The organism is Streptococcus mitis NCTC 12261 (assembly GCF_000148585.2).
Taxonomy (GTDB): domain Bacteria; phylum Bacillota; class Bacilli; order Lactobacillales; family Streptococcaceae; genus Streptococcus; species Streptococcus mitis.
This window is the reverse complement of the sequence record NZ_CP028414.1, coordinates 1-115,343: the sequence shown is the minus strand read 5'-3', so window position 1 is coordinate 115,343 and position 115,343 is coordinate 1. Positions and strand designations below refer to the sequence as shown.

Genomic DNA, 115,343 nt, shown 5'->3' with positions numbered 1-115,343 from the left:
TAAAATCTAATCGGCAAAAAGTGTAAAGATAGATTAATGCTAAGCGAGTCGACTTTGGTAAAACCAATTCATCCGACTTAATAATATCTGTCAAAGACTGCTTCGTACGATTTGATAAACTATAGCGACCTTGTTTTTTATCCAGCACTATCCCTTTATTAGCTAGATAAGGCACTAAATAATCTATTCCTTCTTTGACTTCCTTTATAGGTAAGCTCACCTTAACAGATAATTCATATAATGATAGCTCACAATGATCCATCAAAGTCATCAAAATAACTAGTGCTCTATAATCAAACATTTCTCTCCCTTTCTAACTACAATTATAGTGTAAAAGTTATAAGAATAAAAGAGTATTTCAGCACAATATAATCTCACCTACTACAAGTAATTATTGGGCTGAAACTTTTTAGTAATTATTTTTCAACTTTCTATTGACTTTTAAAAACAAAGTGATATCATTTAGATATCAAATAACAGAGGTCATTCTTATGACTGAAAAACTAATCAATTCAAAACCAAATGGTGTATTAGCATTGATTCTCATTGAGTTGACAATCGTACTTGGTATCTTTATATTTATAATGGGTATTGGTTCGGAAAACATTTTTGGAATTATTATCGGACCTTTACTAATCGTAATTGCAGCGCTAACTCATGCTGGTTTAAAAGTTGTCAAACCTCAGGAGGCTCTGGTTCTGACACTCTTTGGTAACTATACAGGTACCATCAAAGAACCTGGCTTTTACTTTGTCAATCCCTTCAGCGTAGCAGTCAACCTTGCAAACCACACTCGACTTGGACAAAGTGGTGATGTTAGCACAAAATCTCCTTTTTTAGGAGCTAAATCATCAAATGACAATGACTGCCTAGGAAATCCTTGAAGCACGTATCACTTACCTAGCTTATGCTCCAGAAATTACTACCATTATTGATGCCCGTAAGATGATTGTAGATGGTGCTGTAGGAATGGTTGAAATGGCACTAGAACGGCTCAATGAAGGGGAATTGGTAGAGCTTGACGAAGAACGAAAAGCTGCTATGGTTTCAAATCTACTAGTCGTCCTCTGTGGTAATCATGATGCACAACCAATTGTCAACACAGGAAGTCTTTACTAAAGATGGTTGAAGCTAAAAAAAGCAGATCCCCCTTCGACTCTCAACAAAGTTATACGCTGCACTCGCATCATGGGCAGAAGATGACTTTCGTTCAGTCAATGGGCAAATCGAATATCTCCTTACAGAATGTGTCAAACAACAGAAGAAAGACGGAAAATACGTATCAGAAACCATTGACGAACCATTTGAGATTGATATTTAACACCTTCTCCTGTCTGCTAGGTCTGACAGGAGAATTTTTTCATCTTTTTTTGTCAAGTAACTTTACTTTACAAAAAAAATGTGTTATCCTAGTATGGTTGATGAAAATCAGTAGATTGAATCGAATATAAATACCTAAAGGAGAAATCAAAATGGCAGTACCTGCACGTCGCACTTCAAAAGCGAAGAAAAACAAACGTCGTACACACTACAAAGTAACAGCTCCATCTGTAAACTTTGACGAAACTACTGGAGATTACTCACGTTCTCACCGTGTATCACTTAAAGGATACTACAAAGGACGTAAAATCGCTAAAGCTGCATCAGCTGAATAATAGAAGGGAGATACCATGCGCGTAAATATTACACTTGAACACAAAGAATCTGGTGAACGCTTGTACCTTACTTCTAAAAACAAACGTAACACTCCAGACCGTCTTCAATTGAAGAAATACTCACCAAAACTTCGCAAACACGTTGTGTTTACAGAAGTTAAGTAAGCATTCAATACGAATCAATACAGAAGAAAAACGCTTAATCAGCGTTTTTTTCTTTTGTTAATTTCAGTACATTGCAACAAAAATCAACCGAATGACTACATTTTTGACTATATTTTTTGTGAAATAAATTAGAGGTTCGAATATATAGAAAAATCCAAAATCCCTTGCAAGCTATACTTACAAGGGACTTGTGTGTTATTCTTGTACTTCTTTCTGGGCGGCCTTGCCTTGGTCTAGAAGGGCTTGAACGATTTTCTCATCGCGTAGTTTGACAGAATCGTTGATCATTTCTGCGGACTTGACGATGGTTGTTTCTAGTTGGGCACGTTTCTGACGTCCCAACTCAATTGCTGCGACGATACCTTGGTTTTGAGCGACCAGACTTTCAGCCAGTTTGGTAACAGATTCGACAGCGACTGTCGGGCTTTGTGCAATTCTCTCCATCTGCGGAATCACTTCCTTGCTGGTTTCAGCTAGCATCTGAAGGGCAGCATTATTGGCATTGACAATGGCATCTGCCACGACACCTGATTTCATTGATTGTTGCAAAATACCAAGTTGGGCAATAGAAAGCTTCATTGTTGGAATCGTATTACGACGAAGCATGCCCAATTTTTGGCGCATATCAGATGACACCTTCACAAGATTACGCATCTGAGGTGTTGTTGCCCAGGCCACATAGAGACGGCTGACATACTCTGTATGTTGTTGTTCGAGTGTATTGACCACTTCTGCCATACGGGCCAATTCTTGAGACTTGGTCTGGTATTCTACCGTACTTGTATCAAGTTGGTCAGCTTGGGCCTTTAGTTCGGCAGCACGATTGCCAGCTTCTGTCTGGCTGGCTTCGATAAAGGAAATCACTCCCACTAGATTTTCAATGGATTTGGTATTGTCCTCAATCAACATCTCAGCAGAGACGATATTTCGAGCTAGCACATCTTCTTGCTTGACCACTGCGGCAGCCATACCATCGAGCTTTTGCTCCACTGTTTTTGAGTCAAAGTAAAATTCCTGTAAGGTATTCTTGCTCTTGTTAAACAATCGTTGCAAAAAGTTTGGCTTCTCTTCTAACTCAGCAATTTCAGCGTTCTTGTATTTGACTACAAAGCCTTGCAACTCACGGTTGGTGTTCTTGAGTAGATCATCCACTTGGGGAATCTGCAGTTTCTTTTGTTCTGACAAGATACGATTGACCGTATTATTCACACCTTCGACAGCAGATTGTCCAAAATCCAAAAGAGCATTTTGATTGGTGACAAACTGGTCTACTAACTGGGGCACGTGCGCCTTGATTCCTTCTTGCTGCTCAGGGCTCAACTTTTCAAGGAAGGTCAAGGTCTTGTCTGAGCCAGTATTTGTCTCGATGATTTGGGTTGTTTTATCCACCTTAGCTACCGTATTATTGGCAATCTGGTCAATATCAAAATTAAATTCTGTCATGGTTACTCCTTTGTTTCTAACCTATTCTTTACGATCTTTTTCTAGGATACGCAGACTGATATCAAAATCACGCATATCTGTTTCATTGAGTTCTCTCAGGACTTGGTCCAGCTCAAGGTCAAATTGTTCGATAGCTGCTTTAGCTTGTTGCAAACGTTCTTCGGCTCGATTATAGTTTTTAGGATTGGCCTTAATCTTTAAATAGCCTTCTAAAATCGTTTGGAATTTCTCCATCTTCAAACTATGAATGGCAGTCAATTCTTCCTTATCCCCCTCAGCAGAGGTGGCAATCTTATCTAAAATTGCCTGATGGTCAATGGCAATATTAGCCAAGGTCTGGGACAATTCTGGAGCTAGTTCCTCTGGCTCCGCATTTTCAAGATCTACCTGACTTTCTCTATCCAAACGTTCTAGCTGAACATCGATGTTTGCCCTTACTGTACGAACCTTTTTGTCAATACGGTTGTAGACATCAGCATCGATATAGGACTTGAGACAATCCGCCTCCTGATGGATTTCCCTCAGTTCGATCAATACTTGATTAGCCAAACTCTTATAGGAATCTGAGCCTTTCTCTACCAAGACTCCCTCTAACTGCTGAATATCCTTGTCCGCCTGACGAATCCGAGCTTTTAAAAGCTCAATCCGATCATCGAGCGAACGATCCTGCAAAAGAGGATAGCGCCAACGTTTATAGAGGCGATAACCACCATAGCCTAGCAGGACACAAGCCGCAAGCGGAAGAGCATATTGGACCAACAGGCCTAATAAGAACAAGAAGCCCCAAAAATAGAGACAGCCTTTCCAAAAACCATTACCCGATTTCATAAACATTCCTTATTTTCAATTTATAAGTCTATTTTAGCACAAAAGACAAAAATGAGGGCGGAAATCCCCTAGAAAAGAGTTGATTTCTTTGCTGTAGAATGGAGGCTAGAAGCGCGTGGGCTAATTTCAGTAAAGCGGACTCAAACCACAGGCTTCAGTGTTATAAGATTGCGTAATGACCTCTGAGGACATATCAAAACAAAAGCTTGAAATATCGGAGGGGTTGTGTTAGAATGAAAGCATAAAGGGAAAATAATGCTTCTAGCATATATAACTAAAAAACCCCACCGTGCCACCGATGGGGTTTTTTGCTACCCTCTAAAAGGGTGCTACGTCTCTTTATCCATAGCTTGAAAAGCTCAGATAGTACGTTAACAAGTAACGGAGCTAGAAAAAGGGAAAGTAACTCTAGCATACATAACACCTCCCTTCATTAAACTGAGGAGGCTAAAATATTATATCATCAATATCGCGTCATTCTTGGAATAGATAGACCTAGATACACCAATAACCTTACTAGCAAATCTCTAAACAAACCCAGAGATCAACATTTTAAGACAAAGCAAAAAGCCCACTGTTGTAGGCTTTCTGTAAGATATATCTTAAAATTAAAGCATTTTGTTGTAGAATTCAACGACAAGTGCTTCGTTGATTTCTGGGTTGATTTCGTCGCGTTCTGGCAAGCGAGTCAATGAACCTTCCAATTTTTCAGCGTCGAATGATACGAATGCTGGACGTCCAAGAGTAGCTTCTACTGCTTCAAGGATAGCTGGAACTTTCAATGATTTCTCACGAACTGAAATCACTTGACCTGGAGTTACGCGGTATGATGGGATATCAACGCGTTTTCCGTCAACAAGGATGTGACCGTGGTTTACGAATTGACGAGCTTGACGACGAGTAGTCGCAAGACCAAGACGGTAAACAACGTTATCCAAACGGCGTTCCAAAAGAAGCATGAAGTTGAAACCTAGGATTCCGCCTTTGATTTTTGTAGCTTGTACGAACAAGTTACGGAATTGTTTTTCACCTACACCGTAAGTGAAACGAAGTTTTTGTTTTTCAGCCAATTGCAAACCGTATTCTGACAATTTAGAACGGTTGTTTGGTCCGTGTTGTCCTGGTACGTAGTTACGACGTGCCAATTCTTTACCTGTACCTGTAAGTGAAAGGCCAAGGCGACGAGCTTGTTTCCAAGATGGTCCTGTATAACGTGACATGTGAATGCCCTCCTGATATAAATAATATTTCGGTGGAAATAGTCACTTAGAAAGCCCTGATTCGTGCAGATGCCCTTCGCCTAAACAGCCAAGGTTACTTATCATAAGACACCTGTTGACGAGCTTCATGCTTTCCTGCTGATATTTCACACAAAATCCATTTTACCATGAATGGCTAGATTTGTAAAGGGGTTTTAAGCTTTATTTTCATTGCCAGAGAGATTGAGAAGGAGGGTAAAGGTGCTTCCGAGGCCGTACTGGCTGGTAACTGTGATTTCTCCACCCAATTGATGAGCCAATTCACGCGCAATAGCAAGTCCTAAGCCATGACCACCTGTTTTCATGTTACGCGAAGTTTCTACACGATAAAGGCGTTTGAAAATATTCTCCAAATCCTCTGGGGCAATCCCCTGTCCCTCATCCGTCACACTGATTGAAAGCTGGTTATTTTCCAGCTTGGCCACCACTTCCAGCTTGGTTCCTGGAGCTGAGTATTTAAAAGCATTATTGACCAGATTCACCAAGATACGAGAAAGTTTGGCATAATCTCCCTCAATCCGTGCAGACTCAGGAATTACCTGCAAATGGACATCTCGCTCTTCCTGCTCAATCAAGAACTGAAATTCACTCATGCACTCAATCAAGAGCTGGTCCAGAAAAATGCTGTCTTTGCTGGTCGTTTCGACCTGATTTCTAGCTGTGTTTAGGGTCAAAAAATTCAACTCCTCAACCAGTTTATTGAGTCTTTCAGTCTGGCGCCCAATGGTTGCTAGATAATGGTCCTGTTCTCCTTCCTTGATAACCCCATCCAAAATCCCTTCTACCGTCGCTTGGATCGAAGTGATGGGGGTCTTGATATCATGCGAAAGTTGAGCAATCATCAAGCCCTTTTCTCGTTCGCTTTCTTCCAAGGAATCAAATGTCGCCTGCAAATCATGGGACATTTCATTGAAAGCTTGGCCTAATTGTTGAAATTCTACAGGGCCTTGAACCTCCAGATTTGCAGGGAAATCCTTGTCCGCTACTCTCTTGGCATGTTCCTTGAGTTTGCCCAATGAAGTAAAGACCGGCGATAGGAGAAAGAGACTAATCCCAGCACCGATAAAACTAGCCACTAGAGTCATACCCACTAGGAAATAAATTTCTCTTTCTTCAATTAGCATTCGCTGGATGGCCCAAAAAACCACGATAATCGTTAGGAGTGTTGAAATGACATACCCCACTAAAATATAACTTTTTAATTTCATTAACTACCTCGTGCTTTCTCAATTTTGTAGCCCAAGCCCCAGACGGTTTTGATGGTGGGTGTTTCTGAACTAGCATGTTTAGCCAACTCCTGTCGAAGAGCATGAATATGAACATTCAAGGTATTGGTGTCATCCACATAGTCTTCTTGCCAGACCTTTTCATAGAGGTCTGTCTTAGAGAAAACCCGCTCTGGATTGCTGGCTAAAAGCCATAGAAGTTCGAAGGATTTGACGGTCAAATCAAGCGCCACATCTCCAACTTGGACCTCATGGCTACCATGATTCATCCGTAAATTCCCGAGACTGACGACTTCTGTCTCACCTCCACGATGAAGGCGACGCAAGATATTGTGGACACGCAAAACCAGCTCACGAGGACTAAAGGGCTTGGCAATAAAGTCATCTGCCCCTAAGCTCAAGCCGTAAATCTTGTCCTGCTCACTGGTCTTAGCCGTGATAAAGAGAAAAGGCTGATCCGGAGATTGATACTGAACTTCGCTAATCAAATCATAACCATCCATCCGAGGCATCATGATATCTGTAATAATCAAATCAATTGGTTTTCTCTTGAAGATTTCTAAGGCCTCTACTCCATCATGGGCCACCAAAACCTGATATCCTGCCTGAACCAGATAACGTTGATGAATATCTGTGATTTCTACCTCGTCGTCAACGAGTAAAATTGTCTTTCCCATCTGTCTCTCCTTTGAAAAAAACAGTGCTATACCACAATAGTATAACACTATTTTAATCTCTTTACGAACATTCTAAACGATATCTGGATTTTTCATATCCTAGATAGAAAGTCTGTAGCTAGACTAGTCATTTTCTTCTTTTTTAGCTTTCAAACCGAGTCCACCTAGAAGTCCGGCCAAGGCTAATCCAAAGAATCCAAGAGTAGCCATTGATGTTTGGGCTTCACCAGTATATGGAAGCATGTCTTTTTGGTCTTTCATTTGATCAGCCATCATTGGACTTGATACCTTGTTATTAGATACCATCTTGCCTTCATCAGACATTTTGCTTGAGGCTGCTGGAGCTTGATCTTGTTTCATGCTTGGTGTTGCCATAGGCTGGCTAGCATTCATGGTTTTGTCCTGCTCTTTGTTAGGCATCATCTTATCCTGACTAGCAGCTGGCATTTTAGATTTCATCTCATCTTGATTGGCACTAGGCATTTGAGCGTTCATCTTAGATGCATCTTGATGACTATTCATCATTGGAGCCGGCATAGCTGAACCATTAGAAGATGGGACGAAACCTGACTGCATCGGAATCAGAGACTGATGTCCATGCAAGTTCACTGTCAAATCTTTTGTCGCTACAAGGTTGCTCAAGTCTGCCTTGCCGTCTTTAGCACCGTACACTTTGATGGTAGCTTTATAGCTTTGAGTGCCGTTTTGTTTCAAGAGGTCAAGAAGAGCTTTATCAGATTTTCCTTGAGTGCCGGCCAAGTCTACTTCATAGAAATAGAGACCTTTGCCCAATTTTTCTACTGGTGGAAGAGCTGGATTTTTAGCTGAACCATTGTCTGACCATGGGGCCTTGTCAGAAGCTTTCAAAATCAGACGAGTCAACATACCGTCACCAGCGAAGAATTCGTATGGAATGACTTGGTTGACGCCGGCTGTGAATGGGCCTGGGAAGTTGGCTTTATCCAAATAAGTGGCTGGAACATCCACTGTGTCTTTAGTGTTGTCGGCCACGCCTTTTTGGACTTCAGCTGGGGTGGTCAAGCCATTCAAGTTGACATCCAAATCTTTTGTCGCTACAAGGTTAGTCAAATCGGCCTTGCCATCTTTAGCACCGTACACCTTGATAGTTGCCTTGTAACTTTGAGTGCCATTTTGTTTCAAGAGGTCTAGAAGCTCTTTATCAGATTTACCTTGGGTACCAGCCAAATCTACTTCGTAGAAGTAAAGGCCTTTGCCCAATTTTTCTACTGGTGGAAGAGCTGGATTTTTAGCTGAGCCGTTGTCTGACCATGGGGCCTTGTCAGAAGCTTTCAAGATAAGACGAGTCAACATACCGTCACCAGCGAAGAATTCATATGGAATGACTTGGTTGACACCAGCTGTAAATGGGCCTGGGAAGTTGGCTTTGTCCAAGTAAGTAGCTGGGACATCCACTGTGTCTTTGGTGTTGTCAGCCACACCTTTTTGAACTTCAGCTGGAGTGGTTAAGCCATTCAAATTGACATCCAAATCTTTTGTCGCTACGAGATTGCTCAAATCAGCCTTGCCGTCTTTCGCACCGTACACTTTGATAGTAGCTTTATAACTTTGAGTACCATTTTGTTTCAAGAGGTCAAGCAAATCTTTATCTGATTTGCCTTGGGTTCCTGCCAAGTCTACTTCATAGAAGTAAAGACCTTTGCCTAAGTTTTCTACTGGTGGAAGGGCGGGATTTTTGGCTGAACCGTTATCTGACCATGGGGCCTTGTCTGAATCCTTCAAGATAAGACGAGTCAACATACCATCACCAGCGAAGAATTCATATGGGATAACTTGGTTAACACCGGCTGTGAATGGGCCTGGGAAGTTAGCTTTGTCCAAGTAAGTAGCTGGAACATCTACTGTGTCTTTGGTGTTATCAGCCACACCTTTTTGAACTTCAGCTGGAGTGGTTAAGCCGTTCAAGTTGACATCCAGATTCTTAATCGCTACGAGATTGCTCAAATCGGCCTTACCATCTTTTGCACCGTACACTTTGATAGTTGCCTTGTAACTTTGAGTGCCATTCTGTTTCAAAAGGTCAAGAAGCTCTTTATCAGATTTTCCTTGAGTCCCTGCCAAATCCACTTCGTAGAAGTAAAGGCCTTTGCCCAATTTTTCTACTGGTGGGAGAGCTGGATTTTTAGCTGATCCGTTGTCTGACCATGGTGCCTTGTCAGAAGCTTTCAAGATCAAACGAGTCAACATACCGTCACCAGCGAATAGTTCGTATGGGATAACTTGGTTAACACCGGCTGTGAATGGACCAGGGAAGTTGGCTTTGTCCAAGTAAGTAGCTGGGACATCCACCGTATCTTTAGTATTGTCGGCCACGCCTTTTTGCACTTCAGCTGGAGTAGTTAAGCCGTTCAAGTTGACATCCAAATCCTTAGTCGCTACGAGGTTGCTCAAATCCGCCTTGCCGTCTTTCGCACCGTACACTTTGATAGTTGCTTTATAGCTTTGAGTGCCGTTTTGTTTCAAGAGGTCTAGAAGCTCTTTATCAGATTTACCTTGGGTACCTGCCAAGTCTACTTCGTAGAAGTAAAGGCCTTTGCCCAAGTTTTCTACTGGTGGGAGAGCGGGGTTTTTAGCTGAACCGTTGTCTGACCATGGAGCCTTGTCTGAATCCTTCAGGATAAGACGAGTTAACATACCGTCACCAGCGAAGAATTCATATGGAATGACTTGGTTAACACCAGCTGTGAATGGGCCTGGGAAATTGGCTTTGTCCAAGTAAGAGGCTGGAACATCCACTGTGTCTTTAGTATTATCAGCTACGCCTTTTTGGACTTCAGCTGGAGTAGTTGCTGGTTGCACTTCACTTGCTTCACGGTCTTGTCCAGCAACTGTAGGCGCAGGATTTGTCGCAGGTTTAACCGCATCTTCTGTTTGTTTCTTAGATTCTGGTTTTGCTTGTACTTCTTCTTTTGGTGCAACTACTTGGTCTTTAGCACCTGCATCTGCTTTTTTCTGGAGAGTTTGTAGCTTCCAAGCTTGCTTTAGGTGTTGAGTCTACCTGTTCTGAAGGAAGAGCTGTATCGACTGCTTCTTTGAGAAGTTCTACTGGTAAGTCACTCTTTTCACTCACCGAAGTAGCATCTGGCATAACTTGAGCAGGGGTTGGATTGACTACATCGGCACGCACCGAACTTGGCTGACCAACTAGGACAAAAAAGCCACTGGCTACAACAACTGAGGCAACACCGACACTAAGACGGCGAATAGACCAACGTGTATATCTTTGATTTGGATTGAATTTCATAGGATTCTCCTTAGAGTTTTTCTTTATTTGATGACTCTAGTATAATCTCCTAAAATTAAAAAGGATTAAGAAAAAGTTAAAATTTTTATTAAATCCCTCTTATAAAATACTTATATTAATTAAATCCATAAACAGATTTGGTGATTTGATAGACGACATTAGAAAGTTTGCGAGCTGGCAAGACTGAATGTTTGGTCAAACGGCTGAGCATGGTCTTCCGAATAGCCTGAAAGACCTCTGGATTTTCCTGCTGAATATAGGTCCATAGCTCCCGTTTTTTGGCAAGATGCTCTGCTGTGCCTGCTCGATTGAGCAAGGCACTGGAAATCACCGTCGTGATTTCAATATGATTCAGCAAATATTCTCGCATTTTTGGATGACTCACTTGGGACAAATCAAGCTGATCTACCAAGAGTCGATTGACCTTGAGTTGCTGGTCAATGCGCTTAATCATCACTTGCTCATTGACAGACTGGTCCTCACGCCCAATCAAATAACGATAGAAATCGACAGGCAGATAGTACATGGTCTTGACCTGCTGAAGGGGGGTAAAGACAAAGAGATTATCGACATAAAAGGTATGCTCAGGCAGTTGGAACTGGCTCGCTCGCAACAAATCTGTCCGGTAAATCAGCGAGTGCATCATGATATACTGGCCTTTTGAGAAATTTCCGACCTGGTCCCAGCCAAAAATCTGTTGGACAGGCAAGACTGACTCGTAACTCATACTCTTCTTACGAGACTGACCTTCCTTTTCATATACAAAATTAGTCACAAAGGCATCAACTTCCTGCCCCTCACTCTCTAGTTCCTGCAAGGTTTCAAGAATTTTTAAATAGGCACGAGGATCCACCCAGTCATCACTATCAACTACTTTAAAATAGCGCCCAGAAGCCTCCGCCAAGCCACGATTGACGGCACCCCCATGGCCTTTATTTTCCTGATAGATGGCTCTAACGATGTTAGGATACTTGCTGGCCAAACGCTCAGCGATTTCCTGAGTCTGGTCCTGAGACCCATCATTGATAATCAAAATCTCAACTTGCTCACCACCAATCACTAGCGACTCCACACAGTAATGAAGATAGGCAGCGGCATTATAGCTAGGGATGGCGATAGACAATAACTTCATAATCTACTCCTTTAGGGGACTGATTTTTTCTTTCTCTCTTGTCACTTCTTTCTATTCTACCATAAAGTCCAGCTTTTGAAGGACTTTTACTAGAATACAAGGGTTGCTATCTCTATTTGCTATTTTGGACATCAAAAAAGAGGGGATCCCCCTCCTTACGAATTTAATTCTGCCAAATCATCTAGATACTGGTTGTTAATGACCGCCATGATATAGGCATCTGACCTCAAGAGATCATTAGGACCAAACTGGACGTCCAGTGGTGAATTTTCTTGTTCACGGAATCCTAGGACATTGAGGTTGTATTTGCCACGTAGATCCAGCTGGCTCAGACTTTGACCTGCCCAAACACTCGGAATCTTCATCTCCACGATAGACACATTTTTATCCAGCTGAAAAACATCGACATTGTTATGAAAGAGAATGGTCTGCGCTAGGGACTGCCCCATTTCATACTCAGGTGAAATCACCGAGTCAGCACCGATTTTTTCTAGCACCTTCTTAGCTGTCTGGCTTTTGACCTTGGCAATAACCCTTGGTACCCCTAGACTCTTACAATGCATAACTGCAAGCACACTCGATTCTAGATTTTCCCCTGTTGCCACTACAACCGTATCACAGGTATCAATTCCTGCAGTTCTGAGGAGTTCCTCATCTGTAATATCGCCCACAACTCCACGCGCCAAAACTGGCTCAAATTGATTGATGCGCTCGGCGTGGTCGTCAATGGCAATGATATTCATATCTTGCTTGGCTAGGGCTGTCAGGACACTACTCCCGAAAATCCCCAAACCTAAAATTCCAATCGTACGATCTGACATCATTCTTCCTTTCTTATCCAATACTAATATCTGCTTTCATATACTGAATCAAATCTTTCTTATCAGGCTGGTAGTCAGCTAGACTAACCAGCAAGGTCAAGGGACCGATACGGCCAATAAACATGAGCACCATGATAATGCTAAGAGCTAACTTGCCTAATTCTGGTGTCAGATTTGCCGTTACCCCAACTGTCGCAAGAGCTGAAATGGTCTCAAACATGAGGTAAATAAATCGCGGTGTTCCTTCTGCTGTAATTCCCAACAACATCAAGCCCAACAAGAAGGTCATCAAAAAGATAATGAAGACACTAAAGGATTTTTGGACTGTTCGGACCTCAATGGTTCTCTGCGCAACATTAGCATGAGGTAAGCCCAGCAATTCACTACGCGCAAAGACCAACAAGACAAAGAAAGTCGTAATCTTGAGTCCCCCAGCCGTCCCTCCAGGCGCTCCACCCAGAAACATCTGTAGGATATAGATAAACAAGGTCACAGGCCGAGCTTGAGTGTAATCAATAGAAGCAAAGCCAGCTGTTCTCATGCTGACGGTTTGGAAAAAGCTAACCAGCACTTTCTCTGGAACACTGAGATTGCCAATTGTTCCTGGATTGTGCCACTCCGTAAAGAGTGTGGATACTGTCCCAAACAGCAAGATCCCTGCAGTCAAGAAGAGAACCAGCTTAGTGTGGAAACGCAGACGGCGTTTTTTCTTCTTGTCAAACTGGGTTGCCAAGTCAAACCAGACCATAAAGCCAAGACCACCCGTGATAATCAAGCCAGCAATGACCAGATTGATCAAGGGATCCGTCTGAAAAGCCACTAAACTGCTACTGCCGAAATTATCAAAACCAGCATTACAAAAGGCTGAAATGGCTAAAAAGATAGAGGTAAAAATGCCTCGTCCCCAGCCGAACTCAGGAATAAAACGGAAACTTAGTAGAAAGGCACCCAAGCCCTCCACTAGAAAAGTCGTCAAAAAGATAGATCGCATAAAGGCCTTCAGCGACCGAGTCTCCCCGTAACTAAAGCTTTCCTGAATAGTTTCACGACTGCGAAGACTGAGCTTTTGCTTCCCCTGAATATAAAAGACCCCGATAAAAGTCATGAGCCCCAGACCACCAATCTGTATCAAGAGCATACAAATCAACTGCCCCCAGACATTATAGGTAGTAGCTACCGGTTGCGTAGAAAGGCCGGTTACACAGACCATAGACACCGTCGTAAAAAGATGGTCAAAATAAGTGGCCTGCGAACCACTCGCTTGGACAAAAGGCAAACTCAAAAGGAGAGAGCCTATAAAAATAACTCCAGCGAAACTTAAAAAGATGCGACGAGCTGGCGAAAGTCCGCCCAAGGCTCTCTCAATTTTTTTCACAAATAATTTGAATAACATACATCCATTGTACCATAAAAAGTAGGAGAGTAGCTATATCTGAAAGGCTATCTCAAGGCAGAGTTCCAAGGCCTTCTCGAAAGCTTCTGAACCCCAGTCACGACTATCGTACTGGTCCAAGTCTGCTAAGGAATCAGCTGTAAACAACAACTCTCCCCAGAGAACCCCACGCAGTTGGGCTACTGCTGCAAGCGCAGAACACTCCATCTCCACAACAGCACAGCCTTCTTCCTTGCGATAAGCCACCTTTTCAGCCGTTTCTCGGTAAAAACCGTCTGTCGTCCAGGTCATGACTTCTTCATAGGGAATCCCTTTGGCTTCCAACACTCGCTCAATAGCAGCAGTAGCCTCTGGCTGAATTTCCATATAGCGAGAAGGTGCCACATAGTGATAGCTAGCACCTTCGTCTCGTAAAGCCCGAACAGGGACTAGAAAGGCATTTTCTTCTATATCAGCCAGTACACCACAGGTTCCAGTGGAAATAATCTGCTCCACACCATATCCAATCAACCAATCCATAAACTGGACTGCTGGAGCTGAACCAACAGGAGCCTGAGCCAGACAGACCTCCTTGCCCTTGTAGCTCATGACGTAGACTGGATAGGTCTTGGTGGCAGAAAGGAATTCGCCGACACAGTCCGCCCCTACTTCCCTCGCATAACGGTCAATCTCCTCTTCTAAAAAAGCATAGACACACTTCTTTGGCAAGTGCAAGTCTAGCCCCTCGTGATTGGGCATGATAACCGCACGAGGATTATCATCAAACTCTAAAATAGGAATCGCATGTTTCTGAATCATGACCCACCTCCTCTAATTTTGTACTATTGTATCAAAAGCTGACTGAGTGTCAAGGAGGAGGCTGATAAATTGAGGAGAAAAAAGCATCCCAGTTACGAGATGCTTTTAAATTAATCAATGAAGCAAACTTTCTAAGAGATAGAGTAGGTAAATGTAGTCTGAGTAAAAGATGATGAAACCTACAAAAAAGAAACAACCTCCGCTGTTCCTTTTTACTTCTATTTCACAGATATCTCCTTAATCACACGCGCAGGATTACCAGCTAGGACAACGTTGTCGCCAAAGGACTTAGTGATTACAGCCCCTGCTCCAGCAACAACATTATTACCCAATGTCACTCCAGGAAGGACAATGACACCACCTCCAGCCCAGAAATTGTCTCCGATAGTAATAGGCTTGCCGTATTCCACACCTGAATTACGTTCCTGCGGGTCCAATGGATGGAGGGGAGTCAAGAACTGACAGTTGGGACCAATCATCGCATTGTCCCCGATGCGAATCGGACAAACATCCAGCATGGTCAAGTTCCAATTAGAATAAAAATTTTCCCCTAGATGAATATTGACCCCATAATCGACCACCAGGCGTGGATTGACAAAGATATTTTGTCCAGTCGAGCCGAACCAGATCTTGATGATTTCGACTCCCTTCAAAGGATCTTCTTCCTTGTTAAAGGCAGACTGTTTTTGGCGAGAAGCCTGAGCCAAGGCTCGCAATTCTGGATCCGATGGACGGTAAACCTCTCCTGCTATCATTTTCTGGTATTCACTGGTCATTGTTTTCTTCTCCTTGTTCCCTACTATCATATCAAATTTTTTACATATCTGACTAGGATAAGGAGCACTTTCCACAATTTATACTCTGATTGTCATCATATCCTGTCTAAGCGGATACGAGTCACAATTCCGTCTGGGTCTGTGATTTCCAACTGGCTTGATGTCAGCCATTTGATTGGTGCATCAACTTCTTGTGCTCGCTGGGCAATCGTTAACAGTTCTTCTTTACTAGCAACCTCAATAACATAATGGGCCAAACCTGGCAAGTCTTGCTTACGCGGAGCCAGATTTTTTCCTCCCCATTCGTTGACTGCCAAATGATGATGATAGTCCCCAGCTGCAATCCAACTAGCGCTAGGCACACTGAATTTATCCTCTAACCCTAACACCTTTTGATAAAACTGGCTGGACTTTCGACTATCCTTGACGGAAAGATGAATATGCCCCATTCTCGTACCTTCTGCCAGGATAAAGGGCTCTACTCTTTCCCCCAGCTCATAAATGTCCTGCGCCGCAAGAGCCTCCGTCACTCCGATAATGCGTCCGTCTTCTCGAATATCCCATGTGGAAACCGGCTTATCTCGATAGAGTTCAATGCCATTTCCCTCCAAATCCTCCAAGTAAAGAGCCTCACTGTACCCATGGTCTGCACCGCCAACTAGAGGAATCTGTAAATCTGTCAGGTGCTTCAAGACATCCGCCAAAGCCTTTCGTGTCGGCAAGAGAATGGCCAGATGGTAAAGGCCATAATGTTCCCTTACTTCACCGCTCTCTTGTGTTTGAATCAAGTGTACCAAGGCTTTTCCTCCAAGTCCCAGAACGACCTCTGTCTCAGTTTGAGATAAGATTTCTAAACCAAGCACTTGCTGATAAAAGGCTGTTTGACTTGCCAAATCCTTTACATTTAAAACTGCCTCTGCTAAATAAATGTGACTCTTGTATTCATAGGTCATAAATGGTCCTCTTTCTCGGTTGTAATTATTTTTATTACATCTATTATATAATTCCCATCAAGAAAGTCAAGCCAGACAACTTATAGATTATGATTCTGCCATCTTGTCTATATGGGATTAGAACGAGAAAAATTTACAGAGAATTGACAATAAAACCACCGAAAATTTTTAACCAATGCTATGATGACTCTTATCTCAACCCAAAAAGAAAAGGAGCGGATATGATATCCTACTCCTTATTCTTGTCAGAAAATCTAATTAGAATTAGTCTTCTTTTTTCTTACGAGCAACAAGTCCAAATCCACTCAAGACTCCAAGAAGTCCAAGTGCTGCTAGGCTAGCATTATCTGCTGTACCAGTGTTTGGAAGTTCAGCTTGTCCTTTAGCTTCTGATGGAGCTGCTGGAGCTTGTGGTGCTTCACCATTTACTGGTGCCGATGGCATCGCTGGAGTTGCTGGACCCGCTGGGTTAGCCGGATTAGCTGGGTTAGCTGGCTGACTTGGGTCTGCAGGAACTACTGGAGTTTCTGGTTGACTTGGGTCTGTCGGTCTCACCGGATTTGTTGAAGGTCTTGCTGGAGAACCTGGTTGAGATGGAGTGAGTGATCCTCCATGTGTAGAATCTTCTTTTTGAGGTCTTCCATTTGTAGTACGTTTAAATACGTGGATGACATTACCAGTTCCTTCAACATTTATGGTTTCTACTAAAGCATATCCTGGAATTGATCCAGCTGGGTTATCACCTTCAGCTAGCGGTTTCACTGGCTTACCATTTACATCTACCCATACCGTTACAGGTTTCTTAGTTGATGGTTTGAAGATATGAGTTACTTTACCTGTTTCTTTGTTTGTAACTGTTCCTACTAGTTCATAGTTAGGAGTAGATCCTGCTGGGTATGTTCCTGGTGTTACAGGTTTGATTGGGTTTCCTTTTTCGTCTACCCATTCAGTTGTCTTACCTTCTTCGATTGATTTCTTAACAGCTTCTGCTTCTTTCTTAGCTTCTTCCTTGGCTTTTTCTTTTTGCTCTGGAGTCAAGTTTGGATTTTCATCAATCTTCTTCACTTTATCTTCTAGAGCTTTATCAATCGATTCTTTCGCTTTTGCTTTATCTTCTGGAGAAGGTGTAGTTGGCTGATCCTTATCATTTTCTGACGGAGTTGATGGTTTGTCTGGAGTTGGAGTATCTTTCTCAACTTCTTTCTTACCATTCTCTTTAGCTTTTTCTACTTCTTCTTTAGAAGGTGCTTTGTCGATGGCTTTCTTAGCTTCTTCAGCATCTTTCTTAGCTTCTTCTTTAGCTTTTTCTTTTTGCTCTGGAGTCAAGTTTGGATTTTCATCAATCTTCTTCACTTTTTCTTCTAGAGCTTTATCAATCGCTTCTTTCGCTTTTGGTTTGTCTTCTGGAGTAACAGGAGTTTTCTCTACTTCTTCTTTACCTTTTGTAGTAGATTTTTCTACATCTTCAGGAGTTTTCGCTTCTTCCAATGCCTTCTTAGCTTGTTCAGCTGTTTTCTTAGCTTCTTCAATCGCTTTTTCTTTCTCTTCGTTTGTTAACTCAGGATTTTCTTTGATCTTACTTTCTTTTTCAGACAAAGCTTTATCGATTGCTTTAGAAGCTTCTTCTTTGGCATCTTTATAAACGTAAGTTACTTCTGTAGTTCCTTCGGTTACTTTACCAGATTCTTCACCCTTAGTTGAAGTTGGTACAAGTACGTAGACTTTACCATCTTTAGTAGTGATAGTTGCTGGTTTGTTGTCACTTGTGTCATAAGCTGAGCTTACTGATCCGTCAGTCGTATCTTTAACGTCTTCAGCGATTGTGTTACCCGCTTCATCAGTGTAGTGAACGACTACGTTTCCTTTAACCTCTTTGTAAACATAAGTCACTTCTGTCGTCTTACCTGCTTCAACATCACCAGTTTCGTTACCTTTAGTTGATGCTGGGACTAATTCGTATACTTTACCTTCTGGAGTTGTGATACGAGTTGGTTTCATGTCCTTATCAGAAGTATCGTATTTAGCTCCTGGTTGACCGTCTTTAGTATCAACAGCATCTGCTTGAAGAGTGTTTCCAGCTTCGTCTACGTAATGAACAAGAACGTTTCCTGCTTTTTCGTATACATAAGTGATTTCTGTAGTTCCTTCTACAACCGCACCGTTTTCTGGCTTAGAACCGTCTTTCAATTCTTTAGCTGTTAAGTAGTAAACAGTACCATCTTTTTCAAGTTTAGCTGGTTTGTTATCAGTTGTGTCATATTTATCACTTAGTGATCCATTTTCTACATCTTTCGTATCTTCAGCTAATGTGTTTCCTTCTGTATCAACATAGTGAACGACTACATTACCAGTGATTTCTTTGTAGACGTAAGTTACTTCTGTAGTTTCTCCAGCTTTAACTTTACCTGTTTCATCACCTTTAGTTGATTGAGGGATTAATTCGTATACTTTTCCTTCTGGAGTAGTGATACGGTTTGGTTTCATGTCGTTATCAGCAGTGTTGTAGTCAGCGTTTGGTTTGCCGTCTTTGGTATCAACAGCATCCACTTGAATAGTGTTACCTTTTTCATCAGTGTAGTGAACAACTACTTGTCCTGCTTTTTCGTAAACGTAAGTTACTTCAGTCTTACCTTCTACTACGTCTCCGTTTTCTGGTTTAGAATCGTCTTTGACAGCTTTTTCTGTTAAGTAGTAAACAGTTCCGTCTTTTTCGATTTTCTCTGGTTTGTTGTCAGTTGTATCGTATTTAGCGTTTAGAGAAGCACCTTTTGTATCTTCTTTATCATCAGCGATTACGTTGCCTTCTGTATCAACGTAGTGAACGACTACATCACCAGTTACTTCTTTATAAACGTATGTTACTTCTTTAGTTTCTCCAGCAACAACTTTACCAGTTTCGTCACCTTTAGTTGCTGTTGGAACTAGCTCGTATACTTTTCCTTCTGCAGTTGTGATACGAGTTGGTTTCATTCCGTTGTCTGCAGTTGTGTAATCAGATCCTGGTTTTCCATCTACAGTGTCTTTAGCACCTGAAGCAACGTTTGCACCATCCGCGTCAACACCTACTAATGGAGTTCCATCTTCTGTTTGGTAATTAACGACTACTTGTCCAGCTTTTTCATAAACATAAGTTACTGTAGTTGTACCTTCAACAACATCTCCAGTAGCTGGTTTAGAATCATCTTTCAATTCTTTAGCTGTTAAGTAATATTTAACACCATCTTTAGTGATTTCAGCTTTTTTGTGGTCTGCTGTATCGTATTTAACATTTAGAGAAGCATCTGTTTCATCTTTTTCGTCTTCAGCAAGTGTGTTACCTTCAGTATCTTCATACTTAACAACTACATTACCTTTAACTTCTTTATAAACGTAGGTTACTTCTTTAGTTTGACCTGATTCTACAGTACCTGTTTCGTCACCTTTAGTTGCTGTTGGTACTAGTTCGTATACTTTTCCTTCTGCAGTTGTGATGCGGTTTGGTTTCAATCCGTTATCTGCAGTATTGTATTCAGAACCTGGTTTTCCATTGTCAGTGTCTTTTGCACCTGAAGCTACATCTTTACCGTCTGCAGTTCCTACTAATGGAGTACCGTCTTCTGTTTGGTAATTAACGATGACTGATCCAGCTTTTTCGTAAACGTAAGTTACTTTTGTAACACCTTCTACTACTGTACCTTCTTCAGCTGGCGATGTAGTTTCTGTACCATTTACAGATGTTGTTGTATTTGCTTCGTTTAGGTAGTAAACATTTCCTTGTGCATCTGTAAGTTTTTGAGGTTTTTCAGTTTCATTTTTCTTAGTGTTGTAGGCTACGTTTTTAGGCGTTCTAACAGTTTTGTCTTCTACAACTACTTCTTGTCCATCAGCATCAACATAGTAATGCTCAGTTACTACTTCAGCTACTGTTTCAGGAGTATCAGTGTAAGGAGCTTTTAATTCTGTTCCGTCTTCTGTTTGGTAGTTAACGACTACAGAACCTTTTTTCTCGACTTCACGAGTTTTTTCTTCTGCATAAGTATAAGTGATTGTTGTAGTACCACTTGCTAAACGATATGCACGAAGTGGAGTGATTTCATCACGGTAAGTGTATGTTTCAACTTCCGCATCAGGAGAACTAAGATTAAGAGTAAAATCACCCTTTCCACCATCTATAGCAGTTGTTCCTGACTCAGAAACCCCTGAATAATCCACAGTTACATCTGATGTCGGTCTTCCTTTAGCATCAACTTGATCTCCATTATCAACTGCTATTGCGGATTCTACACCAGTTTTTGCTTCTAGCCCCACAACAAAATATCGTTTAAAGTTAAGCATGTTATCTTCTAATCCTTTTTCTTGAAGATAAGCAAGATACCCTTTTACAACAGTTTTGTTGTTTTCACCTGTTAAAGTATCTGGCGCCGCTTTAAATTTTTGAACCATTGCATATGTTCTATCTAGACTTGCACCAGTCCCCTCTCCATAAGGGTCATCGGCGTCATCAGCTACATTGTCCTTAGGCGATAAAGGTATCATAGCAGTTAATTGAGGACTATCGTTACTAACAGTTACATAAGTGTTTTTCTCAAGAACGAAAACGTAGTCTCCTTCTTTGATTCCACCGTCAGCAGTTACGTTAGCTGAAGTGAAGTTTTTCGCCGCCGCTTCTCCAGCTTTGAAAGCTTCTACCATCTTAGCATCAGATGTGATAGCACCTGAATCAGCTTGTACATATTTACCATATGTTCCTTTTCCTGTTTGTTCAACAATCCAAGCTTTTCCACCAGCTTTTACATTATCATAGGTAATTTTACCTTCTGCATTACTTAATCCTTCTGGAGTCAATTTCGCAGTTATATCACCTAGAGTTGTATCAGAGTATACTCCTCCACCATCTCCAGTAGTTTCGACTTTAGGCTCTCCGATTAGGTGGTAAGTTTTTCCATCTTTTTCAATTGTTTCTTTCTTACCATTTTCTTTAGCGTCGTTTAGGTCGCTATCTTCTGCATCCCCACCTGTAGTTCCTTTGAAAACTTCTCCTGATTTACCGTATACATCATATGTTGTTTCGATAGTTTTATCAGCACCAGAGTTTTGGTTTTTGTTTTCTTCTAATACAGTATTTCCTTCAGCAGTTACGTATTTGTAATCTACTTTTCCAGTTTTTGTAATTTCTTTTGTCCCATTATCAGTTGCATCAGTTGAAAAGTCCTTACCATTATTCGGATCCTTAATATTTCCAGTATCTACAGTTACTGATCCCTTATCATTAGAAATCGTTGTTGTGTTGTCACTGTTCTCTGTCATTGCCGCTTCAACTGTCTGCGTTCCAGCAGCCATTGCAAGGGCTGCACCAACAATCAGAGCAACTGTACCGATTTTGACTGAGTCTGAACGACCGTCTTTAAACTTACGGATGGAAAATTTTTCCTTTTTATTTATAAACATCCTTAGCATCCTTTATCTTTATTTTTTTGTATGATTTTCAAAGATTATTATATTATTATAGCCATAACAATTGATAAACCTGAAAACCCGACACTTCTATTTTAACACTTTAAAACCCCCTATACAAATAATCTCAATACTTTTTGATCATTCAAACTATAGTTTTTCGCTATATTTATATATAAAAAATCCATACAGATGTATGGATTTACATATTTAAAAATATACATTTATACTACCAGCCAAGTGAAACTATTTCAAACTGACAACCTAATCGTCGCAATTCTTTTTGACGGTCCTCATAGTAGGGGAGAGAAATACCTGTGATGGTCACATGGGGCAGGTCTTTAAGGTGCAGGCTGACGGATGAGGTAAAATGATAGACATGAACGAACTCGTATTCTTGAAAGAGTTGGGCTAGAACATCTTCAAAGATCAACTCCGTCTCCAAGTAGGTCACATCAGGGATAGTGAAGGTTTCCTTGGGATGGGGTAGATAGAGGTCAATTGCCAAGGCCTTGGCATAAGTGCTGATAAAGCGGATGGAGATCTGGTCGTCCTCTTCAGAGAACTTTTGTCCCAGCAGGACCTTGACCGTCTTACCATTTGAAACGGGAGCTTGAGGCAGGTCAAAAAAATGCTCCAGATAAACTAGCTTTTCTCTAGCCACGACATGGTAGTCACTGCGATAGAGGGTATAGTGCTTTTCCGTCCGCTCAATCAAATCATCTCTAGTCAAGCCCAAAGGCCCCACCTGACTGGGTTGAAGAGGGAGGGCATACATACCCAAGGGGTAAATATCCGCATAGCCATCATCAAAACTCATGAGGTGTTGGTAGGTCGAACTAGCAACCAAGTCCAGAATCAAGCTATTGTCAAAACTAGCATAAAAGATAGTGTCATAGTCGCCGGCAAGCTCCTGACAAATCTGAGCCAAGTCCTCTGCCGTCTGAGGATAGTGAGCATGGTCAAAATCCTTGGCATAATGCTCCTGACGGGCATTTTTGACAGGACTGACATAAAGGCTGACAAATTCCTGATCAGGATAGAGGCTCTTGATATGCTGGGCAATCTTGGCCTGCAAGGGCGTTGTGGCAATGATGAGGTGTTTCATCTCTTTGATTCTCCTAGGTGGTGATGGTGCAGCAAGGTCTCAACGACTTCAAAGTCCAAGGCATCGTCGATATCATAAGAATAGAGTTTGGGCATTTCATAGGCTACTGTCTTATCTGTGTAAAAGGTCTCGTCTCGTAGGTAACGGTCCTTGCGAGAAATCCAGATACTACCGTTAGGATAGTAATAGACAGGCTCTTTTTGCCGAGCATAGTGCTTGGAAACGTGAGGCGGGCGGATAAATGACGACTCCGCTAACTGCAAGAAAAGACTACGACTCTTGTCCGCCTTAACACAGGAAATCAAATGGTCGGCGCCAGACTGACAGTAGAGCTGGTAGGAATCGATAAGATGCTCCACCTCCCTCAAGGGTGAGGTCACCTGTAGATTCACAAAGACCTGCTCTTCTTCAAAGGGCTGTAAAAAGTCTCGTAAGGTTTCTAAACTAGAGGTTGTGGATAGGGCCAATTCTTTTGGTCTATGGACACAACGAATCTCTGGATAGGCTTGACGACAGAGTTCTAGATAGGCTAGTGAGTCTGATGAGATCCAGATTTCACTAAATAGCTTAGAAGCTAGAGCGACTTCGATGGTATAGAAAACCAAGGGTTTGCCTGCAAGCGGTTTGATATTTTTATCCACTAAGCCGCGTGAACCCGAACGGATCAAAATGACGGCTATGGGTTTAGATGTTGTTTTCATATAGTCTTCCTAGAAATGAGATAAACAGGGCAGATAGGGTAGTGATGATGCTATTTAACCAGGGATTAGGGTTGGCAAAAAGGCCACTGTAATGATAGAGAACCAAGGCTCCTAGACTAAAAACCAGATAGATTTTGGCTAACTGTAAGTTCGGTCTTTTGAGAAGTAAGACCAAGAGGTACAAACCACCTATCACACCTAGTGTCAAGCCCATAAAGCCGTTAATCCATTCGTAGATGGAGTAAATTTCTGCATTCATGAGCAAGAGACAGAGGAGCCAGGACAGGCCTGCTAAGACAAAGGATAGGATACTTGGCGACCAGCGAATCTTTGACCAAGCAAAATCCAACTTCAAGCAGGTCACGATTGCATTCATACTGGATGAAACTGTGGATTGGCCTGCTGCCAAGAGAGCCAGCATGATAAAACTGCCAAACCAAGGGGCCAGACCTTCTCGAGCGTAAGCAATGAGAACAGGATTGGTCGATGTGGTAGCGAAATTTTCCTGACGAATTAAGCAGCCAATCAGATACAGCAAACTGGCAATCCCAAAGGACAAGAGTCCCTGAAGCCATAAGATTTTTCCAATTTTTCGACGCCCCATTTTGCTATTAAAACGTTGAACGATATCCTGCGAAGAAACGTAGGAAAACAAGCTACTAAAACCTGCTCCTGCAACTAAGATCAAGACCGTCTTCCCATCCAGCGTATCCGCAAAGTGAGATAGCTGTTGACTGCCATTCACGACGAGGCCTGATTGGGCAATTCTTGGTAGAAAGAGGGCCAATATAGCCAGTAGGACCAAGCCTTGAAAGAAGTCCGTCCACAGCACAACCAAGAGACCACCCCTTGCCAGATAATAGACCGTCAAGAGAAGGAGTAAACCTGACAAGACCAGCTGATTGATGGGGATAAAAGGCTCTAAGGCCTGAGACAACAAGTAGGTCACCACTGCTATTCGCCCCAACTGGTAGAGGATGAAAAGACCTGAGGCCAGTGAACGAATGCCAGTCGATTGAAACTTGTCCTCTAAAAGATGATAGGCTGTCTCATAGTTTCCCTTTTGATAGAGGGGCAGAAAATAGCGATGAGCTAGTGGAATGGCTAGAAAGATGCCACATTGGGCAAACCAGAGATAGGACCTGCCTGTATAGACATTCCCCACCAGAGTCAGAAAGGAAATGGGACTGAGTAAGGTGGCAAAGACTGAGAAGGCCAAAACTGTCACTGGAACAGCTTTCTTAACCTGATAATAGTCCTCTTCGCTCCCTTTTTTCCGATAGGCAATCAAGGAAATCAAGCAAAAATAGAGCAATAGGGTGACTAGAATTCCCAACATCCTAGAAGTTCCTATCTAATAGCTCTCTGTATATGTGAGCTACTTTTTCCAGAGAATAGCGAGAGGCCAAAGCTAGATTTTTTTCATTTAATAGATAAAAACCAGGCTGTTCCATCTTTTCTATCTTTTGAATCAACTCTGATTTGGTTTTAAACAAGTTGATGGCATTGGACTGGCCAGCATAGAAACGATGAGCAATATCCACATCCGATAGTAAGGCTAGCAAACCTTGATTGAGGGCCTCAACACAGGCATTGGCAAATAACTCTGTATAACTAGCTGACAGGTAACATTGGTGCAGATGATAAGGCACTTCGTTAACGATACCTTTAAAGTGAATGGTTGGCGGAAGATCATATTGATTCTGTAATTCTGCTAGACGTTCCTCTGAGCCACCATAAAAGGTAATCTGGGCCTTGGAGCCACGTTTGTAGAGTTCGATAAAGGCTTCAATGACAAGTTCAACGTTCTTGCCTTCTCCCATATGGCCCACCAAGCAATAGTCCAAAACAGGTCCAATTTTTCTTAGCTGACCTAATTTTTCTGTAAACATTGGTGGTAAAAACTTGGTATCATACCCTTGTTTCGCCAAGGTATCAGTCAACACTTCACTGGCGACTAGATATTTATTTGTCTTGTGCATATTGGCGAGGCGTAAGTCTCGCATGATATTTTCATGGACAACTTCATAGTAATTTTTGTCCGTGTTTTCCATATAACGCCAGAGGCTGGGTTTGGGAACGATTTGTTGGTCGCGGATGAAGAGGTCGGTTTGTTTTGCCCATCTGGCTAAGAACTTAACCAGCAAGTCCTCTTCAGAACGGATTTCTCCTCCTATGCGGTAGATATACTCTGGATAAAAGATGGTTACAGGAGAGGGTTCTTTAAAGGGATTGATAAAGCGTCCTTCCAGGGCCAGTTCTCCATTTTCATGATACCAACGAAGTTCCTTCTCCTTAAAATCTTCAAACAAGAAGGGCCCCTTGGTATAGTAATATCTCCCCGAGCCATCTCCTAGGGTAACTGAGGCTACAAAACCATCCTCATTGAGTTCAACCTGATCACCAGCTGCTAGCGTTAAACTTTCTGGCTTCACTGATAAGTCTACATGGCCTATATCTGAAAAACTATGCGGAACACAGAGCAATTCCTTTTCTAAAAATCCTAACTTGATCAAGTCTTTCTTCCAATCAGATCGTAGCTGGGGACTTGACATGAGGTGGACGTAGTCTAAGCCTAGATGTCGTGCGATACGGGCTCGATAGACCTGGGTACTCTCAAAGCCATAGCGATGGATTTCCTTGACTGGATGAATGGTGACAATTCTCGACATGATGTAGACTCTTTCTCTCTTATTTTCTACTTACAAACGAAAAACCACCCTCACAAAAAGGCGAGGGTGGTTCATCCGTTACAATGCTTGGGGATTTCCTAGCAAGTTCCCCCTCAAAAGGACTTTATGCTATTCTATCACAAAGACCGACCATCTGCAAGATGGACTGGATTAGACAGGATAGCGTGAGGGAGTTTCCTTATGATTTATAAATCGATTCTCTGAAATCATCTGTACTACGTAGGTAGGCATTGTAGATTTTTTGTTTTAACAAGTGTACCCAACTTGCAGGAGCATGGCTTGTCGTACGGTCAATATTAGCCACATCTTTTGCCACTGCTTGATCGATGAGTTCTTGCATTTGGGCTGCTGAACGAATTGTAATCTCCTTGCTGCTGTTTGGTACACCAAGTTCATACTGAATGGTGATTGGTTTCAACTGGTCTTGCTTGCGAATACGTTTATTAAACATATCCTTCTTGAAATCAGCCCATGAACCATATTGGTTGGCAAAGACATTTTTCAAGACGAAACTATCAGTGATGACTCCCACATCTTTTCCGTGCCAATCTGAATAGGTAATGTCCCCGTTTCGTTTAGCTTCTTCTGCGTATTGGTTGGATACATATGGTAAGAATCCATCTTGGTATCCTTTTTCTGCCAACAATTCATAGGCTGTTTTTCTAAACATGATGTCACCAGGTGCACCCTTTGGATTGCTGAGGGCAGCATAAATCGGTGAGAACATGCTGATAAGATGATAGCCATTACGAGTATAGTCACTCTTATCACGGTAAGCCCGACGGTTGATGATGTCATTGTCAATCAAGGCATCCAGACTAGTTAGCTTACTTATTTCAGCATCTGTCAATGGGCGAACAGAGTTTCCTGCATGCGTTTGTTTATGATACTTGTCCTCAATATAGAAATTCTCTATTTTTCTAAACCATTTTTTCTTGACATCGTTAGACTTAGTTAAAATGGCATTGGCTTCCATAGCGTCCAAGGTATACAAGACATCGTACATACCGTGCACATACTCTTGCAAGGCTGCGGCTGATGTGAAGCGGCTTGCCGGGTCATAAGTATGCAAGCGAGTTGGTGAATCCTTATCCCCTTTATAGAGAGTATTCAAGACAATAGCATCCTTATCTAGACTATCAGCAGATTGTAACAATCCTAGGGCATACAACTCTGCTCCCAATCCTTCACGACGACCTTTACCTTCAAAGTAAATATGTCCATCAGAATTATGAACCATTTCATGGGTATAGACAGATGTTCCATATTTATCCAATAAGCGGTCGCTGACATAGTGGACCTCAGAACCGTTGGCATAGGCCCCGGCTCCTTTACTTTCCCCATACCACTTACCAGTTGGTCCAAAGAAGTTGTAGATAGAATCAATGGCCTTATCAGACAGGGTAGTCCAGTAATACTTGCTATTGCTATCTTTCATACCAAAGCCATCTGAAACCATGACTGAACGGAAGAGTTTTTCTTTGTATTCTGGTAAAAGGAGGTGGTACCAGATATCGTAGTGGTCTCGTTGCCATTTAGCCGACTGGTCGACCTTAGCACGGACATACTGACGCAGTTCTTCTCCTGACAAGACTGTATTATTGACACGGTCACGGTAGCGTTCGTAGCCACCAAAGGCCAAGGTAGAAAGATTTGAAATCACATAAACATCCTCTTCTGGCAATGTCAATAGCGGTAGGAGCATATTTTTTAATTTCCAACTTGGTGCCGTAATACGGTCATAGACTCCCAGCGTATAGTTACTATCTGGTGTTGCTGACTCTTGTTTGGCACGCACTTCTGGAATCGCTGATTTACTCTCTACGATATAGGCCTTGGTATTTGTCTTCAACCATTCATTATTGGTTTTGTTTGGTAGGAAGAGTTTTCTGTAAGACTCTAGTAAATCAGTCACTGTCTTGCGACCTTTTGCAGCAGCCAGGGTTGTTTCATAGGCACTTGGATTATTTGATGCCTTGAGATTTTCCATACCACTCTGACCTAGTGCAATGATAGTATCCAAGGTTGAAGCTGTGCTATTACCATCAAAGTCAAACTTATAGGTATTGAGATCCTTGGTATTGATGTGATCATAGTTGATATTGTACCAGCGATTGAGGTAGGTCAAACCAAGCAAGAAAGCTTCCTTGTTGTTCTTGATTTTCTCGCTGATGTAGGTTGCTACACTATCTCCCATCGTATTGATAGACTTGTCCATGGCTAGCACTTTACGGAGATGTTCACCGATATTGGCCTTAACTTTTTCAAATTCTTTATCCAAATATAGTGGATCAAGTGAAGCATCTGCCTCAATGCCAAGGACTTTTCTCATGGCTTCTGAGTCATATTCAACCCCTTGCAAATCTGCTAGGACCTGATTGGTCACTTTTGTATAGTCAGATAGAAAGGCCTCTGGCGTAAAGATAAAGGGTTTACCTGCTACGCTGTACTCTGCAATTTGTGTATTTTTGAAGTCTTCTTTGTAGGTGACATCTAGATAACTGATTGTATTGTCAGCAAAATGCAACATAAGCTTATTGATTGCTACTTTATTGGCCTGAATATCTGTGATGATGTCATTGTCCTTCATTGGTACGACATCCAACAGTTCTGTAGTATAAAGCTTATCAGTAGGATCAACTTGATTTCCATAGTGAACCACTAGCTCTTTATTATAGAAAGGCATCAATTTCTCGATATTGTGATAAGCAACTTTTCGACTAGCTTGACCTTGGCTTAACTGAGTATAGTCCACACTGTGCTGATTGGCCTTTAGTGTTTGACCTGTATCGTTTAGTGTCACTGTCATCCCATAAGACTGGACCTTTTCTCTGGCCTGGTCTTGGGTGATTGGGGTCGCATAGAGATCGGCCTTCTTGTTCTCGGCAGTGCTGGCATCTTTGATGTCCGCTCCCTTATATTGGTCTCCTGTGATGGCATAGCCGTCTCCAGTATTGACCGTGCTAACAACATGATGGATACGGCCATTTTGCCATGTAGAACCAGCTATACCTCCGACGCGTGGATAGGTTGTCGTATTGAGGATAGTCCCACTTGCTAGCGCATGAGACACCAAAGCACCACTTTGAACTTTCCCTACAATACCTCCCGCAAATTGGTTATTGTTGCGAGCATTGCTAGAAATATTTGCATCAACGGCTACCTTATCAATCTTAGCCTTATTACCAGATAAGAGCCCTGCTATACCTCCCACATAGTAAGGAGAGGCATCCGCATGCTTGGCCTGAATGCTACCTGTAAAGGAACTATTAGTTATTTCTGTATCCTGAGCCTTGGCTACCAAACCTGCAACTGACTTGCTACCTGTCAATTGACCTTCTACAGCTACATTACTAATCTGGCTGTTAGTAGCCACTTTTGCTAGGCTGGCTGTGTCTTCTTGACTCTTAATTGCTACCGCTTTAAGGTCAATATCTTTCACAGTAGCCTTGGTCAAGTTATCAAACAAGGCTGTCTTGAGGTCATAGATTGCAAACGGCTGCCCATCGCTCGCACCGATAAGGTTACCAGTGAAAGTGCCTGTCACATAGCTGGTTTGTCCCTTAGCTAAGGAAACTTCATCAGCTGTCATATCAGCTCCAAGTTTAAAGGTTCCAGCGAGATCGCCTTGCATAGCAGCAATCAGTTTCTTAAAGGAAGTATAGACACCGTCCTTGGCAAGCTTTTGCTTATCAATTGTGAAACTATAGTTATCCTTATATGTTGAACCTTCCTCTTGAACCAGTTCATTGAAGGCAACGGTTACCTTGTATTTCCCATCATCTGTTTCCTTAATAGAGCTAACTGGTAACAGCATTTCCTTCATCTTGTCTGATTTGACTTTGACAAAATAAGGTGACAAATCACTTGGTACTTCTGATAAGTTCAGATAACGACGGTAGTGACCATCTTCCTTACCATAGAGCCCCACTTCATCCACATCTTTGATTTCAATTTTTTTATAGTCTAACTGAAAATCTTTCGTTGATACTTCTGTACTTTCCTGATCAGATTGGCCTAGATTATAGGTCAGGTAAGTCTTAAGATTGTATGACGTATAGTAGTCCAATCCATCAATCGTTTGTTGATCTGATGGATTTTTCAAGTTCACCTCTTTGACCAGTGTTCCATTTTGGTAAATTTGGGCCTTGGCCTTCACAAAGGCAGACGTTGGGTCATCTAAGTGATAGTTGACTGCTACTGCTTTTTTGCTCTCATCTTTAACCAGATTAGTAATTTCAACTATTGGTTTGGTTTTAACAAGACTACCAACCTTGACAATCTCTTTGGTTGGTTCTACTTCTGTACGTGAGATTTCCTTGCTAGCTTCTACCTTACCATCTACGAGATAATCTTCATACTCGATTGTTCGTAAACCGTCTTTTCCTTCCTGAGCAATTTCTCGGTGATTTTTTAAGATAGTCGCATCTTCAATTTCTTCAGTTTCATGAGGAATGGTTTCTGTTACTGTACGATGATTACTTGTCAAAGGCAGTTCAGGAAGAGCCTCTGCTACAGCAGCCTCGCCCTCGTGACCGGGCTCTTGCGTACCTTGGGTACTAATTGGGGCTGTGTAAGATGGCTGAACGGGTTGAACTAAGGCTTCACCCTCATGGCCGGGCTCTTGCGTGCCCTTACTGCTAACAACTTCTGTAGACTCTGGCACTGTTGGCTCAACTGGAGCTCCCTCCTGAGGACCTGTGTAAACTGGTAGTTCTGATTGAACAAGGGATTCGCCTTCATGGCCGGGCTCTTGTGTACCTTGGGTGCTAACGGGTTCTGTATAAGACGGTTGTGCTGGTTGAACCAGGGCATCACCCTCATGGCCCGACTCTTGGGTACCTTGAGCGCTAACGGGTTCTGTATAAGACGGTTGCGATGGTTGAACCAGGGCATCACCTTCATGACCTGACTCTTGGGTACCTTGGGTGCTAATTGGAGCTGTATAAGACGGCTGCTCTGCTTGGACTAGGGATTCGCCTTCATGACCTGACTCTTGGGTACCTTGGGTGCTAATTGGGGCTGTGTACGCTGGTTGCGATGGTTGGATTAAGGCTTCGCCCTCATGACCTGACTCTTGTGTCCCTTTTGCTTGCACTACAGTTTCATTATTTTCTTGTGGTTTAGGCTCTACAGGAGAAGATGTTCCTCCTTGCTGATTCTCTACCACTGGGCTTTGCGAAGCTGGCGGTACTTGATTTGTCTGTTCTTGATTCCCATCAGTTTGACTTGAATTTGTTGCAGACTCTGTAGCTGGTGCTGTTTTTTGGTCTGCCTCCCCGCCTTTGACAACATTCGTATCCTTGCTTTCCTGACTTAGAGAAACTGCTGGTTGCTGACTAGTATCCTCATTTTTAGAAGATGGAGCCGTAGCTGCTGAGATATCTACATTTTCTAAGTTAGACTTGCTGTCATTTGACTGCTTGACAAATTCAGTTCCCATAGTCGAATCTGCTGAATGAGTAGTAACTACTTCCTGAGATTGACTGTTTTCTAATTTAATCTCTTGATTTTCAGTAGATTCTGCTGGTTTGCTAGTTATCTGTACAGAAAGAGCTGGCTTATTTTCCACATATCCTAGATAAGTATAACCAGGAATATCAACCGGAGCTGGCAAGGCATCTCCTGCCTGGACCGATAATTGGGTGTTATAAGCAGCTAGTGTCTCGCTCGTCAAAGCAAGGACAGTTGGAGACAGCAACTGACTGCCTAGAGCTGTTACTAACAAGAATCGACTAATCTTTCTCTTGCCATCAGGTCCCTTAAGAACTACTACAACCAGCAAACTAAGACCTGCCACCAAGGCAACAGTCCCCAATGGAGAGCTAGTACCCGTATTGGGCAATACTTGATTTGCTCGATAAACCAGATAGTAGGTAGCGTCTGTTTCTTCCGCTACTTGTGGTAGGGATGTAACCAAGAGACCCTTCTCTTCGTCAGTTAAATCCGACTCTAAAACATAAGTATAATTAACGGTATGAGATTCTTGGGCAGATACAGTCTGTAGGCCAGTTCCCATCAAAAAGAAACACGCAACTGCCACAGATACAAGACCAACTGCCAATTTTCTTAATGAGAAATTCTGTCTTTCTTCTCCACTAGTTTTGAAATTCATATTCCCCTCTTTTTACATTTTTAAATTAGTATGTTAATTTATTGTAAAATATACAACTCTTTCCATTATACATCAACTTTTTAAAAGATTCTAGGGATAGATATACAATTGAACGGATGGGAAAAATCAAGTAACTAAGTAATTAACTGATTTGAAAAAGCTAAGACGAACTTCCCACCACACTTACTTTACGATTTTTCAGAAATAAACTGTCAACAAAAAATGAAGAGAAGCACTATTTCTTCTCTCCATCTTTAAAATTATAGTAACAAATATAGATTATCTAAAGTTATGAAAGCAACTCTTTAGTTTCTAGTTTACCCATTCACCGTTGCCATTTACTTTATAACCGTCTGGTGTTGTTGTGCTGACTGCCAAAGCTCCAGAGCCATATGCATAATACCAGTATTGGCCAACTTTAAACCAACCTGTCTTCATGATACCAGACGCATCAAGGTAGTACCAGATTCCATTTTCTTTGAGCCAGCCTGTCTTCATAGCTCCTGAGCCATCAAAGTAGAACCATCTATTTCCGTCTGTACCCCAGCCTGTAAACATAGCACCTGAGCTACTCAAGTAATACCAGCTACCATCTACTTTTACAAATCCTGTCTGCATGACACCTAGGTCATCCAAGTAGTACCATTTACCACCTGTTTTCACCCAGCCTGTCTTCAGATCACCAGACTCATAGAAATACCATTTTCCATCTGTTTTCACCCAACCAGATTGGTCTGAACTAGAAGTTCTAAATTCTTTCAGCGCTTTTTCAACTACGACTGCTTTATTTTTAACTGTTGACAAGTTAGATGAAGTCACTTCTGCATACTGGATAGCCGGACCGTAACTGCCTACCAATTCTTCTGAAGTAGCAGCATCACCAAAAGCCTGAGCAATCGTTACGGCATTATATGGGTTGTTTGGATTCTTAAAGGCAGCAATCCCCATATGTGTAAATTTAGGGCTAATCAAAGTTTCATAATGACCAGAGCCACCTTTTGCTGAATCACCTGATTTTTTCTTCACGTAGTCTGCTTTTTCAGCACGCCATTGTTCAAGAGCTTTTAGAAAACCATCATGGTTCCAACCCAAGTTTTCTCCTAGTACACTGTTTCCTGATGGGAAGGCGCTCCAGATTTCTTTACCAGAAAGACGAGTATGGTCCATGGTTACAGAAGCTTCTGCAGCTCTGGCAAAAGCTGCCTTTTCTAGGTCAGTCGACCATTTGATAGGGACATACTTATCTACCAAACCTTCGTCAGCTGCCTCTTTACGGATAGCATTGATGGCATCTAAGATAGCTTGTTGGTCTGGAGTCAAAAATTCTCCCTTTAATCCAACCAAAACATTGCCACTAGCAGGGTTAAGCACTTCTGAACTCAAGACATTTTCATTTCTACCATCTGCAGATTGTGTTGCCACAAGTCTGTCATTGGCAAAAACATCATTTGTCAAAACTGCTCCAGCTAAAGTCAAAGCCAAGGCGCTAGCAAATACAATTTTCTTCATTTTTTTCTCCTTTTATCCTTTAGATAGGACAGGTATTTTCAATATTAAATTATATCATATTTTCCTATTCTTTGCCCATTTCTACTAATGTTATAAGGTAAATACTATTCCCAAAAAAGTAGAAATTCCTATCCTTTTATTTCACAACAAGCTCATAACGTGTCTTGCTTGTAAAGGTTTGACCTGCTTTGAGAATGACTTGGTCTTTGAGGTCACTGTGAATGGCATCTGGTAAAGCCTGCGCTTCAAGGGCAATCCCATTGTGCTGTACCATTGGCTGACCTCCTATGATGACACTTTCATCCACAAAGTTTGCTGTGTAGACTACAAAACAAGAAGCCTCTGTCTTGAAAAGCAGGAAGCGACCTGAATTTTGGTCATAAAGGAATCCAGCATTGTCATGACCTGCAGGAAGGGCAAACGGATGATCCAAACCTGATACCAGCTGGATTTGCTCATCGTCCTCTGCAAAGATATCCTTCAACAAGGCACCATTGTAGATGTGTTTAACCACATCACGAGTAGCATCTGGAGTTTTGGCAGGAACTCCATCTGGAGCGATTGGATAAATGCCCTCTGTGTTTAGTTGGAAGACATGGCGGTCAATCGTCTGCGTGAAATCACCAGACAAGTTGAAATAGCTGTGATTGGTTGGATTGACCAGCGTATCCTGATCTGTCGTTACCTTGTAGCTGATTTCATAGGCACCAGTTTCTTCCAAGTGGTAACTGATCCAAATCTTGAGATTCCCAGGAAATCCTCCTGTCCCATCTGTACGCTCTGTGTAGAGGGTCAGGCCATGATCGCTTACTTCTTCAACTTCAAACAAGCTGGAATCCCAACCTGTTGAACCACTATGGTTACAATTGCTAGCATTGTTGACTTCAAGGTCATAGTTCTTGCCATTAAGCTCAAAGGTCGCACCTGCAATACGGCCTGCCACAGGACCTACGCTAGCTCCATGCTTGGGGCTATTGCCTACATAGCTGTCAAAGTCATCCAATCCCAAGATAACATTGGCAAAATTTCCAGTCTTGTCAGGTGTTACATAGCGCAAGATAGTCGCCCCATAAGTCATAACCTCTAATTGATAACCAGCATCAGTCTCAAAGCAATAAGCTAGGACATCTTGTTCATCAACTCTTCCGAACACACGCTCTGTGTATGCTTTCATTCGTTTTTCCTTCTTCCTAATTCTATTAAGCAAACAAACCATAGAAAGTCCATTCACAATCTATGGTTTACTTGTATGATTTACAAATCCTCTTATCAAGAATTCATAAATACTGTCTTATACTCAATGAAAATCAAAGAGCAAACTAGAAAGCTAGCCACAGGCTGTACTTGAGTACGGCAAGGCGAAGCTGACGTGGTTTGAATTTGATTTTCGAAGAGTATTACTTTTGATATTCGTGGATGATAACACCCTGTACCACACGGTTTACTGTACCTGTAGGAGACGGTGTATCTGGTTTGTTTTCTACCTTGAGTGAAGTCAATAGGGCAAAGAGTTGGGCATAAACGATGTAAGGGAAGACACGGTAAATATCATTCAAGACACCGCCACAACCAAGGGCCACTTCTTTGACATTTGCAAGACCAAAGGCTTGATCACTCAAAAGCACAACACGGCGAGCAATCTGGTCACCAGCAACTTCACGAACCAAATCCAAGTCGTACTTGCGAGTGTAGTCTGTTGTTGTACCAAAGACCAAAACAACTGTATCTTCGTTGATAAGAGATTTTGGACCGTGACGGAAGCCAACTGGGCTTTCATACATAGTCGCAACTTGACCAGCAGTCAGTTCCAAAATCTTGAGCTGAGCTTCATGAGCAAGTCCAAAGAAAGGACCAGCGCCTAGATAGATGACACGGTTAAAGTCTAGGTCAACAAGTTCTTTGACATCTTCTGCATTGCCTAGAATTTTACGGGCAAGACTAGATACAACTTCAAAACGTTCAGACTTAACAGCAAATTCTGTAGGATCAAAGACTAAGAGAGCTGTCAACATCATAGACGTAAAGCTAGAGGTCATGGCAAAGCCAGCATCATTAGAAGCAGCTGGTTGCAAAAGCAAGAGATTGCGGTCATCTCCATGAGCTTGAAGAGCCAATTTCCCATCTGCAGCACAAGTAATCGTCACTTGATAAAGCTCATCCACCAAGGCTTTGGCCAATTCAACAGTCGCCACACTTTCAGGTGAGTTCCCACTACGAGCAAAAGATACAAGGACAGTTACCACATCTTTTTTCAAATAAGTTTCTGGATTGGCAACGATATCAGTTGTCGCAATGGCATTGAAATTCCATTTGCGTTCGTCATAGGCTTCCTTAAAGTATGGTACCAAGGTATCTCCCACATAAGCAGAAGTCCCAGCACCTGTCAAGATTACCTTGATATAGTCATGTTTATCAGCAATCCCTTGCAGGAAGGCTGCAATTTCTTCACGTTTTGCTTGATAAGATTCAAAAGCTTCTCTCCATACATCTGGTTGTTGGTAGATTTCACGTGTAGTGATTTCTGCACCCAATTCGAGCAAATCTCCTTTTGTATAATGTAGCATTGAGTTCCTCTTTTTCTATTAAATATGGGAATGGGAGTAAGCCCCATTCCCATGTATATTCTATATAAAATGCTCTAACGATTTTCACGTTATCACATCTTATTGAATCGAGTTCCAACTAAAATCTTTGGGAAAAAGATCGATTATCGTCGGAGAATCGCTCCATCCTCCTATCGCCTATTTTCCCTCTGATTTTCACGTTGTCACATCTTATTCATCTTCGTCATCATCGAAGCCAGCTAACAGGTCATTAACTTTCACAATGCTTTCTGCAGCACGGTTCTTATAGTCCGCATCTGCACCTGTAAGGCTCGCATTGATAAATTCAATCACCATTGGAAGATTCATCCCTGCGTAAAGTTCGATGTCACGACCTTCCATAATCAAACGGCTTACCACGTTACATGGTGTTCCACCGAGAAGATCCGCAAAGACTAGGAAATCATCCAAACCTTCAATAGCTGCTTCAAATTTTGCAGTAAATTCTTCTGGGCCATCTTCTGGAAGAAGAGCCACTGCATGAATGTTATCTTGTGGGCCCATAATCATTTCTGTGCTGCCTTTAAGCTCCTCACAGAAACGACCATGACTCACCAAAATTAACGATTTCACCATAAATTATGCGCCCATTCCAAGCAAGAATTTACCGATGAATGAAAGACCTACTGCAAGAACGATAATGATACCGATCGCTTTAGTAGAGTTCATACCTTTCTTACCAAGCAACCAGAAGATAAAGGCAGTAAAGATTGCTGGAAGCAAGCGTGGGAAGATTGAGTTCAAGATGTCTTGGAAGTCAATCAATTTTTCACCGATTGGCAATTTGTAAGAAATCTCAAAGTTGATCATTGTTGCTACAAGAGCACCCATCATGAAGACACCAAGTACAGAAGCAGCATCAATCAAAGCTGTCAAAGTACTTTGCATGTTGTTGATAAGGTTAACCCCTTCTTTGTAGGCAAATTCCAATTGTTTCCAACGGAAGATGTCATAAGCAACTGCAACTGCGATCCAAAGGAAGATACCCCATGGTTGGCCAGCGATAGCCATAGTTGCTGCGATAGATCCCATGATAGCAGGTACAAGTGAACCAAAGATTGTGTCTCCAAGAGGAGCAAATGGTCCCATCAAACCTGTCTTGATACCGTTAACAGCATCTTTTGAACCTACACCATCTTTTTCTTCCATGGCAAGGTCAAAACCAGCGATAATTGTGTGGAAGAATGGAGAAGTATTGAAGAATTGAGTATGAACTTTCATCATTTCTTTCAATTCAGGAGTTCCATCCCCATACATTTTACGCAATTGAGGCAAGATCATGTAAAGGTAACCAGAAGCTTGCATACGTTCGTAGTTCCAACCTAATTGGAAAGTAAACAAGCTACGTTTGTTGATTTGATTAAAATCTTCTTTTGTAAGTTTGTAATTAGAATTCGTCATCTTCGATTTCCCCACTTTCTGATGGTGTAGAAGGTGCTGCTACAGCTACTTTTTGGCTGTTCTTAAAGTGAACAACTGCAAGGAAGATACCTACGATAGAGATACCGATCATAGACAAACCTTTGAAGTTGTTAGCAAAGCCAATCTTTTCAGCAACATCAGCAGGAAGAGTACCAAGGATACCAGCAACAGCGCCACCAAGACTTGTTACGTTTGAGTAAAGTACAGTCAACATAGCTGTCAAACCAAATCCCATAGCAAGGTAGTGAAGGTTACGTTTAACTGGAAGGTAACGAAGCAAGATCGCAAATCCAAGACCTGGAAGCATACGTCCTGCAAGTGTCAAGCCATCTGCAACCCATTGGTATTGTTTAACCAAGTCTACTACTCCTTGAACAAAGGCACCACCAAAGGCAAGAGCAAAGAAGACTGGAAGTGCACGAGATAAAGCCCAAGGAATCGCACCAAGCAAGTAGTTGCGTTCAATACCTTTATAGTCAAAGCGTTCGATCGCAGCATCCACACGGTGAGCGAAGAAAGTAGTTGTCATACGTCCAAGAACGTCGAAGTAAGTCAAGAGAGCTGCTACTGGCACAGCGATTGTTGTAATCGCAAGTGCGGTATCGATACCTTGTGAAACAGAGAAGGCTGTTGCAAGAACCGCACCAGAAGTTGCGTCGATACGAGAAGCACCACCGAAGGTACCAACCCCAAGAACGAATAGCTGCAAGTTACCACCGATAAGTAGACCAGTAGTCACATCTCCCATGATTAAACCAGTAATAAAACCAGCAAATACAGGGGAACCTGCAGATGAAACGATCGTCAACTCATCACAGATTTGATAAGCTGAGTACAAAGTGAGAAGTAAAATTTGCCACCATTGTATCATAACAATGACCTCCTAAAAATTTTTTCCTATTTTAATAAACTCAAAAAGTCTGAAACTGGATCATTTGGAACCATTTGAGCAGTTAATTTAACACCTTTTTCTGCTAGTTTGCGGAAATCTTCCACATCCTTGTCTACTACGTTAATAGAACGTGTAATAGAACGAGTTTCTGGTGTTTGAGACATATTCCCAACATTAAGGGTTTCAAGTGGTACACCTGCTTCGACCAAACCAAGGAAGCGGTCTGGTTTACGAGCCACGATAAAGAGACGTTGGCTATCATATTTACCAGCAAGAATATTGGCTGCCGCTTTTTCAATTGGCAAAATACTCAATTTCACACCTGGTGGTGTCGCTAGTTTCAAACCACTCTTTTCAACGTCGTTGTTGACAACTTCGTCATCTACAACCATAATACGTGAAACATTTAGTTTTCCAGCCCAAAGATTGGCTACTTGTCCGTGGATCAAACGTCCATCGATACGGCATCCTACAATTGTCATAAGTTTTCCCCCTTTATATGTTTTAGTGTAGGTTTACGAGTTAAATAAATCTCTTCTTTATATTCACCCTCTGTCTCAAAGATAATGATGCGGTTTGCACCTTCCTTGAGGTAGCTATGAGGAATATAAAGCGAGAGGGTCGGGCCGACGTTCCAAAAACGTCCTAGGTGACGCCCATTGACAAAGGCAACTCCCTTACCAAACTCAGATAAGTCTAGGTAAGTATCTTTTGGCTCTTGGACTGTAAAGTCATAAGCGTAAAAGGCTGGTTGTCCTTCTGTCCATCCTTTTGAAAAATCAATTTTCTCAGGATTATCCAGTGGTAGTGGATATTGTTTCCAATTAAGTAAGAAGTGTAAATCCTTGCAGACACCTGTTCGGATTCCTTTACGTTGTGTGTCAGCTAAGAACTTATGTCCATAGTTAACACGGCCCATATTTTCAATCAAGATGTCAAGTTGTGAAGAACCTTTTCGATTACCTTGACAATAGATATCTTCTCCAATCTCCGTCTGGTATTGAGTTGCAATTCGTTGACCATCTACAAAGAGTTGAGCACGGTCACGTCCATCGATGATGCGAAGGCGTTCTTCTTCTGCATCCCAGTTTGTTTCTGTTCGATAGAGTAGGTAGCCATAACTTTGTCCCAACTCCTCCATCTTTTTAGGATAGAGGCTTTCTACAGGACTTGACAAGCTATCCAAGGTTTCAAACAAGGAAACTTTTTCAACTAGTGGAATAGCATCCAACTCCATACTCTCTTTGTAGAGTGGTTCCAACTGGGGATACTCTGGGAAATGTGTTGCCATCATCTTCTTGACTGCCAAATATTTGGCAGTTGGATTTCCTTCTTCATCCAGAAGGGCATCGTAATCATAAGATGTAACTTGTGGCAGGTCCAAAGTCCCTCGAGCTGAGCAACCATTCATGAAACCAAAGTTTGTACCACCATGGAACATGTAGAGATTGATAGAGCCTTGTTCCAAAACCTCTCGAACTGCATCTGCCAACTCTTTCGGATCCCGTGTGATAATCGGCTCTTTCCAACGATTGAACCATCCATCCCAGAACTCCATACACATGAGCGGCCATTTCTTGCCATGTTCATCAAAGAATTCCTGCATCTGTGAAAAGTTGTACGGAGCTTTAGAACCAAAGTTTCCTGTTACAAAGAGGTCATCTTCGATTAAGGTTCCAGCTTTCAGAGTAGCTCTCCATGGACCATCTGATGTAAAGAGGGGACAGGTTACGCCACGCTCTTCCATCAACTGTCGAATGGCTCTCAGATAAGCCTTATCTTCTCCATAAGAACCATACTCATTTTCAACTTGCATCATAAGGATATTGCCACCCTTGTCCAACAAATGTGGAACCAATCGTGACAAGAGCTGGTCATAGTAGCGACCGACAGCTTCAATATAAGCAGGATCTGAGGAACGAAGCCTCATATCTTTGGTTAAAAGCCAAGCTGGTAAACCACCGAATTCCCACTCCGCACAGATGAAGGGCGACGGACGAACGATAGCGTAGAGACCCAAATCTTGTGCTGTCTGAAGAAATCGCTCCAAATCCAGAGCTCCTTCAAAGTGAAACTCACCCTCACGAGGCTCGTGTAAATTCCAGGCCACATAAGTCTCTACTGTATTAAAACCAAGAGCCTTCAAGTTATAGAGCGAATGATACCAATCTTCTGGAGGAACCCTAAAATAATGAATGGCGCCAGATAAAATCTTAAATGATTTTCCATCGAGATAAAAATCATCCCGTATCTCAAATCGTGTCATATTCTTACCTTCTGACAATAAAGTTTACGCTTTCATTTGTTGATATAGTAAATATATCTCAATATCTTACATTTGTCAATAGGTTTTCACAATTTTTTTCATTTTTCACTAAATTTTACACAAAAAACTTATAAAAATCTTGTAATTTATAGTCATAACAACATTTTAGTACCATGTATAAAAATGTAGATTTTTCTATTTATTCCTATGTAAATTAACCTTATAGCCTATTATTCTAATTTTTTTATTCAAAAGGCTACTATTCTTTCCAGTTTTATGGTAAAATCTTTAACGGAGAAGGAAAATCGAGGTGAAAATATGGCAATTCCAAAGTATCAATATATTAAAGATGAATTAAAGAACAAAATCATTTCTGGTCAATTTGCCAGTGGAGATAAATTCTACACTGAAGCTGAATTGATTGCAATGTATGATGTTAGTTCTATCACAGTTGTTCGCGCTTTAAACGACCTTGCCAAGGATGGCTATATTGTCCGTCAACAAGGAAAGGGTACATTCGTTTCACGCGCACGCAAACACAAACTCGTAGAGTTTTCAGATGTAGAAGTTTTTGAAACTAAAGATGATAAAGTTACCGTCCTTTCTATTGAGCGTGGAAACAAACTAAGCTACTTAGAAAAACTTGGACTACGCGGAGATCAGTTCTACTACAAGATTGAACGCGTTCGCGAAACGGGTGGTGTTGTGTACATCTACCATACATCTTATATCCCAGAACAATACATCAACGCAAATTATCCAAATCTTGAATATTATAGCTCTATCTATAACCGTTTCAAATTGGATTACCACATTCACATGAATGATGAACATTTTGAAGAAATCAATGAAATAGCATTTCCAACTCCAGAACATGCGGCTTCAATCCTCGGAGTCGATGAACAATTCCCAACCGTTTTACAAACCAAGACTACTAAACTAGAGTCTACTGGTCAAGTTCTTGCATACAGCGAAACATATAAACGCGCAGATTACTACAAAATCAAATTCATTTCATGTGACCGTGATCACTAAGAAGAAAGCCTAAGCCTTGCTTGGGCTTTTTCTATGCTTATTATATGACATTAAAAATGTATTTTCTATATGTAAATTAAGATAGACTAAATTTGTTTAAATTTTACTAAAATATAGGTAATTTTTATCAAAAATACTTGAAGACAAAATAAAAATCGAAGTTCTTCTACTCCTATAAATAGAGTAATAGAACTTCGATTTTTATTCTAATTATCCTAAACCAAGACGGTCAAAGATATCATCCACTCGTTTGGTGTAATAAAGAGGGTTGAAGATTTCATCGATTTCTTCTTGAGTGAGGCGAGAAGTTACCTCTGGATCTGCTTCAAGAAGTGGTTTAAAGTCTACTTGATTGTCCCAAGAGTAGGCTGTTTTTGGTTGTACCAAGTCATAGGCTTGCTCACGGGTCATTCCTTTTTCAATCAAGGTCAACATAGCACGTTGACTGAAAATCAAACCAAAAGTCGAGTTCATGTTGCGGATCATGTTTTCTGGGAAGACTGTCAAATTCTTGACAATATTTCCAAAACGGTTGAGCATGTAGTCAATCAAAATAGTCGTATCTGGTGTAATGATGCGCTCAGCTGATGAGTGAGAGATATCACGTTCGTGCCAGAGAGCTACGTTCTCATAGGCAGTAATCATGTGACCACGGATAACACGCGCTAGACCTGTCATGTTCTCAGAACCGATAGGGTTGCGTTTGTGAGGCATTGCAGATGAACCTTTTTGCCCTTTAGCAAAGAATTCTTCCACTTCACGTTGTTCTGATTTTTGCAAACCACGAATCTCAGTCGCCATACGTTCGATAGAAGTCGCAATGCTAGCAAGAACTGCAAAGTACTCAGCGTGAAGGTCACGAGGAAGCACCTGTGTAGAGATTTCTTGGGCACGAATACCCAGTTTATCGCAGACATATTGCTCAACGAATGGTGGGATGTTGGCAAAGTTCCCAACCGCACCAGAAATCTTACCAGCTTCCACACCAGCAGCCGCATGCTCGAAACGCTCGATGTTGCGCTTCATTTCGCTGTACCAAGTCGCCAATTTCAGACCAAAGGTTGTAGGCTCAGCGTGCACACCGTGGGTACGCCCCATCATGATGGTAAACTTGTGCTCCTTAGCCTTATCAGCGATGATGTTGGTGAAGTTTTCAAGGTCACGACGGATGATGTCGTTGGCCTGCTTGTAAAGATAACCGTAGGCCGTATCCACCACGTCGGTAGAAGTCAAACCATAGTGGACCCACTTACGCTCTTCACCAAGCGTCTCAGAAACTGCACGCGTGAAAGCCACCACATCGTGACGCGTCTCCTGCTCAATCTCCAAAATACGGTCGATGTCAAAGTCCGCTTTTTCACGAATCAAAGCTACATCTTCCTTAGGGATTTCCCCCAACTCAGCCCATGCCTCGTCAGCCAAGATTTCCACCTCAAGCCAAGCACGGTATTTATTTTCTTCACTCCAAATATTCGCCATCTCAGGGCGAGAGTAACGGTCGATCATGTTGTTAATTTTTCCTTTCTTCTTAAACTGCTGGGAATAAGCTATCTAGGTAAAGCAAGATTTCTACTCAAACTCCTCTTTCCCAATAAACACAGATGGATAGTGTAGTAATTCATTGAGATCGGTATCCAATGGTAAATCATAAATTGCTAAATAGTTTTCAGGATATAGAGCAACTAGCTCTTCATATTTAGCCTTTACCTTTTCGTGATCACTACTAGCATACAAGACTTCAACGACTGCTCCAGTCTTATCCTTTTCAATAAATGCATTAACGATAATTTGTATCATAGACTTGTACTAAAAATCAATCCCTTTCCCAAATTCCTCCACCTCATCCGGCGCATCACTAAACAAAGTCACATGCCCCATCTTGCGGTTGTGCTTCGCTTCTATTTTACCATACATGTGGAGGTGGGCGCTTGGATTTTCTGTGACATATTTTTCAGCAGCATCGACATGTTGGCCGAGAACATTGAGCATGATAGCTGGGGCATGCAGTTTGATGGCTGGTAATGGTGCTCCGAGAACACCAAGAATATGAGTGTCAAATTGTGAAAAGTCGCAGGCTTCGATTGAGTAGTGTCCTGAATTGTGTGGACGCGGGGCAATCTCATTGACAATGATGTCATCAGCCGTCGCAAACATTTCCACACAGAGGGTTCCAGACAGGTTAAGCTGTTCAGCAATCTTCACTGCCATGGCTTTTGCTTTTTCAGCTAGACTTTCTGAAATACGGGCTGGCACAATGGTTTTTGAAAGAATGTTGTTTCGGTGGATATTTTCCTGAACTGGGAAAACCGTCACGTCCTTGCCATTTCCTGACACGATAACAGAAATTTCAAGGTCAAAGTTGACAAATTCTTCCAAGACACAGTCTGTTGAATCTGCTAGTGTATAGGCTTCTTCCAAGTCTGCTTCTGAGCGAATGACCTTTTGCCCATGCCCATCGTAGCCACCTGTCGCAGTCTTGAGAACATAGTTTTTCGACAAGTTGATATCTGCTAAGTCTTGGCTTGAAGTCACAACCTTGTAGGGTGCTACAGTGACTTGAGCCTTGTTTGAAAGAAAGTCCTTTTCAAAAATGCGATTTTGGGAAATGCGGAGCAGATCTGTCCCTTGAGGGAGTTGTCCATCCTTGATAACCGCATCCAAACCGTCAGCATCGACATTTTCAAACTCATAGGTGAGGACATCGCAACGCTCAGCCAACTGACGCAGAGCATCCACGTCATTATAAGGCGCCACGATGATTTCCGCCACGCAAGAGGCCGGGCAATCTGCCGCAGGATCCAGCGCTACAACCTTGTGCCCCATGTAGATAGCAGAGATAGCCATCATCTGACCCAGCTGGCCGCCACCGATAATTCCGATTGTTTTAGATGAGCTCATTTGTCGACTCCTCTGCGATTTTTCCTTGCTCCTCTGCGAAATCTGCCAGTGCTGTCGCGATAGACTGATCCTCTACTGATAGGAGACGAAGGGCGAAGAGAGCCGCATTGGTCGCACCTGCTTCACCGATAGCCATAGTTGCGACAGGCACTCCACCTGGCATCTGGACGATAGAGTAGAGCGAGTCCACACCACTAAGGGCACGCGATTTTACGGGCACACCAATGACTGGAAGGGTTGTTTTAGCTGCGACCATACCTGGCAAATGAGCTGCGCCACCTGCACCTGCGATGATGACCTTGATACCACGACTACGCGCTTCTTCGGCATGCTTGAACATAAGGTCTGGTGTACGGTGGGCAGAGACAACTTTCTTTTCGTAGGCTACACCGAAGCGGTCTAGGACTTCTGCTGTTTTTTGCATGGTTTCCCAGTCGGATTTTGAGCCCATGATGATGGAAATAATTGGTTTGGTCATGATTTTCCTTTTCTTTCCTTTCTTTTTTCAATCACCTTAGGTTGTGAGGGACGGCAGCAGCCACCAAAGGTGTCTCATGCCTAAATCGGAAGCCCAAGGTCTTCCAATTTCCCTGAACGATTGTATTGTCATTCAATCGTTCTTGCACAACAGCGGTGATTGTTCTATATTAGCTCGCTAACGCTCGCAAATCAAACGACTATTAACGTACTTGACGACTGCATCGCTTTTTTCTTATACCTTTATCGAATAGCTTTACTTCCGATATCTGTTCGGTAGAAGAGGCCTTCTGTTTTTTGTTGGGCGAATTCTTGGTAGATGGTGTCCTGGGCTTCTTTGACGGTGGCTGCTGTGGTGACGAGCATATAGACACGTCCGCCGTTTGATAGCAGCGCTCTACTATTTTCCGAAAACTTAGCCCCTGCATAGTAGGTGATGATATCTCCCTCGGTTTTTGCCGGTAATGCAACACCCTTTTCATATTCTAGCGGGTAACCGTTTGATGCGACAACTACACCAAGCGTCACACCCTTGTCCGTCCAGGTGATGTTTGGCTCCTTGCCATCGAGGATATCCGTAATATTTTGGGCAAAATCAGAGGTCAGACGAGGCAAGATAATCTGAGTTTCTGGATCTCCGAAGCGAGCATTAAACTCGATGACCTTAGGTCCATCAGCTGTCAAGATAAGTCCTGCGTAAAGGATACCCAGATAAGGGCGCCCTTCTTTAATCATGCCATCAAGGACTGGCTTGACAATGGTGTCAACCGCTGTATCAACCACACTCTGTGGTAAGTGTGGAACTGGCGCATATGCTCCCATACCTCCCGTGTTAGGCCCTTTGTCGCCATCGTAGGCACGTTTGTGGTCCTGAGCCGTTGGCATGATGTAGAACTTATCACCATTGACAAAGGCAAAGAGTGAAAATTCCTCTCCTTCAAGGAATTCCTCAATAACCACACGCGCACCTGAGTCACCAAATTTATTGTCCAAAAGCATCTCATGAGCGGCTTCGACCGCTTGCTCGACTGTCTCAGCAACGACGACACCCTTCCCAAGCGCCAAGCCATCCGCCTTGACTACGATAGGCGCACCCTGCTTTTCGATATAGGCCTTAGCTTCCTCGAAATCTGAGAATGTGCCATAGGCTGCTGTCGGAACGCCGTATTTAACCATGATTTCCTTGGCAAAATCCTTAGACCACTCAAGTTCAGCCGCAGCCTTAGTCGGACCAAAGGCTTTGAGACCAGCTGCATGGAAATCATCCACGATACCAGCCGCAAGGGCGTCATCTGGCCCGATAAATGACCAAGCAATATCGTTGGCCTTTGCAAAGTCAATCAATTTAAAATGTTCGGAAATAGAGATATTTACCAATTCCAGACCATCCAGAGTCATCCCATCATTTCCAGGAGCAACAAAAACCTTTTCTACCTCTTTTGACTCAAGCAACTTCTTAGCAATGGCATGTTCACGACCACCCGAACCGACAACTAACAGCTTCATCTTTCAACCTCTTTTGCGAATTATTTACTAATATTATACCATAAACGTTCGTTTTAATCTTGTTTCGTTTCGCTTTTAAAGCAAAAAAAGGAAAGAAACTGTTTTCTTCCCTTTAACGTTCTTAATGTCTAAAATGTCTCACTCCTGTGAAGACCATAGTCAAGCCGTATTTGTCAGCAGCTTCGATGGATTCCTGATCACGGACGGACCCACCTGGCTGGATGATAGCTTTAATGCCTGCTTTGGCGATTTCTTCCACGTTATCCGCAAATGGGAAGAAGGCATCGGAAGCAAGCACAGCGCCGTCAAGACGGTCTTTAGCTTGGTCAATAGCGATGCGAACAGAAGCCAAACGGTTGGTTTGACCTGGGCCAACACCAAGTGTCATATGGTCGTTGGTCACGATGATGCCGTTTGATTTGACATACTTGATAGACTTCCATGCAAACTCAAGAGCAGTCGCTTCTGTCTCTGTTGGCTGGCGTTTAGTCACCACTTGCCAATCAGCTGGGCTTTCTTTCACTACGTCTTGGTTTTGCACAAGGAGACCACCAACTACACCTGTATATTCTGCTTCCACTTCGCTAGCCTCTTGAGCGTCAAATGGCAAGGCAAGGATACGCAAGTTTTTCTTTTTGTTGGTCAAAATGGCTAGCGCCTCATCCGTATAGCTTGGTGCGATGATGATTTCAAGGAAAACGCCGTGCATCTTCTCAGCTGTCGCAGCATCCACCTCACGGTTAAGAACAACGATACCACCAAAGATAGACACTGGGTCAGACTCATAAGCGTAGTCCCAAGCAGTCTCGATGTCATCAGCCTGACCGATTCCACATGGGTTCATGTGTTTGAGAGCCACAACGGTTGGACGGTCTTTGAAATCACGGATAATACGAATGGCAGCATCAGCATCGCGGATATTATTGAATGACAATTCTTTCCCATTGAGCTGTTTCGCTGAAGCAATCGAATAGTCTGTTGGCAAAGCTTTTTGGTAGAAGTCTGCGTCTTGTTGAGGGTTCTCACCGTAACGCATGGCTTGTTTGAGGTCATAGGTCAAAGTGAGCTTTTCAGGTTTGCTTTCGCCGACTTGAGCTGTGAAATACTCTGCAATCAAGGCGTCATAAGCCGCTGTGTGACGGAAAACCTTGGCTGCCAAACGTTGACGCGTTTCGTAAGTCGTTTTACCATTGGCTGACAACTCGTCCAAAACCACTGTATAGTCAGCAGGGTCTACCACAACCGTCACGCTGGCATGGTTCTTCGCTGCTGAACGAAGCATAGATGGCCCGCCGATATCGATATTCTCCACCGCATCAGCATAAGTCACGTCTGGTTTGAGGATGGTTTCCTTGAAAGGATAGAGATTGACCACGACAAGGTCAATCAATTCAATCTTATTATCTTTAGCCGCTTCCAGGTGACTATCCAAGTCACGACGAGCGAGGAGTCCACCGTGGATATTTGGATGAAGGGTCTTGACACGACCGTCCATCATCTCTGGGAAGCCCGTCACATCATCGATCGCAATGGTGTTCACCCCAGCATTATCAAGGGCAACCTTGGTTCCACCTGTCGAGATAATCTCCCAACCAAGTTTTTTAAGTTCTTGGGCAAATTCAACAATGCCCGCTTTGTCTGAGACGCTGATTAAGGCGCGTTTAGTCATGTTTTTTCCTTTCATTTTCAAACTCTTTACCTACGCATTTTTCGATTCATAAAATATAGGGAGACGATTACCAAGACTCCCAAAATTACTGTCAGTAAAAATCTCCCCCAATAGGGAATCTCTGGGAAGAAAAAATTTACCAGTAAACGTAGAATGATTACCAAGGTAATCAAGGCAAGTGTTTCCACCCATTTTTTCATTTACTTGTCCAACAATTCTCTAATAACCTCTGGATACAACTTGTACTCTGCCTCATGAATGCGAGTTTCAAAGCTTTCAATGTTATCATCAGCTAACCTTGGCACACGGACTTGTTTAATGATTTTACCAGTGTCCACACCAGAATCTACCCAGTGAATGGTCACGCCGCTCTCTGCAACGTCAGCATTCCAAGCGTCCTCAATCCCATGAGCTCCTGGAAATTCTGGCAGGTAGGCTGGATGAATGTTGATGATTCGGCCTTCATAAGTCGCCAATAAGGTTGGCCCAACGATTTTCATGTAGCCTGCTAGACAAACCAGGTCAATCTGGTGTTCTTCCAAGAGTTCGACAAGGGCCGCTTCGTAGTCTGCCTTGCTCTCAAACTCCTTGAGTTCAAAAGCATAGGACAGAACGCCGAGCTTATCTGCACGTTCGAGCACATAGGCGTCACGATGGTCTGAAAAGACAAACTCTACTGGAAATTGTTCCGCTATCACCTGAAAATTTGAGCCATTACCGGAGGCAAAAACCGCTATTTTTTTCATTTGATGATGACACTTTCGTTTTCTTTCTTGACGATACGACCAATTTCATAGACTGGTTCATCCAACAATTCCTTGACACGACTTACATTTTCAGGGCTAACTGCTAGCATAAGTCCCACACCCATATTGAAGATTTCAAACATTTCTTCGTGTTTGATCTGACCGTATTTTTCAAGGGCTTTGAAAATCGGTAAAACTGGAACCTTGTCTTCCTCAATCTCAGCAGCCAAGTCAGCTGCAAACATACGAGGGACATTTTCGATAAAACCACCACCAGTGATGTGGGCAATGCCGTTGACCAACTCTTCCTTGATGAGTGGTAAGACACCCTTGACATAGATACGAGTCGGCTCAAGAAGAACTTCCTTGAGTTGCTTGCCTTCCAATTCTGGCAGGACTTCCTCACCTGTGTAATCCGCAAAGACACGACGGACGAGAGAGTAACCATTGGAATGAATCCCACTTGAAGCAAGTCCGAGAAGAACATCTCCCTCTGCCACTTTTGAACCGTCAATGATTTGAGATTTTTCAGCCACACCGACCGCAAAACCAGCCAAGTCATAGTCATCTTCGCCGTACATGCCAGGCATTTCAGCCGTTTCCCCACCAATGAGGGCAGCACCAGCCTGCACACAACCTTCTGCCACACCAGCAACGACTTGCTCTAGCTTAGCTGGTTCATTCTTGCCAGTTGCGACGTAGTCAAGGAAATAGAGGGGCTCCGCACCTGCAGCGATGATATCATTGACACACATGGCCACACAGTCCTGACCGATGGTATCGTGCTTGTCGTACTTGATAGCCAGCATGAGTTTGGTTCCGACACCGTCAGTTCCTGAAATCAAGACAGGTTCTTTAACCCCAGTCTTTGAAAGGTCAAACATACCACCAAAGCCACCCAGAGCTCCCATGACACCTGCACGCTCCGTACGAGCCACGTGCTTTTTAATCCGTTCAACAACTTCATAACCCGCTTCAACATCCACACCAGATTGAGCGTACGCATTTTTATTTGCCATTTTATTTTTCCTTTTCTTTTTTTGGGAAAGACTGCGACGTATTTTTAGATAAACAATTATTTTATCTAAAAATACTAGTCAGGTCTCTAGCTTTTGTCCCATAGGAGAAAGCCTCTACTGACAAATGCTTTAGTTTTTAGTCAGTAGTGAGACGTGGGGCATAAGCATTTTTATATTCCTTTTCTTTAATGGAGGATCTATTGTCTATTTGTAAAAACTGGTCTTTTCTTCCAAACTTCGACGATAGTCTTCTTCATAGTCGTAGAGAGGTGTTGGGTAGTCACCGTCAAAGTAAGCGACACAGAGACCACCATTTGGCGCATCCGTTTCAATACCAATTGAATCAATCAACCCCTCAACAGAAAGATAAGTCAGACTGTCCGCCCCAATGATTTGACGCGTTTCTTCGACCGTATGATTAGCCGCAATCAGCTCCTGACGGGTCTGGATATCAATCCCGTAGAAGCATGGATAAGCTAGCGCTGGACTGCCAATAGCAACGTGAACCTCAGTTGCACCCGCTTCTTTTAAGAGTTGAACAATACGACGAGAGGTCGTTCCACGTACAATAGAGTCATCAATCATAACCACACGCTTGCCTTTTACAACGCCTGAAACAGCAGACAGTTTCATCCGCACCCCTTGCTCCCGCAATTCTTGAGTGGGTTGGATAAAGGTACGTTGGGTGTATTGGTTCTTGATGAGGCCCATTTCATTTGGTAGCCCGGACTCTTCCGCAAAGCCCATAGCCGCGCTGAGGGAAGAATTGGGCACACCGACCACGATATCCGCCTCGTGCTTGAATTCACGCGCCAATTGGGCACCCATACGTTTGCGAGCCGTATGGACATTGACACCGTGGATATTAGAATCAGGGCGGGCAAAATAGATATACTCCATAGAGCAAATCGCGAGCTGAGTATCATCCGTATAGCTATCATACTGGATTCCCTTGTCATCAATAATCACAATCTCACCTGGCTTCAAATCACGAATCCATTCAGCACCAATAACCTCAAAAGCACAGGTTTCAGATGAAACAACCACCGCTCCGTTGGCCATTTTCCCGATAGAAAGCGGACGGAAACCATTGGGGTCAAGAGCCGCAATCAACTTGTCCTCAAACAGCAAGATATAGGCAAAACCACCTTTGACAAGGCTGAGCGCCTCCTTGATTTTTCCCATTAAGTTCGGATTGTGACTACGACGAATGAGATGAGCCAAGATTTCCGAGTCCGAAGTCGCGCTGAAAATTGCTCCTCTTTGTTCCAATTCTTTCTTGAGAGAGGCTGCATTGGTCAGATTTCCATTATGAGCCAAACCAAACTGCATATCATGAAAACGGAAGAGGAAGGGCTGGATATTATCTACAGAAGCTTCGCCAGCAGTCGCGTAACGCACATGCCCAATCGCACCAGTTCCCGTCAATTTATCCAAATTAGCAGGATTTCTGAAGACTTCTGATAAAAGTCCCATGTCACGATGGCGCTTCAATTGTCCCTGATCGTTGGAGAGGATTCCTGCCCCCTCCTGACCACGGTGCTGAAGACTATGGAGACCAAAATAGGTCAATTTAGCAGCATCTGGATGTCCCCAGATACCGAAAACACCACATTCTTCATTAAGAGATTTTACTTCGTATGTCATTTTATATACCTAATTTTTATTTGTGTAGCACCAAGAGCTAAATCTACATGACTTTTACATTACTGATACTATCTATTAGAAAATCTGTAAGTCTTATTTTCCAGTAAAGTATTTAACCGCTGACGCGAACAGGTGCTGGTCTTTATTTCCTGGGATATTTTGGAAAAGACCTTCCTCATAACGTTCTGAGTGGCCCATCTTACCGATGATTTGACCATTCTTGCTGGTAATTCCTTCGATGGCATGGACAGAACCATTCGGATTGTACTTAGAGTCCATACTTGGTTTGCCGTCAAAGTCAACGTATTGGCTAAAGATTTGACCATTGTCACGGAGCTCCGCAAATTCCTCAGCCGTCACGACAAACTTCCCTTCACCGTGCGAAACAGGAATAGCGTGGATATCGCCCACTTCTACTCCAGCCAACCATGGCGAGTTGGTATTGGCAATCCGAGTTTCCACCATCTTGGCCACGTGCTGGTTGGCATCATTGTAGAAGAGGGTTGGACTAGTACTGCTGGCATCTTCGAAGTTCCCGTATGGAAGAAGACCTGATTTGACCAAGGCCTGGAATCCATTACAGATACCAATAATCAAGCCACCACGGGCGATAAAGCTATCAATAGCTGCACGCACTTTTTCATTGAGCAGGATATTGACAATAAACTTAGCTGAACCATCTGGCTCGTCCGCAGCTGAGAAACCACCTGCAAAGAAGAGAATGTTAGCCTTGCCGATGTTGTCAACCATAGTTTCAACTGAATTGACAATGGCTTCTTCATTCAAGGTCACAAATGGCACCAAGTTGACCTCTGCACCTTCTTTTTCGAAGGCCTTGGCTGAGTCATATTCTGAGTTAGTTCCTGGGAAGACTGGGATATAGACTACCGGTTTTTCAACTTTTTCTTTAGCTTGGATGACTGTGTTAGTAGCGACAGCTGGAACTTCTGCTAGTTCTTTAGCTTGTGCAAATTCTGTTGGGTAAACTTCTTCCAATTTCCCTTGGAAAGCACTGTCAAGTTTGTGTCCATCTAGCTTCACACCGTTGACAAGGAGTGTAAAGTTGGCACTTGTTTGTCCAATCTTCTCTACTCCAGCGATTTCTTCAGGAGATGTTAGGACAAATCCGCCTAATTGAGCTGTCAAAGCTGTTTCAAGTTCAGGCAAGATCACCTCTGCACCGATATGATTTCCAAAAGTAGCAAGTGCCAAACTTTCAATAACACCACCGTATTTAACAGCTGAAGCTGCTGTTACTTTGTGAGCCTTTTGAAGGGCTTCAAACTGAGCAAAGTTAGACTTAATCAAGTCAAAATCAATCTCTGCTGAGAGTGCTTGGCCTGGGATGTAGTAGATGTTTTCACCAGCATTCTTGAACTCTGGCGAAAGCACCTTACGGCTATCTGCTGTCGTCACCCCAAAAGCGACCAAGGTTGGTGGCACTGTCAATTCTTCAAAGGTACCAGACATGGAGTCCTTACCACCGATAGATGGCAAACCAAGCTGAATTTGTGCCTCGATAGAGCCTAGGAGAGCTGCTACTGGCTGACCAAAACGCTCTGCTTGTTTATCCATGCGCTCGAAGTACTCTTGGTAAGAGAAACGAGCCTGAGACCAGTTGGCACCAGCAGCAACCAAACGAGCAGTTGCTTCGATCACCGCATAGGCAGCACCGTGGTATGGAGACCATTCAGCTACATATGGGTTGAAACCTTGAGCCATGACTGACGCAGTATGAGTCACACCGTGTTGAACTGGTAATTTCTGCACAGATGCCTCAGTTGGTGTGAGTTGGTAGCGTCCGCCAAGTGGGTGATTGACTGTTGAACGACCAACAGAGCAATCAAAGATAGTCTGCAATCCTTTTTGACTCGCATGGTTGAGGTCAGATAGGACCGTAAGGGTATCTGCTTCAAGTGTGTCAGCAGATGTTTGACGTTCTTCTGGAAGCTTGACATCTTTGTCCACAACCTTGGCATCAACAACGACACGCACACCGTTGGTATCTAGGAAACGACGTTCCAAGTCGACAATCGTTTCACCATTCCAGTGCATGACTAGATTTGGTTTTTCAGTCACTGTCGCAACCACAACAGCATCAATATTCTCTTTGTTACATTCCGCAACGAAGGCATCTACATCCTCAGGACGAACCACGACTGCCATCCGTTCTTGAGATTCAGAGATGGCAATTTCGGTACCATTCAAGCCCTGGTATTTAAGAGGCACCTTGTTGAGGTCAATTTCAAGACCGTCTGCCAATTCACCGATGGCTACACAGACACCACCTGCTCCAAAGTCATTGGACTTCTTGATAAGACGAGTGACATCGCCATTACGGAAAAGGCGCTGAATCTTGCGTTCTTCGATGGCATTCCCTTTTTGAACCTCAGCACCGGCAGTTTCCACGGACTCAACTGTTTGAACCTTAGAAGACCCTGTCGCACCACCGACACCATCACGCCCAGTCTTACCACCTAGCAAGATAATCACGTCACCTGCTTCTGGTTTTTCACGGACTACATTGCCCTTGGGAGCAGCACCAACAACGGCACCTAGCTCCATACGTTTAGCTACAAAGCCTGGGTGGAAATACTCACGAACGTAGGTCGTCGCAAGCCCAATTTGGTTACCGTATGAAGAATAACCATGAGCCGCTGTCTTAGAAATGACCTGTTGTGGCAATTTCCCAGCGCGAGTTTCTGAAATCGGTGCTGTAATATCACCAGCACCTGAGATCCGCATGGCTTGGTAAACATATGAGCGACCTGACAATGGGTCACGAATGGCTCCACCGATACAGGTAGCAGCCCCACCAAATGGCTCAATTTCCGTTGGGTGGTTGTGAGTTTCATTCTTGAACATGAGGAGCCATGGCTCTTTCACACCATCAATATCCACTTCGATTTCTACTGAGCAAGCATTGATTTCGTCTGACACTTCCATATCATCCAAACGTCCATTAGCACGCTCATAACGACCGAAAATAGTCGCCATATCCATCAAGGTTTGAGGTTTTTCAGAACGCCCCAACTCATCACGCATGGCAATATACTTGTCATAGGTTGACTGCAATTGCTTTTGAAATTTAGAAGCTGAAAAGTCGATGTGTTTCAACTCTGTCTCAAAAGTTGTGTGACGGCAGTGGTCAGACCAGTAAGTATCCAAAACCTTGAGCTCTGTCTCAGTTGGCACGCGCCCGATTGACTTGAAATATTCTTGGATAAAGAGCAAATCATCCACTTCCATTGCCATGCCCTGCTCGGTCTTGTAGAGGGCAAAGTCTTCTGCTGTATAGCTTTCAAAGAAAGTCAATTTAGGAATGGTCTTGTCTGACTCAGAAAATTCCTGCTTGGCAATCCCTGTCGTGATGTCCTTGAAACGAGAATCAACTGGGTTGAGCAGATAGTTCTTGACCGCCTCTAACTCCGTCGCATCAATATCTTTATTGACCAAATAAAGTTGAGCAGTATTAACCGTTACATCACTCGAACTTCCTAGTAAAAGCAAGGCTTCCTGTGAAGATGCTGCACGCTGGTCAAATTGACCTGGCAGGCTTTCAATGGCAAAGAAAGCATAGTTAGCAAGATCCGCCTGTACAGCAGCTTCATCCAAGACATGGTCTGTCACCTGCTCAGAGAAGATGTGTTTCTCTGCAGGTGCAAACAGGTCCTCTGCCAAGTCAAATACATCATACACTTGCACGATGCGAATACTTTTCAAGCTTGAAAGTCCCAAGTTGTGCTGGAGTTCTCTCACCAAACTCTCTGACTTGACCTGAAAATCAGCCTTTTTTTCAACAAAAATACGTTTATCCATCAATCCTTATTCCTTTATTTCAGCTTTTACAATGTTCCAACGACCTTGAGGTTGTTATTTCAAACCCTGCAACTTTTCCCAGACAATCTCGTAAACATCTGTTAGTTCTCCCAATCCCCTACGGAGTGAAAAGGTCTGGGGGACCTTTTCAGCCTGAGTCCTTTTAGTTGAGAGACGAAGGTTTTCCGTTGCAAACAGATTATTTCAAACCTTGCAGCTTCTCCCAAACAACTTCATAAACATCGGTTAATTCACCTAGTCCCCTACGGAAAACATCCTTATCCATGTGGTTGCCATCTGCATCCCACAAACGGCAATTATCTGGTGAAAATTCATCTGCCAAGATAATCTTGCCATCCTTGTCAAAACCGAACTCTAGCTTAAAGTCAATCAACTTAAGCCCAATCTCAGCAAACCAGCCTTTCAAAAGTTCATTGATACGACGCGTTTCTTCCTTCAAGTAGGCAATCTGCTGGTCATCCGCAATCTGTAGGAATTTCACATGCTCATCATTGATGAATGGATCATCCAAATCATCATTTTTGTAGTAAAATTCGACAATCGGAGTCTCAAATGCGATTCCTTCGTCTACACCAAAACGTTTTGAAAAGGAACCAGCCGTGTAGTTGCGAAGCACAACCTCGAGAGGAATAATCTCAACCTTTTTATTGAGTTGTTCTGTATCTGAAAGTTTCTCCACAAAGTGAGTCGCCACACCAGCCGCATTTAATTTCTCAAAAATAAAAGATGAAATCTGATTATTCAACACTCCTTTGCCCGCAATCTGCTCCTTCTTAACACCATTGAAAGCAGTCGCCTGGTCCTTGTAAGTTGAAATAATAAGATTTTCATCCTCAGTTGTATAGATATCTTTAGCTTTTCCCGAATAGATCAATTGTTTTGACATTTTAAAGTTCGCCTTTCGTATTACTTGAGCACATTTTACCACAAAAAACCTAAAATTACAAGAATTTAACCGAATAAATAACGTAGTAACTTCAAAAATCATAAAGAAAAAACTGCAAGAAAAATCTTTCTCACAGTTTAAAAATTATTTAACTCTAAAAACACGAACATTACTCTTTGTTCAAAAATTGATCCAAATAATAACGTAGGTAACTTTTCCTGCCCGTAATCATCTGCAGGCGACCTTCCACCCCATATCGAAGTTTTGCAGCCTGCTTAGAAGTTAGATTAGTCTCCGCCTCGATTTTAAAGAAATTCCCAGTTTCAGTCTTAGTAGCTGTCGCATCAATACTTGTAATAGTAGAATCTAGGAAAAGTTGATTCTTAGCATCATGAGTCGTAGTATAGCGAACAGAATCACCGACCTTGATCCTTGCTACATCTTTTGAACTTAGATAAGCTGTGAGTTTGACTTTCCCTTCTTTTTCCAAGGACGGATAGAGTTGGGCTAGTAAGGCGCCTTCTGCTACCATGGTAGAATCACTGGTCTCAGGATTAAGATGAAGCACCCCATCCTCACTCGCCGTAATTTTCCCCTTGTCTAAAAGATTTCCCTGTACCTTCCTACCCGATTCTGCCTCCAAAATTTTCTGGTCTAGAAGGGTCAATTCCTGACCAACCTTAGCCAAGTGTTGTGATTTGAGAGACTCCAATTGACTGCTTAAACCTGACGCATAGGCTTGCTGGGTACCTGAACCTGCATACTGGACACGGTAAGTAGCAAGACTAGATTCTAACTGAGAAAGCTGTGCTTCTAGCTGCACAACTGCTTGTGCCTTAGATTGCGGATTTTCCTCGCCCTGAGACTTGTAGGACTGGTAGAGAGAGTAGGCTAGATTCTGACTGGCCAAGGAAGCACCTGTTTCAATAGCTGACTTAGCTGTCTGGTAATCGCGAATTTTAGCCTCTGTTTGACTGATGAGGGTGCCGATTTCGGCTTGGGTTTGACTAGCTGCTGCATTCTGGGACGCGATGGTCTCATTTTGTTGCGATGTACTAGCCCTAAGACTACCTGCTTGGCTGATGTAGTCACGAAAGGTGGCTTGGTAGCCAAATTTATCCTCCTCTGGAAAGTGGTTCTCCCCTTCTTGCAGACTCTTTTGCAAATACTCCAATTGCTTTTTTTGATCCTTGAGCATGTCCAGCTGACTAGCATAGGCCTCCGCTTGGACACCCTCTGCCCCTTCTTGATATTGAACCAACAGTTCTCCCTTTTTAACCAGCTTACTTTCTTCCAAATGATTGACAAGAATACGATTGTTGCTAGTTGACTGGATATTTGCAAGGATACGACTAGGCTCGACAGTAGCTCTAGTAGACATACTCATCTCCTTCTCTGCCAAAGTTGCAAAGCCAAGTAAAAACACGAGCAGAAGGAACATGGGGACAATCACCCGACTGGAAAAATTATGGTAACGACGATTATAAAACTCCGCACTTTCTAAAAATTCTGGTTTCATCCTCTCCTCTTTCTAGCTATTGACCAAATGGGCGTAAAAACCACCCTGTGCAAGCAAATCAGCATGATTTCCTTCTTCAACAATCTTGCCCTGATCCAAGACAACAACCTTCTCTGTCCGCTCAGCAATGGTCAAGCGGTGAGCGATGAAAATCAAGGTCTTATCTAAAGCCATAAGATTATCGACAATTCGCTTCTCTGTCAGAATATCCAAACTGCTGGTCGCCTCATCCAAGATCAAGACCGGCGCATCTGTCAAGAGAGCACGTGCCAGAGCAATTCTCTGACGTTGACCACCTGAGATCCCTGCCCCATCCGAAGTCAATTCTGTCTGGTAATTCAGTGGCATGCGCTCAATGTCCTCCCGAATCTCTGCCAATTCGACCGCCCGTAAGATATCTTCCTGTGTCGTCCCCTCCTTGGCTCCCAAAAGAAGATTGTCCAAAATCGTTCCGTTAAAGACATAGGGCTGTTGAGGCAGATAGTTGATATACTGGCGCAAGGCCTTTTTATCAATCTGATTGAGATTGACACCACCCAGACTAATCTCCCCTTGACTTGGGTCGTAAAAATTAACCATCATCTTGGCCAAGGTCGTCTTACCTGACCCTGAAATCCCCACAAAAGCCACCTTAGAACCTTGGGGAATGGTCAAATTGATATCCAACAAGACGTCTCGACCATAGCCATACTTGTAAGAAACCTGCTTGAAGGTCATATCTCCCTTCATCAAGCTCAAATCCTCAACCGTTTTCTTCTCCTCAAACTCCGAAGCTACCAGATATACTTCATTTAGACGGTTATTGGCAACCTGTGCTGTCTGAAGCTTGGTTTGCAGATTGATGATATTTTCCAAAGGATTTGTAAAGTAAACCAGCAAGGTATTATAGGTAATCAACTGCCCCAAACTCATCTTGCCATCCATGACCAGAACAGCTCCCATCCAGAGAATGCCGACATTGAGTAAGAGATGGGCAACTTTTTTCAGAGCCTTTTGCTGACTCTCTGCCCGACTATAGGTAAAGGATTTTTTCAGATAATCCACAAATTCCTTGTCAATCTTTTGGTAACGCTGACTTTCACTGGTCAAAGACTTGATAGTCTCAATACCGTTGATGTCCTCAATGATAGAAGAAGACAGAACCGCATTGGCTTCCATGGTATCCCGATTCATCTTTTCAAACGGCTTCATAAAGGCAAAGATAATCACTGTATAGATAGGAAGTGCCAATAAGGTTATGAAAAAGAGATTGGTATTTTGTGAAAATAAAACAAGGGAAATAATGACAACCGTTGACACATCTAGGAAAATCGAAAGAATGGTCGAAGCCAGCGCATCAATGATACTATTAGCATCTGTAAAACGAGACACGATCTCCCCTGTCCTGCGTGTCGCAAAGAAGGACATAGGCAGGTGAAAAACATGCTTGATATAGGACAAAATCACATCAATCGATAAGCGTTGCCCCAAAACAAGTAAGAGATACTCCTGAGCGTAAGACAAGATCTGCTGAAGAATATAAACAATCACCAGCCCAATAGAAATAATCCCAAGCGTCGAACGCATCTGATCTGGCACATAGGTATCAATGATAGACTGCAGATAATAAGAACCCACAATATTAATCAAGGTTACCAAGAGTGTTGCCAAAACGATATTGGCAATCAAGCCACGCTGCTTCACTAATATAGGGATAAAAGAGAGCAGACCATTCTTTTGATCCTTATGAGGCTTGTAGTCTGGACTAGGTGCCATAAAAAGAGTCACTCCTGTCCATTCTTCCGCAAAACGCTCACGTGGCAGTTTGGTCAATTTCACCCCAGGATCTGGATCGGCAATATGAATGCTATCCTTGTCCTGCCCAGTCACCACATAGTAGTGGAGCAATTTCCCTTCCTTAAGCACATGAGCAACAAAAGGAAAAGTCAAATCTGGCAAGTCAAAAAGCGTCATATCCGCCTTAATTGCTCGCGTCTCAAAACCAATCTCCTCTGCCACCTTGACCAAGCCCAAAGCCGTCGTCCCATCCATGGTCGTCTTGGCCAATTCTCGTAAGTGTGCCAAAGAATAATAACTACCATAGTAACCAAAAACCATGGCTAATGAAGCTACACCGCAGTCCATCTGATCCACTTGCGGACGATAGTGACGTTTCCCAAATTTCATATTCATCTCCTTTTTCCTAATACTCAATGAAAATCAAAGAGCAAACTAGAAAACTAGCCGCAGGCTGCTCAAAACACTGTTTTGAGGTTGTATATAAGACTGACGAAGTCAATCACATATATACGGCAAGGCGACGTTGACGTGGTTTGAATTTGATTTTCGAAGAGTATAAACTCATCTGATAACAACTATCTTACCCCAATCCCCAAACAAAAACTGGACTTCCTTCCCAAATGCGCCTATCTACCTCCCAAATGCACTTTTTGGATAAAAAATAGGCAGAACAAACGTCCTACCTACTAAAAATATGGTATGAAAGGAAATTGATGTTTTACTGTCACCCTAGGCAAGCTTGGGACAAATAAATCATTGATAGCAACCTTTACGACATCCTATTTAAAGTTAATTCAATTTTTAATGTCCCTGCTATTTCTAAGCCACCTCTGGTATGATCTATTCATGGTCAGAATAGATAACACCGTTCTAAGTTACGATTCATAGTTTTTCTTACATCCTTTGTATCAAATTATTAAATTTAACGTCTGCTTCCTAGATGACGACCGTACATATAGGTAACGACTCCTAAAACACCCCAAGCGATAGCTGTAGAAGTAGTAATAATAAGTCCGCCCTCGGTACTAGCCAAATCTGCTTCTGCCATGATTTCAAATTTTTCTTCTAATTTTTTCATATCCTACCTACTCCTTTAAATATATTAACCAAACGTACGCGATAGCCAATAACCCGCTACTCCAGCTCCACCTGCAGCAAGTAATGAGCCTCCAATAACAATCAATAAACCTACTCCACCTTGTACTTGCTCTAATTCATTTTGGTCTACGATTTCAAATTGATTCAAATTTTGCATGATATACTCCTTTTTAAATAATACTAGCTAATCCAATAGCTACTCCTACTAATAAACCCACTATTCCTGAGGCTGATATAATAATAGCCGCACATTCGTTTGAAAGCTTCATTTATTCTCTCTTTATCTCTTGTTTCGACTAATTCCAATAGCTACACCTGCACTCAAACCTGCAAATGCTGAACCTGCAATAATACTAGCTGCTACTGCTATCGGAATAATTCCTCCATCCACATTCATCAACTCTTCTTCTGTAAGAGCTACAAAGTTCTGTTCCATTTTGTCAAAATTTGTCATCCTTTTCTCCTCTTGTTCTATTTTTTCTAAATCTTATCTTCTAAAAAATGGGGTTCCAATAAATACACTACGTAACAATAGACCTGTAATTAGACCCCCTTGATAACTTTCCTTGCTACCACCCACCAGCAAAGCTAAGTCGCTTTCCTTTAGTACTTCAATAGTATACTCGTTAGTCATTTCATTCATCGCTTATCCTCCTAAAAACCTAAACCTCTACGAAATCCAATGTACCAATCTGCAAGGGTCTTCGTCCAATTTTCTCCACCTTGAATATCGGTCAATTCTTCCGACGTTAGCTCAACAAATCCATAGTAATGTTCTTTCATTATTTTATTCCTTTCTTTTTCTTCTCACTTATTTATTCGAAAAATAATCCGAAAATACACAACTAAATTAAATTTTATTTAAAAAATAACTCAGTGAACCATGGGTAGAACATTGATATAAACATGAACTAGGCTCCTTTCCTTTTTCCTCTTACCTATCTATTCGAAAAAGAAGTCAAAAAAATAAGAATATCAGAAAATTTTCCGACATTCTTATTGATAAACTCATCCAAGTCTAACAGATATTAGACATTGAGATGTTTTTTAAGGGTTCTTCTGGCTGTTCGTGATACGGGGAAATGCAAGCCTTCTAACAAGGTCACTTCTGTGGCAGTCATCTCTTCAATTGCCTGTAAACTGACTAAAGTATTGCGATTGGCATAGACAAAGTAATCTTTTTCAGCCTTGGCAGCGATATCCTTGAGACTGCCATAAATGGTCTTGATAGAGTGATTGGCATAATAGACCTTGATACGGTGGGATTCCACTGAGGTTTCAAAGGCTAAAATCTCATGGTAGGGCAGAGTAAAGCCCCGTCTTCCCTCAAAACTATAGGTGAAGAGACGCATATTTTCCCTCTTGTCCACTGCCAGTACATAGTCCAGACAGCGCTCCAGCTGATGACGGTAATCTTCCTCTGGTTGATCCTTAGAAATAAAATCCAAGGCAGACAAGTGATAGCGAAAAGCTAGAGGCAAGGCCTCCGAATGCGTGGACACAAAGACAATGCTTGTAAAAGGATCCCGCTCCCGAACCTGTTGAGCAACCTGAAAGCCCCGTTCACGCTCTCCATCAATCTCTAAATCCAATAAATAGAGCTGGTAATGATCAAAATACTGAGAATACTTTTCAACATCCCCATAGTTTTTGGCAATATCAATTTCCAATCTCAAATTGCGAGAGCGACCGATATCTAGTAAAGTCTGCTCTATCCGTCCCTGCTGGACTCTATCATCTTCCAAAACTAAAATTCTCATTCCTCTCCACCTCGTTTCTCATCCTTAAATGGCAATTCTAAATCTTGTCTAAAAGTCGTCTCTCCTAGTTGGGTATCTAAGTTCAAATCATAATGAAAAACCATATCCTCCAAGGTCGCTAAGCCCAGTCCGCTGTGGTTTCCCTTGGTCGAATAACCCTTTTGACTGAGAATGCTGGGGTTCAGTTCTTCTTTCTTACGAGTGTTTTCAATGATAAAACGGACACTCCTATCACTTGCCAACAAAGCGACCCGAATCTGCGGATTTTCAGACTCACTAGCTGCCTCCAAGGCATTTGTCGTGAGGATAGAGAGGATACGGATAGCCTCCAACATAGGCAATGCCAGCTCTTCAACAACCCCCACAGTCTCCAAACTAAAATGAATCCCCTGATTATCTGCCACAATCATGGCTTTTGCCAAGGTATTGCGAATAGCTATATCATGAATATTATGAAGATTAAAGGCTGTGTAATCTGCCTTTCTCAGCTTTTCATTGGTCTTTAGAAAGACATCTTGATAAATGGTAGACACCTCAGTCATATCTTGATTAGCTATAGCAGGCTCCATACTAGCGACAATTCCTGCAAAATCATGACGAAAACCTCGAACTTCATCATAGAGATGACCCAGCTTATCCACCATCCCTTGCAAGGAACGATTCTCATCTTCCTGTCTCTGAATGGTCTGCTCATCACGATAAACCTGCTCTAAGTGTCTGATATAAAAGAGCCAAGAGAAAAAGAGAATGAAAATCAGGAGAGAAATGGTCGTGTCAAAACGAACGTAGAAAGAACTATTTCTATTGGTCATAAACGAAGAGAATATCCTAAATCCAGTCAGAGGTAGGATAATGAAAAAACTCTTACGATAGTGGGTTTTAAAAGTATCTGAAAAGAATAAATCCAAATCCAAAGACCAACGCTTCATAATTTTACAACATAGAAAGATTGATAATAAATCAAATATAGATATATATAAAGTAGAAAACGAATCTACGAAACAACAATGCTCACCAGATAATACACGAATCCAAATTGTCAAAAATAAATAACGAATACTTTGAAAGAAGAGAAAAAGATACAGAGAAAGAAAAAGAGATTCCCCTTTTCCCTTGTGCAATACTAATAAAAAAATACAGTAAAAGAAGAGAAGAACTCCTATATGAAATAATTCTCCAAATGTTTGACGAGCAGATAAACTAATTAAAAATATAAGTATCCAATAACGTTTTTTATAAAATTCTGGGGAAATTTGAGCACCCAAATAAATAGTAGGCACCATGGTTGAAACGACTACCAACAGAATATATAGCACAGAAACTAAGAATTCTAAAATAATCATAGAATAAAACGACTCCTAATTTATTTAAGCGAAATAATATTTATCTCCCCGATACAACTCTCTAGTTTTTCATACTTTCTGAAAAACAATACATCCACAAAAGGCTTTAGTTTCTTTTAAAATACAAGAAATCTAAAGCCTCTTGAAAATGATTTGCACGTTTTAATTTTATATTCGTTGTGAAGATTGCTTATCTATTTATTTTACCACAAGAACCTTGTAATATTCATACTTATTTGGCTGTGTAATCTTAATTTTTTGACCATAGAAACCATCGATTTCTTTGTCAAAATAATCTGAAAATCTTGATGGCAAGCGTTTCATCTTAAGAACCTCACCAGATTGGTCTGCATATACAAGTAAGTGATAGTGGGTTGTAGCCATACCATCATCAATCAGTACAAAGTAACCTGTTTTGAGCTTACTTTGTCCATTATCTAAATAGTATAGTTTATTGTTATTGATTGTGAAGTTATCAAATCGAAGTCGTACACCTGGGTCTTCTAGATAAAGATCATTGCCAACTTTTTTGATTTCTGATCTAGTTGTCATCTCTGGAAGTGGTAATACTCTACGACCATCTGCTCCAAAGTAATATCGACCTGGTAGATTTTGGAAATTACGAATGACAGCTTTAGGATCAATTTCTTGTCCTTCTTCTTTATTATCTACTAAAGCTAAGGTTGTATTTGCAACCTCATCCCCATATTTGTCGGAAAACTTCTTGAACTCAGGTTTAATATGCCAAGTGTTTTTATCCACGATAACATCAGTAAAGTTATTTCCGTCAAATTTTGCTTTAATCAGATATTCATATCCATCGCCTAAACGAACAATGTCACCATGTTTATAAGGGCTATTTTGTAAAGTGAACATATGGCCATCCTTGCTGAGAATATAGCCTGTCCCATCACTAGAATTTACAACTCTATCAGAGGCCATTGCACCTGATTGTTCAAAATAATACCAATTACCATCTATGAACACCCAACCTGTCATCATAGAACCACTAAAATGAAGATAGTACCAAGTAGACCCTTCTTTGTACCAACCTGTACGCATGGCGCCACTATCTGCTAGTGAATACCAGGTATTGCCTTCCTTGTACCATCCAGTACGCATAGCCCCACTATCTGCTAGTGAATACCAGGTATTGCCATCTTTGAGCCAGCCTGTCTGCATTTTACCAGAACCGTCAAAATGGTACCAAGAACCAGCATTTTGCACCCATTTATTTTTAGCTAAGCTTCCATCTTGAGAAAGATTCCAGTCAGCGCCATTTTTAACCCAAGTATCTGCAGCCTGTGCTTGGTTGATAGATAAAAGTAGACCAGCACCTACAAGCAGACCAAGAGTGAGTAGTTTAGATTTTTTCATAGCCATTTCCTCCTATTCTATAGCGAAATGAACATGACTTACTAGTATACAAAGCTGTTCGCTTTTTCGTTTTACTATGTGAAATAGTTTATTTCACAACAGAAACATTTCCTGTCTTACTATCGATTTTAACAGTTTGACCGTAGAAACCGTCAATTTCTTTATTAAGATAATCTGAAATTCCTGTTGGCAATCGTTTCATTTTAAGAATTTCACCAGATTGGTCTGCATAAACAAGAATATGATAGTGATGATAGCTTGGTCTATCATCAATCAATGCTAGATAGCCTGTTTTTAGTTTGCCATTATCACCATCTAAATAGTATAGTTTATTATTATTGATTGTGAAGCTGGTAGCTCCAAGAAAAAGTCGTGCACCTGGATTTTCTAGATAGACATCATTTCCAACTTTTTTAATCTCTGAATAGGTGGTCATTTCTGGTAAATTTGTTACGCGACGACCATCTGCCCCAAAGTAATACCTGTTTGGTAAGTTTTGGAAATTTTTCACGACAGCTTTAGGATTAATTTCTTGTCCTTCTTCCGTATTATCTACTAAAGCCAACATCGTATTGGAAACTTTATCTCCATATTTATCAGAAAACTTCTTAAATTCAGGTTTTATGTACCAAGCATTTTTTTCAACAATGACTCCATCTTTTGTATAAATAAGATGATAATCATACCCGTCAGATAAAGTAACAATATTTGTGATAATTGTATCATCCGCTTGAGATTGTTCAACCTGACTTGGGAGTTTGGTTAACAGATATCCATCCTTACCAATGACATAACTTTCCCCATCACTGGCTGGAACAGCTCTGTCTGCGACCATTGCACCTGATTTTTCAAAGTAAGACCATTGACCATTTGCAGTTGCCCATCCTGTTGCCATAGCGCCACTACCTTTGAGGTAGTACCAAGTAGACCCTTCTTTGTACCAACCTGTACGCATAGCGCCACTGTCTGCGAGCGAGTACCATGTGTTACCTTCCTTGTACCAGCCAGTACGCATAGCGCCACTATTTGCTAGTGAATACCAAGTATTGCCGTCTTTGAGCCAGCCTGTCTGCATTTTACCAGAACCGTCAAAGTGGTACCAAGAACCTGCGTTTTGTACCCATTTGTTTTTAGCGAGACTGCCATCTTGAGAAAGATTCCAGTCAGCGCCATTTTTAACCCAAGTATCTGCAGCCTGTGCTTGATTGATTGACAAAAGCAGACCAGCACCTGCAAGCAAACCAAGTGTAAGTAGTTTAGATTTTTTCATAGCCATTTCCTCCTATTCTATAGCGAAATGAACATGACTTCCTAGTATACAAAGCTGTTCGCTTTTTCGTTTTACTCTGTCAGATAGTTTATTTCACAACAGAAACATTTCCTGTTGAACTGTCGTATCGAACAGTTTCTCCATAAAAACCGGAAATTCCTTTTTCAATATGACCACGGAAATCATTAGGCAAAACTTTCATCTTCACGATTTCACCAGATTCATCTGCATAGCCTAAAATATGGTGATCTTTATATGATAATCCGTCCATAAACATTGTGAAATATCCAGTTATAAGTTTACCATTATGATCATTGACATCTCTTAGATAAAGTTTATTGTCATTAATTGTAAATCCAGATGATTCTAGACTAATAACTGGACTTGAATTTCTAAGATAAAGTTCAGATCCAACTTTTTGAATAGGGAAGTGAGTAGTGAATTCTGGTAGATTCGCAACCTTACGTCCATCTGCTCCAAAGTAATACTTATTTGGTAAGTTTTGGAAATTCTTTATGACAGCTTTAGGATCAATTTCTTCCCCTGGTTTTTTATTATCAGTAATTGCATCTAAAGTATTTACTTTTATATCGCCAATCTTTTGATAAGAAAAACGTTCAACAATAGGTTTGATATACCAGGCATTCTTTTCGATAACAACTCCATCTTTCTTATGATGAACAAGGTGATAGTCATAACCATCAGACAAAGTAACGATATCTGTAATAACTGTATCATCAAAAGGATCTTGTTCAACTTCACTTGGAAGTCTGGTTAACATATAACCATCCTTACCAATGACATAACTTTCCCCATCGCTTGCTGGAACAGCTCTATCTGCTACCATAGCACCTGATTTTTCAAAGTAAGACCATTGACCATTTGCAGTCGCCCATCCTGTTGCCATAGCGCCACTGTCTTTGAGGTAATACCATGTAGACCCTTCTTTGTACCAACCTGTACGCATAGCACCACTATTTGCAAGTGAGTACCAGGTGCTACCTTCCTTGTACCAGCCAGTACGCATAGCGCCACTGTCTGCGAGCGAATACCATGTATTCCCATCTTTGAGCCAGCCTGTCTGCATTTTACCAGAACCGTCAAAGTGGTACCAAGAACCTGCGTTTTGTACCCATTTGTTTTTAGCGAAACTGCCATCTTGTGAAAGATTCCAGTCAGCACCATTTTTAACCCAAGTATCTGCAGCTTGTGCTTGATTGATTGTCAAAAGTAGACCAGCACCTGCAAGCAAACCAAGAGTGAGAAGTTTAGATTTTTTCATAGTTCTTTCCTCCTAAAATAGATAAATCCAAAGCAAGAAAATCCAATAGAAACGAAGTCAAAATAGATGTCAGGTTCATGAACCTGAACCATAAGAACTCCTAAAATTTCCAAGAACAAAAGATAGAGACTAGTTTATCAAAAGTACATAGCCATCACCTTCCCACAACTATAAAATAAATCCTTTTTTATATCTACATTATAGTCCTGTAAAAAAGGAAAGTCAATTAAAATTGTGACTATATTAACAATTTCATTCTAGCAGAAACTCATTGATATTTTCATTTGATCTTTATTTCTTATTTCCTTTTTGGAGATTGATTTTTCTAATTTCATTATATTCCTTATTTCTCCTCAGATTTCTACTGTCCCTAGAAAGACTAAATCTGTTCCTAAACGGTCACTTGAACCAAAGAAAAATTCCAAAGCAAATGCCTTGGAACTTCTTATCTTTATTTTGCTTGAATGATTTTAACCACATCCCCTACACTTTGCAGCTGGTCAATTTCCTCATCGCTGATTTCGATATTAAATTCATCTTCCAGTGTCAAGATAAACTCCATCAAGTCAACTGAGTCAGCATCCAAATCGTCTTTCAGACTCAAGGATTCTGTCACGACAAAGTCTTCTCCCTGTCGCTCTTGGATAATGGTCACAATACGGTCAAAAATTTCTTTTTCTGTCATCTTTTTTATTCTCCTGAAAATTCACGCGCAGTCTGGGCAACTACGTCTGTTTCTAGCATGGTACGAATCTGACGAATCGTACTGTACACAGCCTTGGTATCGCTGGAGCCATGAGTCTTGACAACCGGTGCCTTGACACCAAACAAGACTGCTCCACCAACATCTGAGTAGTTGAGCTGTTTTTTCAAACCTCTGAGGCTGTCCTTGAGAAGGAGGGCGCCTAGTTTCGCTCGAAGACCACCACCTGTAATAGCGGTCTTTAGCAAACCCATGATTCCCATGGCTGTCCCTTCAATGGATTTGAGCACAGCGTTTCCCGTGAAACCATCTGCCACAACAACATCTGCAACGCCATTCATCAAATCACGCGATTCCACGTTTCCGATAAAGTTTAAACTTTCATCAGCTGCTAGTAATTCGTAAGTTTCCTTACGAAGCGGATCGCCCTTGCTACTCTCTGTTCCGTTATTGAGCAAGCCAACACGTGGTTGCGCAATGCCACGAACATTTTTAGCATAGAAAGAACCTAGAACCGCATATTGATGGAGGTGCTGGGCTGTATTTTCCGCATTAGCACCAAGGTCTAGCATGTCAAAACCTCTCCCATCTACAGTCGGCAATGTTGACATAAGCCCAGGACGGTCGATGTTCTTGATACGACCCACGATGAAGAATCCTGCTGCTAGTAAAGCACCTGTATTCCCAGCCGAGAGTACAGCATCTGCTTCGCCTTCTTTGACAGCCTTGGCTGCCAATACCATACTGGCATTTTTCTTCTTCCGAATAGCTCTCGTAGGTTCATCGTCTGAATCAATCTTTTCATCCGTATGGATAATGCTGACGCGCTCTGTCGCTGTCAGATATTGCTTGATTTTAGCTTCATCTCCGTAGAGTTGAACCTCGATATCTGAAAAGTCAGCTAGGGCTTGATTGACACCCTCAACGATGGCCTGAGGTGCGTAATCGCCCCCCATTGCATCTACTGCAATTTTTTTCATTTGTTCTCCTCTTTTAGTAATTGACCCCAGTCGGATAGGGAATCAATAAATTTCTTTGATTTTAGATGAATTCCAACGTACTCTTCATAGAGTTGATCCATAAATTGGCGTAGCTCTTGCTTGATTTCAGACTTGAGCGAAATGGTCTCCAAGGTCTCAAAATCAATGGCTTGAAATTGATTAAGCAGATAAGGGATGTTGGGATTGAGATGGCAACGTCTCTCATCCTCATGATAATGCTCTGGGCAAAGACAGGCTCCATATTTGAAAGAAAAATCAAAAGCCTGACCAACCCGATGACAAAAGGCACACTCATTAAAATTGAGGCTGATCCCAAATCGAGTCAAGATTTGAATTTCAAAAATATTAGTCAAAACCTGATAATCCAAGCCAGCTTCCATCAACTCCAAAGTCTTTTGCAAAAAAGCAAATAAGGGAGCATCCTGCTGATTGTCCTGCAAACTCGCATCTGCAAGAGCCGCTACATAGGTCGCATAGGCCATGACAAAGAGATCACTATTAATCTTAGGAAAGGTCATCACCTCATGATAGTCCTCGATGTAGCTGAGTCCGTCATCATTAATTCGCAAGAGAAATCGTGCCAACACCAAGGGCTGAATAACAGGAGCTAGCTTAGACTGACCAGCGTGTTTGACGAAAAACATGCGCTTGCCAGCCTGCTCTGTAAAAATCTTGACTAGCTTGTCATCCTCACGAAAATTGCGATTGTAGAGCACCAAGCCTTGACTCGTGATAGACTGAATCATGCTTCTCTCATGTACTCCTCAAGTCGTTTCATGGCTTCTTTGATCGTCTCCATGCTGGCTGCATAAGATAGGCGAACATATCCTTCCCCGTAACGTCCAAAGGCTGCACCAGGGATAAAGGCAACAGCCTTCTTCTGGGCAAAATCCTTCAGAAAAGCAAAGGAATCTTGATTGTAGCCCGCTGGAATCTTAGCAAAGATATAGAAGGCACCGTCTGGTTTGATAATCTCAAAACCAAGAGCAGTCATTTTCTCGATAATATAATCTCGACGCTGGATGTATTCCTTCTTCATAGGCTCCGCATCGTTTTTACCAGCTGTAAGGGCTTCTACCGCAGCATGTTGCGCCATGGTATTTGCGGCAGTCACCAAGTACTGGTGACTCTTGATCAACTGGGCTGTAAAGGCTGCAGGAGCGAAAATCAGACCCAAACGCCAACCCGTCATAGCATGCGACTTCGATAAACCATTGATAATAATTGCCTGATCTCTCAACATAGTTCCCAGAGATACATGGGCTTCCCCTGTATAGGTCAATTCTGAGTAAACCTCATCACAGACAACAAAAATTTCGTACTTGCGTAAAACAGCTGCCAAGTCTTCCAACTGCTCCCGACTATAGGTAATTCCTGTCGGGTTGGCTGGATAGTTGAGAATAACCGCCTTGAGCTTGTCACCCTGCTCCAAAATAGCCTTTTCCAACATCTCAGGAGTCAAGATAAAACCATTTTCAGTCGTGTCAATCTCGACAATCTCTGCCCCAACTAGATTGACAATCGGTTCATAACCTGGATAGGCAGGAGCTGGCAAGAGCACCTTATCTCCCTCTTCCAAAATAGCTGTCAAAGTGGCAGATAAAGCCTCTGTCGCCCCAATTGTAACCAAGATTTCATTTTCAGGAGCATAGTCCAGTTGGTACTTTTCCTTAACAAAATCACTGGCCGCCTGACGTAAGGTCAGCAGACCACTCATCCCTGTATAGTAGGATTGGTTCTGGTCAATCGCCCGCTTGGCCGCCTCCTTAACATGATCTGGCGTTGTAAAATCAGGTTCCCCCAAGGTCAAACGCAAGACCCCAGGAATCTCCGAAATAGCCTGGTCAAACTGACGAATCAACGAAACTTGAATCTTATCTAACTGTTTATTAAAGCGCTTAGTTAAGTCCATAGATACCTCCTACTGTCAAAACGTATCTCTATTATACTACAAAAGCCCCCCGACCGCAAAAATACATGATAGAATAACGCTAGCATAACAAATTGAAGTATTTAAAATGAATTTATTGCAACTCTACTAACGGACTTAGTTTGGATTAGATAAGCGCGACAAAAAATACCAGAGGTGGAGCTCTAGTATCTTTGTTTTTTGCCAAGACTTCGTTACAGTTCTTGTAAGATTATTATCACATGATTAGCACTACTTGTCAAATAATTGTTAGCTCCACTTTCTATTTTACTTTTCCTGTTTACAGGTCTATAATGGTAACAGATTCTATTTGGAGGTTTTTATGTCATTTCTATCAAAAAATGGAGCAGGCATCTTGGCCTGCCTTCTCATTTCCATCATATCTTGGTACTTAGGAGGATTCTTCCCTGTCATTGGCGCGCCTGTCTTTGCGATTTTCATAGGCATGCTTCTTCATCCCTTTCTCTCATCCTATAAACAACTGGATGCGGGATTGACCTTTAGTTCTAAAAAATTGCTCCAGTATGCCGTTATCTTGCTTGGTTTTGGTCTCAATATCTCGCAAGTCTTCGCAGTTGGGCAATCTTCACTCCCTGTCATCCTGTCCACCATTTCAATAGCCTTGATTGTTGCCTATCTTTTCCAGCGCTTCTTTGCACTGGACACAAAACTGGCTACCTTGATTGGAGTAGGTTCTTCTATCTGTGGGGGCTCTGCCATTGCGGCAACAGCGCCCGTTATCCATGCTAAGGAAAAGGAAGTAGCCCAAGCCATCTCCGTTATCTTTTTCTTCAATGTCTTGGCTGCGCTCATCTTTCCAACCCTCGGCACCTGGCTTCATCTATCCAATGACGGCTTCGCCCTCTTTGCAGGAACTGCAGTCAATGATACTTCCTCTGTAACCGCCACAGCTAGCGCCTGGGATAGTCTCTACCAGACCAATACCCTCGAGTCTGCAACCATTGTTAAACTCACACGTACTTTGGCCATTATCCCTATCACGCTCTTTCTATCCTACTGGCAAAGTCGCCAACAAGAAAACAAGCAAAGCCTACAACTGAAAAAAGTCTTCCCACTTTTTATCCTTTACTTTATCCTTGCCTCTCTCCTCACTACACTACTCACCTCTCTAGGTGTGTCCAGTAGTTTCTTTACCCCTCTCAAACAACTCTCTAAATTCCTTATTGTCATGGCCATGAGTGCTATCGGTCTCAAAACCAATCTGGTCGCTATGGTCAAATCCAGTGGAAAATCCATTCTTCTCGGAGCCATCTGCTGGATTGCCATCATCCTCACTAGTCTTGGTATGCAGACCCTTATCGGTATTTTCTAAACTCTTCGAAAATCTCTCCAAACCACGTCAACGTCGCCTTGCCGTAGGTATGTGACTGACTTCGTCAGTCTTATCTACAACCTCAAAACAGTGTTTTGAGCTGACTTCGTCAGTTCTATCTGCAACCTCAAAACAGTTTTTTGAGCAACCTGCGGCTAGTTTCCTAGTTTGCTCTTTGATTTTCATTGAGTATAACACAAAAGGTAGCCCATCAGCTACCTTTTTCTTATGCTTCCTCAATCAAGCGTGTATGTTCTCTCTTGATGCAACGATTCATCACGATATCATCACATCCACCAGCACGCAAGATTTCTTCCGCTTCTAGACTTTCAAGTCCTAGCTGTGCCCAAAAAATCTTGGCATCAGCTTTGAGAAAATCACGCGCCACATCAGGCAGAAACTCGCTGCGACGGTAAACATTGACAATATCTACAGGAAAAGGAATCTCAGCTAGACTAGCATAAGCCTTTTCACCCAAGATTTCGCCACCTGCCACCTTGGGATTGACTGGAATGATTTTATAACCCCGAGCCTGCATTTCCTTGGTCACTCGATTGCTCGTTGTTTCCTCACGGTCAGACAAGCCCACCACAGCAAGGGTTTTACTCGTTGCGAGATACTGACGAATCACGCCATCACTTGGATTGATAAATTCTTGACTCATAGAAATCCTCCTTTTTCATCAGTATAGCATATTTTGAAAAGGCTTGCATAATTCTACTACAAAAAAGGAGGACTAGCCCCCTTTTTATTTAGCCTCGTACCAGGTTGCCCCTTCATTCTCATCTGCGATAAGGGGAACACTGAGTTGAATGGCTTCTTCCATAGTTTGTTTGACCAATTTTTTCATCTCTGCCAATTCAGATTTAGGAACTTCAAGTACGATTTCATCGTGCACTTGTAACAGCATCTTAGTCTGATAACCACCTGCAACCAAGGCTTTATCCAGCTGAATCATGGCAATCTTAAGAATATCTGCTGCCGAACCCTGGATAGGTGAGTTGATGGCCGTTCGCTCTGCAAAACCACGAATATTGAAGTTGCGAGAATTGATATCTGGCAACTCACGACGACGCTTGAAGAGGGTCTCCACATAGCCCTTATCACGCGCCTCACGTACCACTTCATCCATGTAATTTTTAATACCTGGGAAGCGTTCAAAGTAGGTATCAATGTAGGCTTTGGCTCCCTTACGGCTAATGCCCAAATTATTAGACAAACCAAAGTCTGAAATCCCATAAACTACTCCAAAGTTAACGGCCTTGGCATTGCGACGGTCGTTTGCAGTCACATCCTCAGGACGTTCAATGCCAAAGACCCGCATGGCTGTCGAAGTATGGATATCTGCCCCCTCTTGAAAGGCCTTAATCAAGTGCTCATCCTTAGAAATATGCGCCAAAACGCGCAATTCAATCTGTGAGTAGTCCGAACTGAGTAGTACACTATCCTCCCGCTCTGGCACAAAAGCCTTACGAATGAGACGACCTTGTTCCAAGCGAACAGGGATATTTTGCAAGTTTGGATCCACACTAGACAGACGCCCAGTCTGGGTCAAATCCTGAACATAGCGAGTATGAATCTTGCCATCCGCCAAAATCCAGTCCTGCAAGCCAATCACATAAGTAGATTGAATCTTGGCAATCTGACGGTAATCCAGGATTTTCTTAACAATCGGAGCAATAGGAGCTAGGCGCTCCAACACATCCACCGCTGTCGAGTATCCAGTCTTGGTTTTCTTAGTGTATTCTAGAGGTAGCTCCAATTTTTCAAAGAGAAGCACGCCCAACTGCTTAGGCGAGTTAATATTAAACTCCTCACCAGCCAGTTCATAAATCTCCTGAGTCAGTTTTTCAATGACAAGCTCATTTTCAGCCTGCATCTCAAGCAAGGTCTCTTTCTTGACCTTAATCCCAGCAATTTCCATCTTAGCAAGGACAAAAGCCAGAGGTTGCTCCATATCATAAAGAAGCTCTAATTGCCCATTTTCACTGAGTTTTTCAAGTAAAACAGGCTCAGTCTCAACCAAAACTGCAATCTTACGTGCCAAATGTTCTAAGAATTTCTCGCGTTCAGGAATGGCCTTCTTGACTCCCTTACCATAGAAAGTCTCATCATCAACCAAATAAGTCTGACCATAAAGACTAGCGATGGTCGCAATTTCATTGTCCTCCACAGTCGAAAGGAGGTATTTAGCCAATCGGCTATCAAAAGCAGGCGCCTGCAAATCCACACCAAAACGATTCAAGAGAACTTTAGCCTTCTTAAAGTCATAAACTCTCAGAGGTGTTTTTTCTAAAAAGGCCTTGAAAATCGGCTCTTGCAAAAGTTCAAGCTTGTCTGTAGCATAAAGCTTATCCCCACAAGACCAGGAAAATCCAACCAAATCATCCGTATGGTAATTCTCACCAAAAAGCTCAAAATGGAAGATAGACTCTTCACTCAGCATATCTTGACTGATTTGGTCAACAATAGTAAAATCCAAACTCTCAGCCACATCAGCTGACGACACATTTAAAGCCTGCTTGAGCTGTTTGAAGCCCATCTCATCGTAGAATTTCCCAAGATTTTCCACATCTGGACCACTATAGACCAAATCCTCCAAACCAATCTCAACCGGTGCCTCGGTATCAATGGTCGCCAGTTTTTTCGACAAAAAGGCCTGTTCCTTATCATTGATGAGATTTTCCTTCATCTTAGAAGCCTTCATCCCATCAATATTTTCATAAATTCCCTCAAGCGAACCATGCTCCAGCAAGAGTTTGATACCAGTTTTTTCACCGATTTTGGTCACCCCAGGGATATTATCCGACTTATCACCCATGAGCGCCTTGAGATCGATAAACTGCGTCGGTGTAATGCCCATCTTTTCCATGAGATATTCTGGCGTAAAGGCCTCAAACTCAGCCACACCTTTCTTGGAAAGTTCAACCACCGTATGCTCATCCGTCAGCTGAATCAAATCCTTGTCCCCACTGATAATGGTAATATCAAAACCATTCTGCTCTGCTAGTTTATCCAGTGTCCCAATGATGTCATCCGCCTCATACTGAGCCAACTCATAATGACGAATCCCCATATGATCCAGCAACTCACGAATAAAGGGAAATTGCTCACGAAACTCATCCGGAGTCTTAGCCCGACCACCCTTATAGTCCGCATACATCTCTGTACGGAAGGTCGTCTTTCCCGCATCAAAAGCCACCAAAATATGACTCGGCTCAACCCGCTCCAACAAATGGCTTAACATCAACTGAAAGCCATAAATCGCATTGGTATGCAAGCCAGCCGCATTCTTAAAACGATCCAACTGCTGATAGAGCGCAAAAAACGCCCGAAAAGCAACAGAAGACCCATCAATCAATAATAATTTTTTCTTATCCATACACCCATTATAAAGGAAAGCACCAAAAAATACCATTGGGAAGAGCCAGACCGAGTATTTTTCATCCTTTTTCCGAATAAATAGATAGAGTCAGAGAATCCAGTAAACCTAGATTTGAAAATGTGCTATAATGAAAAGAGAAAGAATATGACATTACGTCATCCAGGCATCAGCCCAACCAATGACTCGGTTGCTAAGAAAATCTTTAGCAACCCAGAAATCACTTGGCAATTTATCCGCGATATGCTGGACTTACCTGCAAAAAATGTGACGATTTTGGAGGGAAGTAACATTCACGTCTTGCCTTCCCTGCCGTACTCGGCCCAGGATTTCTATACCAGTATAAACGTCTTGGCAGAGTTGGACAATGGCACGCAGGTTATTATCGAAATCCAAGTGCATCATCAGAATTTTTTCATTAATCGTTTGTGGGCTTACTTATGCAGTCAGGTCAATCAAAATCTCGAAAAAATTCGTCAACGAGAAGGTGATACACATCAAAGTTACAAACACATCGCCCCCGTTTATGCCATTGCAATCGTGAATAGCAATTATTTCCAAGATGACTTGGCTTTCCATAGCTTTAGTATGCGCGAGGACACGACAGGTGAGGCTTTAACAATTACAAACAACAGTCAGGAAAACCATCTAGTCAAGATGGCATTCTTGGAACTAAAAAAATACAGAGAAACCAGCAAAGACAAGATTCGAAAGCCGTGGTTGGAGTTTTTCGGGAATAAGCCCTTTACCCAACAACCCGAGCGAGCCATCAGTCAGGCATACCAACTGCTGGACTACAAGAGCTGGTCCGAGGAGGACAGGAAAATGTTTAGTGAACAACGCAGACGCGAAGAACAAGCCTTGTTAGCACAGGACTATGCCTTGGAACAAGCTGAAGAAAAAGGCTTAGAGCGTGGGAAAGTTGAAGGAAGGGAAGAAGGGAAACTTTTTGCCTTCTTAGACATGGTTCGCCAAGGTCTCCTGACTTCCGAGGTTGCCAGTCAGCAGTTGGGCATGACAGTCGCTGAATTTGAGGCACTATTGTAAGTTTATAGAATAACATAAAAGTGAACAAATCTGAAACATCGTTTTGTTCACTTTTTTCTTCTTTTCAACAGAACTCTCACTATAGTCCATATCACAAAAAGAGAAGGTCATAAATCCTTCTCTTTTATATCTTCAACTAATTAGTTTTTGCGTTTCACAAATGGAAGGGCACCAAGGAGCAATCCAAGGAATCCTAATGATGCAATTGCAACATTATCTTTACCACCAGTATTTGGAAGTTCTTTCTTATCTTCAGCTTTTGCAGCTGGGGCTTGATAAGTATTGTCTTTGTTAGTACCTGCTACAGTTGGTACAACCGCAGGAGTTGATGGTGTATCAGCTGTTGGTGTAGCTGAAGCATCTGTTCCAGGAGCTGATGGTGTTTTTGGTACAAGTGCAGGTTCATTGACAGCTGTAGTATCAGAATTTTCACGCGGTGGATTTCCAGGTGTTCCAACTTTAGCTGGGATTGGAAATTCAGGAGCTGGTTTTTCAGGTCTTGATGGCGCTGTATTTTCTTTATTCGATTCAGGTAATTTACCTTCATTTAATTTTGATAAATCAAATTCAGGTTTATCATTCACAAGATTTAACCAAGCAGCTTTAAGTTCTTCTAATTCTGCTTTAGCTTTATCTAATTCACCTTTCAATCCTTCTACAAAATAATCTTCAGCACCATTTTCTGCATCTTTCACGTCAGATTCAAGTTTTTCAACTTCTTTTTCAAGACGTTTGATTTCAGATTTAATATCTGGAACTTCTGTTTTTGGTTGCTCAGCTGGTGCTTCACCTTCTGGTTTAGCTGGCTCAGTTGGAGGTGTTGTATCATTCACTCCGCCGTTAAATTCTGGATTATTAGGTTGAGTAGTAGCGTTATCATCATTTACACCACCATTGAACTCAGGAGTATTTTCAGTTGTAGGCGCTTCTTCATCGTTTACACCACCGTTGAACTCAGGTTTTTCTTCAGTAGTAGCAGCTTCAGCAGCGTTTACTCCGCCATTGAACTCAGGTTTTTCTTCAGCAGTAGCAGCTTCAGCAGGGTTTACCCCACCATTGAATTCAGGAGCATTTGGAACAGTTGGAACCTCATCAGGTTGTTTAGCGTCGCCAGTTGGTGCTTCATCATCATTTACTCCACCTGCGAAGTCTTTAGGTTCTTCACCTTTAGGAACTTCTTTTAAGTTTTCGATATAACCTAAAGTTGCGTTGTAATCGTCAGTTAGTTCATCGATTGCATCTTTATAAGCTTTTACTGCTTCGTTAACTTCGTCGAATTTAGCTTGAGCTTCATCAGCAGCAGTTTTAGCAGAAGCAACAGCAGCTTCTAATTTAGTAACAGCATCTTGTAATCCATCTTGGATAGCTTGCTCAGCATTATTTTTCTTAGCTGTTTCAAGTGCAGCTTTAGCTTTATCTAAAGTTTCTTTTTGTTTATTTAATGCAGCAGTTTTTTCTTCTACTGCTTTAGCTTTTTCAGTAGCATCAGCTTTGTCTTTATCAGCTACTTTAGTTAATTTTTCGATTTTTTCAGCTATATCATCAGCGATATCTTGAAGTTTTTTAACAATTGGTTTAGAAGCTTCTTTTTTATCAGCTTCATCAAATGCTTTTTTATCTGTATCAGAAATTTTTTCTCCAGAATCTTCAGCAGGCTGTTTATCTCCATGTTTGATAGTTGGAGCCGTTGTAGCAGGAGTTGCATCGTTTACTTGATCTTTATTTCTTAATTTATTTTCGACATCTTTGTTAGCTTTAGCAGTCGCATTTTGATCTTCTAATTCTTTAGCAGCTTGTGTAGCAGTGATAACACCATCTTCGATAGCTTTTAATAAAGCATCTTTACCGATTGCAGCTTTAGCTTCGTCTTTATTTGTAATTTTAGCATCAGCATCAATTTCTTTTTCAAGTTGATCTAAAGCAGCTTTAAGAGCTTCTAAGTTGTCTTTTTCTTCTTTTTTAAGCTCTTCAACTTTAGCTTTAGCTTTTTCAGCTTCTTTAGTAGCTTTAGCTAATTCAGCTTCTGCGTCAGTTTTTGCTTTATCAGCTGTGGTTTTAGCTTCTTCAGCAGCTTTTACATCTTCAGCTTCTTTAGTAGCTTTAGCTGTAGCTTCTTCTACTTTTTTAGCTTCTTCAGCAACTTTTTTCTCTAATTCAGCAACCTTAGCGTCAGCTTCTTTTTTAGCTTCAGCAGCTTTTTCTGCTTCTGTTTTTTCTGCTGGTTTAGCTGGTTCTTCTTCTACTGGTTTAGCTGGTTCGTTAGCTTCTTTTTCTTTAGCAGCTTTTACTTCATCAAGAGCTTTGTTATACTCATCAGTAAGTTTATTTAATTCATCAGCAACAGCTTGAGTATCAGAAGCAGCTTTATCGAATGCATCTTGAGCAACTTCTTTAGCTTTTTCGATAGCTTTTACAGCTTTATCTAATGAAGCAACGATATCAGCATCAGAACCGTTGTCTTGAGCATATTTAAGAGCTTCTTTAGCTTCTTTTAATGTATCTTCTTGTTTTTTAAGAGCTTCAGCTTTTTTATCTTCTTCAGCTTTCAATGCTTCAGCATCTTCTTTAAGCTCATCAACATTTTCACCTAAATCATCAGCTTTATCTTGAAGTTTTTCTGATGCAGGACGAGCAGCATCTGCTTTTTCAGCTTTGTCAATTCCAGCCTTAATGTCTGCTGGTAATTGATCTTTAGTTTTAGCTTCTTTAGCTGGAGTTGCATCAGCATTAGCAGTAGAAGCTTGGTCTTTATCTCTTAATTTTTTCTCAGTTTCTTTATTAGCTTCAGCTTTTTTATCATCATCTGCTAATTCAGTAAGAATATCAGAAGCTTTTAAGTCACCAGCTTCTACAGCCTTTAATAAATCTTCTTTTGCTTTTTTGTCAAGCAATTCGTTATCAGGAAGTTGTTTCAAAGCTTCAGTTAAAGCTTCTTTAGAATCTGCTTCTTCTTTTTTAGCGTCGGCTTCTTTTTTAGCTTCTTCTTTAGCTTTGGCGTCGGCTTCAGCAGCTTTTTCTTTAGCAGCAGCTAATTCAGCATCAGCAGCTTTTTTAGCTTCTTCAGCTTCAGTTTTTGCAGTTTTAGCATCAGCAGCTTCTTTTTTCTCAGCTTCTAGTTTAGTATTTGCTTCGTTAGCTGCAGTAGTTGTTGTATCTACTTTTGCTTGAGCTTCAGTAACTTTAGCTTCAGCAGCTTTAGCGTCATCTTCAGCTTTTTTAATTTCTGGACTTGTAACTTCTGATTTAGAAGTGTCAGCAGCTCCAGTTTCTCCAGCAGGTTTAGTAGCTGTAGGTTGACTTGTTGTAGAATCATCAGCTTTTACAACTGATGGTTGAGATGCAACAAATGCCGCTCCCAAAACAGCAACACTAGCCAAACTAGTCAAAATCATTTTCTTTTTATTCATATTTGAAACCCCTTTTTTAGAATCATATTTGGATTTATTATAACGCTTTCTAAAAATATAATCAAGTAATAGATTATTTTATTTATACAATTATATACTTATATTAATTTTCAAATACAGCTCTCATAACAAAAAAAGAAAGCCTATTTTATAAGCTTTCCTTTTGTTTTCTTTTTATTATTTACATTTTCTATGGTGAATTTTACACTTTTAAACCCACTCACCGTTAGCATTTACGTAATAACCATCAACTGTAGTGCTTACTGCAAGGGCGCCTGAACTATAAGCATAGTACCATTTGCCATCTACTTGGAACCAGCCAGTCTTCATAGCGCCTGAACCATCAAGATAATACCAACTACCACCTTGTTTCAACCAACCAGTTTTCATAGCACCTGAACTGTTTAAGTAGTACCAAGTACCACCAACTTGAGCCCAGCCTGTCGCCATGGCACCTGAACCATTTAGATAATACCATGTGCCACCATCTTGCAACCAACCAGTTTGCATTTCGCCTGAACCATTTAAGTAGTACCAAGTGTCACCTTCTTTAAACCACCATTTTTGCATCACGCCTGCGGCACTAAAATGATACCACTTACCACCATCTTTCAGCCAACCAGTCTTCATTCCATCTTCTTTAGAGAAATAGTACCAGTCAATCTCGACCTTCTTCCAGCCAGCCTGACGATTTCCTTCGCTATCGATGAAGAATTTTTTACCATCAATCATAACAATCCCTTGTTTAAGGACACCTTCCTCATCCAAAAAATAATGTTTCCCATCAACAGTAATATCACCAGTTAGACGGACACCTTCTTTGACATAGTAAGTTTTCTCATCAATTTTAACAAAACCAGTTTTCTTCTCACCATCTTCTACAAAATAATAAGTCTTGTCAGCAACTTTTACAAAGCCTAGCTTTTTAACACCATCTTTTTCATCTAGATAGTATTGCTTATCACCTGCAGTCAATAGACCTTTCTTCATAGCACCATCAGCTTCAAAGTAGTAAGTCTTATCATCGATTTTTTGCCAACCGCTAACCTTTTTACCGTCCTTGATATAGTAGACTTTTCCGTTCTCTGTTTTGAACTGACCGCCACTTGTCGTTGTAGATTGATTTTGGTTGTTGTTACCAGCATTAGTAGCTGTGTTTGAACGATAGACATGATAAAGAATACCATCTTTTAAATTACCAGTAACATACTCATAGTTAGCAATTGTTGGATGGCTTGTGTCTGATGCTTCAGATCCTGTACGTGGATCTTTAATATCAATTGGAACATCACTACCAGCTTTATATTCGACAAAACGAACTGTTTTTACTGGAGAATTAGAATTTGTTGTTGAGCCACTATTATTGTTTGAACCAGTACCATTTTGGTTATTGTTCCCATTAGCATTACTAGTGCCATTGTTTTGACGGTACGGATTGGTTTGAGTACCAGCATTTGTATTAGAATCAGTAGCTTTTGGAGCATACATATGATACATAATACCATTCTCTTCTCTACTAGAAGTATAGATATAATTTTCAATTTCAGGATGATTCTGAATAGATTCAGCTGTCACAGCAGACCCTGTTAGTGCATCTTTGACATTGACAGGTCCACCATTTTTATATGTTGCATAGCGGACTTCTTTAACCGTAGAAGTTGTTGTAGTCGTTGCTCCCCCTGCATCAGCTGCCTGTACTTGTTGAACTGTCGCCATAGCTAGCACAGAAGTGGCTAGCAAGATACCTGTTACTGTTTTTCTCATGGGAAAACCCTCCTTTATTAAATGGTTAAATTTATCTAGATTATATCTTTTTCCTATAATAAATGCAATAAAAAACATAAAAAGTGTAGAAATATTTAAATGTAAAAAAAGAGAGCAGTTCTAAAACTACTCTCTTAGTCTTTTTATACCCATTCACCGTTGGCATTTACATAATAGCCATCAACTGTAGTGCTTACTGCAAGGGCACCTGAACTATAAGCATAGTACCATTTACCACCTACTTGGAACCAACCAGTTACCATGGCACCTGAGCCTTTAAGGTAGTACCAAGCACCACCATCTTGCAACCAGCCAGTTTCCATAGCACCTGAGCTGTTTAGGTAGTACCAAGTTCCACCATCTTGCAACCAGCCAGTTTGCATTTCACCTGAACCATTTAGATAGTACCATTTGTTACCATCTTTGATCCACCATTTTTGCATCACGCCTTCAGCATTAAAGTAGTACCATTTACCACCGTCTTTAAGCCAACCAGTTTGACGTTTACCTTCTTTATTAACATAAACCCAATGATTGTCAACTTTGTTCCAGCCAGCTTTAGTATCAGAATCATCTGTCAAAAAGTACGTTTTACCATCAACAGTGATTTCACCGAACTTACGCTCACCTTCCTCAGTAACATAGTAATACTTATCTCCAGCATCCTTGATAAGACCAGTCTTACGTTCACCTTCTGCTGTGATGTAATACCATTTACCAGCACTGTCTTTTACAATACCTGACTTGGTTGTACCATCTTCAGCAAAGAAATACCATTTAGCACCTACCTTATGAGCTCCAGTTGTCACAACACCATCTTTGACAAAATAAGTTTTTCCATTTTCAGAGATAATCTCTGTCTTACGAGCTCCATCTGATACAAAATAATAGGTTTTTTCTCCTACTTTAATGAAACCAGTTTTCTTAACACCTTGTCCGTCTAGATAGTAACGTTCAGATGTGTTTTCAATGACACCACGTGCCATAACACCTTCACTATCAAAGTAGTAAGTCTTACCATCGACACTTGCCCAACCTTTTACTGGGTTACCTTTATAGTAAAGATAACGGTTCCCTGCTGACTCACGCCATTTTACGTCCTTGTCAGATGTTTTATATCCCTGAGTATTTAACTCACTCACTGGAGCATCTGGATCATTTGCATAATCTTCTATTTTTGTTCCTTTTTCAACAAACAAATAGTATTTTCTTCCACCTTCAACATAGGCACGTTGAAATTCAAAGCCTTCAATTGTCGAATGTTTAGAGATCGGCTGATTCCCATCTTCAAAAAATACTGTTTTACGTTCTTGTGAACGACCATTAATCACTGTGATCCACTCAGTTCTATAAACAACTTCTTCCGCACTTACTGAACTAGCAGTTGTAGCAGAATAACTTGTCAAAACTGCTGCACTTGCCATTGTAACACTAGCAAGAGCTAGAGCTAAAGCTTTTTTATTTTTCATGTGAAGATTCTCCATTCTTAAATTTAGCTATTATGCTTCTCTTTATTGTATCTTATTTTTACAAAAATTTCTAAGAAAAACTGAACTTTTTATGGAAAAAATAAAAAGCAGAAGAAATCTCCTGCTTTTTTATTGAGCTAGATTATTTAACCCATTCACCGTTTCCGTTAACAGTGTATCCACCCACAGTAGTGTTAACTGCAAGGGCACCTGAACCGTCAACGTAGTACCATTTACCACCAACTTCAAACCATTGGCTAGCTTTCATAGCACCTGATGTTTCAAGGTAGTACCATTTACCACCGTCTTGCAACCAACCAGTTTGCATTTCACCGTTTCCGTTTAGGTAGTACCAAGTGTTTCCATCTTTAACCCACCATTTTTGCATTACGCCTTCAGCGTTAAAGAAGAACCATTTACCGTCAACTTGTTTCCAACCAGTTACAGCTTTGTTAGATGCATAGTATTTCCAACCAGTTTCTTCTTGTACCCATTCTTCTTTAGCTACATTGTAAGTATCAGTTTTTTCAATTACTAATTCACCAGTAACGAACATGTCTGAACCTTCACGTACAACTTCTTCTGCATCAAGTAGAGTACCTACTGTAAGTTTAGCAGGAACAAAGTAACCTTTTGGAGCTTCATCAATACGGTAAACTACATAACCACCGTTTGCAAGAGGAAACTCAACATCACCTGCTGCATCAGTAACTGCTTCAATCAAAGCTGGTTTTTTGTAGTTGTCAAAGTCTTCTACTGTTGCGTATACCAAAGCAGCTACTTTAGCACCTGCTACAGGGTTCCCTTGGATATCTTTAACATGTACACGAACATGAGTACCATTTCCAAATACATCTGGTAAAACTTTACCATCTTTACCGATACGATTTCTTACAGCGTATGGGTTTGTAACTGGAGTTGCTGGTTTATATTGGTTAGCCTCTGGTACTACACCATTACTGTATTGTGCTTGTGAATCAGCTGAAACTGCTTGTACAGCACCAAATGCTGCAAGAGCGACTGCGCTTGTCAATAAAACTTTTTTCATCGTTTTATCTCCTTCATTTTTCATTATATATTTTTTCGTAAGACTATCTTACTACCATACAGTATATAAATATTTGCAGGATTTGTCAAGGGTTTTCTTCTAGTTTTTAAAGTTTTTACCCATTTTTAGAAAAAAAGGTGAAAAAAACAACTTTTTGAGAGTGAATACGCTTAAAACATCCTAGATTCAAGTGAAAATCTCACAAACTTTTGACCCTTGAGTATAATCATTCATATCTAATCCACATAGACAGTTGGACAGAACTCACGTCTATGGTATTATCTTATAAACACTTCTAAATGTCAAGTAAAAATGGCAAGTTTTTTGATAAGAACTTGCCATTTCATCAACTTTCTACTATTTAAAATGTGACCTTATAGCAAGGCCTCAAACTCAGCGACCGTCATGCCCAACTGCTGGCCGGCAACCTCGGAAGTCAGGAGACCTTGGCGAACCATATCTAAGAAAGCAAAGACTCTTCCTTCAACTTTCCCACGTTCTAAACCTTGTTCAATACCTTCCGCCCTAGCTGTTTCCAAAGCATAGTCCTGTGCTAACAAGGCTTGTTCTTCTCGCATACGTAGTTGACTAAACATTTTCCTGTCCTCCTCGGACCAGCTCTTATAGTCTAGCAGTTGGTCTGCTTGGCTGATGGCTCGCTCTGGTTGTTGGGTAAAGGGTTTGTTCCCAAAAAACTCCAACCAGGGCTTGCGAACCTCGTCTTTGCTGGTTTCTCTGTATTTTTTAATTCCAAGAATGCTATCTTGACTAGATGGTTTTCATGACCGTTATTTGTGATGGTCTTAATCTTTCAATAGTGCCTCAAACTCAGAGACAGTCATGCCTAATTGCTCGCTAGCAACTTCAGAAGGCAAAAGACCTTGGCGAACCATATCTAAGAAGGCAAAGAATTTCCCACGCTCCAGTCCTTGTTCAAGACCTTCTTCTCGCCCCTTTTCAATTCCCTCTGCACGACCACGCTCTAAACCTTGTTCAATACCTTGTTCCAGCCCCTCTGCTCTAGCTGTTTCCAGGGCATAGTCCTGTGCTAACAAGGCTTGTTCTTCGCGCATACGTAGTTGACTAAACATTTTCCTGTCCTCCTCGGACCAGCTCTTGTAGTCCAGCAGTTGGTCTGCCTGGCTGATGGCTCGCTCGGGTTCTTGGGTAAAGGGTTTGTTACCGAAAAACTCCAACCATGGCTTACGAATGCTATCTTTGCTGGTTTCTCTGTATTTTTTTAATTCCAAGAACGCCATCTTGACTAGATGGTGTTCTTGACCGTTATTTGTGATGGTTAAGACCTCACCTGTCGTGTTCTCGCGCATACTAAAGCTATGAAAAGCCAAGTCATCTGAGAAGTAGTTGCTGTCCACAATAGCAATAGCATAAACTGGTGCGATGTGTTTGTAACTCTGGTGTGTATCACCTTCTCGTTGACGAATTTTTTCTAGGTTTTGATTGACCTGACTGCACAGGTAAGCCCACAGGCGATTGATGAAAAAATTCTGATGATGAACTTGAATTTCAATAATTACTTGCGTACCATTATCCAACTCCGCCAAGACGTCTATACTGGTATAGAAATCCTGAGCCGAGTAAGGTCAGGGATGGCAAGACATGATATTTGCTCCCTTCCAAAAATGGTACATTTTTTGGCTGGTAAATCCAACATATCGCGAATAAATTGACAAGTGATTTCTGGATTGCTAAAGATTTTCTTAGCAACCAAATCATTGGTCGGACTGATGCCCGGATGTCTGAGAATCATCCTCTTCCTCCTTTTATTATACCACAGTTTTAAATCTAGGTTTTCTAGATTCTCTGGCTCTATCTATTTATTCGGAAAAGAGATGAAAAAACCTGAGAATCATCTCAGGCTTGGTCATTAAATCTTTTTCTCAATACTGAAAAGTGGAGAAAGTGGGCGTTTTTCATGGATACGTACAATAGCATCACCTAGGAGATGAGCGATTGAAATTTGCTCAATCTTATCGATCAAACGCTCTTCTGGCAGATAGATGGTATCCAAAACAACCAATTTCTTAATAGCTGAATTTTGGATATTGTCCATAGCTGGACCAGATAGAACTGGGTGCGTACAGCTCGCATAGACTTCAACAGCACCAGCTTCTGCAAGGGCATCTGCCGCATGACAAATCGTTCCAGCAGTATCAATCATATCATCAATCAAGATACAAGTCTTGCCTTCTACCTTACCGATGATGTTCATGACTTCACTGGTATTCATCTTATCAACGCTACGACGTTTGTCAATAATAGCAATAGATGTTTTCAAAAATTCTGCCAACTTACGGGCACGAGTCACACCTCCATGGTCTGGGCTGACAACCACATAGTCAGAACCAACCATACCACGACGCTCAAAATAATCCGCAATCAGAGGAGCTCCCATCAAATGATCCACAGGAATATCAAAGAATCCTTGAATCTGCGCAGCATGCAAGTCGATGGTCAATAAACGATCCACTCCAGCTACTTCAAGCATATTTGCAACAAGTTTTGAAGTGATTGGCTCACGCGCTCTCGCCTTTCTATCCTGACGTGCATATCCATAGTAAGGCATGACAACATTGACAGATTCTGCACTCGCACGCTTCAAAGCATCTACCATAATCAAAATTTCAAGCAGATTGTCATTTACAGGCGAACTAGTTGATTGTAGGATAAAGACGTGTTTCCCACGGATTGATTCTTCGATGTTGACCTGAATCTCTCCATCTGAAAATTGGCGGACACTTGATTTCCCCAACTCTATCCCAATCTCCTGCGCTACACGTTTTGCCAATTCTTGATTAGAAGAAAGGGCAAACAGCTTTAAATCAGAAAAAGACATGATTTCCTCCGGTATATATGTATCGCTTGTGCTTTTCACAAGATTTTTCCATTTACCATTGTAGCGCTTTTTGCACTATTTTTCAATCAAAAATAAAAGAAGGGCACCATATTTGTACCCTTGCATCATTCTTTTAAAAAATATTCTAGTTCATCAACTCATTGTGCTTCTCAACAAAACGATAAGCCTGATAAAAACCATAGAGAGTAATAGCCGTAACCACTGGAATCGCTAAAGGCAACTCTGTCTCCAATTCAACAAAAGGAGAATTAAACAAGAAATGAGTTCCCAAGGCTAAACCTAGGAAAATAAGCCCCTCTTTCTTGCCAACCTTCTGCCCTTTATAAGCTCTGTAAAGCAAGTAAACACCTACTACAGCCAGACCTGAAAAAGTCCAGTGAGAGGCAATTCCTGAGATGATACGCTCTAAAATTCTCGAAATAGTAAAGTCAAAGCCCTCTGGCAAATCCGTACGAATATAGCCAATATCCTCAATCATTTGAAATCCCAAACCAGAAGCAATTCCAAGTAAAAACAAAGATTTTAATTTTCGTACAGGAATCAAAGCCAAAACAAAGACAAGTGGCAATAATTTAAGCGGTTCTTCTACCAAAGGAGCCACAATAGCACTTTCAAAGGCATTTAAAAATGCACTATCTGGGAAAAGAAACTCCAATAAATCATGGATATAGGTATTAGCAAAGCTAGACAACCAGCCTGAAAGGAACATCCCACCCAATAAAGACAGAATCAAAGCGTTCTTTGGCAATTCCCATTTTTTCCCAATACGGAAAAGGAAATAAAGAACCGGAATCATGTAAAAGAGAGCTAGAAAGATAGAAACTCCCATTAGTCCATATTCCGCACCTGACATCGAACCATCCGTATAGTAGATAGTTTCATACTGCAAACCAATACATAGCAATAAGATAAAAATAAATAAAATACTGTTTTTCTTCATACACTTTCTTTCTAAATGAAGTATTTATAATTCTACGACTGTCATACTTCCTGTATCCACATCGTAAATAGCACCAGAGATAATGACATCATCTGGTATTAGGGGAGACTCGATAAGGAGTTGCATGTCCTCACGTACACTCTCCTCTATATCTTGAAAGGGCAAGAAGTCCTGGTCTGACACATCGACACCCAATTCTTCCTTCAAATACTCCTGAAAAGAGCCATTTTCAAAGGTCTGAGCACCACAGTCTGTATGGTGCAATACCACAATCTCTCTTGTCCCCATTTGTTGCTGGGAAATCACCAGAGAACGAATCATGTCTTCTGTCACTCGACCACCTGCATTCCGCAAGATATGAGCATCCCCAAGTGCCAAACCTAGAGCTTGCGCAACGTGCAAACGAGAGTCCATACAGGTCACAATGGCTACTCTAGTTTTGGGTTTAAGTGGCAGATTTAACTGCCCATGTAGGGCAACATAAGCCTGATTGGCTTGCATAAACTGTTCAAAATACGACACGATTCCCTCCTCGAAAATTTGATAGTCAAATATTTCTCCTATCTTATCATTTTTAAAAGGATTTGTCACGGATTATGCAAAGACCTTTTTCAAAACTTCCTGAATCGTTGTTACTCCAATGACCTGAATTTCCTTAGGCGGAGTGATTCCTGTCAAAGAATTCTTAGGTACATAAATCTTAGTAAATCCCAGTTTAGCAGCTTCATTGATGCGTTGTTCGATACGATTCACGCGCCGAATCTCTCCCGTCAAACCAAGTTCTCCTACAAAACATTCCTGAGGATTAGTTGGCTTGTCTTTATAACTCGAAGCAATAGCAACCGCAACAGCTAAGTCTATCGCAGGTTCATCCAATTTAACACCGCCAGCAGATTTGAGATAGGCATCCTGATTTTGCAAGAGAAGACCTGCACGCTTTTCCAAAACAGCCATAATCAAACTCGCACGATTAAAATCAAGTCCTGTCGTCGTACGCTTGGCATTTCCAAACATGGTCGGTGTTACCAAAGCCTGAACCTCCGCCAAAATCGGACGCGTCCCTTCCATAGTCACAACGATTGACGAACCAGTCGCCCCATCCAAACGCTCCTCTAGGAAAACTTGACTCGGATTGAGGACTTCAACCAAGCCACCCGACTGCATCTCAAAAATCCCAATCTCATTAGTGGAGCCAAACCGGTTTTTGACCGCTCTCAAAATACGAAAGGTATGGTGACGCTCCCCTTCAAAGTAAAGCACCGTATCCACCATATGCTCCAACATACGAGGACCAGCTAGAGTGCCCTCCTTGGTCACATGTCCTACGATAAAGATGGCAATGTTATTTGTTTTGGCCAGCTGCATAAGTTCCGCTGTCACCTCACGCACTTGAGAAACAGACCCCTGCACCCCTGAAATCTCAGGAGACATAATAGTCTGAATGGAGTCGATGATGAGGAAGTCTGGCTGGATGCGCTCCACCTCAGTTCGAACACTCTGCATATTGGTCTCTGCATAAAGATAAAACTCACTATCAATATCACCCAAGCGCTCTGCTCGTAGCTTAATCTGCTGGGCAGACTCCTCCCCACTGACGTAGAGAACAGTCCCAACTTGAGACAGCTGAGTTGAGACTTGTAGGAGAAGGGTTGATTTCCCAATCCCAGGATCCCCACCTATGAGGACGAGACTTCCCGGTACCACTCCGCCTCCAAGTACACGGTTGAATTCCTCCATCTCCGTCTTGGTTCGATTGACATTGATGGAAGTCACCTCAGCCAGTTTCATGGGCTTGGTTTTCTCACCTGTCAAGGACACACGCGCATTCTTGACCTCGGCAACCTCAACCTCTTCTACAAAAGAAGACCAAGACCCACAGTTGGGGCAACGCCCCAGATATTTAGGTGAATTATACCCACAATTTTGACATACAAATGTCGCTTTTTTCTTTGCGATGATAAACCTCTTTCTATATCTCTAACTCACACTCAATCACTTGGCAAAAATCAATCTTCTCATTTGGCACAAACTGACGCATGAGCATGTTGTGAGTTACCACTATCACGGTCTGGTAATCTCGATACTTAGCCATGCATTCTAGAAAACGAGACTTCATCTTCGCAGCTGTCTCATATTGAATAGGACTATTAGGAAGTAACTCCCCATTATTTTCTAGAAATATAGCACGAGCTTTTTCAAAATTATCTGTGCCACTTTCATAGACCTGCCATTCATGCAATAATGGTTCCACTCTCAAAGGAAGTCCAGTAACACAAGCCACATAAGAAGCCGTTTCTAAAGCTCTTGTGACTGCAGAAGATACGATTATTTCAGCTGAAGGGAGTAAAGGATTGGTGCTCAGTTTCTGGGCTTGCTGCCGTCCCTTCTCAGACAAGGGGGCCAAATCTATCCCAAATCCCGTATAAGAACGCTCCTCTAACTCACGATAATCTGGCTCCCCGTGACGTACAAAGATAATCTTCATTCTAGTGCCCGGTCGATCCAAATCCACCAGTTCGAACGCCATCAGCCATATCTCCATCTGCAATTAAGAAAGGAGCAAAGACAGCCTGGACCACACGTTCCCCAACTTCAAGAACAACTTCTTGATCTGTAATATTCTTCATCTGAGCAAAAATATGCCCTTCATTCCCAGTATTGCCATAATAATCCCCATCAATGACCCCAACCGAGTTAATTAAAACTAAGCCCTTCTTACGAGGGTTTGAAGAACGATCATAAAGGTAGAGAACCTCAGTCGGCTGCATATAAGCCTTAACCCCTGTCGGAACCAATACAATCTCTCCTGGCGCAATAACTGTACGCACAGCAACCTTTAAATCGTAACCAGCCGCATGCGCTGTCTCACGCTTGGGCAATAAATTTTTATCTGTAAAAGTCGAAACCAATTCAAAACCACGAATTTTCATCATTTTCTCTTTTCTATTATCATTTATTCTAGATTATTCTATCTTATTTATTCGGAAAAAGCACGAAAAAAAGAGCACACAATTCAAATCGCTTAGGGCTGCTGGATTCCTCCCCTGACCCGCTTCACGCAGAACTGTTGCTCCACTATTTATTATATCACATTCCTATTCATTTTAAAAGCAAAATTATTTTTTCCGTCTATTTCTAAAAAAGTCCTGCATAATAGCTGCGCATTCATCTTCCAAAATTCCCGTTTCAACCTCCACACGATGATTGAGACGCTCATCTGTCAAGATATCGTACAAACTCCCAGCAGCGCCAAATTTCTGGTTTTTAGCCCCATAGACCACGTTTGGAATACGGGCGAGGCCAATCGCCCCACTACACATGACACACGGCTCAATGGTCACAAAAAGCGTGCAATCAAGCAAGCGCCAGCTCTCCTCACTCAGATTCGCATTCTCTATAGCCATAATCTCCGCATGCATAACCGCTCGTTGCAACTCCTCACGGGCATTATGCCCACGGCCAATGATTTCTCCGTCCTTGACAATCACACAACCAATTGGAATTTCATCGTGTTCAAGAGCAATCTCAGCCTCTCTCAAAGCTTCCCTCATAAAGACTTCTTTTTCTTCAACTGTATAATTCATCCGTTTCTCTTTTCCTACTTATCGATTTTATTATTATATCATGAATCCCAAGACAAAAAAAGCCACCGAATGCGGTGACTTTATAGGGAGATTATTATGAAAAAGAAAAGTTTAGGATATTTGTTACAACAAGTTAGGAGGTCTTCTTGTAACTGTCTATAGTATACCCGACCTATCTTAAACAAATCTTAAAAATCTCTTAGGACCAAACACTTTCTAAAATATTTGTTTGTTCACGACCAGGACCTACTGAGAAAGTAGAAATACGAACGCCAACCAATTCACTCACACGACGAACATAGTTACGCGCATTCTCAGGAAGATCTTCCAAATTACGAACTCCAGTAATATCTTCTGACCAACCTGGCAACTCTTCATAGATAGGCTTGCAACGTTTCAATTGCTCAAGACTAGCTGGATAGTAGTCAATACGTTGACCATCAAGATCATAGGCCACACAGATTTTCACTGTATCTAAACCACTCAAAACATCGATAGAGTTCAATGAAAGATTAGTAATACCAGAAACACGACGACTATGACGCATCACAACTGAGTCAAACCAACCCACACGACGTGGACGACCAGTTGTTGTACCATATTCATGACCAACTTCACGGATACGTTCTCCCACTTCATCAAACAATTCAGTTGGGAAAGGACCGTCTCCTACTCGACTCGTATAGGCTTTACATAAACCTACAACCTTGTCAATCTTACTTGGACCAACACCAGAACCAATCGTAACACCACCAGCCACAGGGTTTGATGACGTAACAAATGGATACGTACCTTGGTCTATATCTAGCATAACACCTTGTGCACCTTCAAAAAGCACACGTTTACCGTTATCAAGCGCATCATTCAAAATAACAGATGTATCTGTCACATATTTCTTAATTTGTTGACCATATTCGTAATATTCTTCAAAAATATCATCGAAAGCAATTGCTTTACTGTCATACAATTTTTCAAAAAGACGATTCTTTTCAGCAAGGTTACGTTCTAAACGCTCACGGAAAATGTCTTTATCCAAAAGATCCGCGATACGAATTCCCACACGAGCAGCTTTGTCCATATAAGCTGGACCGATTCCCTTGATTGTAGTACCAATCTTATTGTCGCCCTTAGCTTCTTCTTGCAAACGATCTAACTCGATATGATAAGGCAAAATGACATGCGCGCGATCAGAAATACGCAAGTTATCAGTTGTAACACCTTCCTCATGAAGATAGCTCAACTCTTTTACAAGAGATTTAGGATTTACAACCATACCATTCCCAATAACAGAGATTTTTTCAGGGAAGAAAATCCCAGATGGAATCAAGTGCAATTTAAACTTCTTGCCATCAATCACAATCGTGTGACCTGCATTATCACCACCTTGGTAACGCGCAATCACTTCTGCATTCGCTGAAAGGAAGTCTGTAATCTTCCCTTTACCTTCATCACCCCATTGGGTACCTACAACAACAACTGAAGTCATAATCTTGTCTGAGCCCTCAGGCTCTTCCTTTCTCACATACATGGCAGGACTCTCACCTGCAATTATATCTTACAATTTATTATAAGAAAAAATCGCCTTTTTATCAAGAAGAAACAATAGAAAGATTTGCTATTTCCAACTATTAAAAAATGTTTTAGAAAAAATTCCGGCTATTTATCATTATTTTTCCACAAAAAGTAAAAGTTGTTCGGAAATTAACTCATACTGTCTCATCAAGCAACAAAACCCTGTTTCATTATCAATTTTTCAAGATACAAACGATAAGCAACACGATAATGGTAAACAATAAAATCCCGATGACTCACAATACGATATCGGACAAGATAATAAATCAAAAACTTAAAATGAACATGTTCCCAATCAAAATTATCACCCAAGAACATACCATACTCTTCTTCAATATTTCTATAAAAATCCATCATCTGATCATAAATACTTTGTAGCATAAATATATACTCCTTTTCTTTTTATGACCTTATTCTAACAAAAAATTTCAATTAATCTTTAATAATTCCTGAATTGTTAAAATACCAACCTCAAAAAGATAACAAATAGGAAAAGTTGACAGAATAGGAACAAATTTACTACTTAAATTTCAAAAACTAAGATAATGGAAGCGGAAGGATTCGAATCCCTCGAAGGAGCGTATTTACAGTCCGCAACGTTTAGCCTCTTCGCTACCCTCAATTAAAGTACTAAAAAGATCTCCTTGATCGAAAACGGAGGGCTCTGAAACTTTACTCAGCAAAAATATCTCACACCAAATAACACTAAATAGATTATTAATTATAAAAAAAAGAGGCCTAAACCTCTTTTTTCTTAACTACTCCGCCAGTAGGACTCGAACCTACGACATCATGATTAACAGTCATGCGCTACTACCAACTGAGCTATGGCGGATTAGAGCTAAGCGACTTCCATATCTCACAGGGGGCAACCCCCAACTACTTCCGGCGTTCTAGGGCTTAACTTCTGTGTTCGGCATGGGTACAGGTGTATCTCCTAGGCTATCGTCACTTAACTCTGAGTAATACCTACTCAAAATTGAATATCTATTCAAACCAAGAAAACCGTTCGCTTTCATATTCTCAGTTACTTTGGATAAGTCCTCGAGCTATTAGTATTAGTCCGCTACATGTGTCGCCACACTTCCACTTCTAACCTATCTACCTGATCATCTCTCAGGGCTCTTACTGATATAAAATCATGGGAAATCTCATCTTGAGGTGGGTTTCACACTTAGATGCTTTCAGCGTTTATCCCTTCCCTACATAGCTACCCAGCGATGCCTTTGGCAAGACAACTGGTACACCAGCGGTAAGTCCACTCTGGTCCTCTCGTACTAGGAGCAGATCCTCTCAAATTTCCTACGCCCGCGACGGATAGGGACCGAACTGTCTCACGACGTTCTGAACCCAGCTCGCGTGCCGCTTTAATGGGCGAACAGCCCAACCCTTGGGACCGACTACAGCCCCAGGATGCGACGAGCCGACATCGAGGTGCCAAACCTCCCCGTCGATGTGAACTCTTGGGGGAGATAAGCCTGTTATCCCCAGGGTAGCTTTTATCCGTTGAGCGATGGCCCTTCCATACGGAACCACCGGATCACTAAGCCCGACTTTCGTCCCTGCTCGAGTTGTAGCTCTCGCAGTCAAGCTCCCTTATACCTTTACACTCTGCGAATGATTTCCAACCATTCTGAGGGAACCTTTGGGCGCCTCCGTTACCTTTTAGGAGGCGACCGCCCCAGTCAAACTGCCCGTCAGACACTGTCTCCGATAGGGATCACCTATCTGGGTTAGAGTGGCCATAACACAAGGGTAGTATCCCAACAACGTCTCCTTCGAAACTGGCGTCCCGATCTCATAGACTCCTACCTATCCTGTACATGTGGTACAGACACTCAATATCAAACTGCAGTAAAGCTCCATGGGGTCTTTCCGTCCTGTCGCGGGTAACCTGCATCTTCACAGGTACTAAAATTTCACCGAGTCTCTCGTTGAGACAGTGCCCAAATCATTACGCCTTTCGTGCGGGTCGGAACTTACCCGACAAGGAATTTCGCTACCTTAGGACCGTTATAGTTACGGCCGCCGTTTACTGGGGCTTCAATTCATACCTTCGCTTACGCTAAGCACTCCTCTTAACCTTCCAGCACCGGGCAGGCGTCACCCCCTATACATCATCTTACGATTTAGCAGAGAGCTGTGTTTTTGATAAACAGTTGCTTGGGCCTATTCACTGCGGCTGACTTAAAGTCAGCACCCCTTCTCCCGAAGTTACGGGGTCATTTTGCCGAGTTCCTTAACGAGAGTTCTCTCGCTCACCTGAGGCTACTCGCCTCGACTACCTGTGTCGGTTTGCGGTACGGGTAGAGTATGCTTAAACGCTAGAAGCTTTTCTTGGCAGTGTGACGTCACTAACTTCGCTACTAAACTTCGCTCCCCATCACAGCTCAATGTTACAGATATAAGCATTTGACTCATATCACACCTCACTGCTTAGACAGACACTTCCAATCGTCTGCTTTAGTTAGCCTACTGCGTCCCTCCATCACTACATACTCTAGTACAGGAATATCAACCTGTTGTCCATCGGATACACCTTTCGGTCTCTCCTTAGGTCCCGACTAACCCAGGGCGGACGAGCCTTCCCCTGGAAACCTTAGTCTTACGGTGGACAGGATTCTCACCTGTCTTTCGCTACTCATACCGGCATTCTCACTTCTATGCGTTCCAGCACTCCTCACGGTACACCTTCTTCACACATAGAACGCTCTCCTACCATACCTATAAAGGTATCCACAGCTTCGGTAAATTGTTTTAGCCCCGGTACATTTTCGGCGCAGGGTCACTCGACTAGTGAGCTATTACGCACTCTTTGAATGAATAGCTGCTTCTAAGCTAACATCCTAGTTGTCTGTGCAACCCCACATCCTTTTCCACTTAACAATTATTTTGGGACCTTAGCTGGTGGTCTGGGCTGTTTCCCTTTCGACTACGGATCTTAGCACTCGCAGTCTGACTGCCGACCATAATTCATTGGCATTCGGAGTTTATCTGAGATTGGTAATCCGGGATGGACCCCTCACCCAAACAGTGCTCTACCTCCAAGAATCTCTAATGTCGACGCTAGCCCTAAAGCTATTTCGGAGAGAACCAGCTATCTCCAAGTTCGTTTGGAATTTCTCCGCTACCCACAAGTCATCCAAGCACTTTTCAACGTGCCCTGGTTCGGTCCTCCAGTGCGTCTTACCGCACCTTCAACCTGCTCATGGGTAGGTCACATGGTTTCGGGTCTACGTCATGATACTAATCCGCCCTATTCAGACTCGGTTTCCCTACGGCTCCGTCTCTTCAACTTAACCTCGCATCATAACGTAACTCGCCGGTTCATTCTACAAAAGGCACGCTCTCACCCATTAACGGGCTCGAACTTGTTGTAGGCACACGGTTTCAGGTTCTATTTCACTCCCCTCCCGGGGTGCTTTTCACCTTTCCCTCACGGTACTGGTTCACTATCGGTCACTAGGGAGTATTTAGGGTTGGGAGATGGTCCTCCCAGATTCCGACGGGATTTCACGTGTCCCGCCGTACTCAGGATACTGCTAGGTACAAAGACTATTTTAAATACGAGGCTATTACTCTCTTTGGCTGATCTTCCCAAATCATTCTTCTATAATCTTTGAGTCCACATTGCAGTCCTACAACCCCGAAGAGTAAACTCTTCGGTTTGCCCTCCTGCCGTTTCGCTCGCCGCTACTAAGGCAATCGCTTTTGCTTTCTCTTCCTGCAGCTACTTAGATGTTTCAGTTCACTGCGTCTTCCTCCTCACATCCTTAACAGATGTGGGTAACAGGTAGTACCTGTTGGGTTCCCCCATTCGGAAATCCCTGGATCATCGCTTACTTACAGCTACCCAAGGCATATCGTCGTTTGTCACGTCCTTCTTCGGCTCCTAGTGCCAAGGCATCCACCGTGCGCCCTTATTAACTTAACCTTATTTTTTGACCTTTCAGTCATAAACTCTTATTAATACTACAGCGTTTTCGGTTTATTTTCTTGTTACTATTTGATATAGATATTCAATTTTCAATGTGCATTACTTGGTGATCTCTCACCAATGGAGCCTAGCGGGATCGAACCGCTGACCTCCTGCGTGCAAAGCAGGCGCTCTCCCAGCTGAGCTAAGGCCCCACAAGACCTCTCAAGACTAAACAAGACCAATGCGCAGTTCCTTATCCTTAGAAAGGAGGTGATCCAGCCGCACCTTCCGATACGGCTACCTTGTTACGACTTCACCCCAATCATCTATCCCACCTTAGGCGGCTGGCTCCTAAAAGGTTACCTCACCGACTTCGGGTGTTACAAACTCTCGTGGTGTGACGGGCGGTGTGTACAAGGCCCGGGAACGTATTCACCGCGGCGTGCTGATCCGCGATTACTAGCGATTCCGACTTCATGTAGGCGAGTTGCAGCCTACAATCCGAACTGAGACTGGCTTTAAGAGATTAGCTTGCCGTCACCGGCTTGCGACTCGTTGTACCAGCCATTGTAGCACGTGTGTAGCCCAGGTCATAAGGGGCATGATGATTTGACGTCATCCCCACCTTCCTCCGGTTTATTACCGGCAGTCTCGCTAGAGTGCCCAACTAAATGATGGCAACTAACAATAGGGGTTGCGCTCGTTGCGGGACTTAACCCAACATCTCACGACACGAGCTGACGACAACCATGCACCACCTGTCACCTCTGTCCCGAAGGAAAACTCTATCTCTAGAGCGGTCAGAGGGATGTCAAGACCTGGTAAGGTTCTTCGCGTTGCTTCGAATTAAACCACATGCTCCACCGCTTGTGCGGGCCCCCGTCAATTCCTTTGAGTTTCAACCTTGCGGTCGTACTCCCCAGGCGGAGTGCTTAATGCGTTAGCTGCGGCACTAAACCCCGGAAAGGGTCTAACACCTAGCACTCATCGTTTACGGCGTGGACTACCAGGGTATCTAATCCTGTTTGCTCCCCACGCTTTCGAGCCTCAGCGTCAGTTACAAGCCAGAGAGCCGCTTTCGCCACCGGTGTTCCTCCATATATCTACGCATTTCACCGCTACACATGGAATTCCACTCTCCCCTCTTGCACTCAAGTTAAACAGTTTCCAAAGCGTACTATGGTTAAGCCACAGCCTTTAACTTCAGACTTATCTAACCGCCTGCGCTCGCTTTACGCCCAATAAATCCGGACAACGCTCGGGACCTACGTATTACCGCGGCTGCTGGCACGTAGTTAGCCGTCCCTTTCTGGTAAGATACCGTCACAGTGTGAACTTTCCACTCTCACACTCGTTCTTCTCTTACAACAGAGCTTTACGATCCGAAAACCTTCTTCACTCACGCGGCGTTGCTCGGTCAGACTTCCGTCCATTGCCGAAGATTCCCTACTGCTGCCTCCCGTAGGAGTCTGGGCCGTGTCTCAGTCCCAGTGTGGCCGATCACCCTCTCAGGTCGGCTATGTATCGTCGCCTTGGTGAGCCGTTACCCCACCAACTAGCTAATACAACGCAGGTCCATCTGGTAGTGATGCAATTGCACCTTTTAAGCAAATGTCATGCAACATCTACTCTTATGCGGTATTAGCTATCGTTTCCAATAGTTATCCCCCGCTACCAGGCAGGTTACCTACGCGTTACTCACCCGTTCGCAACTCATCCGGAGAAGCAAGCTCCTCCTTCAGCGTTCTACTTGCATGTATTAGGCACGCCGCCAGCGTTCGTCCTGAGCCAGGATCAAACTCTCATTAAAAGTTTGAGTTCTCACTCATTTCTGTCACTGACAGATTTATTGTTTTTTCATTGTTCAGTACTATAACCTTAGTTATAGTGCCCTGCACATTGGTTCGTCTTGTTCAGTTTTCAAAGGTCTTTGTCACTTGCTTCTCTCAAGTGACAACTATATTAGTATATCACAGTCGCTTTCGCTTGTCAACACTTTTTTGAAACTTTTTTAATCTTTTTTCATCAAGTGCCTCAACCGCAACATACCATAGTCCGTACGGGATTCGAACCCGTGTTACCGCCGTGAAAAGGCGGTGTCTTAACCCCTTGACCAACGGACCTGAGCTGTTATTTTCAACTCTTACTATTATACAGACTTTTTCTGACTTGTCAACTACTTTTTTAAACTTTTTATGTTTTTTTGTATGACTCCCTAATGAGTACGGATATCAAACTCCTTAAACACAATACGTAAGTCTCTCAATACTCTTTGACGCCCTCGGAAGCGTTCATGTCTTAAGACGCGTTCTAACTCTTCTTGTTTGTCTTTACTTTGTTTGTTTCTATAATCTCTTAGTGTCTCATGAAAGAGATAATACTCATCTAGCCACATACCTCCCTCACTGATACGATGACTAATCTCACCTACTTCTTCATAGGGTTCTTTATCATATCTACGCTTCTGGCTTTCCTGCTTACGGATATAGTCTAGGATCCGATTACGGAATTTAGTTTTGAAGTATTTACGTAAGCGTGGGATATCTTCTACTATTCCTTCTTCTCTACTAATCAATTCATGTAAGCAAATCATTCCCTCTTGGTCCCAATCTGATAGCTCCCATAAATGGAGATGATATTCATTTCTACACTTATATACAATCCCCTGGACTTCTTCATATAATTCTTTAAACATAACGTTCCCCTTTCTAGATACAGTCTAACAAATCAAGAACTTAATTGGGACCATTTCGCCTATTCTGTCTCCTTTACCGTCTCAACTGCACAAAAAAGAGAGGTCACGCCTCTCTCAGGGTTATATTTCATCATTCATTTTTGACTTTACTTCATCATAAGATAATGCATGAGATTCCTCTTCTACGGTTTCAGGCATCTTTCCTGTTTCGTAAAGAGCTTTAATTTGTGTACTATCCAATGTTTCGTATTTCAATAATGCTTCTGCAATCAACTTGTGAGTTTCACGATTTGACTGAATAATTTCAGCAGCTTTATTTCGTGCTTCATTCAATAATGAACGAACCTCTTCGTCAATTTCATAAGCTGTTTGTTCTGAGATTGATTTTTGAGGGCTCTGTGCACCAAACATAGCATGATTGCCCTCATATTGAACTGGACCTAGTTTTTCACTCATACCGTACTCTGTAACCATTGCACGCGCCATTTGTGTCGCCTGTTCAAAGTCATTTGAAGCTCCTGTAGTTTGGACATTAAAGATAATTTCTTCGGCTACACGTCCACCCATTAAACCAGCCAATTGCTCTTTCATATCTTCTTTAGATAGAAGCATTTGATCCTCTTTAGGAAGTGCAATCATATAACCACCTGCACGGCCGCGTGGTACGATAGTAACTTTATGAACAACACGAGCATTCGACAAGACTAGACCAACAATGGTATGTCCTGCCTCATGATAGGCAACCAATTCACGTTCTTTTTGTGAAACTGTCTTATCTTTCTTAGAAGGTCCAGCAATAACTCTATCTTCTGCTTCATCAATATCTGAAGCATCAATTATCGATTTATTGCGACGAGCAGCGACTAAAGCAGCTTCATTCAATACATTCTCTAAATCAGCACCAACAAAACCTGGAGTTTGTTGGGCAACTAATTTCAAATCAACATTTTCCGCTAAAGGCTTGTTCTTAGCATGAACTTTCAAGATTGCTTCGCGACCTTTAACATCAGGACGGCCAACCAATACTTTTCTATCAAAACGTCCTGGACGTAAAAGGGCAGGATCAAGTACATCTGAACGGTTTGTCGCAGCGATAACGATAATCCCTTCATTTCCCTCAAAACCATCCATCTCAATCAAAAGTTGGTTCAAGGTTTGTTCACGTTCGTCATTTCCTCCACCAAGACCAACTCCACGTTGACGTCCAACAGCATCAATTTCATCGATAAAGATAATAGCTGGTGCTGCTTTTTTGGCATCTTCAAAAAGAGAACGAACACGACTAGCTCCAACTCCGACAAACATTTCTACAAAGTCAGAACCTGAAATACTAAAGAATGGAACACCTGCTTCTCCGGCGACTGCCTTAGCAAGCAAAGTTTTACCTGTTCCCGGAGGTCCCTCCAGAAGGACACCTGCTGGAATACGAGCTCCAAGTTTTGTAAATCGTTTTGGATCTTTTAGAAATTCAACAACTTCAACTAGTTCTTGTTTTTCTTCCTCAGCTCCAGCCACATCTGAAAATCTTACTTTAATATCTTCTTTATTTGCAGCTTTAGCCTTACTACGTCCAAAACTCATCGGGTTACGGCTATTATTTCCTCCCATATTTCCCATCATCGAGAAGAGGAAGAAGAAGAGGATACCGAATGGCACAATGGATACAAGAATATTAATCCACATACCACTTGAACTTTCATGCTTAATAGTTACTTCCGCTTTATGGTCAGAAGCAAGCTTTTGCAATTCTGATACTGTAGTATCTGAAGGAAGAATAATACTTGAAAATTTCTCTACTGTTGTAGCAGAAGGAGAAAAGAACTGGATACCTGTTTCTTCTTTACTTGTTTTAGGATTTTTATAGACACCCGAAATCTCGATAACACTGCCATTTGGTTGGTAGGTTAATTCTTTTACATTGTCATCGGTAATTTCTTTTACCAATTCTGTATAATTAATTTGCTCACTTTTCCCTGCAACACTACCTGTACTGAAATACTGGTAAGCTGTAACTAGGAAAAAAATAAGTAATAACCATAGAAAAGGATTTTTAATTAAACCATTATTTTGTTTTTTCATTAAAAATTGTTCTTTCTAATTTGAATATACTTCTTCTTTCAATACTCCAACATAAGGAAGGTTACGATAATTTTCTTTGTAGTCTAAACCATAACCTACTACAAACTCATTTGGAATAGTAAAGCAGGTATAGTCAGCCTCAATTTCTACAACACGTCCTTCTGGTTTATCCAACAAGGTTGCAATGTGAACAGAAGCTGCTTCTCTTGCAATAAACATATCTCGCAAATTCTTCAAAGTTTGACCTGTATCAATGATATCTTCTACAAATAAAACATGTCTTCCTTTGATGTCTTGAGTTACATCTTGCTTGATATTGATGACACCGCTACTTGCTGTTCCACCATGATAGCTAGAAACCATCATGAAGTCCATTTCAATATGTGTGTCGATATGTTTGACTAATTCAGCCATAAAAGGAATAGATCCTTTTAAAATCCCAACTAAGATTGGATTTTTTCCTGCATAGTCTTTAGTTAATTGAGCACCTAATTTTTTAGCAGCTTCTGTAATTTCATCGTGTGAAACGAGGATTTTTTTAATATCGTTTTCTAACATTTTTTTACCTATCTATTTTTTCTATATAAAGTACAGTGTTCATTATATCATTTTTCGTGTTTTTACTCAAATTACTGGTCGCAATTCCCAAAATTGAGACAATTTCACCAAATTGCTCAATAATCAGAGCTGATTTTCGCTTTTCCATAGGGATTTTCAAATCAATAAATAGACGTCTGAGTTTTTTTCTATGCCCATTTTGAATCAAAAAATCTCCTGTTTTCCGATGACGAATGTGTACTGATGTTTCCCGTGAAACAGGTACCTGCTGAATTAATTCACCATCTAAAGGAAGTCCAAAGGAAAATAAATATCCTTGATAAGATACCTGATTTTGATAGTGTAACACAAGTTCATCTTCCTTTTCATCAGACTGAGGACTGATTTTACAAATCCGAAACTGTTGATACTCTTTTACTAATTCATAACCATTTTTAAGCGGATGACGATACTGGCTTTTAGTTTTTAAAATTTGTCTAACTTCTTCAAACTGAGCTTTTGTAAGATTCAAATCTGGAAAATGATTCAGATAAGTTTGAAGTAAAACTCTTTGTGTCGACTCAGAGTAAGACAATAGCTGATATAAATTTTCTACATCAATATTTTTTGATAATTCAGCTATAGCTAAGTCATAATCTAAAATTTCATTACCGATACTTAAGATTGCATCTCTAAATCTAGGATTTTCTTTTTCTAATTCTGGTAAGTATGAGTTTCGAATACGATTGCGAAAATAATGATTTTCCTTATTTGATGTATCTTCAAAATGAAAAATTGATAGGAAGTCTTTTTTCTGAAAATGCAAGAAGGGACGAATGATTTCTATCTCTCCGACTACTTGCTTCTCCTTAATTCCTGATAGATAGCGCAAACGAGTTCCTCGAATCAAGCGCATCAAAATCGTTTCCACCTGATCATCAGCATGGTGGGCAGTGACTAAGGCTGTCGCACCTGTCTTTTTCATGACCTCTTGAAAAAAATCATAACGAAAATTTCGTGCACGCGCTTCTGAAAATTCTCCTGAAAAATTGCTGATATAAATAGGAAGCTCTGCTTCAGCAGCTAACTTCCTTAATTCCTGTTCTTCCCAATCTGATTCTACTCTCTGCTTATGATTCACATGAGCTAGAATCAATTCAATTTCTAACTCTTTTTGATACGTAGATAACACCTTAAATAGAAACATAGAATCTAATCCACCAGAAAGAGCTAGAACCACCTTAGCATGCTTTTTGAAATATCCCTTCTTGAGAAAATGATTTAAAAAATCTTGTTCCCTCATTTTAGAACCTCATAAACATCTTTGGCTATCTTAGAAATCGTATCATAATCAGAATTTTTAGTGAAAATAGAAAGAATAAATGGAGAATCTGCATAGACAACACCTGTATCATGCTTAAATTCATCCGCATCTCCAATTTTATGAGCTACTTTAACAGAAACACCTTTGGCAATTCTCTCATTATCAAAATCTGTTTTAGTCAAAGACTCCAATACAAATCCATTTTGATTATAAATTGCCTCCATAACCTTCCCAGCCATCTTAGAAGAAATCAATTTTTCTTTGGAATCCCAATCATCTCCCATAATAGCAGACATCTTGGATTTGAATGTGGCATCAGATTGGTTTGAAATGTAATATCCCAATAGATTATGAGCTACATTATCAGATTCTTTTGATACTTTCGTAATTAAATCCTTTAGAGAATACTCTTTATTATCCTCTTTTTTAGGAAGACTACCACTTCCTTCTGGTTTATAGGAACCAGGAAAATCATTGACTGCAGATATGTATTTTACAGTCGTATCTAACTGATAAAGACCTTCATTTATTTTTTCTTGCGTATAATAAAGATAAGGGAGTTTCAAAACACTAGCCGCATACATCTTTTCATCTTGATTGATACCAGCTTCTTTTCCAGTAGTCAGTTGCTTAACATAAATAGAAAATGAATCCTTCTGATATTTTTCCGATAACATTTCTTGGACTTTACTCATCCGATTATCTTCTTCAGAAGTTGATTCTTTAGCTACCCATCCAGCCTGATCAATATGTAGAAATTCTCTTCCTTCTACAAACATGGTCTTATCAATTGATACTTGCGAATAAGCTGATAAGGATGATTTCACTTCTTTTAAGTCATAAGGACTATTGTACAGTTTAAAATCAGATTCTAACCATACTTTTTTTATTGTTGGAGTTACCTCTGATTGATCATATAAAAATCGTTTGTCCGCAGCTATAAATTGATGATTTGATAGCTTAAATACCGGAATTCCTTGTTTATTTAAGTGCCACTCGGTTATTTGAAAACTTGTTTGGGGAGTCAATTTTCCAGATTCCACTACTAAATCTTCATTCGCATAAACAGGAACCTCTCCATAAACCATGGGAGAACTTAATTTTTCTCTAAAATAAATACCAAAGTCAGATTGTGAAAGGTAATAAATTTCTTTCGAAGTATAGACGACTTCTTTTTCTGTGCTAACGACTTTTGAAATAGTCAAAAAACTCGGTAGCAACAAAATAATTAAGAACTTACGCATTCTTCCTTTCCTTTTCTTCTTGTAAACGCAATAATTGATTTTTATCAGCCAACTCTTCTAGTTTTTCATCCGATAGACTCAAAAATTGCTCTATTACATCTAATAAATTTTCCATTTTATCACCTTGGGAGCAAGTCAGGAATCGTATAAACAGCTTCCCGATTCTTAGAATAATAATATTTTGCACGCATGTATTTAGCAGCGTAATCTTCATCTTTCAACTTTGTAGCAAAAGCTGTCTCTTTCTCCTTTTCCTCACTTAAGGTTTGATACTGAGTTTGCAAGTCTGATAACTGTTGACGTCTTTGGAGTAATTGGTGATAACTTTGAGCAAGATTATAAGTTGGTAAAATGAACAATAAAATCATCAAAATAAGAACCCAACCCATGAAACGATTACGTTTTTGTCGTTCTTTCATCAGATAGCGACGACGTTGGTGTTCATTTTGAATAAAAGAATTATTCAATTGTACGATATTTTTAGACATTTTCTTCTACCCGTGTTTCACTGATAATTTCATACATGCCTGCTGCATCTTCTTTTTTTGTACTATCTTTCATCTCCAGTACTTTTACAAGTAGCAACTTATTTCCAAATCGAATTTCAACTTGGTCATTAACTTTCAAATCCGTTGAACTTTTTGCCAAGATTCCATTTACCTTGATTCTACCTTTATCTGCTACTTCTTTTGCGACTGTACGACGCTTGATAATTCTTGATACTTTTAAATATTTGTCTAATCTCATTTTTATTACCTCAAATTATTATTGTACCATTTTTATCCCTTTTATAGAAGAAAAATGTTAAAGGGAAATTGCTTCCTTTGATTCTTTTATCTCTAATAAACTTTCTCCAAAAATGAGCAGACCTTCTAAAATTTCATAGTCCTTCTTGTTTCGGATGTCAAATACAACTTCCATTAATCCCTTATTCTCAGTTATGGCTGCTTTTAAATTCGTTGCAGATAAAGATTTAAAATAATCTTGAGCCAAAAACAATCGCTGAGTGACTTTTTCAAATTGTACTGTAATCTTATTATCTTTTCTTTCCACACGTTGAACAAAGACCTTGTCAAGATAAGACTTAACCAAACCAATCTCTAAAAGATAGGCTACCACGTCTGGGTACTCTCCAAAGCGGTCCATCAACTCTTCTTGTAACTCTTCATAGTTGGCACGGTTGTCAATTTGACGAATTTTCTTGTAAATTTCAATCTTATGTCGTTGATCAGAAATATAGGTATCAGGAAGATAGGCATCAATTTGTAAAATCAACTCAGCATTCCCTTTGGTTCTTGTGTTCCCATTACCATGTCGTTTAGCAATAGCTTCCTCCAATAATTGCGAATACAATTCAAAACCAACAGAATCAATGAAACCAGACTGGGATTTCCCTAAAAGATTTCCTGCTCCGCGAATCGAAAGATCTCGCATTGCAATCTTAAATCCGGAGCCCAATTCTGTAAATCCTTTGATTGCTTCTAATCTCTTTTCAGATACTTCACTGATTGATTTTTCCGGACGATACATGAGATAAGCATAAGCAATACGATTACTACGACCAACTCTTCCTCTTAACTGATACAAGGTTGACAAGCCCATATGGTCCGCATTTTCAATAAATAAAGTATTGGCATTTGGAATGTCCACCCCTGTCTCAATAATGGTAGTTGTCACCAAGATATCATACTGACCTTCAATGAAATCTAGTAGAGTATTTTCTAACTGAATCTCACTCATTTGCCCATGAACATACCCAATTGAAGCCTCTGGAATCAACTCCTGTAATTTTGAAACCTTCTGATCAATTGTGTCAACTTTATTGTAAAGATAGTAAACTTGACCTCCACGCTCCATTTCACGCAAGACAGAATCACGAATGACACTATCATTCTTCTCCAATACATAGGTTTGAACAGGATAGCGATTAGTTGGAGGAGTTTCAATAACAGACAAATCTCGGATTCCCAGCATAGACATGTGAAGGGTACGAGGAATTGGCGTTGCTGTCAAGGTCAGGACATCTACTTGTTTTTTCAGTTCTTTCAAGGTTTCCTTATGCTTGACACCAAATCGTTGTTCCTCATCAATAATCATCAAGCCCAAATCAGCAAACACAACATCTTTTGACAAAACACGATGGGTTCCAATCAAAATATCAACTTGACCGTTTTTCAATTTTTCAAGTGTTTCAGTCTGCTCTTTTTTACTTCTAAAGCGACTCAACACATCAATATTAACTGCAAAATTTTGGAATCGTTCCTTAAAATTCGTATAGTGCTGTTGCGCTAAAACCGTCGTCGGAACTAGAACGACCACCTGTTTGTTATCATTGACTGCCTTAAAGGCTGCACGCATTGCAACTTCAGTCTTTCCAAAACCAACATCCCCAACCAATAGCCTATCCATTGGCTGAGAATCTTGCATATCTCTCTTGATTTCCTCGATACTACGAAGTTGATCATCCGTTTCAACATAAGGAAAAGCATCATCAAAAGCATCTTGCTCTTCATCATCAGCTGAGAAAGCAAAGCCCTTCAACTGACTACGCTCAGAATAGAGTTTGATTAAATCGTCAGCTATATCCTCTACCTGATTCTTAACTTTTTGCTTAGCCTTTTTAAAATGACCATCATTTAACTTATTGAGTTTAGGAGCTTTCCCGTCACTTGAAACGTATTTGGAAAGTAGATGAATCTGTTCTACTGGGATAGAGATTTGATCACCATTTTGGTATTGGACACTGACATAATCGCGGTGTATCCCTTTGATTTCAATTGTTTCAATCCCTAGATATTGACCAATTCCATGGATATGGTGAACAACGTAGTCCCCTTTCTCAAGTTCATTATAATCTTTTAATCTCTCTGCATTTGAAACATGTTGTCTTCGAAAACGACGTTTTAATTTCTTTTGAAAAATCTCATGTTCAGTAATCACCAGAATTTTTTCATCTACAAAATGAAAACCATGTCTGAGATTGCCCTCGATTAAGTTTACAGATTCTTTACAGATACTTGACTTATCTCTAGAGTCCAATTTAATCTGGTATTCCTCTAAAACATCCTCCAATGTTTTACTTCCCATTGAATTGCTAGATTGCAGAATAATAGTGTAGTCCATTTTTTTGTATCGTTCAATTTCTTCTTTTAGAAAAGAAAACTGATTGAAAAACTCTTGCATGGGGTATTGATTAAATTGATAAATGTGATCAAACTTGAGATTTCCTAAGCCCTTTTGCAGATTGGAGAAAAAGGTAACTGGACTTTGTTTTTTATAGTTTTGCTCTGTATCTGCAAAATACTGCATCTCAGAAAATGATTTACCATTCTGTAAATCTTCTGTAAAGTATTGCGCTAATTCTCTTTCAAATGCTTCATACTGATTCATCAATTTCTGGTAATCATCAAAGAATATTGGTGTATCTTTTTCAATATAATCAAATACAGTCCATGATTTCTCATAACACAAAGATAAAAACTTCCTAGAATCTAAATGCATTTGTTTTTGATGAAAACTTGAAAGAATTTCTTCTAAGTATGATTTTAAAATAGGTGATAACGTTTTTGAAATTTGTTTTTCTAAAGCTGATTGTCCTCGTTGATAATCCTTTTCCCTCAAAAGCATATCACTAGCTGGAAAGATAATGAGTTCTGTCTGATTTTCTTTCGATAATTGTGTTTCGACTTCAAATGACCTAATACCATCGACTTCATCACCAAAAAACTCAATTCGGTAAGGTTCCAACTGGGATATTTCAAAAATATCTAAAATATCTCCTCGCAGACTAAATTCGCCTTGAGTTTGTACTTGTGTAACTTTTCGATAGCCTATCTCTTTTAACTGATGGATAAGTGCGTGTTGGTCATATTCTTCACCAACTGTTATTTTTACAATACTATCTTTAAATGCATTGGGAGACGGTAAAATCAATCGACTTGCTGCGATATTACAAACTAAAATCCCTTTCTTAGATGAATCAGTCAAAAAACGCAAGGCTTCAACCAGTGAAATGATTTTTTCTTGTGAAGACATCAAAAACTCGACCATAGGGGAGTCATCTACCAAAAATGGATAGACAAGTTCCTCACCCAAGATAGATATAAGATCACTAACAAGTCCTTCGGCTTCTCCATAAGTTGACGTCAATAACACAATCTTATCTTCCTGTCTCAAACTACTAGCAATTGCTAAAGTTTTTGTAGAAGTTGACAAGCCTAAGATTAATTGTCTTTTCTTATCTGTCAGATTTTGATGCCATTTTTTTATCTGATCATTTTCTGAGAATAAATCTAATAAGGTCACCATTTATCCGTTATACCTCTGCATCGTTTTTTCAAAGTTTTTCTCTTGTAAATAGTAGTTTACAGAATCGTCAACTTTGTCAATAGACTGTAAAATACCAATATAATCATCCTTGTCAAAAGTACTCAAAACATGGTGAACAACTGACATGCCATTTTTAGGTCTTCCGATTCCAATTTTAACACGATTAAAGGTTTGGGTTCCAATATGTTGAATAATAGACTTGATACCATTATGACCACCTGCTGAACCTTTTGCTCTTAAACGAATTTTCCCAACTTCCATGTCAAGGTCATCGTAAATGATGAGTAAATCTTCAATATCCAAACCATAATAAGTCAATAAAGCATGAACCGCTTTTCCACTTTCATTCATAAATGTCGTTGGTTTGACAAGATAAATTTTTTCTCCATTTAGGAAAAAGGATGCTAGGTCAGCTTGAAATATCTTATCGTGTGTAAAAGTGACATTCTGTTTCTTCGCTAGTTGGTCAATCAACATAAATCCAACATTGTGTTTGGTCTCAAAATATTTATCTCCTGGATTTCCTAATCCTACAAGTAATTTGGTCATTTATTTTTCCTTTCAAAAGCCAAAAGGGTTGGAATTTTTTTCCAACCTAATTGACACTATTTGTTAAATATTATTAGACATTAAAGCGGAATTCCATGATATCGCCATCTTGAACGATATATTCTTTTCCTTCTTCACGCAAGCGCCCAGCTTCTTTTACAGCCTTTTCAGATCCGTATTTCACTAGATCCTCATATGACATAGTTACTGCACGAATAAATCCTTTTTCAAAGTCTGAGTGGATAATACCAGCTGCTTGAGGAGCCTTCATACCACGTTTAAAGGTCCAAGCGCGAACTTCTTTTTCACCAGCTGTGAAGTAAGTTCCCAATCCAAGTAAGTGGTAAGCTGCACGAGTCAACTTGTCAACGCCTGACTCTGTCAAACCAAGTGCTTCAAGAAACTCTTGCTTATCTTCTTCGTCTAACTCAGAAATTTCTTCCTCAGCACGCGCAGAAATAACGACTACTTCAGCATTTTCTGTCGCTGCGAATTCACGAATTTGTTTAACATAGTCGATAGAGTCAGGTTCTGAAACAACATCCTCATCCACATTGGCAACATAGAGCACTGGTTTAGTCGTCAAAAGGAAGAGACCTTTGACAACTTTTTGTTCTTCATCTGTAAATTCAATAGTTCGAGCTGATTTTCCATCTTCTAGGACTGGTTTAATCTTTTGAAGAACATTAAACTCAGCTACTGATTCTTTATCTTTTTGCGTACGTGCCATCTTTTCTACACGCGCATAACGCTTATTAACTGATTCTAAGTCAGCAAGAATCAACTCCAGGTTAATAGTATCAATATCTGCAAGTGGATCCACAAAAGCATCTTCACGTCCTTGCTCGCGCATCACATTTTCATCATCAAAAGCACGAACTACGTGAACAATCGCGTCTACTTCACGGATATTAGCCAAGAATTTATTCCCTAGCCCTTCTCCTTTTGAAGCTCCTTTTACAATTCCTGCGATATCTGTAAATTCAAATGTTGTTGGAACTGTCTTTTTAGGAGTGATCATTTCAGTCAATTTTTGTAGGCGTTCATCTGGAACCTCAACCATTCCAACGTTTGGATCAATCGTCGCAAATGGATAGTTTGCAGCCTCTGCTCCTGCTTTTGTAATTGCATTAAATAGTGTTGATTTACCAACGTTTGGCAAACCAACGATACCTGCTGTTAAAGCCATATTTTCTCATTCTCCGTTTTCATTTCAATCCCTAATATTATAACACAAAAAGGGAAAACTTGCTAACCCTCTAACTGAGGGGTTTCAGTCAATAATTTTATTCATTTTTCGATCAAAATCATAGCGCCCCATCATGACAACATGGTCACAATTGCTACATTTAATTTTGATATCTGCTCCTACACGTGTAATTTCCCAACGATTGGCCTTTTTACCTGTTGACTTGATGGTGCAAGCATGTGGTTTTTTCATTTCAACAAAATTTCCAACTTGATACATACTACTCTCCTTCTCTTTTTAGATTATATCATAAAAGAGGCGAGCCAGGCTCAACCTCTTTCACTTAATTTGTACGAACTGGTGTAATGAGCTGCATGAAGTCTTCATCAGTGTCTGCTGGCACAAGAGTAAATGGACGAACAGCTGAGATAAAGCTAATGGTCACCTTTTCGCTATTTAAAGCCTTAAGAGAATCAATCAAGTAAGTTGGGTTGAAACTAATAGTCAAATCTTCACCAGTCACCTGATCAGTATCGATTTCTTCGTTTACTTTACCAACTTCTGGAGAATGAACATGGGCGCTAACAATACCACCTTTAATTTCAAGCTTCACAGTACCATTTTGAGTCGCACTTGATAAAAGGCGAGCACGCTCCATTGACTGACGTAAGTTTACCACATCAAAAGTAATAGTAGTGTTAAAGTCTGTCGGAATCAAGCGATCTGTATCAGGATAGTTACCTTCTAACAAACGAGTATAGAAGCTAATATTTTCGCTTCTAAAGAGGATTTGATTGTTGGCAAAGAAAATCTCTACAGTTTCAATATCATCTGTAAATACTGCTGAAAATTCGCGTAGAGAACGGCTAGGAATCACGACATCAAAATCATCACTATTTTTTTCAAGAGTCAATTTTTTCTGGCTTAGACGATGAGAGTCTGTTGCAACTGTTTTTAACTCTTTGTGTTGGCTCAATACAAAATGAACACCTGTTAAAATTGGACGACTTTCTTGTGTACTTGCAGCAAAAGCTGTTTCATTGATAATTTTCTTAAGTAATTTTGTTTCAAGAACCAAAGGAGTGCTTGCTGAAATTTCTTGGATTCGTGGATATTGCTCGCTATCTTTTCCTTTTAGGGTAATTTCTGATTTGCCACTAGTTAAAACAATTTGGTTTTGTTCAATTTCTTTAAAATCAAGAGTCACATCAGGTAGACTAGATACCACATTGATGAAGAAAGAAGCTTCAAGAAGGATCGAACCTAAAGAAGTAATTAACAAACCAGCATCTTCATTTTTTTGAGAAATAAAATTTTCAATTGAAATTTGACCATTTGAACCAATTAAAGTAACACCTTCATTGGTTACGTCAATTTTGACGGTTGATAAAATAGGAATGGCATTTTTAGAGCTAATAGCTCTCTTAGTAGTATTTAAGGCTTGTAGAAATAAATTTTTATTAATTGAAAAATGAATCATGGATTCTCCTTTATTTATTTTTAGTATTAGAAGGATAATAGTAATAATAGAGTCTGTGAAATCTGTGGAAAACAGACTTTAAACAAGTCATATCAAGTTTTTGGGCTTGTTTAAAAAATGTGGATAAAAAAGATAATAAAGTAAAAGTTATCCACAAGTTATTTGATTTTCTTTTTGATTGATTCAATTTCTAAACGTAAATTATCGTCTTCATCAATCAAAGATTTAATTTTGGCATGGGCATGAATGACTGTTGTGTGATCTTTACCACCAAATTCCTTCCCAATTTTTGGAAGACTATTATCTGTTAGTTCTCTAGATAAATACATGGCTACTTGACGGGCTAACACAATATTTTGAAGGCGTCTGCTTCCCTTCATTTCTTTGACGCTGACACCATAAAAGTTACCAACTTCATTTTGGATTTTATCAATTGGGATGACGAGCATTTGGCTAACATCTTGTTTGCGTGCCCTAATAGCCTCTGCAGCGATATCGATAGTGATATCCTTAATCTTCTTCACTCGGGCGATTAAAGTGATGTCGTTTATTGCTCCTTCAAGTTCTCGGACGTTTGAATCAAATTGACCAGCTAGGTATTCTAGGGTATCACTTTGGAAATGGTAGTCTAAATTCTCTGTTTTGCTTTGTAAAATGGCAATACGTGTCTCAAAGTCAGGTGGTGTGATATTTTGCGTCAAGCCCCAGCTAAAGCGCGTGACAAGTCTTTCTTCAAGGCCCTCTAAGTGTTTAGGGCTACGATCACTAGTCAGAACAATTTGTTTTTGATTGTTATGGAGAACATTGAAAGTATTGAAAAATTCTTCCTGAGTTGCAACTTTTTTTCCACTCAGCGATTGAATATCATCAATTAACAAGAGATCGAGGCTACGGTAGGTTTTTTTGAACTTATCCATTTCACCCAGTCTCAGATGTTCAAGAAAGTCGTTTATAAAGCTTTCAGCAGGAATGTACTTCACACGCGCATCAGGAATATTTTTCAAAATCTCATTCCCAATGGCATTGAGTAAGTGAGTCTTACCAAGCCCAGGTCCTCCATAGATAAAAAGAGGATTATAGGTCAAGGCCAAATCTTCAGAGACAGCCAGGGCGGCTGATACTGCCCAAACATTTCCATCCCCTTGGATAAAATTATCAAAGGTATACTTTTCTTTTAATCCAGTATCCGAATAAGGAATAGATGCTAACTTTGGACTATAGTCATAGAGAGTTGAATTTGGAGCTTCTTCAACTTGTGGGATAATCGTATCTTGAGGCTTGGTAAAAATATAGTGGGGAGTTATTTCAGCATCATAAATCTCAAAACCAGCTACTACAATGATATCTTTTAGTTGTTTTTTCCAGACCATTTCCATTTCAGATCGTGGTAAAAATATAGTGGCAACATTTTCTTCTACCTTAATGAGTTCAGCTTGAATAGCATAGAAATCATACATGGAACGAGTTAGTCTTTCTTGTGCAAATTCTAATATACGATTCCAAAATTGTTTTTCTTTCAATCCTTTCTCCTCCTTTACTATTTAAAAGTTTAATGCTAGATTTATTTTACCATAGATAGCAAGAATTTTCCACAAGCTGTGAAAAATAATCCACAATGTTATCAAGTTTTATCCACAG

General features: G+C 41.3%; 90 protein-coding genes, 3 tRNA genes, 3 rRNA genes, 1 other RNA gene and 4 pseudogenes (1 of these 101 running past the window's edge). 7 read left to right on the top strand and 94 right to left on the bottom strand.

Annotation, left to right across the window (positions count from 1 at the left end; translation table 11 throughout):
* On the bottom strand, nucleotides 1-301 hold the start of the coding sequence (locus tag SM12261_RS00515; protein WP_023947575.1) for a BglG family transcription antiterminator. Its footprint begins 1,730 nt before the window's first position; the window shows 301 of its 2,031 coding nt (coding positions 1-301); its start codon is at nucleotides 299-301; the stop codon falls past the left edge of the window.
* Between the two features lie 190 nt (nucleotides 302-491).
* Here SM12261_RS00515 and SM12261_RS09575 point away from each other — a divergent pair.
* The 4 genes and pseudogenes from SM12261_RS09575 to rpmG all read left to right on the top strand — a co-directional run bounded on the left by SM12261_RS09575 (nucleotide 492) and on the right by rpmG (nucleotide 1,820).
* A pseudogene (locus tag SM12261_RS09575) lies at nucleotides 492-1,119 on the top strand (SPFH domain-containing protein).
* A gap of 25 nt (nucleotides 1,120-1,144) precedes the next feature.
* Nucleotides 1,145-1,321, top strand: a complete 177-nt coding sequence (locus SM12261_RS00500; RefSeq protein WP_078228446.1) for a type II toxin-antitoxin system antitoxin — start codon at nucleotides 1,145-1,147, stop codon at nucleotides 1,319-1,321.
* Between the two features lie 151 nt (nucleotides 1,322-1,472).
* Nucleotides 1,473-1,655, top strand: coding sequence for a 50S ribosomal protein L32 (gene rpmF / locus SM12261_RS00495; protein ID WP_000290417.1), 183 nt, complete (start codon nucleotides 1,473-1,475; stop codon nucleotides 1,653-1,655).
* A 15-nt stretch (nucleotides 1,656-1,670) separates the two neighbouring features.
* Nucleotides 1,671-1,820 carry a 50S ribosomal protein L33 gene (gene rpmG, locus SM12261_RS00490; RefSeq protein WP_001265622.1) on the top strand — a complete coding sequence of 50 codons (150 nt, stop codon included), beginning with the start codon at nucleotides 1,671-1,673 and terminating at the stop codon, nucleotides 1,818-1,820.
* A gap of 195 nt (nucleotides 1,821-2,015) precedes the next feature.
* Here rpmG and SM12261_RS00485 read toward each other — a convergent pair whose 3' ends face one another.
* The 26 genes and pseudogenes from SM12261_RS00485 to SM12261_RS00355 form a co-directional block, all read right to left on the bottom strand.
* The gene (locus SM12261_RS00485) at nucleotides 2,016-3,263 is read right to left on the bottom strand and encodes a toxic anion resistance protein (RefSeq protein WP_033685330.1); all 1,248 of its coding nucleotides are present in this window, start codon (nucleotides 3,261-3,263) and stop codon (nucleotides 2,016-2,018) included.
* A 21-nt stretch (nucleotides 3,264-3,284) separates the two neighbouring features.
* On the bottom strand, nucleotides 3,285-4,091 hold the full coding sequence (locus tag SM12261_RS00480) for a hypothetical protein (RefSeq protein ID WP_000834995.1): 807 nt from the start codon (nucleotides 4,089-4,091) through the stop codon (nucleotides 3,285-3,287).
* Nucleotides 4,092-4,699: 608 nt separating this feature from the next.
* On the bottom strand, nucleotides 4,700-5,311 hold the full coding sequence (gene rpsD, locus SM12261_RS00475) for a 30S ribosomal protein S4 (RefSeq protein ID WP_000092756.1): 612 nt from the start codon (nucleotides 5,309-5,311) through the stop codon (nucleotides 4,700-4,702).
* Between the two features lie 194 nt (nucleotides 5,312-5,505).
* Nucleotides 5,506-6,558 carry a sensor histidine kinase gene (locus SM12261_RS00470; protein WP_000769779.1) on the bottom strand — a complete coding sequence of 351 codons (1,053 nt, stop codon included), beginning with the start codon at nucleotides 6,556-6,558 and terminating at the stop codon, nucleotides 5,506-5,508.
* Nucleotides 6,558-7,253, bottom strand: coding sequence for a response regulator transcription factor (locus SM12261_RS00465; RefSeq protein ID WP_000520654.1), 696 nt, complete (start codon nucleotides 7,251-7,253; stop codon nucleotides 6,558-6,560). The genes SM12261_RS00470 and SM12261_RS00465 overlap by 1 nt, the downstream gene beginning before the upstream one ends.
* A gap of 123 nt (nucleotides 7,254-7,376) precedes the next feature.
* Nucleotides 7,377-10,536 (bottom strand): annotated as a pseudogene (locus SM12261_RS09570) (SSURE domain-containing protein).
* 115 nt (nucleotides 10,537-10,651) lie between these two features.
* Nucleotides 10,652-11,668 (bottom strand): glycosyltransferase family 2 protein, encoded by a 1,017-nt coding sequence (locus tag SM12261_RS00455; protein ID WP_000771883.1) that lies wholly within the window; start codon nucleotides 11,666-11,668, stop codon nucleotides 10,652-10,654.
* 155 nt (nucleotides 11,669-11,823) lie between these two features.
* A complete protein-coding gene (locus SM12261_RS00450; protein ID WP_001283911.1) occupies nucleotides 11,824-12,489 on the bottom strand; it encodes a potassium channel family protein in 666 nt (221 codons plus the stop codon).
* A 13-nt stretch (nucleotides 12,490-12,502) separates the two neighbouring features.
* Complete coding sequence (locus tag SM12261_RS00445) at nucleotides 12,503-13,882, bottom strand: TrkH family potassium uptake protein (protein WP_000897708.1); 1,380 nt, start codon at nucleotides 13,880-13,882, stop codon at nucleotides 12,503-12,505.
* Between the two features lie 33 nt (nucleotides 13,883-13,915).
* Nucleotides 13,916-14,680 carry a nucleoside phosphorylase gene (locus tag SM12261_RS00440; protein WP_000615032.1) on the bottom strand — a complete coding sequence of 255 codons (765 nt, stop codon included), beginning with the start codon at nucleotides 14,678-14,680 and terminating at the stop codon, nucleotides 13,916-13,918.
* A 218-nt stretch (nucleotides 14,681-14,898) separates the two neighbouring features.
* A complete protein-coding gene (locus SM12261_RS00435) occupies nucleotides 14,899-15,456 on the bottom strand; it encodes a sugar O-acetyltransferase (protein WP_000200262.1) in 558 nt (185 codons plus the stop codon).
* A gap of 95 nt (nucleotides 15,457-15,551) precedes the next feature.
* Entirely contained in the window at nucleotides 15,552-16,409 is an 858-nt protein-coding gene (locus tag SM12261_RS00430) for a VOC family protein (RefSeq protein ID WP_000220690.1), read from the bottom strand.
* Between the two features lie 264 nt (nucleotides 16,410-16,673).
* A complete protein-coding gene (locus SM12261_RS00425; protein WP_000470453.1) occupies nucleotides 16,674-21,836 on the bottom strand; it encodes a MucBP domain-containing protein in 5,163 nt (1,720 codons plus the stop codon).
* Between the two features lie 235 nt (nucleotides 21,837-22,071).
* Entirely contained in the window at nucleotides 22,072-22,950 is an 879-nt protein-coding gene (locus SM12261_RS00420; RefSeq protein WP_000681395.1) for a glycosyltransferase family 52, read from the bottom strand.
* A complete protein-coding gene (locus tag SM12261_RS00415) occupies nucleotides 22,947-23,651 on the bottom strand; it encodes an acylneuraminate cytidylyltransferase family protein (RefSeq protein ID WP_000859108.1) in 705 nt (234 codons plus the stop codon). Before SM12261_RS00415 ends, SM12261_RS00420 begins: the two co-directional genes overlap by 4 nt.
* Entirely contained in the window at nucleotides 23,635-24,990 is a 1,356-nt protein-coding gene (locus SM12261_RS00410) for a sodium:solute symporter family transporter (RefSeq protein ID WP_000900682.1), read from the bottom strand. The genes SM12261_RS00415 and SM12261_RS00410 overlap by 17 nt, the downstream gene beginning before the upstream one ends.
* 1 nt (nucleotide 24,991) lies before the next feature.
* Nucleotides 24,992-26,323: a glycosyltransferase gene (locus SM12261_RS00405; protein WP_000087130.1), complete on the bottom strand. Its 1,332-nt coding sequence runs from the start codon at nucleotides 26,321-26,323 to the stop codon at nucleotides 24,992-24,994.
* A 199-nt stretch (nucleotides 26,324-26,522) separates the two neighbouring features.
* The gene (locus tag SM12261_RS00400; RefSeq protein WP_001009816.1) at nucleotides 26,523-32,459 is read right to left on the bottom strand and encodes a ZmpA/ZmpB/ZmpC family metallo-endopeptidase; all 5,937 of its coding nucleotides are present in this window, start codon (nucleotides 32,457-32,459) and stop codon (nucleotides 26,523-26,525) included.
* Between the two features lie 312 nt (nucleotides 32,460-32,771).
* Nucleotides 32,772-33,968, bottom strand: a complete 1,197-nt coding sequence (locus SM12261_RS00395; protein ID WP_000724612.1) for a CAP domain-containing protein — start codon at nucleotides 33,966-33,968, stop codon at nucleotides 32,772-32,774.
* A 136-nt stretch (nucleotides 33,969-34,104) separates the two neighbouring features.
* Complete coding sequence (locus tag SM12261_RS00390; RefSeq protein ID WP_000649444.1) at nucleotides 34,105-35,142, bottom strand: aldose epimerase family protein; 1,038 nt, start codon at nucleotides 35,140-35,142, stop codon at nucleotides 34,105-34,107.
* 223 nt (nucleotides 35,143-35,365) lie between these two features.
* Nucleotides 35,366-36,532, bottom strand: coding sequence for an SIS domain-containing protein (locus SM12261_RS00380; protein ID WP_000903570.1), 1,167 nt, complete (start codon nucleotides 36,530-36,532; stop codon nucleotides 35,366-35,368).
* A 210-nt stretch (nucleotides 36,533-36,742) separates the two neighbouring features.
* Nucleotides 36,743-37,147 carry a PTS sugar transporter subunit IIA gene (locus SM12261_RS00375; RefSeq protein ID WP_000240985.1) on the bottom strand — a complete coding sequence of 135 codons (405 nt, stop codon included), beginning with the start codon at nucleotides 37,145-37,147 and terminating at the stop codon, nucleotides 36,743-36,745.
* Between the two features lie 3 nt (nucleotides 37,148-37,150).
* Entirely contained in the window at nucleotides 37,151-37,972 is an 822-nt protein-coding gene (locus SM12261_RS00370) for a PTS system mannose/fructose/sorbose family transporter subunit IID (RefSeq protein WP_000185285.1), read from the bottom strand.
* Entirely contained in the window at nucleotides 37,959-38,864 is a 906-nt protein-coding gene (locus SM12261_RS00365; RefSeq protein ID WP_000617010.1) for a PTS mannose/fructose/sorbose/N-acetylgalactosamine transporter subunit IIC, read from the bottom strand. Before SM12261_RS00365 ends, SM12261_RS00370 begins: the two co-directional genes overlap by 14 nt.
* Nucleotides 38,865-38,890: 26 nt before the next feature.
* On the bottom strand, nucleotides 38,891-39,367 hold the full coding sequence (locus SM12261_RS00360; protein WP_000156975.1) for a PTS sugar transporter subunit IIB: 477 nt from the start codon (nucleotides 39,365-39,367) through the stop codon (nucleotides 38,891-38,893).
* Nucleotides 39,364-41,151: a glycoside hydrolase family 35 protein gene (locus SM12261_RS00355; protein WP_000196567.1), complete on the bottom strand. Its 1,788-nt coding sequence runs from the start codon at nucleotides 41,149-41,151 to the stop codon at nucleotides 39,364-39,366. The genes SM12261_RS00360 and SM12261_RS00355 overlap by 4 nt, the downstream gene beginning before the upstream one ends.
* Before the next feature lie 318 nt (nucleotides 41,152-41,469).
* On the opposite strand from SM12261_RS00355, the gene SM12261_RS00350 reads away from it, so the two are divergent.
* The gene (locus tag SM12261_RS00350; protein ID WP_001007193.1) at nucleotides 41,470-42,186 is read left to right on the top strand and encodes a GntR family transcriptional regulator; all 717 of its coding nucleotides are present in this window, start codon (nucleotides 41,470-41,472) and stop codon (nucleotides 42,184-42,186) included.
* Nucleotides 42,187-42,396: 210 nt separating this feature from the next.
* Here the strand turns inward: SM12261_RS00350 and purB are convergent, their stop codons facing one another.
* The 29 genes from purB to SM12261_RS00210 all read right to left on the bottom strand — a co-directional run bounded on the left by purB (nucleotide 42,397) and on the right by SM12261_RS00210 (nucleotide 71,918).
* Nucleotides 42,397-43,692 (bottom strand): adenylosuccinate lyase, encoded by a 1,296-nt coding sequence (gene purB / locus SM12261_RS00345; RefSeq protein WP_000567247.1) that lies wholly within the window; start codon nucleotides 43,690-43,692, stop codon nucleotides 42,397-42,399.
* Between the two features lie 63 nt (nucleotides 43,693-43,755).
* Nucleotides 43,756-43,983, bottom strand: coding sequence for a hypothetical protein (locus SM12261_RS00340; protein ID WP_000614686.1), 228 nt, complete (start codon nucleotides 43,981-43,983; stop codon nucleotides 43,756-43,758).
* A gap of 9 nt (nucleotides 43,984-43,992) precedes the next feature.
* Nucleotides 43,993-45,084, bottom strand: coding sequence for a 5-(carboxyamino)imidazole ribonucleotide synthase (gene purK, locus SM12261_RS00335; RefSeq protein ID WP_000099071.1), 1,092 nt, complete (start codon nucleotides 45,082-45,084; stop codon nucleotides 43,993-43,995).
* Nucleotides 45,071-45,562 (bottom strand): 5-(carboxyamino)imidazole ribonucleotide mutase, encoded by a 492-nt coding sequence (purE, locus tag SM12261_RS00330; RefSeq protein WP_000165493.1) that lies wholly within the window; start codon nucleotides 45,560-45,562, stop codon nucleotides 45,071-45,073. Before purE ends, purK begins: the two co-directional genes overlap by 14 nt.
* A gap of 31 nt (nucleotides 45,563-45,593) precedes the next feature.
* Nucleotides 45,594-45,710, bottom strand: coding sequence for a phosphoribosylaminoimidazole carboxylase (locus tag SM12261_RS09565; protein WP_078228439.1), 117 nt, complete (start codon nucleotides 45,708-45,710; stop codon nucleotides 45,594-45,596).
* 94 nt (nucleotides 45,711-45,804) lie between these two features.
* A complete protein-coding gene (gene purD / locus SM12261_RS00320; RefSeq protein ID WP_000772239.1) occupies nucleotides 45,805-47,067 on the bottom strand; it encodes a phosphoribosylamine--glycine ligase in 1,263 nt (420 codons plus the stop codon).
* Between the two features lie 121 nt (nucleotides 47,068-47,188).
* Nucleotides 47,189-48,736 carry a bifunctional phosphoribosylaminoimidazolecarboxamide formyltransferase/IMP cyclohydrolase gene (purH, locus tag SM12261_RS00315; RefSeq protein WP_025169753.1) on the bottom strand — a complete coding sequence of 516 codons (1,548 nt, stop codon included), beginning with the start codon at nucleotides 48,734-48,736 and terminating at the stop codon, nucleotides 47,189-47,191.
* A gap of 200 nt (nucleotides 48,737-48,936) precedes the next feature.
* A complete protein-coding gene (gene purN, locus SM12261_RS00310) occupies nucleotides 48,937-49,482 on the bottom strand; it encodes a phosphoribosylglycinamide formyltransferase (RefSeq protein WP_000717514.1) in 546 nt (181 codons plus the stop codon).
* Entirely contained in the window at nucleotides 49,479-50,501 is a 1,023-nt protein-coding gene (purM, locus tag SM12261_RS00305; protein WP_001284587.1) for a phosphoribosylformylglycinamidine cyclo-ligase, read from the bottom strand. The genes purN and purM overlap by 4 nt, the downstream gene beginning before the upstream one ends.
* Before the next feature lie 204 nt (nucleotides 50,502-50,705).
* Entirely contained in the window at nucleotides 50,706-52,148 is a 1,443-nt protein-coding gene (gene purF, locus SM12261_RS00300; RefSeq protein WP_000220647.1) for an amidophosphoribosyltransferase, read from the bottom strand.
* 93 nt (nucleotides 52,149-52,241) lie between these two features.
* Nucleotides 52,242-55,967 (bottom strand): phosphoribosylformylglycinamidine synthase, encoded by a 3,726-nt coding sequence (locus SM12261_RS00295; protein ID WP_000361182.1) that lies wholly within the window; start codon nucleotides 55,965-55,967, stop codon nucleotides 52,242-52,244.
* A gap of 54 nt (nucleotides 55,968-56,021) precedes the next feature.
* Nucleotides 56,022-56,165, bottom strand: coding sequence for a phosphoribosylaminoimidazolesuccinocarboxamide synthase (locus tag SM12261_RS09700; RefSeq protein WP_078228447.1), 144 nt, complete (start codon nucleotides 56,163-56,165; stop codon nucleotides 56,022-56,024).
* Nucleotide 56,166: 1 nt separating this feature from the next.
* Nucleotides 56,167-56,874: a phosphoribosylaminoimidazolesuccinocarboxamide synthase gene (gene purC / locus SM12261_RS00285; RefSeq protein WP_000043282.1), complete on the bottom strand. Its 708-nt coding sequence runs from the start codon at nucleotides 56,872-56,874 to the stop codon at nucleotides 56,167-56,169.
* 169 nt (nucleotides 56,875-57,043) lie between these two features.
* Nucleotides 57,044-58,393, bottom strand: coding sequence for a competence pheromone export protein ComB (gene comB / locus SM12261_RS00280; RefSeq protein WP_000801588.1), 1,350 nt, complete (start codon nucleotides 58,391-58,393; stop codon nucleotides 57,044-57,046).
* 12 nt (nucleotides 58,394-58,405) lie between these two features.
* Nucleotides 58,406-60,559: a peptide cleavage/export ABC transporter ComA gene (gene comA / locus SM12261_RS00275; RefSeq protein ID WP_000668315.1), complete on the bottom strand. Its 2,154-nt coding sequence runs from the start codon at nucleotides 60,557-60,559 to the stop codon at nucleotides 58,406-58,408.
* A gap of 535 nt (nucleotides 60,560-61,094) precedes the next feature.
* Nucleotides 61,095-61,250 carry a hypothetical protein gene (locus SM12261_RS09440; protein ID WP_000732248.1) on the bottom strand — a complete coding sequence of 52 codons (156 nt, stop codon included), beginning with the start codon at nucleotides 61,248-61,250 and terminating at the stop codon, nucleotides 61,095-61,097.
* Between the two features lie 24 nt (nucleotides 61,251-61,274).
* Nucleotides 61,275-61,427, bottom strand: coding sequence for a class IIb bacteriocin, lactobin A/cerein 7B family (locus SM12261_RS00270; RefSeq protein ID WP_001180497.1), 153 nt, complete (start codon nucleotides 61,425-61,427; stop codon nucleotides 61,275-61,277).
* Nucleotides 61,428-61,550: 123 nt separating this feature from the next.
* The gene (locus tag SM12261_RS00265; RefSeq protein ID WP_000180829.1) at nucleotides 61,551-61,724 is read right to left on the bottom strand and encodes a class IIb bacteriocin, lactobin A/cerein 7B family; all 174 of its coding nucleotides are present in this window, start codon (nucleotides 61,722-61,724) and stop codon (nucleotides 61,551-61,553) included.
* A 33-nt stretch (nucleotides 61,725-61,757) separates the two neighbouring features.
* Nucleotides 61,758-61,913, bottom strand: coding sequence for a hypothetical protein (locus SM12261_RS09435; RefSeq protein WP_001004642.1), 156 nt, complete (start codon nucleotides 61,911-61,913; stop codon nucleotides 61,758-61,760).
* Between the two features lie 11 nt (nucleotides 61,914-61,924).
* Nucleotides 61,925-62,053, bottom strand: a complete 129-nt coding sequence (locus SM12261_RS00255) for a smi_0059.1 family bacteriocin-like peptide (RefSeq protein ID WP_000658220.1) — start codon at nucleotides 62,051-62,053, stop codon at nucleotides 61,925-61,927.
* A gap of 245 nt (nucleotides 62,054-62,298) precedes the next feature.
* Entirely contained in the window at nucleotides 62,299-63,030 is a 732-nt protein-coding gene (locus tag SM12261_RS00250; protein WP_001221869.1) for a response regulator transcription factor, read from the bottom strand.
* The gene (locus tag SM12261_RS09560; RefSeq protein ID WP_000184940.1) at nucleotides 63,027-63,842 is read right to left on the bottom strand and encodes a GHKL domain-containing protein; all 816 of its coding nucleotides are present in this window, start codon (nucleotides 63,840-63,842) and stop codon (nucleotides 63,027-63,029) included. The genes SM12261_RS00250 and SM12261_RS09560 overlap by 4 nt, the downstream gene beginning before the upstream one ends.
* A 729-nt stretch (nucleotides 63,843-64,571) precedes the next feature.
* Complete coding sequence (locus tag SM12261_RS00240; RefSeq protein WP_000748707.1) at nucleotides 64,572-65,750, bottom strand: N-acetylmuramoyl-L-alanine amidase family protein; 1,179 nt, start codon at nucleotides 65,748-65,750, stop codon at nucleotides 64,572-64,574.
* An 88-nt stretch (nucleotides 65,751-65,838) separates the two neighbouring features.
* Nucleotides 65,839-67,020: an N-acetylmuramoyl-L-alanine amidase family protein gene (locus SM12261_RS00235; protein WP_000748697.1), complete on the bottom strand. Its 1,182-nt coding sequence runs from the start codon at nucleotides 67,018-67,020 to the stop codon at nucleotides 65,839-65,841.
* Between the two features lie 88 nt (nucleotides 67,021-67,108).
* Nucleotides 67,109-68,302 (bottom strand): N-acetylmuramoyl-L-alanine amidase family protein, encoded by a 1,194-nt coding sequence (locus SM12261_RS00230; protein WP_000748703.1) that lies wholly within the window; start codon nucleotides 68,300-68,302, stop codon nucleotides 67,109-67,111.
* Nucleotides 68,303-68,753: 451 nt separating this feature from the next.
* A complete protein-coding gene (locus tag SM12261_RS00225; protein ID WP_000136445.1) occupies nucleotides 68,754-68,987 on the bottom strand; it encodes an acyl carrier protein in 234 nt (77 codons plus the stop codon).
* Between the two features lie 5 nt (nucleotides 68,988-68,992).
* Nucleotides 68,993-69,985 carry a phosphate acyltransferase PlsX gene (plsX, locus tag SM12261_RS00220; protein ID WP_000717442.1) on the bottom strand — a complete coding sequence of 331 codons (993 nt, stop codon included), beginning with the start codon at nucleotides 69,983-69,985 and terminating at the stop codon, nucleotides 68,993-68,995.
* Nucleotides 69,982-70,752: a DNA repair protein RecO gene (gene recO, locus SM12261_RS00215; protein ID WP_000616130.1), complete on the bottom strand. Its 771-nt coding sequence runs from the start codon at nucleotides 70,750-70,752 to the stop codon at nucleotides 69,982-69,984. The genes plsX and recO overlap by 4 nt, the downstream gene beginning before the upstream one ends.
* Nucleotides 70,749-71,918, bottom strand: coding sequence for a pyridoxal phosphate-dependent aminotransferase (locus tag SM12261_RS00210; protein ID WP_000366338.1), 1,170 nt, complete (start codon nucleotides 71,916-71,918; stop codon nucleotides 70,749-70,751). Before SM12261_RS00210 ends, recO begins: the two co-directional genes overlap by 4 nt.
* A 340-nt stretch (nucleotides 71,919-72,258) precedes the next feature.
* Between SM12261_RS00210 and SM12261_RS00205 the strand changes: the two genes are divergently transcribed.
* Complete coding sequence (locus SM12261_RS00205) at nucleotides 72,259-73,269, top strand: YeiH family protein (protein WP_000009133.1); 1,011 nt, start codon at nucleotides 72,259-72,261, stop codon at nucleotides 73,267-73,269.
* A 226-nt stretch (nucleotides 73,270-73,495) separates the two neighbouring features.
* Here the strand turns inward: SM12261_RS00205 and SM12261_RS00195 are convergent, their stop codons facing one another.
* Nucleotides 73,496-73,933, bottom strand: coding sequence for a CoA-binding protein (locus SM12261_RS00195; protein WP_000076488.1), 438 nt, complete (start codon nucleotides 73,931-73,933; stop codon nucleotides 73,496-73,498).
* 84 nt (nucleotides 73,934-74,017) lie between these two features.
* Nucleotides 74,018-76,651 (bottom strand): DNA polymerase I, encoded by a 2,634-nt coding sequence (gene polA, locus SM12261_RS00190; RefSeq protein ID WP_004239017.1) that lies wholly within the window; start codon nucleotides 76,649-76,651, stop codon nucleotides 74,018-74,020.
* Between the two features lie 147 nt (nucleotides 76,652-76,798).
* Here polA and SM12261_RS00185 point away from each other — a divergent pair, with 147 nt between their 5' ends.
* Nucleotides 76,799-77,698: an Rpn family recombination-promoting nuclease/putative transposase gene (locus SM12261_RS00185; RefSeq protein ID WP_000175249.1), complete on the top strand. Its 900-nt coding sequence runs from the start codon at nucleotides 76,799-76,801 to the stop codon at nucleotides 77,696-77,698.
* 140 nt (nucleotides 77,699-77,838) lie between these two features.
* Here the strand turns inward: SM12261_RS00185 and SM12261_RS00180 are convergent, their stop codons facing one another.
* The 36 genes and pseudogenes from SM12261_RS00180 to dnaA all read right to left on the bottom strand — a co-directional run bounded on the left by SM12261_RS00180 (nucleotide 77,839) and on the right by dnaA (nucleotide 115,225).
* A complete protein-coding gene (locus SM12261_RS00180; protein WP_001035392.1) occupies nucleotides 77,839-81,105 on the bottom strand; it encodes an SIALI-17 repeat-containing surface protein in 3,267 nt (1,088 codons plus the stop codon).
* Between the two features lie 210 nt (nucleotides 81,106-81,315).
* Nucleotides 81,316-82,869 carry an N-acetylmuramoyl-L-alanine amidase family protein gene (locus SM12261_RS09730; protein WP_001232997.1) on the bottom strand — a complete coding sequence of 518 codons (1,554 nt, stop codon included), beginning with the start codon at nucleotides 82,867-82,869 and terminating at the stop codon, nucleotides 81,316-81,318.
* 143 nt (nucleotides 82,870-83,012) lie between these two features.
* Complete coding sequence (locus SM12261_RS00170) at nucleotides 83,013-84,338, bottom strand: N-acetylmuramoyl-L-alanine amidase family protein (RefSeq protein ID WP_000791095.1); 1,326 nt, start codon at nucleotides 84,336-84,338, stop codon at nucleotides 83,013-83,015.
* Nucleotides 84,339-84,480: 142 nt separating this feature from the next.
* Nucleotides 84,481-85,386, bottom strand: coding sequence for an N-acetylmuramoyl-L-alanine amidase family protein (locus tag SM12261_RS09725; protein WP_000757030.1), 906 nt, complete (start codon nucleotides 85,384-85,386; stop codon nucleotides 84,481-84,483).
* Nucleotides 85,387-85,760: 374 nt separating this feature from the next.
* Nucleotides 85,761-86,197: pseudogene (locus SM12261_RS00160) on the bottom strand (Rpn family recombination-promoting nuclease/putative transposase); the annotation flags it as partial.
* Nucleotides 86,190-87,157: pseudogene (locus tag SM12261_RS00150) on the bottom strand (Rpn family recombination-promoting nuclease/putative transposase). The pseudogenes SM12261_RS00160 and SM12261_RS00150, both read right to left, overlap by 8 nt.
* A 117-nt stretch (nucleotides 87,158-87,274) precedes the next feature.
* On the bottom strand, nucleotides 87,275-88,243 hold the full coding sequence (locus tag SM12261_RS00145; protein ID WP_000010168.1) for a ribose-phosphate diphosphokinase: 969 nt from the start codon (nucleotides 88,241-88,243) through the stop codon (nucleotides 87,275-87,277).
* A 145-nt stretch (nucleotides 88,244-88,388) separates the two neighbouring features.
* Nucleotides 88,389-89,204 carry a PrsW family intramembrane metalloprotease gene (locus tag SM12261_RS00140; RefSeq protein ID WP_000742256.1) on the bottom strand — a complete coding sequence of 272 codons (816 nt, stop codon included), beginning with the start codon at nucleotides 89,202-89,204 and terminating at the stop codon, nucleotides 88,389-88,391.
* Between the two features lie 24 nt (nucleotides 89,205-89,228).
* Complete coding sequence (locus SM12261_RS00135; protein ID WP_004236873.1) at nucleotides 89,229-89,726, bottom strand: beta-class carbonic anhydrase; 498 nt, start codon at nucleotides 89,724-89,726, stop codon at nucleotides 89,229-89,231.
* Nucleotides 89,727-89,798: 72 nt separating this feature from the next.
* A complete protein-coding gene (gene radA / locus SM12261_RS00130) occupies nucleotides 89,799-91,160 on the bottom strand; it encodes a DNA repair protein RadA (protein WP_078228442.1) in 1,362 nt (453 codons plus the stop codon).
* Nucleotides 91,161-91,173: 13 nt separating this feature from the next.
* Nucleotides 91,174-91,731 carry a histidine phosphatase family protein gene (locus SM12261_RS00125; protein ID WP_000863561.1) on the bottom strand — a complete coding sequence of 186 codons (558 nt, stop codon included), beginning with the start codon at nucleotides 91,729-91,731 and terminating at the stop codon, nucleotides 91,174-91,176.
* Nucleotides 91,691-92,134 (bottom strand): dUTP diphosphatase, encoded by a 444-nt coding sequence (locus SM12261_RS00120; protein WP_000702005.1) that lies wholly within the window; start codon nucleotides 92,132-92,134, stop codon nucleotides 91,691-91,693. Before SM12261_RS00120 ends, SM12261_RS00125 begins: the two co-directional genes overlap by 41 nt.
* A gap of 56 nt (nucleotides 92,135-92,190) precedes the next feature.
* Nucleotides 92,191-92,288: signal recognition particle sRNA small type (gene ffs, locus SM12261_RS00115), an RNA gene on the bottom strand.
* A 32-nt stretch (nucleotides 92,289-92,320) separates the two neighbouring features.
* The gene (tadA, locus tag SM12261_RS00110) at nucleotides 92,321-92,788 is read right to left on the bottom strand and encodes a tRNA adenosine(34) deaminase TadA (protein WP_001110112.1); all 468 of its coding nucleotides are present in this window, start codon (nucleotides 92,786-92,788) and stop codon (nucleotides 92,321-92,323) included.
* Nucleotides 92,789-92,987: 199 nt separating this feature from the next.
* The gene (locus tag SM12261_RS00105; protein ID WP_025169748.1) at nucleotides 92,988-94,274 is read right to left on the bottom strand and encodes an adenylosuccinate synthase; all 1,287 of its coding nucleotides are present in this window, start codon (nucleotides 94,272-94,274) and stop codon (nucleotides 92,988-92,990) included.
* A gap of 233 nt (nucleotides 94,275-94,507) precedes the next feature.
* Nucleotides 94,508-94,741 (bottom strand): sigma(X)-activator ComW, encoded by a 234-nt coding sequence (comW, locus tag SM12261_RS00100; protein WP_000941923.1) that lies wholly within the window; start codon nucleotides 94,739-94,741, stop codon nucleotides 94,508-94,510.
* A gap of 380 nt (nucleotides 94,742-95,121) precedes the next feature.
* Nucleotides 95,122-95,195, bottom strand: a tRNA-Asn gene (locus tag SM12261_RS00095).
* 5 nt (nucleotides 95,196-95,200) lie between these two features.
* A 5S ribosomal RNA gene (gene rrf / locus SM12261_RS00090) occupies nucleotides 95,201-95,316 on the bottom strand.
* 76 nt (nucleotides 95,317-95,392) lie between these two features.
* Nucleotides 95,393-98,294: ribosomal RNA gene (locus tag SM12261_RS00085) — 23S ribosomal RNA — on the bottom strand.
* 124 nt (nucleotides 98,295-98,418) lie between these two features.
* Nucleotides 98,419-98,491 (bottom strand) — tRNA-Ala (locus tag SM12261_RS00080).
* Between the two features lie 51 nt (nucleotides 98,492-98,542).
* A 16S ribosomal RNA gene (locus tag SM12261_RS00075) occupies nucleotides 98,543-100,089 on the bottom strand.
* The 16S, 23S and 5S rRNA genes sit together here with 3 tRNA genes alongside, the layout of an rRNA operon.
* A gap of 241 nt (nucleotides 100,090-100,330) precedes the next feature.
* Nucleotides 100,331-100,402 (bottom strand) — tRNA-Glu (locus SM12261_RS00070).
* 92 nt (nucleotides 100,403-100,494) lie between these two features.
* Complete coding sequence (locus SM12261_RS00065) at nucleotides 100,495-100,974, bottom strand: sigma-70 RNA polymerase sigma factor region 4 domain-containing protein (RefSeq protein ID WP_000471939.1); 480 nt, start codon at nucleotides 100,972-100,974, stop codon at nucleotides 100,495-100,497.
* A 120-nt stretch (nucleotides 100,975-101,094) separates the two neighbouring features.
* Nucleotides 101,095-103,053, bottom strand: a complete 1,959-nt coding sequence (ftsH, locus tag SM12261_RS00060) for an ATP-dependent zinc metalloprotease FtsH (RefSeq protein WP_000744563.1) — start codon at nucleotides 103,051-103,053, stop codon at nucleotides 101,095-101,097.
* A 15-nt stretch (nucleotides 103,054-103,068) separates the two neighbouring features.
* A complete protein-coding gene (gene hpt, locus SM12261_RS00055; protein WP_000892173.1) occupies nucleotides 103,069-103,611 on the bottom strand; it encodes a hypoxanthine phosphoribosyltransferase in 543 nt (180 codons plus the stop codon).
* Nucleotides 103,612-103,615: 4 nt separating this feature from the next.
* Entirely contained in the window at nucleotides 103,616-104,893 is a 1,278-nt protein-coding gene (gene tilS, locus SM12261_RS00050; RefSeq protein WP_001209052.1) for a tRNA lysidine(34) synthetase TilS, read from the bottom strand.
* Entirely contained in the window at nucleotides 104,890-106,158 is a 1,269-nt protein-coding gene (locus SM12261_RS00045; RefSeq protein WP_004255257.1) for a serine hydrolase, read from the bottom strand. The genes tilS and SM12261_RS00045 overlap by 4 nt, the downstream gene beginning before the upstream one ends.
* Complete coding sequence (locus tag SM12261_RS09665) at nucleotides 106,151-106,273, bottom strand: SP_0009 family protein (protein ID WP_000429334.1); 123 nt, start codon at nucleotides 106,271-106,273, stop codon at nucleotides 106,151-106,153. Before SM12261_RS09665 ends, SM12261_RS00045 begins: the two co-directional genes overlap by 8 nt.
* Nucleotides 106,274-106,277: 4 nt before the next feature.
* The gene (locus SM12261_RS00040; protein ID WP_000041905.1) at nucleotides 106,278-106,646 is read right to left on the bottom strand and encodes a septum formation initiator family protein; all 369 of its coding nucleotides are present in this window, start codon (nucleotides 106,644-106,646) and stop codon (nucleotides 106,278-106,280) included.
* Nucleotides 106,639-106,905 (bottom strand): RNA-binding S4 domain-containing protein, encoded by a 267-nt coding sequence (locus SM12261_RS00035; protein WP_001234978.1) that lies wholly within the window; start codon nucleotides 106,903-106,905, stop codon nucleotides 106,639-106,641. The genes SM12261_RS00040 and SM12261_RS00035 overlap by 8 nt, the downstream gene beginning before the upstream one ends.
* A 57-nt stretch (nucleotides 106,906-106,962) precedes the next feature.
* A complete protein-coding gene (gene mfd, locus SM12261_RS00030) occupies nucleotides 106,963-110,466 on the bottom strand; it encodes a transcription-repair coupling factor (protein WP_000258124.1) in 3,504 nt (1,167 codons plus the stop codon).
* Nucleotides 110,467-111,036 (bottom strand): aminoacyl-tRNA hydrolase, encoded by a 570-nt coding sequence (pth, locus tag SM12261_RS00025; protein ID WP_000163936.1) that lies wholly within the window; start codon nucleotides 111,034-111,036, stop codon nucleotides 110,467-110,469. It abuts the gene before it with no gap.
* A 73-nt stretch (nucleotides 111,037-111,109) separates the two neighbouring features.
* Complete coding sequence (gene ychF, locus SM12261_RS00020; RefSeq protein WP_001218713.1) at nucleotides 111,110-112,225, bottom strand: redox-regulated ATPase YchF; 1,116 nt, start codon at nucleotides 112,223-112,225, stop codon at nucleotides 111,110-111,112.
* A gap of 84 nt (nucleotides 112,226-112,309) precedes the next feature.
* Nucleotides 112,310-112,504: a DUF951 domain-containing protein gene (locus tag SM12261_RS00015; protein WP_000285186.1), complete on the bottom strand. Its 195-nt coding sequence runs from the start codon at nucleotides 112,502-112,504 to the stop codon at nucleotides 112,310-112,312.
* 64 nt (nucleotides 112,505-112,568) lie between these two features.
* A complete protein-coding gene (gene dnaN / locus SM12261_RS00010) occupies nucleotides 112,569-113,705 on the bottom strand; it encodes a DNA polymerase III subunit beta (RefSeq protein WP_000581174.1) in 1,137 nt (378 codons plus the stop codon).
* Nucleotides 113,706-113,863: 158 nt separating this feature from the next.
* Nucleotides 113,864-115,225, bottom strand: a complete 1,362-nt coding sequence (gene dnaA, locus SM12261_RS00005; RefSeq protein ID WP_000660620.1) for a chromosomal replication initiator protein DnaA — start codon at nucleotides 115,223-115,225, stop codon at nucleotides 113,864-113,866.
* Nucleotides 115,226-115,343 lie beyond the last annotated feature (118 nt).

What these genes read in the sequence shown, in the direction of transcription:
- SM12261_RS00355 (WP_000196567.1), bottom strand. Translation starts at nt 41,151, where the DNA reads ATGACACGATTTGAGATACGGGATGATTTTTATCTCGATGGAAAATCA.
- SM12261_RS00250 (WP_001221869.1), bottom strand. Translation starts at nt 63,030, where the DNA reads ATGAGAATTTTAGTTTTGGAAGATGATAGAGTCCAGCAGGGACGGATA.
- SM12261_RS09435 (WP_001004642.1), bottom strand. Translation starts at nt 61,913, where the DNA reads ATGAATGAAATGACTAACGAGTATACTATTGAAGTACTAAAGGAAAGC.
- pth (WP_000163936.1), bottom strand. Translation starts at nt 111,036, where the DNA reads ATGACCAAATTACTTGTAGGATTAGGAAATCCAGGAGATAAATATTTT.
- hpt (WP_000892173.1), bottom strand. Translation starts at nt 103,611, where the DNA reads ATGTTAGAAAACGATATTAAAAAAATCCTCGTTTCACACGATGAAATT.
- SM12261_RS00170 (WP_000791095.1), bottom strand. Translation starts at nt 84,338, where the DNA reads ATGAAAAATAAAAAAGCTTTAGCTCTAGCTCTTGCTAGTGTTACAATG.
- SM12261_RS00465 (WP_000520654.1), bottom strand. Translation starts at nt 7,253, where the DNA reads ATGGGAAAGACAATTTTACTCGTTGACGACGAGGTAGAAATCACAGAT.
- SM12261_RS00015 (WP_000285186.1), bottom strand. Translation starts at nt 112,504, where the DNA reads ATGTATCAAGTTGGAAATTTTGTTGAAATGAAAAAACCACATGCTTGC.
- SM12261_RS00470 (WP_000769779.1), bottom strand. Translation starts at nt 6,558, where the DNA reads ATGAAATTAAAAAGTTATATTTTAGTGGGGTATGTCATTTCAACACTC.
- SM12261_RS09440 (WP_000732248.1), bottom strand. Translation starts at nt 61,250, where the DNA reads ATGAAAAAATTAGAAGAAAAATTTGAAATCATGGCAGAAGCAGATTTG.
- SM12261_RS00350 (WP_001007193.1), top strand. Translation starts at nt 41,470, where the DNA reads ATGGCAATTCCAAAGTATCAATATATTAAAGATGAATTAAAGAACAAA.
- SM12261_RS00145 (WP_000010168.1), bottom strand. Translation starts at nt 88,243, where the DNA reads ATGTCTTTTTCTGATTTAAAGCTGTTTGCCCTTTCTTCTAATCAAGAA.
- SM12261_RS00120 (WP_000702005.1), bottom strand. Translation starts at nt 92,134, where the DNA reads ATGAAAATTCGTGGTTTTGAATTGGTTTCGACTTTTACAGATAAAAAT.
- SM12261_RS00480 (WP_000834995.1), bottom strand. Translation starts at nt 4,091, where the DNA reads ATGAAATCGGGTAATGGTTTTTGGAAAGGCTGTCTCTATTTTTGGGGC.
- purD (WP_000772239.1), bottom strand. Translation starts at nt 47,067, where the DNA reads ATGAAGCTGTTAGTTGTCGGTTCGGGTGGTCGTGAACATGCCATTGCT.
- purK (WP_000099071.1), bottom strand. Translation starts at nt 45,084, where the DNA reads ATGAGCTCATCTAAAACAATCGGAATTATCGGTGGCGGCCAGCTGGGT.
- SM12261_RS00235 (WP_000748697.1), bottom strand. Translation starts at nt 67,020, where the DNA reads ATGAAAAAATCTAAACTACTTACACTTGGTTTGCTTGCAGGTGCTGGT.
- dnaN (WP_000581174.1), bottom strand. Translation starts at nt 113,705, where the DNA reads ATGATTCATTTTTCAATTAATAAAAATTTATTTCTACAAGCCTTAAAT.
- SM12261_RS00265 (WP_000180829.1), bottom strand. Translation starts at nt 61,724, where the DNA reads ATGACAAATTTTGACAAAATGGAACAGAACTTTGTAGCTCTTACAGAA.
- SM12261_RS00360 (WP_000156975.1), bottom strand. Translation starts at nt 39,367, where the DNA reads ATGACAATTGTAGGATGCCGTATCGATGGACGTTTGATCCACGGACAA.
- SM12261_RS00045 (WP_004255257.1), bottom strand. Translation starts at nt 106,158, where the DNA reads ATGCGTAAGTTCTTAATTATTTTGTTGCTACCGAGTTTTTTGACTATT.
- SM12261_RS00455 (WP_000771883.1), bottom strand. Translation starts at nt 11,668, where the DNA reads ATGAAGTTATTGTCTATCGCCATCCCTAGCTATAATGCCGCTGCCTAT.
- SM12261_RS00430 (WP_000220690.1), bottom strand. Translation starts at nt 16,409, where the DNA reads ATGACCTATGAATACAAGAGTCACATTTATTTAGCAGAGGCAGTTTTA.
- SM12261_RS00425 (WP_000470453.1), bottom strand. Translation starts at nt 21,836, where the DNA reads ATGTTTATAAATAAAAAGGAAAAATTTTCCATCCGTAAGTTTAAAGAC.
- recO (WP_000616130.1), bottom strand. Translation starts at nt 70,752, where the DNA reads ATGATTCAGTCTATCACGAGTCAAGGCTTGGTGCTCTACAATCGCAAT.
- rpmF (WP_000290417.1), top strand. Translation starts at nt 1,473, where the DNA reads ATGGCAGTACCTGCACGTCGCACTTCAAAAGCGAAGAAAAACAAACGT.
- ftsH (WP_000744563.1), bottom strand. Translation starts at nt 103,053, where the DNA reads ATGAAAAAACAAAATAATGGTTTAATTAAAAATCCTTTTCTATGGTTA.
- SM12261_RS00390 (WP_000649444.1), bottom strand. Translation starts at nt 35,142, where the DNA reads ATGAAAGCATACACAGAGCGTGTGTTCGGAAGAGTTGATGAACAAGAT.
- SM12261_RS00205 (WP_000009133.1), top strand. Translation starts at nt 72,259, where the DNA reads ATGTCATTTCTATCAAAAAATGGAGCAGGCATCTTGGCCTGCCTTCTC.
- SM12261_RS09725 (WP_000757030.1), bottom strand. Translation starts at nt 85,386, where the DNA reads ATGAAAAAAGTTTTATTGACAAGCGCAGTCGCTCTTGCAGCATTTGGT.
- SM12261_RS00445 (WP_000897708.1), bottom strand. Translation starts at nt 13,882, where the DNA reads ATGTTATTCAAATTATTTGTGAAAAAAATTGAGAGAGCCTTGGGCGGA.
- SM12261_RS00195 (WP_000076488.1), bottom strand. Translation starts at nt 73,933, where the DNA reads ATGAGTCAAGAATTTATCAATCCAAGTGATGGCGTGATTCGTCAGTAT.
- ychF (WP_001218713.1), bottom strand. Translation starts at nt 112,225, where the DNA reads ATGGCTTTAACAGCAGGTATCGTTGGTTTGCCAAACGTTGGTAAATCA.
- SM12261_RS00400 (WP_001009816.1), bottom strand. Translation starts at nt 32,459, where the DNA reads ATGAATTTCAAAACTAGTGGAGAAGAAAGACAGAATTTCTCATTAAGA.
- SM12261_RS00270 (WP_001180497.1), bottom strand. Translation starts at nt 61,427, where the DNA reads ATGCAAAATTTGAATCAATTTGAAATCGTAGACCAAAATGAATTAGAG.
- SM12261_RS00040 (WP_000041905.1), bottom strand. Translation starts at nt 106,646, where the DNA reads ATGTCTAAAAATATCGTACAATTGAATAATTCTTTTATTCAAAATGAA.
- SM12261_RS00185 (WP_000175249.1), top strand. Translation starts at nt 76,799, where the DNA reads ATGACATTACGTCATCCAGGCATCAGCCCAACCAATGACTCGGTTGCT.
- SM12261_RS00035 (WP_001234978.1), bottom strand. Translation starts at nt 106,905, where the DNA reads ATGAGATTAGACAAATATTTAAAAGTATCAAGAATTATCAAGCGTCGT.
- SM12261_RS00230 (WP_000748703.1), bottom strand. Translation starts at nt 68,302, where the DNA reads ATGAAAAAATCTAAACTTCTCACTCTTGGTTTGCTTGCAGGTGCTGGT.
- SM12261_RS00395 (WP_000724612.1), bottom strand. Translation starts at nt 33,968, where the DNA reads ATGAAGAAAATTGTATTTGCTAGCGCCTTGGCTTTGACTTTAGCTGGA.
- SM12261_RS00365 (WP_000617010.1), bottom strand. Translation starts at nt 38,864, where the DNA reads ATGATACAATGGTGGCAAATTTTACTTCTCACTTTGTACTCAGCTTAT.
- tilS (WP_001209052.1), bottom strand. Translation starts at nt 104,893, where the DNA reads ATGAGGGAACAAGATTTTTTAAATCATTTTCTCAAGAAGGGATATTTC.
- purC (WP_000043282.1), bottom strand. Translation starts at nt 56,874, where the DNA reads ATGTCAAAACAATTGATCTATTCGGGAAAAGCTAAAGATATCTATACA.
- SM12261_RS00415 (WP_000859108.1), bottom strand. Translation starts at nt 23,651, where the DNA reads ATGAAAACAACATCTAAACCCATAGCCGTCATTTTGATCCGTTCGGGT.
- rpmG (WP_001265622.1), top strand. Translation starts at nt 1,671, where the DNA reads ATGCGCGTAAATATTACACTTGAACACAAAGAATCTGGTGAACGCTTG.
- polA (WP_004239017.1), bottom strand. Translation starts at nt 76,651, where the DNA reads ATGGATAAGAAAAAATTATTATTGATTGATGGGTCTTCTGTTGCTTTT.
- SM12261_RS09560 (WP_000184940.1), bottom strand. Translation starts at nt 63,842, where the DNA reads ATGACCAATAGAAATAGTTCTTTCTACGTTCGTTTTGACACGACCATT.
- comW (WP_000941923.1), bottom strand. Translation starts at nt 94,741, where the DNA reads ATGCTACAAAGTATTTATGATCAGATGATGGATTTTTATAGAAATATT.
- SM12261_RS00210 (WP_000366338.1), bottom strand. Translation starts at nt 71,918, where the DNA reads ATGGACTTAACTAAGCGCTTTAATAAACAGTTAGATAAGATTCAAGTT.
- SM12261_RS00435 (WP_000200262.1), bottom strand. Translation starts at nt 15,456, where the DNA reads ATGACCAGTGAATACCAGAAAATGATAGCAGGAGAGGTTTACCGTCCA.
- comB (WP_000801588.1), bottom strand. Translation starts at nt 58,393, where the DNA reads ATGAAACCAGAATTTTTAGAAAGTGCGGAGTTTTATAATCGTCGTTAC.
- purH (WP_025169753.1), bottom strand. Translation starts at nt 48,736, where the DNA reads ATGACTAAACGCGCCTTAATCAGCGTCTCAGACAAAGCGGGCATTGTT.
- rpsD (WP_000092756.1), bottom strand. Translation starts at nt 5,311, where the DNA reads ATGTCACGTTATACAGGACCATCTTGGAAACAAGCTCGTCGCCTTGGC.
- comA (WP_000668315.1), bottom strand. Translation starts at nt 60,559, where the DNA reads ATGAAATTTGGGAAACGTCACTATCGTCCGCAAGTGGATCAGATGGAC.
- SM12261_RS00410 (WP_000900682.1), bottom strand. Translation starts at nt 24,990, where the DNA reads ATGTTGGGAATTCTAGTCACCCTATTGCTCTATTTTTGCTTGATTTCC.
- plsX (WP_000717442.1), bottom strand. Translation starts at nt 69,985, where the DNA reads ATGAAAAAAATTGCAGTAGATGCAATGGGGGGCGATTACGCACCTCAG.
- SM12261_RS00140 (WP_000742256.1), bottom strand. Translation starts at nt 89,204, where the DNA reads ATGAAGAAAAACAGTATTTTATTTATTTTTATCTTATTGCTATGTATT.
- mfd (WP_000258124.1), bottom strand. Translation starts at nt 110,466, where the DNA reads ATGGTGACCTTATTAGATTTATTCTCAGAAAATGATCAGATAAAAAAA.
- SM12261_RS00380 (WP_000903570.1), bottom strand. Translation starts at nt 36,532, where the DNA reads ATGCTACATTATACAAAAGGAGATTTGCTCGAATTGGGTGCAGAAATC.
- purB (WP_000567247.1), bottom strand. Translation starts at nt 43,692, where the DNA reads ATGATCGACCGTTACTCTCGCCCTGAGATGGCGAATATTTGGAGTGAA.
- tadA (WP_001110112.1), bottom strand. Translation starts at nt 92,788, where the DNA reads ATGAATTATACAGTTGAAGAAAAAGAAGTCTTTATGAGGGAAGCTTTG.
- SM12261_RS00420 (WP_000681395.1), bottom strand. Translation starts at nt 22,950, where the DNA reads ATGAAACACCTCATCATTGCCACAACGCCCTTGCAGGCCAAGATTGCC.
- SM12261_RS00240 (WP_000748707.1), bottom strand. Translation starts at nt 65,750, where the DNA reads ATGAAAAAATCTAAACTACTCACTCTTGGTCTGCTTGTAGGTGCTGGT.
- SM12261_RS00065 (WP_000471939.1), bottom strand. Translation starts at nt 100,974, where the DNA reads ATGTTTAAAGAATTATATGAAGAAGTCCAGGGGATTGTATATAAGTGT.
- SM12261_RS00105 (WP_025169748.1), bottom strand. Translation starts at nt 94,274, where the DNA reads ATGACTTCAGTTGTTGTTGTAGGTACCCAATGGGGTGATGAAGGTAAA.
- SM12261_RS00340 (WP_000614686.1), bottom strand. Translation starts at nt 43,983, where the DNA reads ATGATACAAATTATCGTTAATGCATTTATTGAAAAGGATAAGACTGGA.
- SM12261_RS00125 (WP_000863561.1), bottom strand. Translation starts at nt 91,731, where the DNA reads ATGGCGTTCGAACTGGTGGATTTGGATCGACCGGGCACTAGAATGAAG.
- SM12261_RS00180 (WP_001035392.1), bottom strand. Translation starts at nt 81,105, where the DNA reads ATGAATAAAAAGAAAATGATTTTGACTAGTTTGGCTAGTGTTGCTGTT.
- purE (WP_000165493.1), bottom strand. Translation starts at nt 45,562, where the DNA reads ATGACCAAACCAATTATTTCCATCATCATGGGCTCAAAATCCGACTGG.
- SM12261_RS00370 (WP_000185285.1), bottom strand. Translation starts at nt 37,972, where the DNA reads ATGACGAATTCTAATTACAAACTTACAAAAGAAGATTTTAATCAAATC.
- SM12261_RS00405 (WP_000087130.1), bottom strand. Translation starts at nt 26,323, where the DNA reads ATGTCGAGAATTGTCACCATTCATCCAGTCAAGGAAATCCATCGCTAT.
- SM12261_RS00375 (WP_000240985.1), bottom strand. Translation starts at nt 37,147, where the DNA reads ATGGTGAAATCGTTAATTTTGGTGAGTCATGGTCGTTTCTGTGAGGAG.
- SM12261_RS00225 (WP_000136445.1), bottom strand. Translation starts at nt 68,987, where the DNA reads ATGACAGAAAAAGAAATTTTTGACCGTATTGTGACCATTATCCAAGAG.
- SM12261_RS00255 (WP_000658220.1), bottom strand. Translation starts at nt 62,053, where the DNA reads ATGAAAGAACATTACTATGGATTTGTTGAGCTAACGTCGGAAGAATTG.
- SM12261_RS09730 (WP_001232997.1), bottom strand. Translation starts at nt 82,869, where the DNA reads ATGAGAAAAACAGTAACAGGTATCTTGCTAGCCACTTCTGTGCTAGCT.
- SM12261_RS00450 (WP_001283911.1), bottom strand. Translation starts at nt 12,489, where the DNA reads ATGTCAGATCGTACGATTGGAATTTTAGGTTTGGGGATTTTCGGGAGT.
- purM (WP_001284587.1), bottom strand. Translation starts at nt 50,501, where the DNA reads ATGGCAAATAAAAATGCGTACGCTCAATCTGGTGTGGATGTTGAAGCG.
- SM12261_RS09665 (WP_000429334.1), bottom strand. Translation starts at nt 106,273, where the DNA reads ATGGAAAATTTATTAGATGTAATAGAGCAATTTTTGAGTCTATCGGAT.
- purN (WP_000717514.1), bottom strand. Translation starts at nt 49,482, where the DNA reads ATGAAAAAAATAGCGGTTTTTGCCTCCGGTAATGGCTCAAATTTTCAG.
- SM12261_RS00485 (WP_033685330.1), bottom strand. Translation starts at nt 3,263, where the DNA reads ATGACAGAATTTAATTTTGATATTGACCAGATTGCCAATAATACGGTA.
- SM12261_RS00440 (WP_000615032.1), bottom strand. Translation starts at nt 14,680, where the DNA reads ATGATTCAGAAACATGCGATTCCTATTTTAGAGTTTGATGATAATCCT.
- purF (WP_000220647.1), bottom strand. Translation starts at nt 52,148, where the DNA reads ATGACATACGAAGTAAAATCTCTTAATGAAGAATGTGGTGTTTTCGGT.
- SM12261_RS00295 (WP_000361182.1), bottom strand. Translation starts at nt 55,967, where the DNA reads ATGGATAAACGTATTTTTGTTGAAAAAAAGGCTGATTTTCAGGTCAAG.